A 96,473-nucleotide genomic window follows, 5' to 3' on the forward strand; every position below is an offset into this window, starting at 1 on the left:
GCTACGTAGCTCAGCTGGTTAGAGCACATCACTCATAATGATGGGGTCCCCTGTTCGAATCAGGGCGTAGCCACCAGAATCGAGAAAGCGCCCGAGGGTTTTCCCTCGGGCGCTTTTCGTTGTGCGTTCTGCTTGGCCAGAGAGGAGAGTTTGGTCAGGTAACTCGCTAAGACTTGACGAATTTTTTTCGTTACGTATACTACGCCGCGTGTTCGGAGATGTTCCCCGATAGCTCAGTTGGTAGAGCAAATGACTGTTAATCATTGGGTCGCAGGTTCGAGTCCTGCTCGGGGAGCCAAACAGTTCGAACACCACGATTCGGCGATTCCCCGATAGCTCAGTTGGTAGAGCAAATGACTGTTAATCATTGGGTCGCAGGTTCGAGTCCTGCTCGGGGAGCCATCTGCTCTTGCCTTTCCTGACATCGTCGATCAGACGATAGCTTCCGGCTTGCTTGCTTGATTCGTTTGTCCAGATGAACTGGATCCCATCTGCGCTTGTGTGTCGTCATCCGATGGAATGTAGAGTCGCGCGGCATTTGCCAGCACGCTGACCGAGCTGAGCGCCATGGCGGCGGCAGCGATCACCGGGGGGATCGGCATCCACATCGCGAGACTCAAGGCCAGCACATTGTAGGCTACCGAAAACGCCAGATTCTGACGCATCAGGCGATAGGCCGAGCTCGCCAGTCGATGCGCTTTCCACACCTGACCGATGCCTGTCGTGAGCAAGGACACCGAGGCGATGTCTCGCGCTTGCGGCGTCGCGCCTGCGACGCTGATCCCTGTCGTTGCCGTGGCCAGGGCCAAGGTATCGTTGATGCCGTCACCCACGAACATCGAAGGCTTCGGCAGTGTAGCGAGAAGCCGGGCCTTGGCGTCAGGCGTCAACTCCGCGAAGCGTTCGCTGCGGCGGAAGCCTCCACGGTAACCGAGGGCATGCACGTTTGCTGCCCGATCGCCGCTGAGTAGTGCCAGTGTGAACGAGGCGTCTCGAAAGTGAGCCACGGCCTCGGCAGCATCGGGTGTCAGCGTCTCGTCGAGGATTAGGGTGCCCAGCCAGTGCCGCCCACGTGCCACGCCTACGAGTTTGCCTGTGGCCTCAGTGTCTGGGGGCATATCGATACCTTGCTCCTCAAGCCAGCGGGGCGAACCGACATGCAGGATCTCCTCTCGAGGTTTGTGGACGATGACTCCCTGGCTGGGATAGTGCGTCGTGGGCAGGCCGTCTTCGAGTGTCAGTCCGCGTTGTATGGCGTGGCGTCGCAGCGTTTGAGCCAAGGGATGGGTGATGCCCTGTTCGGCCTGAGCCGCGAGGCGCAATACCTCATCCGCCTCGATATCGTGTGCGGTCTGGATCTCGCGAATCCCGAGCTGCCCGGTCGTCAGGGTACCGGTCTTGTCGAAGGCGATGCTACGTGCTCTGGCCAGCATCTCGAAGGCGCTAAGGTCCTTGAAGACGATTCCTTGGCGCAGCCCGCGTGTCGTCGCCGCCTGTGTCACGACAGGAATGGCCAGGCCGACGGCACATGGACAGGCGACGATGAGCACCGATAATGCCCAGGCGAACGCCTCATCCAACTCAATTCCTCGCACCGAGACCACCATGAACGTGACCGCGGCCAGACCCAGGGCGGCAGAGGGCAGCCAGCGCGCGACACTGTCCGAGACCTTCTGGAATTCTCCCTTGCGAGCATGAAGCTGCAGGGTACGGTTGCGCAGGCTGTCGATATAACGCTGGCCCAGCTCGGCATCGACGCGCAGGGTCAGCGAGGACCCGGTATTGACGCAGCCCGCTTCGACACGATCACCTCGGGTCATCAGTACCGGCGTGGTCTCACCCGTGAGCATGGCGCGGTCGATCAGGGCGTGTGCATCCTCCAGCGTGCCATCGAAGGGCAGGGTGGCCTGCGCATCGACGCTGACCCGGTCACCACGCTGAACAATGTCCAGCGGCAGGGAGGCCCAGTGGCCGTCTCGCCATACCCGTGCACGCTCTGGCGTCAGATCGTCCAGGCTGGACAGGGCCTCCATGCCAGTCTGGCGGCTGGCCAGTTCCACGAGACGCCCTGCCAGTAGCAGCGTGACCAGCATGACTGCGGTATCGGCATAGACATCGGACGAGCCTCGCCAGAGTTGCCAGACCGAAAATGTCATGGCACTGATCACGCCCAGGCTGACCAGCACGTCCATGCCGGGATGCCCGGCCCGCAGCGTGCGCCAGGCCGCCTGATAGAAGGGCAGGCCGGCATAGCCGACCACGGGCAGGGCGAGCAGGGCGGCCATCAAGGCAATGAACCAGTCGACCTGCTGTCCCAAGCCATAATTGAAATAGTGCAGCGCCGAGGCCATCAATGTCCACATGCCGAAGGCAATACTCACGCCAAGCCGAACGATCAACCCTCGACGAGTGCGTGACATCCGTTCGCGGCTTTCTTGAGCCGTGGCCTGGGTCGTTAGCCGATAACCAAGCGAGCTGACTCGTTGCTCCAGTTGGGTCTGATTCGTCGTGGCAGGTAGCCAGCGAACCAGGGCCGTTGCCGTCACGAAGTTGACGCTGGCATCGAGGACGCCAGGCTGCTTTTTAAGGAAGTGCTCGACAGCAAAAGCGCAACTGCTGCACCACATGCCCTGCACGACAAAAATGGCATCGCACTCCGTCGGAGTGGATGAGGCGCCATGGTCCGATGAGTCGATACCCGGTCTAGCGCTGTCATGCAAAAGCTGGGACATGGTGTGCTCGTCACGTTGTGTTTCCGTGCTGAGCGTAGTGAAGAATGCCAGTGATAACTAAACGGTAAACGCGATCCCTTCACTGGCAAGTGCACAGGCCACGCAGTCGCTGCCGTTGGTTTCGAAGATTAATTTCTCTTTAGAAACAAGTCAGTGCCACAAGAATTTTGGCTGCTGATTGGCGCAACCAGGCGACCCTTTCCTATAGTTAGTTCGGTTGAGGCCGAAGAAGGCGTCAGAAAGGAGACAAGAAGAGCTAGGTCAGGGAGAGACCGATGCCGCAAATATTTCCCCGTCGGGCGAATTCATTGGTCAGCATGGCCCTTTGGGGCGGCGCTTTCGGTGTCGTGATCCTTATACTCGTTGCCATCACGATCGGGAGCTCGGCCCATGACACCGGGGTATTCACGACGCCGGAGCAGCCGGTGCCGTTCAGTCACGAGCACCACGTGAGCGGCCTGGGGCTCGATTGCCAGTATTGCCATACCGGGGTCGAAAAGTCTGATTTTGCCGGGCTGCCTCCTACCTATACCTGCATGACCTGCCATTCCCAGCTATGGACCAACGCCGAGATGCTGGAACCGGTGCGGCAGAGCTTGAAGCGTGACGAGCCCATCGAATGGGTCCGGGTCCATGACCTCCCGGACTTCACCTATTTCAGTCACCGAGCTCATGTGAACAACGGCGTCGGCTGTGAGTCGTGCCATGGACGTGTCGATGAGATGCCTATCACGTCCCAAAGAAAGCCTCTGACCATGCAGTGGTGTCTCTCCTGTCACCGCAACCCCGAACCCAATCTTCGGCCTTCCGACAAGATCACGACAATGGGCTACGACCCTGCCAAGGACGGGATTCCAGGCCATGAGCTGCTGGAACGCTATGCCATCCGCAAGGACAACCTGACCGAGTGCGTCACATGTCATCGATAAGCCACGACGAACTGCAGCATATTCGTGAACGGCTGGGCCAGGCGCGAGGCCCCCAGTACTGGCGCAGCCTGGAAGAGCTGGCCGAGAGCGAGGCATTCGGACAGTTCCTGCATCAGGAATTCCCACGTCTGGGGGCCGTCTGGGAAGCGCCTGTGGATCGGCGGGGGGCGCTCAAGCTGATGGCGGCCAGCATGGCGCTGGCCGGTCTGACCGCCTGTGGCAGGCAACCACGGGAATTCATCGTTCCCTACGTCAACATGCCGGAAGGCGAGGTGCCGGGCATGCCGCGCTACTATGCCACCTCGCACCTGATCGGGGGATATGCGCATGGCCTGCTGGCACAGAGCCATCAGGGGCGACCGGTCAAACTCGAAGGCAATCCGGACCATCCGGCCACCTTGGGGGCGTGCGATGTCTTCTCCCAGGCCTCGGTATTGTCACTCTACGATCCGGACCGTTCGGCCGCAGTGATGAACCGGGCAGAGGTGGCAGGTTACGGCAGTTTCCTGATGACGCTGCAGGACAAGCGTCTCGAGTGGGACCGTACACAGGGCAGAGGGCTCTGTTTCCTGACTGATAGCCTGACCTCGCCGAGCCAGCTTGCTGCGTTGCAGGCCTTGCTCGAGCGCTGGCCCGAAGCGCGCTGGTATGCTCATGAGCCTATCGACCGGCATGCCGTCTATGCGGGAAGCGAGCAATTGTTCGGCATGCCGCTCGAGCCGGTCTATCGCTTCGATCAGGCGCGTATCGTCCTGACACTGGACGCCAACTTCATGCAGGCGCAGCCCGGTTTCCTGCGCTACTCGCGTGATTTCATGGCACAGCGCCGGCCCCGCGACAACGAGGGCTTTCTGGCACGCCTGTACACTGTGGAATCGACGCCGAGCATCACCGGCAGCATTGCAGATCACCGCTACCGCCTGCCATTTCATCAGGTGGAGGATTTCGCCCGACAGTTGGCTGCTGCGTTCGGGCTCGATATCGAGCCGCCGGGTGACCCCGTCGTGCCGGAGAGTTGGCTGTCTCCGCTGGTCGACGACCTGAGACGCAATGCCGGAGCAGCTGTCGTGGTGCCTGGCGATCAGCACTCGCCAGCGGTGCATGCCATCGCCCAGGCAATCAACGGAAAACTGGAAGCGGTCGGCAAGACGGTCACCTACATTCCGCCAGTCGATGCGAGCCATGCCGCAAGGCCCTTGGAGGAGCTGGTCGAGGCAATGCAGGATGGCCAGGTGGAATCGCTGGTGGTCATGGGGACCAATCCCGTCTATACGGCGCCGGCCGACCTCGACTTCCGGCAGGCCTACCGTCAGGTGCCCTGGCGACTGCACTGGGGGGAGTACTTCGATGAGACGGGACGGATGTCGCACTGGCACATTCCTGCCCGCCATCCGCTCGAGACCTGGGCGGACGCCCGTGCCTTCGATGGTACGGTCAGCCTGCTGCAGCCGTTGATCCAGCCTCTGCATGGTGGCAAGAGTGCATTGCAGATCCTGGCAGCCTTGGAGAAAGGCACGGACGAAGACGCTCGCCAGCTGCTGATCGACTATTGGCTCGACCAGCATCAGGGCGGTGACTTCGAGACGTTCTGGCGACGCAGCCTGCGCGACGGCATGGTCGACGGGAGTGCTTACGCGACCCTGACGCCTGCACTGCGTGAAGACTGGACGCAAACGCTGTCGTTTGCTTCGGACGAGCGCATCCCCGACGCTGCCATCACGCTGCAGTTACAACCTGATCCGGCTATCTGGGACGGCTCCTATGCCAATAACGGTTGGCTGCAGGAACTGCCTCGCCCGCTGACCAAGCTGACCTGGAACAATGCGCTGCTGATCAGTCCTGTCCTGGCCAGGGAGCGTGGGCTGAGCGAGGGCGATGTGGTTCGCGTGTCGGCACAAGCCAGCGGGGCTGACGTCGAGGTTCCCGTCTACCCATTACCGGGCATGCCGGATCGGGCCGTCACACTTCAGTTGGGCTATGGCCGCCAAGGGGGTGGGCGAATTGCCGACGGGGTGGGTAATGATGCCTATGTATTCCACACGACGAACCACCATTGGGCGAGTCCTGTCACGCTGGAAAAACTGGATCGCCACGAGACATTGGCCACGACCCAGAATCACCATGCGATCCACGATCGCGACCTGATTCGTGCCACCACGCTCGAGGAATACCGCAAGCATCCCGAGTTCGCCAAGCATCCGGGGCCTCACGAGTCCCTCTACCCCGAGCCTTGGCCCGCAGAGCGCGAGGCCGACTATGCCTGGGGCATGGCAGTCGATCTCACCGCCTGCATTGGCTGCAATGCCTGCGTCACGGCCTGCCAGGCCGAAAACAACATCCCCATTGTCGGACCCGAAGAGGTTTCCCGGGGGCGGGAAATGCACTGGATCCGCATTGACCGCTATTTCGAGGGCCCGCCGGAAAGCCCGCACCTGTTTTTCCAGCCGGTGCTGTGCATGCATTGCGAGAACGCGCCGTGCGAATACGTATGCCCTGTCGAGGCGACCCAGCACTCCGCCTCGGGGCTCAACGAAATGATCTACAACCGCTGCATCGGTACTCGCTACTGCTCGCAGAATTGCCCGTACAAGGTACGACGCTTCAACTGGTTCGATTACACCGGCCAGCAGGCGACCTATAGCCAGCCCGAGCCCGTTCATAACCCCGAGGTTACGGTGCGCTCACGTGGGGTCATGGAAAAATGCACTTTTTGTGTCCAGCGCATCAATCGGGTGCGTATCACCGCGGATATCGAGGATGAGCCGATACCCGATGGCGCATTGCAGACCGCCTGCCAGCAGGCCTGTCCGACTCAGGCTATCGTGTTTGGCGATATCAGCGACGAGGGCAGTCACGTCAGGCGGCTCAAGGATCATCCGCTTAACTACGGCATGCTCGAACATCTCAACACGCGCCCGCGCGTGTCTTACCTGGCCGGTGTCGGCAACCCGAATCCCGATGTCCAGGCGCCGCAGACCGACCCGCTGGTCGCACCGGAGAAGGCCAAGGCCGATGTGCATCAGGCCTCGCTGGACGCACTCGATGACGACGAACAGGTGGTCAAGATCTTCGAGCCTGCCGTGACGGCCAGCGGTCGGGGGGGGGCGGCATGAAGCGACACGACAAGCACCGTCCACTGCTGCCCCCCGACCTTACCCATGCTCGACTGACAGAGCGCATCAGCAATCTGGTGCTGCGCGATCCCACACCACGTTCGTGGTTCATCGCCTTGCTCGTTTGCGGCCTGCTTGCCCTGATGTTCTTCGGGGCACTGGGTTACATGTTCGAGGTGGGGATCGGGCTTTTTGGCGTCAACATCCCAGTCGCCTGGGGATTTCCCATCACCAACACGATCTGGTGGATCGGGATTGCCCACGCCGGCACGCTGATTTCCGCCGTGCTGCTGATCACCCGTCAGCCCTGGCGCGCCTCGATCAACCGTTTCGCCGAGGCCATGGCCATGTTTGCCGTGGTGCTGGCTGGCGCTTACCCCATCATTCACCTGGGCCGGCCCTGGTTCTTCTACTACCTGCTGCCATACCCCAATGCCATGGAGCTGTGGCCGCAATGGCGCAGCCCGCTGGTGTGGGACTTCTTTGCCATCTTCACCTACCTGACCTTCACGGCGACCTTCATGTACATGAGCCTGCTGCCTGACCTGGCGACCCTGCGCGACCGGGCATCGAGCTGGTTCGGCCGAGTGTTCTACGGCACGCTGGCCATCGGCTGGCGCGGTTCTGCCACGCACTGGGCACGCTACGAGAAGGCCAACATGATCCTTTCCTCGGTCGCCGCCCCCATCGTGGTGGCCGTCACCGGGATCATCTCGCTGGATCTGGCAGTATCCATCGTGCCCGGTTATCACTTCACCATCTTTCCGCCGTACTTCGTCGCTGGGGCACTGTTCTCGGGCTTCTCTACAGTGGCGCTGCTTGCCGTGGTACTGCGCAGCATGTTTGGTCTTCAGGATCTCGTCACGCGGACCCATCTCGATTACCTGGGACGCATGATGCTGGTGTTCGCACTGGTCGTCGATTACGCCTACACCCAAGAGATGTTCTTTGCCTGGTATTCGGGCGAGGACTACTACCGCTACGTGTATATCGACCGCTGGACCGGGCCCTATGCGCCGGCCTGGTGGAGCATGATCGTCTGCAACGTGGTGCTGGTGCAGTTGCTGTGGTTCAGGCGGGTGCGCCGATCGCCGATTGCCATGCTGTGTCTGGCGATCACCAGCGACATCGGCATGTGGCTGGAGCGCTTCCAGATCGTCTTCACCTCGACGCATGCGGATTACATGCCCTCGGCCTGGGGCGAGGCCTGGCCGACAGCCTGGGACTGGGCCGTCTACATTGGATCGCTGGGTGTGTTCGGAGTGCTGCTGCTGGTCTTCGTACGCATCATGCCGTTGATTTCGCTCCATGACATGCGTGGACTCATCGCCAAGCGTAACAAGGGAGGCAACGATGGCTGAGGAGTATGGCGTCATGGCTCGCTTTGAAACGGCCGGAGCCTTGGTCGAGGCTGTAAAACAGATGCGCAAGGCTGGCTACCGTGAGCTCGAGCCTTGCGTACCGTACCCGGTAGAAGGCCTGACCGAGGCCATGGCGTTCAAGCCGCGCTGGGTGCCGATCCTGTCGCTGGCGGCGGCCATTCTCGGGGCGGCTGGCGTCTATTTCATGCAGTGGTATGCCAGCGTACTGAGCTATCCCTTCGTTGTGGGCGGCAAGCCGCTGCATAGCTGGCCGGCGTTTCTGATACCCGCGTTCGTGTTCGGGCTGCTATTTGCCGTACTGGGTGCAGCCGTGGCCATGCTCTTCGGCAATCGCTTGCCCAGACCCTATCACCCAGCCTTCAACATCAGCGAGTTCGAGCGCGCCACGGATGATGGCTTCTTCTTGATCGTGAGTCGTCACGATAGCCGTTATGCCGGAGGCAGAACGGTAGAGCGTCTGCGTGAACTGGCTGCGGTCGAGGTGTGGGAGGTCCCGGAATGAGTCGCCTGGCCGGGTATCTGGGGTTACTCGTCGGGTTGGGCATATTGTTGTCTGGCTGCGATCAGGAGCCAATGACCAACCAGCCCAAGTTCGAGACCTACGAAGCCGCACCACGCTGGCCTGATAACCAATCGGCGCGCCAGCCCGTGGCCGGCACCGTCCCTCGCGATGCGCCGGTCGAGCTGACCGTGTCGGACAATTTGCCCATGCCGTTGACACGCGAACTGCTGGAGCGGGGGCAGGCACAGTTCAACGTCTATTGTTCGCCCTGCCATGCGCGCACCGGCTACGGCAACGGCATGATCGTGCAGCGCGGCTTTCCGGCGCCGCCGTCGTTTCATACCGACCGCCTGCGCAATGCGCCGCTGCGCCATTTTTATGACGTCATTACCGATGGCTATGGCGTGATGTATTCCTATGCCGATCGTGTTCCGCCGCAGGATCGCTGGGCCATTGCCGCCTATATCCAGGCCCTGCAGCTTTCACAGTATGCCCGTCTCGATGATTTGACGGAGGAACAACGAGCCCAGTTGGATCAGGACGACCCGGCAGCGGCAGGAACCGCGACATCGGCAGAGGAGGGCCATCAATGACGAGACCACTGGTACCGATCATCGGCCTGGTGGCCCTGGTTATATGCCTCGTTGGGGCCTTATACGACTGGACGGCGTTCCTGCGCAGCTGGTTGGTGGCATCACTGACCTGGGGAGCATTGCCGCTGGGTGCCGCTGCCGTGCTGATGACCTTCGCCATGACCGGCGGCGCCTGGGGGCAGGCCAGCCAGGGAGTCTGGCGGGCACTGACATTCACCATGCCACTGTTTGCCCTGGCGATGTTGCCCGTGCTGTTCGGCGTCGACGAGCTGTTTTCCTGGACGCGCCCCCCGAGCGAACTGCCCGAGGTTGTGCGTCGCAAGCTGCTCTACCTCAATGAACCCTTTTTGCTCGTGCGCTGGATTGTCTACTTCGTCGTCTGGCTGGGGTTGGCCTGGCTGCTGGCCTTCAAGTCTCGCCTTGCCAGATCCATCGCAGCACCAGGGCTGATTCTATGGGTGTTCACCCTGACCTTTTTCTCCACCGACTGGTACATGTCGCTGGAACCCGAATTTTATTCGGATGTGTTCGGTCTGGAACGGATCTGTGCAATGGCGGCCAGTGGCATGGCGCTGGGGTTGTGGATTCTGGCGCCGCGTGTCACGCCGGCTGTCCGCAAGGATATCGCCAACATCTGGCTGGCGGTGTTGTTGAGCTGGGCATTCATGGGATTCTCGCAGCTGATCGTTATCTGGTCGGGCAATATTCCTGACGAGATCATCTGGTACATCCACCGTGCCGAGGGCAACTGGCAGTGGATCGGTCGCATGTCCTTCGTTCTCTTCCTGCTGATTCCCTTCGCCATTCTGTTGTCGACGTCTGCCAAACAGAGCCCGGGATGGCTGCGTATTGCCACCGGCATCTGTCTTGTCGGCTACGTATTGCAGACACAGTGGATGGTCCTGCCTGCCTTCGAGGAGTGGCGGGCGACCCAGTCCTGGCTGGTCCCGGCGGCGCTGGTAGCGATAGGAGGCGGTTTTGTCTGGGTGATCGGGCGGAGCCTTGAACATCAGGAGGCGCGCAATGAGTGAATCATCCAACCCTACGGCGGGGCACGAGCAGAGCGATGTGCCGGCGCGTGTTCCCGTGCTGTTCATGGCATTCATGGCCGGTTTCATACCGCTTTGCCTGCTGGCGCTATGGATTCTCATGGCTTCGGTATGGGAGGAGGTGCCTTATCCACCTAATCCGTTTGCCGGTGATCCAGTGCCCGCCAGTATTCCCGAGGTGCCGCAGTTGCAAGCCTCTCCCAAGGCGGACTTGGCTGTCTTCAACCAGGAGGTGAGCGAGCAACTCCATGGCCTGGGCTGGATCGACCGAGAGTCGGGACGCGTGCATATGCCGATCGAGCGAGCCATGCAGTTGCTGGTCCAACGCGGACTCCCCGAGCAAGAAACCCATGCCGATCAAGGTGTGGGTCTGGTGGAGCCGCCGGTCGGAAAGGGCGGGGAGGCCAGTAGCCAGACGAGGGTGAACGTCCCGGCCGCCCGGGCCGTTGCGGAACCGGGGGGGGATCGTCGATCCCAGGGGCGGACAGGAGGCAGGGAATGAATGACGAGGTAGCGCCCTATCTACCCGAGGTGGAAAAAGGGCTGCATCTGATCCCGACGCAGGCGACCGAGCATGCCGGGCAGCTCGATCACCTTTACTTCGCGCTGGTGGGGGCGAGCGCCATCATCCTGTTGATGGTCGTGGGACTGATTGCCTTCTTCGGCTTTCGCTATCGGGCGGGTAACAAGGCGGCCGATCGTTCCAACCTGCCCTCCACGCGTACCGAGAACCGTGTCGAGATCGCCGTTCTCGCGGCAATGCTGGTGGCGTTCATGGGCTTCTTCGCCTGGGCTACCACGTTATATCTGGATAGCTATCGCGGGCCTGAGCCGGCCATGACCATCGATGTCATCGGCAAGCAGTGGATGTGGAAGATTCAGCATCCCGACGGTACCCGAGAGATCAATGCGATTCACGTGCCTGTCGATGAGGTCATTCGGTTGCGGGTCACGTCGCAGGACGTGATTCACAGCTTTTTCGTGCCCGCGTTCCGTCTCAAGCGCGATGTCGTGCCCGGCACCGAGAAGACGGCCTGGTTCAAGGCCACCGAGCCGGGGGAGTATCGGCTGTTCTGCGCCGAGTACTGTGGCAGCTTCCACTCGCGCATGCTGGGCAAGGTGGTGGTCATGGATCGGGGCGACTACCAGGCCTGGCTGACCCGTCAGGGCTCGGGACAAACACTGGCAAGTGCCGGCAAGCAGCTTTTCCAGGCACATGGCTGCAGCGGCTGTCACATGGGCAAGTCGAATGCACGTGCTCCCTCGCTGGATGGACTCTACGGGCGCAGCGTGGCACTCGACAGCGGCGAAGTGATCCTGGCCGATGAAGCCTATATTCGCGACTCGATCCTTCAGCCTGACAAGCATATCGCGGCAGGGTACGAACCGATCATGCCGAGCTTTGCCGGACAACTTTCGGAGGAAGATATCTTGCGCATCGTGACCTATATCAAGTCCCTGCAGCCCGGCGACTGGGTCAAGGAATCGGTCAAGGAAAACGAAGGAGAAAGTCGATGAGCGAAGCCGCGGCCAATCAAGCCAGCGAAAGCTACCTGAGTCGTGGGTGGCGGCTTCGCGACTGGTTGTTCACGACCGACCACAAGCGGGTCGCCTGGCTGTATACGGTCTCCATCACGGCCTTCTTCTTTCTGGGGGGGCTTGCGGCGCTGGTTATTCGCCTTGAGTTGATAACGCCCGAGGGCGACGTGGTCAGCGCCGATGCCTATAATCAGTTGTTCACTATTCATGGCGTGGTGATGGTGTGGTTCTTCCTGATACCGTCCATCCCCAACACACTGGGCAATTTCCTGCTGCCATTGATGGTCGGTGCCAAGGACCTGGCCTTTCCCAAGCTCAACATCATTTCCTGGTACATCTATACCATCGGCGGAGTGTTCACCATCGCGGCGGTGATTACCAGCGGGGTGGATACCGGCTGGACGTTCTATACGCCCTATTCGACCCAATATGCCGACCGGGCGGTGGTAGCGGCGTTGACCGGGGTATTCGTGGTAGGGTTCTCGTCAATCCTGACCGGCATCAACTTCATCGTCACGACGCACAAGATGCGCGCGCCGGGATTGACCTGGTTCCGCCTGCCGCTGTTCGTGTGGGCCAACTATGCCACCAGCCTGGTCATGGTGCTGGCAACACCGGTGCTTTCCGCCACGCTGATCCTGCTGATCCTCGAGCGCATGCTAGGCATCGGCATCTTCGATCCCGCCCTGGGCGGCGACCCGATCCTGTTCCAGCATCTGTTCTGGTTCTACTCGCATCCCGCCGTCTACATCATGATACTGCCTGGGATGGGAGTGGTTTCCGAGCTGATCACCTGTTTCTCGCGCAAGACGGTGTTCGGCTATCACGGCATGGCCATATCGATCCTGGCGATCACCGTGTTCGGCTTCCTGGTCTGGGGGCATCACATGTTCGTGTCGGGCCAGAGCCTGTACGCGGGGTTGATGTTCTCGTTCTTCACCTTCCTGGTGGCGCTGCCTTCGGCCATCAAGACCTTCAACTGGACGGCCACCCTGTACAAGGGAAAGCTGATCTTCTCGGCAGTGATGATCTATGCGCTGTCCTTCGTCGGCCTGTTCACGATAGGTGGGTTCACCGGTATCTTCCTGGCATCGCTGGCTGTCGATGTGCATGTGCATGACACCTATTTCGTTGTCGCACACTTCCACTACATCATGGTTGGCGGCATGGTCACCGCCTATCTGGGGGGCCTGCATTTCTGGTGGCCGAAGATGACCGGACGCATGTATCCGGAAATCTGGGCCAAGGTAGCCGCGCTGGCCTTGTTCATTGGCTTCAACCTGACTTTCTTTCCGCAGTACCTGATGGGCTATGCCGGCATGCCACGGCGCTACCAGACCTATCCTGAAGACTTCCAGATATTGCATGTCATGTCTTCGCTAGGTGCCGGGGTGCTGGCTATTGGTTATTTGCTGCCGTTGGTCTATCTGCTCTGGTCGCTGCGCTGGGGTAAACGGGCACCGCCCAACCCATGGCGAGCCGCCGGACTCGAGTGGCGTACGGATTCGCCACCCCCCAAGCACAACTTCCTGGAGCCGCAAACCGTGACAGGTCCTCCTTATGACTACGACACCATCGACAACAAGTAAGGCGGCGCCCGACGAGCAGTTCGACGACCTGACCCAGCAGCGTCAGGCGGACCTGATGGGCATGTGGATCTTTCTGGCTACCGAGCTGATGCTGTTCGGCGGCATATTCACGGCCTTCACCGTCTACCGTTTCGCTTACCCCGAGGTGTTCGCTGAGGCGGCGACACATCTGGACCTGAAGCTGGGCACGTTCAATACGGCATTACTCGTGACCAGTAGCCTGTTCATGGCGTTGGCGGAGCGGGCCGTGAATGCCGGGCAGCGGCGTAAGACTCTGGCATTCCTGTTCGTCACGATCGGGATCGGTGTGGTCTTTCTGGGCATCAAGGGCTACGAGTGGCATCACGAATACACCGAAAAGCTGATGCCGATCCTGGGGCTGGCCTTCGAGTATCCTGGAGCGCACCCCGATCGGGCCGAGATGTTCTTCAATTTCTACTACGTGCTGACCGGGCTGCATGCGGTGCATATGAGCCTGGGACTGGTCACGCTGAGCGTGATGGTCGTGTTCACGTGGCGCTGGCGAGATCCATCGCGTCTGGGACGTCAGATTCAGATCAACGGGCTTTATTGGGCCTTCGTGGATGTTGTCTGGGTTTTCATCTTCACGACCCAGTACCTGCTGCGTGCATAGGAGGGCTGCAACATGAGGGACGTCAAGGCGCCCGTGCTCGCCTGGGGAGCCTACCTGATCGTGCTGGGAGGAAGTGTCGCGGCAACAAAGCTGGTGTCGGGACTCATGGGGCATCTGTTCAGCTTGCTGTGCGCATCGATTATGGCCTCGTTGATCCTGTCATTTTTCATGGGGCTGCGAGTAGCGAACAATCTGCTGCGTGTCTTTGCGCTGGCAGGGGTAATGTGGCTGGCAATCATGTTGACGTTGACCATGGTCGACTATGTCATGCGGGATATCGGCGAGTGCCCCAATGCCCAGGCAGATGACGTGGCGAGAAACGCCCAGGGATGCCCGCTCGATAGTGCAGGGAATGTTAGGGCCTCGGATACCGGTGCCTGATACCTAGCCACTCTGCCACATAAGGTCGGCCTGGGAGGAAGATGGGGCGCCTGTGAGAATCTGCTCCTTGTTCAGGCGGCGCAGCATTGTCTCTATGGCCGGGTGGTTGAAGAAGGCCTCGAGACGAGCCGCTCTCACCTTGCCGATGCCAGGGTATTGCTGCCACTCATGCGCGTCGCGGGCCTGCAGGGCCGATAAGTTCAGGTTGCCAGCCCATGTGTCATATACGGTAGCAGGCAGCGACGGCACGCCTAGCGCCTGCAGCCAACGTGTCGCGGGGCGCTGGCGAGCCTGGCGGAAGCTGGTGAGCCAAGCATCGGCCCGTGCGTCGGCAACGCCCGGCATTGTCAGGAGCTGGGCCTTGTCCACGGTCAGCCAATCCAGCAGGTCGTCGATGAGGCCGTACTCGACCAGTTGTTGCCAGGTTGCCGGGCCGATGCCGGTCATGCCCAGGCCATCATCGCTTCCCAGCCACTCCAGGCGTGCCAGGAACTGCGCTTTGCATGCCGGGGTCAGGGTCAAGCAGGTAAGCGGTCCGTACATGGTTTCGTCAGGTACCGCGATGTCCGGCCGGGGAGACGTGGCAAGCACGACCGAGTCCAGATGGGGAATGGTCAGGCCAGCCAGGCGGACCAGCACTTGATCACCCGGCCTGATATCGAGTTTCCTCCAGCGATCCATCGAGCCGAGGCTGACCCGGCTAACCGTGCGATCGTTCAATTCAATCGGCTGCAGTCGCGCTACAGGTGTGATACGCCCCGTGCGGCCAATGGTGAAATCGACGGCCTCGACCTGTGCCAGGCGCTGTCGGGCCGGATGTTTCCAGGCAAGCGCCCAGTCGGGCGGTTGGGCCAACCAGGTGTCGTAGGGCGGACGTTGCTCCTGACGCACGACGATGCCGTCAGTGGCGAAGGGCAGGGAGGCGCGATACCAGGTATCGCGTTGTTCAGCCACCTCGGCAAGGCTCGCAACGGGCAGGGTATAGACGGCGGTATCCATGCCCCAGTTCGCCAGCCTGGCCAAGCGTTCTGGCATGGCCTCGGGGCCGTCGGGCCAATCCCACGCGAACAGACCGATGCGTCGTCCATCGCTGGAGCTTAGAGTTTGACGCGCCATGAGACCGATCACGGCCGAGCGAGCGCCTGCCGTACCATCCTCGGCCTGAACGTGGCCTTCACGTTTCAGGTAAAGCTCGCCTTGCAGCACCACGCGGGGCGGCGCACCCTCGAGTCGTGCAGGGATAGCCGGGATCTGGCTGGCTTGTGCCAGCCAATTCTGGCCGCGCACGCCATCGCCACGGCTGATCGCCGCGGTCAGGCGGCCATTGTCGTACGCCAATGTCACTGCGACCCCATCGACCTTGGGTTGAATCCACAAGGAGCGTTGCTGGTGTGCACTGAGCCAGTTGGCCACGTCCTGGCGGGAATCGGCCTTGTGCAAGCCGGTCTGGACGATAGGGTGGGCAATGCCGTCATCGGCGGGTGCGGGTGGAGCAGGTGTCGGCGCGGGCTGTGACGTCAGGCCAAGGCAGGTGCGCCAGTGTTGCTGGCGTCGCTTGGCGGCATCGTAGACGCCATCCTCGACCAGTCGCTCGCCACGCTGATAGTAGGCTTCGTCCCAGTGCGCCAATTGTGCCTGGAGGCGCTCGAGGGCGTGGTGAAGCTGTCGAGGGGTATCAGTAGGGCAGGCTGGTGTATCGGACAATACGGGAGTCGGCCCGCAGAGAAGCAGTATCAGCAGGACGAACAGGCAGCGGGAATGCATTGGCCCTCCTGGCCAGCACAAACGATGTCTCGCCCGGTGGTGGCCGGACGAGACAGAGAAAGGTCATGCCGCCTCGGTCTGTGACAAGCGAGCGTAGTCGAGGAGGATCTCGGCGCTTTCGACGATCTGTGCCCGATCGATGGGCTCGCCATCCTCCTCCTGGTTGGCCTGTGTCGACTCTTCCTCACGGGCGTCGATCCAGTTTTCCAGCGGATCCAGGCCCAGGGCTTGGCGTCGCTGGTTTTCCAGGGAAAGCTGCTCGCCCTCCTGGGCATCCATTTCACGCTGACGTTGCTCACGATTCAAACTGATCGAGGTCTGTTGCTCGCGAAGCTGCTTGATCAACGAGGCTTGACGTTCCAGGTAAGTGAAATTGGGCTCTTGGTCGATACGCGCTTCATGCAGGTTTTCCAGCGTTTCCAGATAGCGCTTGGGCTCACCGTACTGACGGTACTGCACGGAGCGAACCGTATCCCACGGCAAGGCATTCTCCAGGCTGCTTTCGCCGATCACGTCCGGATCGACCAGGCTGGGGAACAGCAGGTCGGGGTAGACCCCACGGTGCTGAGTGCTTTCGCCCGTGATGCGGTAGAACTTGGCTCGGGTCAGCTTGATCTGGCCATGGCTCAAATCGTTGAGTGTTTGCACCGTGCCCTTGCCGAAGGTACGGCTGCCGAGCACAAGACCGCGACCGTAATCCTGAATCGCCCCGGCGAAGATTTCCGAGGCGGAGGCCGACAGGCGATTGACCAGCACCGCCAGCGGACCTGTATAGAGACTGCCACTGTCGGTATCGCCATAGAGGCTGATACGCCCCTGGGCGTCACGCACCTGAACGGTCGGTCCGCGGTCGATGAACAGGCCGATCAACGAGTTGGCTTCCTGCAGTGCGCCGCCGCCATTGTTGCGTAGATCGAGCACGATGCCTTCCACGCCAGCCGCCTTGAGTTTTTCGATCTCCTTGGCCACGTCCCGGGTAGTGCTTCGATAATCTTCCTCGCCAGCCTGCCACGCGTCGAAATCAACATAGAAAGTCGGGATGTCGATCACACCGATGCGATGCTCGCCATCGTCCCGCGTTACCGTGATGACTTCACTGCTGGCGGCCTGATCTTCCAGCTTGACGGTATCACGCACGATCTCGATGACATGTGAGCGCGTCACATCGACGGCCTTGGCCGGGACGATGTCGAGGCGCACGGTCGAGCCCTTGGGACCACGGATCAGGTCGACCACTTCGTCGAGGCGCATGCCTACCACGTTAGTGATTTCCCCCTCATCGCCCTGGCCGACGCCGACGATCCTGTCGGCAGGTTGCAGCAGGCCGCTCTTGTCGGCCGGCCCGCCGGGGACCAGGCTGGAAACCTTCACGTATTCGCCCTCGGTCTGAAGCAGGGCACCGATACCTTCGAGCGACAGCCGCATCTGGATGTCGAACGACTCCCCCTGGCGCGGAGACAGGTATTCGGTATGAGGATCGGTGGTGCTGGTCACGGCCGCCATGAACAGCCCGAACACGTCTTCGGGGTTGGTCTGGCGAATGCGTGACAACTGGCTGGCGTAACGATCATGCAGGGTCTCTTCGATCGCTTCCGTTGTCTGGCCACTCAGTTCAAGGGAGAGAGCAGCGTTCTTGAGACGCTTCGTCCACAGCGTATCCAGCGCCGATTCATTACCGGACCATGGCTCGTCACCGCGCTCGATGGCCAGGCGCTCATTGCTGGTGTAATCGTAATCCAGGCCGGCATCGATCTCGTCGATGAGCCACTCCAGGCGGCTTTCCACACGCTGCTGGTACAGGTTGTAGAATTCGTAGACGCGCTCGAGCTCGCCTTCCTCGACGGCGTCGTCGAGGTGCGTCTGCAAGTCGCTGAAGCGGTTGATGTCGCGCTGGACGAGATAGGCGCGCTGGGAGTCGAGAACATCGAGAAACTGGTCGAACGCGCGCTGCGACCACGCATCGTTGAGCTCGACATCGGCATAATGTCCATACCGAAGCGATTCTACGACCTCGACCGCGGCCTGACGCTGGTCATCGGTAGGGCTGAGGTCCGCAAGTGCCGGAGTACTCGATACGGCCAGAAACGAAACAAAGAAAGCGCGCCGAGTGGCTGCTGTCAGGCTCATCAATAGAAGCACTCCCGGATTCATGTACACTCATTTCCCTAAGTGACCGACGCAGGCGATGCATGGACGCCGGCCAGCCATTGTAGCAGCCTGTGTCGCCATACACAGACCCTTACGAGGATAAACATGCCCCACGATCCCACGCTCGAACGGTTGTTGTCTTTCCTGCAGCGCTCTCCGACCCCCTGGCATGCGACAGCGAACATGGTGGCACGTCTCGAGCAGGCCGGTTACCGGCATATCGACGAGACCCAGTCATGGTCGCTCTCGCCGGGAGACCGGATCGTCGTGACACGCAACGACTCGTCGATCATTGCCCTGCAATTGCCCGAGAGCGGCCTCGAGGCACTGCGCATGATCGGAGCACATACTGACAGCCCTGGGTTGCGTCTCAAGCCCAATGCTCCGATCGTTGGCCGCGACTGGATGCAGTTGGGCGTTGAAGTCTACGGTGGCGCACTGCTGGCCCCTTGGTTCGACCGCGACCTCGGCCTGGCCGGGCGCGTGCATGTGCGACGTGACGATGGTCGCTTGCAAGGCGTGCTGCTCAACGTCGATCGTCCCGTGGCGACGGTACCGAGCCTGGCGATCCATCTGGATCGTGAAGCCAACAATGGGCGAGCCCTGAATGCCCAGACCCAGATGGCTCCCGTCTTCCTCCAAGGCGGTGAGCATAACGATCTGCAGCGACTTATCAAGCGTTGGCTGTATGAACAGCACAAGCTGGAAAATATCGACATCCTCGACTTCGAGCTCTGTCTCTACGATACCCAGCCTCCCGCACGGATTGGCATCGAAGGCGAACTTATCGCCAGTGCCCGCCTTGACAACCTGCTGTCCTGTTTCATCGGGCTGGAAGCCCTGCTGGACTGCGATGGCTCGCAAGGGGCAATACTCGTAGCCACCGACCACGAGGAGGTCGGTAGCGCCAGTACGTCAGGGGCACAGGGGCCATTTCTCGTCGACGTGCTGCGCCGGGTGCATGCCCAGCTTGGCGATGGCAGCGAAGACGGCTGGGTTCGCCTGATCCAGGCATCACGATTGATTTCCTGCGATAACGCACATGCGCTGCATCCCAACTTTGCCGACAAGCATGATGCCGCTCATGGGCCCTCTATCAACGGCGGTCCGGTGATCAAGGTGAATGCCAATCAGCGCTACGCGACCAACAGTGCAACGTCAGCGCTGTTCCGCGACATCTGTCGCGAAGCGGGCGTACCGGTTCAGACGTTCGTGACTCGTGCCGACATGGGCTGCGGGAGCACGATTGGGCCAATTACTGCAACGGAACTCGGCGTGCCCACACTGGATGTTGGCGTGCCACAGTGGGCCATGCACTCGATTCGCGAAACGGCAGGCAGCAAGGATCGGGGCTATCTGATCCGTGCACTGGTCGCCTTCCTGAATCGCCGCATCCTGGCCTGATCGGTATCAAAGAGAATGATAAAAGCAAGCGCCCGCAGTAAAGACTGCGGGCGCTTGGCGTTGGTTCCCTAGACCGTAGGCCTATTGGCTGTTTTCGGTCTGGCTCTGTTGTTGCCGGCGCTGTTCGCGCGGGTCGTTATGGGCGCGGCGACGCCGACGGCGTTCCTGGGGGTGAGGCGTGTCCGTTGACGTCTCCTCGGTAGATTCGGCGTCGTCAGGGCGCGCAGCAGCCGATGCTGCAGTGGCCTCCGTGGCACGTTCGCCTTGGGATTCCTCGGTTGCGCCCTGGCTGGCCGCTGCCTTGGGCGATGCCTCGCTTTCGCGTTCGACGCTGGGCTTGGCATCGTCAGACGCAGTCACGTCAGAGGTCGCTTGCGTGGTTTCCGGTGATGTCGGCGTACTCTGCTGGGCTTCGTCGGCAGCTGTTGCCATATTGCTGTCTGCTGCAACAGGAGTCTCGGCAGTCGATGGTGCAGTGCTGGGCTCCTTTGCGCCGCTAGAATCAGAGGAAAGAGCGGCAGCGCTTTTCTTCTGTTCACCCTGGCGTTCGGCACGTGGCCCCTTTCTGCGCGAATTGCGTGGTTTCCTGCTCGCTTCTTCAGCGGCCTGTGGCTTGGCGAAGGCAGCACGCTCTGCGGTGGGAGCCACCTTGGGCGCATCGCTGTCATCGCTCTCTTCGGTTACTGCCTGAGTCAGCGGTTCGGCAGGCGTGGCGGACGTCTCGTGCGAGGCTTGTGCCTTGGGTGTCTGCGCACCTTTTTCAGCGGCTCCTGCATGAGTCTCGGCCGGCTCGGAAGTGGGCTGTGCAGCAGACTCCTTAGAGCCAGCATCAGCCTGAGCGGCTTCGCTCTGGAGACGTTCCTGTTCGGCAACCGACTGAGGATTCAAGGCATGCTTGCGTGTGCGCTGGCGCGGGTTGTTGCGCGTGCGCTTGGGCTTGCCATTGCCACCCTCTGCAGTTTCCTGGCTGGCTTGTTCGGGGGTAGCCTGTGGCTTGCGGTTGTCCTTGTCGTCACGCGGCTTGGCTTCTTCGCGCTGCGCTTTGGTTTCCTCGCGTTGTGACTTGCCTTCGGCTTTCTCGCTCTTGCCTTTGGCGGGCTGACGGTTACCGGCTTGGGACTCATCCTGGCGGGGCTTGTTGCGCTGCGGCCTGCCTTCGCCCTTGCCACGCCCAGACTTGCCGCCACGGCTGTCTTCATCCTGACGGGGGCTGCGCGCAGCGGGTTTATCCTCGCGTGTGTCTTCCCGACTATCGCGGCGGCGGCGAGAGCCTGCATTGCGGCCAGACTGGCGCGACTCGCTGTCTTCATTGGCCGGGGCGGGGCGACGTGCGTCAGCGGCAGTCGCTTGCTGTGCGGGATGTGAAGACGTTGACGAGGCGCTTTCCTCGGTCCCGCCCAGCAGTTTGCTGACACCCTTGAACAGGCGAGACAGCAATCCGCTCGGTGCCTGAGACAGGGGCGATACCGGTGTCTCCGGCTCCCCGCTCTGCTGCAATGATGCCGGGGCCGGCGCGGCATGGGCTACCGTCTTCACAGCGGCTTCGGTGCGCTGGATCGGCTTGCCAAAAGCGCTGTCTGGCTCCTTGCCTACCTCGGTGTCGGTAGAAAGCTCGAAGCTGGACTTGGCTTCGTCCTCGTCTTCCAGGTGGTCGTCACGCAGACGCTGGACATCGTAATGCGGCGTATCCATGTCCGGGCTAGGCAGGAGCACGACACGCACGCCCTGGCGTCGCTCGATGTCGGCCAGCGTGGAGCGCTTTTCGTTGAGTAGGTAGGTAGCGACCGGGATTGGCAGGATGGCGCGAATCTGTGCGCTACGCTCCTTCATGGCCTCTTCCTCGATCAGGCGCATGATGGACAGCGACATGGAGCGAACGTCACGAATGGTGCCCTGGCCGTCGCAGCGCGGGCAGACTACGCCGCTGGTTTCGCCCAGCGAAGGGCGCAGACGCTGGCGCGACATTTCCATCAGCCCGAATCGCGATATTCGCCCGATCTGTACGCGAGCGCGATCCAGCTTGAGGGCGTCGCGTACACGATTCTCGACTTCCCGCTGATTGCGGGCCGGCGACATGTCGATGAAGTCGATCACCACCAGACCGCCAATGTCCCGCAAGCGTAACTGACGAGCGATCTCGTCGGCTGCCTCCAGGTTGGTTTGCAGGGCGGTTTCCTCGATATCGCTGCCGCGCGTGGCGCGTGCCGAGTTGATATCGATGGAGACCAGCGCCTCGGTGTGGTCGATCACTACCGAGCCACCGGAAGGCAGCTTGACTTCGCGCTGGTAGGCGGTCTCGATCTGGCTTTCGATCTGGAAGCGCGAGAACAGCGGTACGTCATCGGCGTACAGCTTGATCTTCTGCTGGTAGGAAGGCATGACCTGGCGGATGAACCCCAGGGCTTCCTGGTGGACCTCGGGGCTGTCGATCAGCACTTCGCCGATATCCTGACGCAGATAATCGCGCATGGCGCGAATGATGACGTTGGATTCGCGGTAGATAAGGAACGGGGCGGAGCGCTTGCCGGCTTCCTCGGTGATTGCTTCCCAGACCTGGACCAGGTAATCCAGATCCCACTGCAGTTCTTCGGCACTGCGCCCTATACCGGCGGTACGCACGATCACACCCATGCGGTCGGGCAGGGTGAGCTGTGCCATGGCGTCCTTGAGCTGGGTGCGTTCTTCCCCTTCGATGCGACGCGAGATACCCCCGGCACGAGGATTATTGGGCATCAATACCAGAAAGCGACCGGCCAGGCTGATAAAGGTGGTCAGCGCCGCCCCTTTATTGCCGCGTTCTTCCTTGTCGACCTGGACGATGACTTCCTGCCCTTCCTTGATCACTTCCTTGATGTTGGGGCGACCGTTGGGCTCCTTGGTGAAGTACTCGCGGGCGATTTCCTTCAGCGGCAGGAAGCCGTGGCGCTCGGCGCCGAAGTCGACGAAGGCAGCTTCGAGGGAGGGTTCGACGCGGGTGATCTTGCCGCGATAGATATTGGCTTTCTTTTGCTCCCGGGCACCGGATTCGATGTCCAGATCGTAAAGGCGTTGTCCATCGACCAGTGCGACACGCAGCTCTTCGGGCTGTGTCGCATTGATGAGCATCCGTTTCATGTTGTCTCGCTATTCAGGGCGCCGGAAGGCGGCCTGAAGGAAACGCTGCTGGAGGGGCGAGGGAGAACGGCAGGGGCGGCGTGCAACCATTCAGACGTATCCACGATGATGCAGATCGCTTGGCTCCATGCCGCCTCGTGTCGCATTCCGCTCGCCAATCCAATCAGCGACTCCTGGGCGTCGACGACGGCGAACCGCTTAGTGCTCGTGCTGTGCTCAGCGCATGTCGAGAATGCGTCATCCACGTCCGGCATGAGGCCGAACGCTGCAAGATCATGTTGAGTACGCGGCGGTGGCAGGACGTGTTTCGGCGAGTTCGTTGGTTCTCGTCCGGCCCTGCGGACTACCGCCAGACACCTGGCATTTTTCGATTCGCCGACGCCGGCCTCCGGCACGGTGTTTGACTTCCCGTAGTGCATGGGCGGCTCATGCGAGCCGCCTGGAACCCCGGGCGTGGCGTAATGTTCTACTGCGTGGCGACACAGGTATTGTCCTTGCCGCCGTATCTTCCGCTCGGGCCCGCGTGTGTGACGTGCGGGCGCTGTACACAGGCATTTCATGCCCATTTGAGCGAGTTCGGAATATAACAGTAAAGCCCCATCGCAGCAATTGGCGCAGCAGGGGCTCCAGTGCGTTAAGATGTGGCGTTTACAGTGTCGTTCACGAGGATTGGGATGGCCGAGGGTCGCGAAGTTCAATGGGCCGAGATCGGCGATGCGCAGGCCGGGCAGCGTATCGACAATTTTCTGCATACACGCCTCAAGGGCGCGCCACGGGGCTTGATCTACCGTATCGTCCGCAAGGGCGAGGTGCGGGTGAACAAGAAGCGTGTCAAGGCGGACTATCGTCTGGCCGTGGGAGATATGGTGCGAATACCTCCATTGCGGTTGGCACCGGAAGAGGCAGTGCGGGAAGTCAGCGACAACCTGCGCAACCTGTTGGCGGGTAGTGTGCTCGTGGAGGGCCCCGGCTGGCTGGTGATAAACAAGCCGTCCGGCTTGGCGGTGCATGGCGGCAGTGGAGTGAAGATCGGTCTGATCGAGGCGCTGCGTCAGGTCCGAGAGGACCTTGATTTTCTAGAACTGGTTCATCGGCTCGATCGCGATACCTCCGGCTGCCTGCTGTTGGCAAAGTCGCGACAGGCCCTGCTGACGCTGAACAATGCCCTTAAGCAACGCCAGATGGACAAGCAGTATCTCGCGTTGGTGCAGGGTCGCTGGCCGGCGCGGCGCGATTATGTCAGTGCCCGTCTCGACCGTTTCGAGGCCGGCAATGGCGAGCGGCGGGTGCGTGTCGACCCGCAGGGCAAGGTCTCGCGTACCCGCTTTGCAGTCCGCGAGACGTTCAGTCATGCCACGCTAATCGAGGCTGAGCCGATTACGGGAAGGACGCATCAGATTCGCGTACATGCCGCGCATGCCGGGTACCCATTGCTTGGCGATGACAAGTACGGCACCCGCGAGGGGCAGCGCCTGGCAGCGAGGTTCGGGCTCGAACGCCTGTTTCTGCATGCGGTGGCCCTGACCTTTCCCGAGCCCGATAGTGGCAGGCCCGTGCACGTCAAGGCTCCCTTGGGTGAACTCGAGTCCGTGCTGGAGCGTGCCCGTGACCAGCGTTGACGTTTCTCTGCCAGCCGGTCAGGCAAGGAGCCGCTACCGGTTAGTGATTTTCGACTGGGACGGGACGCTGATGGACTCGGAGCATCGTATCGTCGCCTGTATGCAGGCAGCGGCCCGCGATGTCGGCTGGCGTGAGCTGGAACATGAAGCCGTGCGTGACATCATTGGTCTAGGGCTGCCCGAAGCGATAGCCAAGCTGTGTCCCGGCATGCCAGCGGCTCAGGCCGAACTGATGCGCCAGCATTACTCCCGGCATTTTGTGGCCGCGGAACAGACTCCCCTGTCGTTCTTCGAGGGAGTAGAGGAGGGGATTCGCCGTCTACGGTGCAACCCTGCCCTGCGCCTGGCCGTGGCAACGGGCAAGAGTCGGCGGGGATTGAAACGCGTCTTCGAAGCAACGGGGGCTGGCGGGTGGTTTCATGCCAGTCGCACTGCCGACGAGACGCTATCCAAGCCGCATCCCCGCATGTTGCAGGAGTTGCTTGCCGAGACAGGGGTGGCTGCTGACGAGGCGCTGATGGTGGGCGACAGCGAATATGACATGGAGATGGCGCGTGCGCTGGGCATGGATCGTCTGGCGGTCACCTACGGTGTTCATGCCGCAGAGCGCCTGGCGCTGAGCCGGCCGGTGTTCAGTGCCGGCAATTTTTCCGAACTGATCGAGTGGTTGCATTCCTGACAGGTGATCGAGGCGTAGATGAGCGACGATAAACGTTACGACCAATGGACCGAGGGGCCCGAGGTGAGTCGTGAGGAGGCTGACGCCCAGCTAGAGCAGGGTGCAGTGCCGTCCTCGGGGCGTGACGATGCCGATACCCTGCGCGAACGTCAGCGGCTGGCGCAGCTAGAGATGATGGACCGCTGGATTGAGGGTGTGCTAACCGAGCAACGGCGTTCGCGACGCTGGAAACTATTCTTTCGCTTTTTCTTCGCTGCGCTGATTTTGGCCTCCCTCTCGTTGAGCATCTACAGCCTATTCCTGGCTGACATGACGCCGTCGCCGATCGGCCAGCATCTTGGTGTGGTGCGTGTCGAAGGCGTGATCGATGCCGAGGCCGAGGCCAACGCCGATCGTATCATCGAGGGGCTGCGGCGTGCCTGGAGCAGCCCCGAGACGGCCGCCGTCGTGGTGCGCATCAACAGCCCCGGGGGCAGCCCCGTGCAGTCGCAGCGTGTCTATCAGGAAATTCGCCGGATCCGTGACGCTGGGGATAAGCCGGTCTACGCCATTATCGAGGATATCGGTGCCAGCGGGGCGTATTACATGGCGGCGGCAGCCGACGACATTTATGCCGCGCCGGCCAGCATGGTTGGATCGATCGGTGTGATCTATGCCGGTTTCGGACTGGAGCAAGCGATCGAGCGCCTGGGGGTAGAGCGCCGGGTCTTCACGGCAGGCGAAAACAAGGCGTTTCTTGACCCGTTCAGTGACATTGCGCCGGACCAGCGCCAGTTCTGGCAACAGGTGCTGGAGACGACGCATCAGCAGTTCATCGAGGACGTCAAGGTCGGTCGCGGGGACAGGCTCGCCGACGACCCCAGGCTCTTCAGCGGCCTGGTCTGGACCGGGGAGCAGGCGCAGGCGCTGGGGTTGGTGGATGGGCTGAAAAGTCTCGACCAGCTCGCCAGGGAACGGCTCGGCGAGGTGCGTACCCGCGATTACACGCCAGGGCTCGATCCGTTCGAAAAGCTATCGCGCCAGTTTGGGCGGGTAGCCGCACAATGGCTCGGTGTTCCGCAGGCAAGTTCGCCTGTACGCTACGAACTTCCTTAGGGGTGTGGTCCCAGTGGATCCAGTCCGGCGTCGCGCAGCATGCTGCATAGCCGGATCAGGGGGAGGCCTATCAGTGCATTGGGATCGTTGCCTTCCAGGCGTTCGAACAGCGTTATGCCCAGGCCTTCCATGCGAAAGCTGCCGGCGCTGTCCAAGGGGCGTTCGCGAGCGACATAGCTGTCGATTTCCCGGGCGCTCAAGCTCCTGAATACCACATCGTAGCGCTCATGGCATGAGCGGTGACAGCCATTCGCCGTGTCCAGCAGGGCCAGGCCCGTGAGAAAGCGGACGCGCTGACCTGAAAAGCGTGTCAGCTGCTCTCGCGCTGCCTGGACGTTGCCCGGCTTGCCCAGTATGTTTCCGTTGAAAATGGCGACCTGATCCGAGCCGATAATGAGATGGCGAGGAAAGGCCTCTGCCAGTCGTTGTGCCTTGGCCAGTGACAAGCGATGTACCAGGGCTTCTGGCGTCTCTGCTGGCAGGGGTGACTCGTCGATGTCAGGGCTGGCCCACAGGTAGGGGATCTGCAGGCGGTCGAGGAGCTGGCGACGCCAGCGTGACCCTGATGCGAGGACCAGGCGAGGAGATTCGCTCATGTGGATTAACTCCCTGTTTCAACGGGTTTTCGTAAGCAGTCTGCCGTGGGTGAGGTCGTGCTGTACAGAATGAGGTGCGCACCGCTTTGACAGTGCCCGGGGGAATCCCTATTATTGCGCGCCTATGTTGACCACTAGACTTCCCCTACAGGTCGAGCCGTACCGGCTTGCCGCAAATGCCGAACGCCTCGAGGGTTATGTGCCCCTCGACAGCATGCCTCGTCTCGAAGAAGAGGTTGGCGAGCAGCAAGGCGCTTGTGAGGTTCGCCTGGATTTTGGCATCGATGCCCAAGGCCGCCGCTTCATTGATGGCTGGCTCAAGGCGGGTGTCGATCTGGCTTGTCGGCGCTGCCTGGAGCCGATGCCGGTGACTGTCGAGAGCCGCTTCCAGCTAGGGATCGTCACCAGTGATGTCGTGGCGGCAGAGTTGCCCAATGCCTACGAGCCGGTAGTGGTGGAAAACGAACAGCTCAACCTGCTGGCTGTGCTGGAGGATGAATTGATCCTCAGCCTGCCGCAGGTGGTATACCACGACGAGGCGGAATGCTCCGTCTCGCGCGATCAGCTGACCAGCGGTACGGCCTCTGAAGGCTCGGATACGCCGGCTGCAAGCCCCTTCGACGTATTGCGCAAGTTGAAGGACAAACGGTAATACAACCTCGATACACTCTGGAGTGATATCTCATGGCAGTTCAACAGAACCGCAAGACCCGTTCCAAGCGTGGCATGCGTCGTAGTCACGATGCGCTGTCTGCACCGACCCTGTCCCAGGACAAGGAAACCGGCACGACGCATCGTCGCCACCACGTTTCCTCGGATGGCTTCTACCGCGGTCGCAAGGTCGTCGACGCTTAAGTCGGCGCCTGCTCGGGCAAGGTTTGCTGGCTGATCGTGCAAATCGCCATCGACGCGATGGGCGGGGACTTGGGTCCCCGCGCCACCGTCAGGGGGGCTGCCGAGGCTTTGCAACTGCATCCCGAATTGACGCTGCGTCTATTCGGCCCCGTCGATACCCTGCAAGCCGAACTCGATCAACTGCCCTTGCGCTTGCGCAGGGCAGAATCTCGTCTGGCTCTGGTTCATGCGCCAAATGTCATCTCGCAAGCCCAGAAGCCTTCCGCTGCACTGCGTTCGTCGCATGGTACCAGCCTGGCCTTGATGCTTGAGGATGTGGCGACAGGTAACTCGGCCGCGGGGGTCAGTGCTGGCAATACCGGGGCGCTCATGGCGTTGTCTCGCCGAGCACTGGGCACAGTGGCAGGTATTCCACGGCCGGCCATCAGTACCGCCATTCCGACGCGGGGTGGCGGACGCTGCTACATGCTCGATATGGGGGCGAACATTGAGTCGTCTGCGCAACGGCTTGTCGAGTTTGCGGTGATGGGCGAAGTGGCGGCGCGTTGTGTCGATGGCTTGGCAAAACCACGAGTCGCTCTGCTCAATGTCGGGGTCGAAGCGACCAAGGGGCCGGCCAATGTGCGGCAGGCCGATGAATGGTTGCGCAGCCTCGGTAATGACTTGAACTATATCGGTTTCATTGAGGGCGACGGCCTTTTCAGTGGCAAGGCCGATGTCGTGGTGTGCGATGGTTTCGTGGGCAATATCGTCCTCAAGTCCAGTGAAGGTCTGGCGCGCATGCTCATCGAGCGTGTCCAGGCGACATTCGGTGCTCACTGGGGCAGTCGTCTGGTCGGTATGTTGGCGAAACCGGCGCTCTTGCGCTTGAAACGGCAGCTTGACCCGGTGCGCTACAATGGTGCAAGCCTGCTCGGGCTGTCGGGCATCGTCGTCAAGAGCCATGGTCGTGCCGAGGCTCAGGGGTTTGCCTGTGCAGTCTCCAGGGCGGTTCAAGAGGTCAGGATCAATTTGCCATGCCTGCTTGAGCGCGAGCTGGGGCAACGGTCCTCTATCCCGTGGGTCGCGAGCGGTCCAAGGGATAGAGGTTCGCCAACGCTGTCGAAACCCGATGAATTTCCATCCTGAAAGGTGAATGTCATGACCCAATCCCTGGCCCTCGTGTTTCCGGGACAGGGCTCCCAGCATATTGGCATGTTGCGGGAGCTGGCCGAGCGCTACAGCGTGGTTAGGACGACGTTCGAAGAGTCGTCCGATGCGCTGGGGTACGACCTGTGGAATGTGGTTCAGGAAGGCCCCGAGGAGGCCTTGAACGCGACGGCGTGCACCCAGCCGGCGCTGTTGACCTCGAGCGTGGCTATCTGGCGCGTCTGGCAGGAGCTCGAAGGGCCGCGTCCTGTCGCCATGGCTGGTCATAGCCTGGGCGAGTATAGCGCAATGGTTTGCGCCGGTACGCTGGGGTTTGCCGAAGGCGTTCGCCTGGTCAAGCTGCGCGGCGAAGCCATGCAGGAAGCCGTGCCGGCAGGTCAGGGGGCCATGGCGGCGATTCTTGGCCTCGATGACGATGCAGTCGAAATAGCCTGTCGTGATGCTGCCCAGGGTGAAGTGGTTTCCGCGGTCAACTACAATGCGCCTGGCCAGGTCGTCGTCGCAGGCCAGAAGGCGGCGGTCGATCGCGCCATTGCCCTTTGCCAGGAAGCAGGGGCCAAGCGGGCGCTGCCATTGCCGGTATCCGTGCCGTCGCACTGTGCCCTGATGAAGCCTGCGGCCGAACGGCTCGAGCAGGCAATGAAGGAAATTGACCTCAAGGCACCGCGTTATACCGTTATCCAAAATGTCGATGCGCAGGCGCATGCGGATGTCGAGACCCTGCGCACGCGTCTGGTCGAACAGTTGTACTGTCCCGTGCGCTGGACGAGCTGTATCGAATCCATGATTGGTCTGGGGGCGCAAGTGTTTATAGAATGTGGGCCTGGCAAGGTGCTGACCGGGCTCAATAAGCGGATCGCGCGTAATGTGAAGGGGCTCGCGGTCAACGATCCGGATAGCCTGGCGGCCGCGCTCGAACTGGCCCGTGAGGCTGTCGGTCAGCAGGATTCATGACTCATTCAGGAACGTTTATGACGAGCGAACGGAGAGTGGCGCTGGTTACCGGGGCGAGCCGGGGTATTGGCCGAGCCATCGCCCACGAGCTTGGCCGGCAGGGCCGGGTGGTGATCGGCACCGCGACCAGCGAGCAGGGTGCTCAGAAGATCGATGCCGACCTCAGGGAGAACGGTATCGAGGGGGCGGGTCGAGTTCTCGATGTTACCGATCAGGCCAGCGTCGATGCGTTGATCAAGGCGATAGGTGATGAGTTTGGCGCGCCGACTATTCTGGTCAACAATGCTGGCATCACGCGTGACAATCTCTTGATGCGCATGAAAGAGGACGAGTGGGACACCGTTCTCGATACCAACCTCAAGTCCGTCTACCGCGTTACCAAGGCATGTGTTCGGGGGATGACTAAGGCGCGCTTCGGGCGCATCGTGAGCATCAGTTCCGTCGTGGCTACCATGGGCAACCTTGGCCAAACCAACTATGCTGCCGCCAAGGCGGGCATGGAAGGCTTTACTAGAGCCTTGGCTCGTGAGGTGGCATCCCGGGGTATTACGGCGAATGCCGTGGCGCCTGGCTTCATTGCTACCGACATGACCGAAGCGTTGCCGGAGTCCCAGCATGAAGCCCTGCTGGGCCAGATCCCGTTGGCCAGGTTGGGCAAGCCTGAGGAAATCGCTGCGGCAGTCGGCTTTCTGACCAGTGAATCCGCCGGTTACATTACCGGGGAAACGCTGCAGGTCAATGGCGGCATGAATATGCGTTGAGGTCGCATGGGACGCCTTGGTTGCGTCACCTTGGGGCCCTCTATAAACTACCCGGCAGTTTTTAGCTGGCGGATATGTACCACTAGGAGTAACGACATAATGAGCACCATCGAAGAGCGCGTGAAGAAGGTTGTGGCCGAGCGCCTGAACGTCAAGGAAGAGGACATCCAGAACACGTCTTCCTTCACTGAAGATCTCGGCGCGGACTCCCTGGATACCGTCGAGTTGGTGATGGCGCTCGAAGAGGAATTCGATACTGAAATTCCTGACGAGGAAGCCGAGAAGATCACCACGGTGCAGGAAGCAATCGATTACGTCGTTGCTCACCAGTAATGTGATCTGAGTGCGGTCGCCGACCGCCTCGATGACGTGCCTGAAAGCCGTTCTGCCATGCAGGACGGCTTTCGTTTTTGTGCGTCAGTGCCACATAGCCGGTATGCTTCGGGTATAATGCGCGCAGCGCGGCAAGGTGCCCTTGGGGTGCCTGTCGAACATGGATATCTGGAGGAGAGCAGATGCCTCGTAGAAGGGTCGTGGTGACCGGGTTGGGCCTGGTGACGCCGGTGGGAAACACCGTCAATGAAAGCTGGGCCAACATCCTGGCAGGCAAGAGCGGCATTGCCCCGATCGAGCATTTCGATACCAGCGGATTCAATACGCGCTTCGGTGGGTCGGTCAAGAATTTCGATATCAGTCCCTACCTGAATCCCAAGGACGCCCGCAAGATGGACCAGTTCATCCAGTACGGGATCGCGGCGGGTAGCCAGGCAATCGAAGATTCCGGGATCGAGTGCGGCGAGCACAATGCAGATCGTATCGGTGTCGCGATTGGTTCAGGCATCGGCGGGCTGCCGATGATCGAGCAGAACCACAATGCACTCAACAAGGGTGGGGCGCGCCGCATCTCACCGTTCTTCGTGCCTGGCTCCATCATCAACATGATTGCAGGCAACCTGGCCATTCAGTACGGTTTTCGCGGGCCGAATATTGCCATCACGACGGCCTGCACCACCGGTACCCATAATATCGGCTACGGGGCGCGCACCATTGCCTATGGCGATGCCGACATCATGCTCTGCGGTGGCTCCGAAATGGCAACCACGCCTCTGGGGCTCGGCGGGTTCTCTGCTGCACGGGCCCTGTCGACCCGCAACGATGCTCCCGAGGCGGCAAGCCGCCCCTGGGACCGGGATCGTGACGGCTTCGTGCTTTCCGATGGCGCCGGGGTCCTGGTGCTCGAAGAGTACGAGCATGCAAAGCAGCGTGGCGCAACCATCTATGCCGAAATCAAGGGCTTTGGCATGAGCGACGATGCCTATCACATGACCGCCCCGCCCGAGGATGGACGTGGAGCGGCGGCTGCCATGGAAAACGCCATTCGCGACGCGCAGCTCGATCCGGCACAGATTGGTTATATCAATGCCCACGGCACTTCCACGCCTACGGGTGACCTGGCAGAGAGTCGGGCCATCGAGCGGGTGATGAAATCGGCGGCCACCACGGTGGCAGTCAGCTCCACCAAGTCGATGATTGGCCACTTGCTGGGAGCGGCGGGGGCCGTCGAGGCGATTTTCAGCATCCTGGCCCTGCGCGATCAGGTAGTGCCGCCAACCATCAACCTGGATACTCCCCAGGAGGGTTGTACGCTTGACTACGTGCCGCATACGGCGCGCCAAGTGGCTCTCGAGTATACCCTGTCCAACTCGTTCGGCTTTGGCGGGACCAACGGTTCGCTGGTCTTCGGGCGGGTTTGAGTCAGGCGATGAATGACGAGGCGGTACCCTTCGATGACCGAGGCCTGGCCTACGGTGACGGGCTCTTCGAAACGGTTCTGGTACGTGATGGCCAGCCCTTGCTTTGGGATGAGCACATGGCTCGCCTGGAAGAGGGATGCCACCGATTGGGTATCGCCTTCCCCGGGCATGACCGGCTGGCCTGTTTGCCTGCCTGTTCAGGGCCAGGCCTGCACGTTCTCAAGCTTATCGTGACTCGTGGTAGTGGCGGGCGCGGATACCTGCCTCCCACGGATGCCGAGCCGAGATTGCGCTGGCGTTCGAGCCCATTCTCTCCTCGGCGGGCGCACTGGACCGACGGGGTTCGCGTACGTCTGTGTGAGCTCAGGTTGGGTCATCAGCCTCGCTTGGCGGGAATCAAGCACCTGAATCGTCTGGAAAACGTGCTGGCTCGGCAGGAGTGGAGCGATCCGGATATTGCTGAAGGGCTGCTCAGCGATAGTTCGGGGCGTCTGATCGAAGCCACCTGCATGAACCTGTTCTGGCAGTACGGTCCCCGCTGGGAAACGCCGTCGCTGGCACGCTGTGGGGTTGAAGGCACGCTGCGTGCCGGCTTGCTCCGCCAGTGTTCGCTGCATGAAGTTGATCGTGGCAGTGATGTGCTGCTTGAGGCCGACAGCCTGTGGCTGGGTAACTCGATTCAGGGCATCTGGCCAATCACCTCGTTGGTGGATTCGTCAGGACAATTGTTGCGTGCCTGGTCCACCGCGTCGCTCGATCGTTCGTTACAGGCCGAGGCCCATGCCTTGCTCGGGTATCCGCTGCCGGCCTGATAGATAAGGAACCCTCATGCGTCTGTTGAAACTGTTCGTGACGTTGGCAGTCCTGGTTGCGGCGTTGGCGTATGGTGCCTATGCATACTGGCAATCACGTTTGGATGCACCGGTAGCCATCGCGGAACCGACACTCTATGAAGTCCCGCGTGGCGCCAGCTATCACCGTATCGTGGCGGACCTGGCCGAAGAGGGCATCATTGCCGAGGCGTGGCCCTACAAGGTGTTGGCGCGCGTATCACAGGATGACCTGCCGCAATTGCGGGCCGGTGAGTTCATGATCGAACCCGGCATGAGCGGACGAGAGCTCCTCTCGCTACTTAGCAGCGACCAGGTCGTGACCTACTCCCTGACTATTCCCGAAGGCTGGACCTTCGACGATATGCGAGGGGCGTTGGCTGACGCCCCCAAGCTTGTCCGGTCGACCGGGGGCATGAGTAATGAGGAGGTCATGGCCGAGCTAGGACATCCCGATCAGCATCCCGAAGGACGGTTCTTCCCGGATACCTACAGTTATCATAAGGGGGTCAGCGATCTGGATATTCTGCGTCAAGCCTATGATCGCATGCAGGCCGAACTGAACCGGGTCTGGGAAACGCGGGATGACGGATTGCCTCTCGACTCGCCCTATGAAGCGCTTATCATGGCCTCGCTGATCGAGCGCGAGACCGGCGTCGACGGGGAGCGTCGCGAGATTGCCGGCGTCTTTGTACGGCGCCTGGAGCGCGGGATGCGATTGCAGACCGATCCGACCGTAATCTATGGCATGGGTGACGAGTACCAGGGCAACATCACGCGTGCCGACCTTCGCCGGGCCACACCGTACAATACCTATGTGATCGATGGCCTGCCGCCCACGCCGATCGCCTTGCCGGGGCGGGCGGCATTGGAAGCCGCTGTCGACCCGGCGGAAGGCGATGCATTGTATTTCGTGGCCAAGGGAGATGGCAGCCACCATTTCTCGCGGACCCTGAGCGAGCATAATGCCGCCGTGCGGCGTTATATCCTGAACCGCTGATGGCAGGTTGCATGCATAACGAAACGCAACACCGCTACCCTGGACGCTTCATCACGCTCGAGGGAGGAGAGGGCGTTGGCAAGAGCACCAATCTTGCCATGGTATGCGAGTTTCTCGAGGCACGTGGTGTCGAGGTCATAAAGACCCGTGAGCCGGGTGGGACCTCGCGCAGTGAGGCCATTCGGCATCTATTGCTCGATCCGTCTGAAGAAGAACCATTATGCGACGATGCCGAGCTGCTCCTGGTGTTTGCCGCCCGCGCACAGCATCTGGACCGCAAGATCCGTCCGGCATTGGCGCGAGGTGCATGGGTGGTATGCGACCGTTTCACCGATGCGACCTTTGCTTATCAGGGCGGAGGGCGAGGTATCGATGCATCTCGTATCGAGCGTCTGGAGACCTTCGTGCAGCAGGGGTTGCAGCCAGACCTTACCCTTCTGCTGGATATGCCGGTCGATGCTGCGCAGCAGCGTGTCATCCAGCGAGGCATCGAGCGTGATCGCTTCGAACGCGAGCATGCGGCGTTTTTCGATGCGGTGCGTCATGCTTACTTAAAGCGAGCTAGCGAAGCACCGGATCGTTTCGTCATCATCGATGCCTCGCGCGCCTTGGCCGATGTGCAGGCTGATATCCGGAATTGTCTCGATACGAGGCTGGCGTCATGGAGTTGAATCCGTTGCCCTGGCAGCTCGAACTCTGGAGGCGCTTGACCGATTTGCAGGACAGGGCGAAGCTGCCTCACGCCTTGCTCATTTCCGGTGCCCATGGTGTGGGCAAGCAGGTTCTTGCCGATGCACTGGCTGCACGCACCTTGTGCCGCAACCCACGGGAAACGGCTTGCGGCCAGTGCCACGCCTGTCAGATGTTGAAGGCGGGCTATCACCCTGACCTCATACGGGTGTCGCCGCAGGAGAAAAGTCGACAGATTCGTATCGACCCGATTCGCGAAGTCAATGGCTTCGTAGCCCAGACGGCGCAGCAGGGAGGATACCGGGTCGTTGTCCTGCAGCCGGCCGAGGCTATGAATGTGGCAGCAGCCAACGCATTGCTCAAGAGCCTTGAGGAGCCCGGTGAGCGCACCTTGTTTGTACTGCTTGCCGATGTGCCTTCGCGGATGCTGGCGACGATAAGATCACGTTGCCAGCATTGGGCGCTGGGTGTACCTGATGGCGAAGCCTGTCTGCCCTGGCTCGGCGAGATGCTGGGAGACAGCCACGAGGCGGCATTCTGGTTGCGTGTGGCGGGTGGTTTACCCCTGCTCGCACAGGAGCTCGCTGCACCGGAGGCGCGGGGTCTGCGTCAGGAGCTGCAGGAATTGTTCGATGCCCTCGTGCGTGGCGGTGAGCCAGTTGCCGAGGCAGCAAGGCTCGAGCGTCAGGCGGTAGAGCGAATCCTGTGGTACGGTATTGCCTGGCTCGAGGACCTGATTCGCCTGGGGCTGTCCGGTGACAGCGATCGCGTGCGCAACCCCGATCTGTTGCCGCTCTATCGGCAGGCAGTCAAGAACGCCCGCGTTCGAGACTGGTTTCGATTGCTCGATTATGCACGCGAGCAACGTCGCCTGTTGGTGGCGGGTGGCAACCCCAACCCTCAACTGGTTCTCGAGGCGTGGTTGGTCCGTTGGTCTGCGCTGCTGCGTTCCTGAGATCGCAGCAATGGGAAAGCGTGGCCGGTTTTCGTAAAGTGATGCCACCACATCAAGCGGAGGGCGAACCGATGGTGGGCAAGAAAGCCATGTCTCTGACCATCCGGGATACCCAGACACTATTGTCTGCCTACATGCCCAGCCTCGAGCGCGGCGGCATCTTCGTGCCTACCCAGGAGCGCTACACGCTCGGTCAGGAGGTTTTCCTGCTGCTGACCCTGCCCGACGAGAGCGAGCGCCTGCCGGTGACGGGAAATGTCGTCTGGCTCTCGCCGCCCGGCGTTTCCGGGCGCCGGGTGCCTGGCATCGGCATCCAATTCAGCGCCGATGACCAACTGGTCCGCGATCGCATCGAAAACCACCTGGCTGGACAACTCGACAAGGGGGTTGCCACTTACACGCTTTGAACCGAATCGTCGGTGTGCGTATGTCGGCCACCCATTACGACCCCGCGATGAGTGACCGTGCTGACGTCTCGCGCTGCCTGGCGAGGTCATCATCGCTGCCATCATTACAGAGCCACATGCATGTTTGTTGATTCCCACTGTCACCTCGACCGTCTCGATCTCGCCGCCCACGGCGATAGCCTGGATGCAGCCCTGAATGTCGCTCGTGCACGAGGTGTCCGCCAGTTCCTGGCCATTGCCGTGACACTCGATGGTGTCGAAAACCTGGCCGGGATTGCACGTGCCCACGAGGACGTGGTCATCTCGGCGGGCGTGCATCCCATGCATTCGGCTGACGACGAGCCGAGCATGGAGGCCATCAAGGCGTGTGCCGAACGTTTCGATGTCGTGGCGATCGGCGAGACCGGCCTCGATTTCCATTACGACACGATCGACCGGAATATCCAGCGGGAGCGTTTCAAGCGACACCTCCAGGCGGCGACTGAGCTGGAGTTGCCGGTGATCGTACATACCCGTGATGCCCGCGAGGAGACGCTGCAGTTGATTCGCGAGCATACCAACCCGGCCGTTGGCGGTGTGCTGCATTGCTTTACGGAAGATATCGACATGGCCCGTGAGGCAGTTCGCTTGGGCTTCTTCATTTCCCTCTCGGGAATCGTGACCTTCCGCAATGCCGAGTCGATCCGCGAACTGGCCAGGAGAGTACCGCTGGATCGACTGCTGATCGAGACGGACAGCCCCTACCTGGCCCCAGTGCCACATCGCGGCAAGCCTAACGAACCACAGTGGGTGGTGGAGGTCGCCGAATGTATCGCGCGCGAGCGGGGCATCAGCATTGATGAAGTGGCCATGCAGACCACGGCCAACTTCTACCGCCTCTTCCGTGCTGCGGCACCTCAGGCCTCCGCAGAGATGCGCCAGATCCTTTCCGATGCCAACATGATCTGATACCCCGCCAGGAAAGGAGAACGAGCATGTCGCTGGAGCCGCTGTTGTCCCGCATCGAGGCGACTGGCGAAATCCCGCCGGTCGATCGCTGGAATCCCGATTTCTGTGGAGACATGGACCTGGTGATACGCAGCGACGGGGTCTGGGTGCATGAAGGGACACCCATCGGTCGGCCTCGCCTGGTCAGGTTGCTGTCGACGGTCCTGCGTCGAGAGAGCGACGGCGATTACTATCTAGTGACGCCAGTCGAGAAGATGCGCATACGTGTTGAGGATCGGCCGTTCGCGATCGTCGATGCCGAATGTCTCGATGACGATACGGGGGCAGGCATCTGGTGGTTGACGACCAACGTCGGTGACAGGGTGCGGCTGGATGACCGGCATCGATTGACGGTCACCATGACACCTGCCGATGAGCCGGTGCCTGAAGTCTCGGTGCGCTTCGGGCTGAGTGCCCGGCTCAATCGCAACGTGTTCTATCGGCTGGTCGAGCTTGCCGATCAGCACCAGCACGGGGCGGGGCTCGAGCTTGGATTGACCAGCGCCGGGTGCTGGCAGCCGTTGGGCTGGATCGATACGGAGCTGCTGTGAAGCTCACCGACGAGCAGTGGGCTGTCGTTCGCCACGATCGAGGTCATGCTCGGGTAGCTGCCGTCGCGGGTGCCGGAAAGACCACGACACTCGTCGCGCGTGTACTGCATCTGCTCGCGCAGGGTGTGCCGGCGCGCCGCATTCTGGTGCTGATGTTCAACCGGGCTGCTCGTGAAGACTTCACGGCCAAGCTGGCCGCCATGGCATCACCGGGCCAGTCCCTGCCAGAAGTCCGCACGTTCCATTCCATTGGCCATCGTCTCAACCAGAGCCTGACTCGCTGGGGCTGGCTGTCGCCTCGCGAGTTGCTGACTGCAGACTGGCAGCGCGAGCGCCTGCTGCGACAAGCGGTTCAGCATTGTCTGGGGGGGAGTGACGAGGCGACTCGCGACGCGGCTCTGGATACGGAGCGTCTCGAGGCGCTCGGCAATTTCTGCGATCTGGTCAAGGCGGAAATGACGTCCGCGACCGAGTTCTACGAGCGCATGGATTTCGGCCCGGATACCCGTCACTTCATCGATGCCTATGAGCACTTCGAAGCGCTGCTCGAACAGCACGGTCGCATGACCTACGCTGATCTGCTCTTCCGTCCACTGCGCTGTCTGGAGTCCAGTGAGGAAGCGCGTGCCCGGGTTCAGGGGTTTCTCGATCACGTCATCATCGACGAATATCAGGACATCAACGAAGCCCAGCAACGGTTGCTGGCCGTGCTGGCGGGAACGCATGCCGACGTCATGGCGGTCGGTGATGCCAACCAGTGTATCTATGAGTGGCGGGGGGCGCGGCCCGACTACATGCTCGAACGGTTCGAGGCGACCTTCGGCCAGGCCACGGATTACCCCCTGTCGACGACGTTCCGTCATGGGCATGCCCTGGCATTGACGGCCAATCATGCCATTCGCGGCAATCGCCGCCGCCCCGATCAGCTCTGTGTGGCGGCGCCGCAGAACCCGGTCACGACGATCGATGCGGGACAGGGCGCTGGCCGGCTGGTCGAGGAACTTCAGGCATGGCAACAACGAGGCCGTCCGCTCCAGCAGGCCTGTGTCCTGGTCAGGAACTGGACACTTTCCGTTGCCGTGCAGTTACAACTCCTGCGTGCAGGGATTCCCTTTCGCCTGGCGCGTGAGGAGCGTTACGTGTTTCGCCTGCCGCTGGTCCAGGCCCTGGCCGGTTACCTGCGCTTAAGTCGGGATGCTCGATTGCTGCATGATCCAGCCCATCTCCTGCTGCTCTTGTCGCAGCCGACCTCGTTCGTGGCACGTGAGCGTTTACAGGCCTTGGCGCTACATCTGGCGCAGACACAGAGCTGGCCGGGGCGACAGGATGCGCTGCTTGACTCACTCAAGCCGGCTCAGCGGCGTACGCTCAAGCGGCGCTGGGAATTGCTCTGCGAATTGCCCAGGCTGGGCAGACTCGCACCAGCTAGGTTGCTGGAAATCGTGGTCGAACGCCTGGATGCCGAGAAGGTGCTCAAGCGGGCCGCCGCGCGTCGCGAAAAGGGGGAAGAAGACGTGCGCCTGCTCGATGTGCTGATTGAGCAGGCGGATGACCTGGCTCTCGCACCGGAGGAGCTCGCCAAACGACAGCGCCAGCCCATGCAGCAGGGCGATGGGGCGCTGATCACGACCGTGCATGGTGCCAAGGGCCTCGAATGGCCGCTGGTCGCCTTGTGGGGCATGAACGAGGAGGACTTTCCTTACTACAGTAAGGATAACCCCCTCGACGAGGAGCGCCTCGAGGAGGAACGGCGCCTGTTCTACGTTGCCATCACCCGGGCGCAGGATCGCCTGTTGATATTGCATGATAGTGGCGAACATCGCCCCAGCCGCTTTCTGGCCGAAAGTGCCTGGCAGGATGGCAATCGTGTTGCCCGGGCGTTGGTGGAGCAACAGGCCGGTCCGGTCGAGGTGAATGTCCCATCACTGGTGGGGCGTTATCTCTCAGCGGTGGGGAGCGAGATAGCGGTCGAGGCCGCGTCACGCCAAGAGGCATTACAACCGGCTGCCGTCGCAGAGCCTACAGCGACCTATCGTCCGGGCCAACACGTGCATCATGACGTATTCGGCAATGGTGAGATACTGGTGGTCGAGGGTGATCCGGACAATCCGGTCATCGATGTCCGCTTCGTGCATGCTGGGCGCCGCCGTTTGATCGCCCGTCGCTCACCCATCGAAGTGCTACAAGGAGGATCGCCTGCATGAAACGAGATTGTCTGATCGATGCGCAATCGCTGCGCACTGCCATGGCCAGCGCGAATGCGCCGATCATTCTGGATTGCCGGGCTCGTCTGGAATCGTCGCAGGCCGGGCGACAATTATGGGAGGCCGGCCACATTCCCGGCAGCGTGCATTTCGACCTTGATCGTGACATGGCTGCCGCGCCCGGCGAAGGGGGCCGGCATCCGCTGCCTTCGCAAGACGCATTCGCTCGCACCGTGAAGCGGCTGGGACTGAGTGACTCGTTACCAGTCGTGGTCTATGACGATCGTGGAGGACAGCTGGCAGCAGCTCGTGCCTGGTGGATGCTGTCGTGCTGGGCTGGACACCCGGACGTGCGTGTACTCGATGGTGGGCTTCCCACTTGGCAGGCATCGGGAGGCGAGATGGCAGTCGAGCGGCTGCCGGGTGAACCCTCTCCCGTTTCCCCGGGGCATTGGCAGCCTGCCTTCAATGATGATGCCTTGATCGATGCGATGGAGGTGGCCGCGTCTACAGAAGATGCCTCGTTCATGACCGTCGACGCACGTTCGCTGGAACGCTTCCGCGGCGAGAGCGAGCCCATTGATCCTGTGGCAGGGCATATTCCCGGAGCCGTATGCCGACCGAGTTCAGCGAATCTTGCCGAGCAGGGAGTCTTCAAGTCGCCTCAACAACTCGACGCTGAACTACCGGCTGCCGAGCGGGTGGTCAGTTATTGCGGCTCGGGCGTGACCGCCTGTCACAATATCCTGGCCTATGCGATCGCCGGGCGTCTCTTGCCTCGGCTTTATGCCGGCTCGTGGAGTCACTGGATTCGCGATCCCGGGCGACCGGTAGCGACCGGTAGCTGATTCCGAACGTCCCGGCTCGGCAAGCGCAAGAAACATCGGCATGCCTTGGCATGCCGATGGGCAACGACACGCTCTTACATGTTCGGATAATTGGGTCCACCGCCGCCTTCGGGCGCTACCCACTCGATGTTCTGTGCTGGGTCCTTGATATCGCAGGTCTTGCAATGGATGCAGTTCTGGAAATTGATCTGGAACTTCGGCTGACCGTCGTCACCCTCGATCACTTCGTAGACACCGACAGGACAGTAACGCTGAGCAGGCTCGTCGAACTTGGGTAGATTGTCGCGGATCGGGACGGCAGGGTCCTTGAGGCGAAGGTGGCTTGGCTGATCCTCGTCATGATTGGTATTGGAGAGAAAGACCGAAGAAGGCTTGTCGAAGGACAGCTTGCCATCGGGCTTGGGATAGTCGATCTTGCGGCCTTGGGCGGCCTGCTCCAGCTTGGCATGGTCGGGGGTCGTGTCGTGAACCGGCGGTAGCTTGCCACCCAGCCATTGGTCGATGAAGTTGTAGGCTCCACCCATCACTGTGCCGTACTTGTGAATTGCAGGGCCAAAGTTGGCGGTCTCGCGCAATTCGCGATAGGCCCAGCTCTGTTCCCAGCGAGCGGTGAAGGAGGTAAGTTCCTGGCCACCTTCATCGTCCCCCAGAAGGGCCTCGAACACCGTCTCGGCCGCGACCAGGCCTGACTTCATGGCCGTATGCAGTCCCTTGATCTTGGCGAAATTGAGCGTACCGGCATCGCAACCGATCAACAGTCCGCCCGGGAAGGTCATCTTCGGCAAGCAGTTGATGCCCCCCTTGGTAATCGCCCGCGCCCCATAGGCCACGCGGGAACCGCCCTCGAGGTACTGCTTGAGCAGCGGATGATGCTTCATGCGCTGGAACTCATCGAAGGGAGACAGGTAAGGGTTCCGGTAGGCAAGATCGATGATCAGGCCGACCACCACCTGTTGATTCTCGGCATGATAGAGGAAGAAGCCGCCGTGGGTGTCCTTGTCCAGCGGCCAGCCGGAGCCATGCAGGACCAGGCCGGGTTCGTGCCGGTCGGCGGGGATGTCCCAGAGTTCCTTGAAGCCGATGGCGTAGTGCTGCGGATCCCGCCCCGCGGCCAAGTCGAAGCGTTCGATGAGGCGTTTGCCGAGATGGCCGCGAGCACCTTCGGCGAACAGGGTGTACTTGGCGCGCAGCTCCATGCCGGGCATGTAACCCTCCTTGGGCTCGCCATCAGCGCCGACGCCCATGTCGCCGGTAATGATGCCGCGTACCGTACCGCTCACATCATACAGAACCTCCTGAGCAGCGAAGCCGGGGAAGATCTCGACGCCGAGTTCCTCGGCTTGTTCGCCCAGCCAGCGGCACAGGTTCCCGGCGCTGATCACGTAATTCTGTCCGCTTTCGGCCCCGGGGGTACCCACGTTATGCATCGTCTTGGGTACCAGGGCATTGGGCAGCTTGCGCGCGGAGCGTTCGTCCTTGAGAAGATAGACCTCGTCGCGTATCGCCGGCGTGGTCAAAGGTGCGCCACGTTCGGCCCAGTCCGGGAACAGCTCGTCGAGAGCGCGTGGCTCGAAGATGGCGCCCGAAAGGATATGTGCGCCGACTTCGGAGCCTTTTTCGACCACACAGACGCTGAGTGCGCGCTCGGCCTCATTGGCTTGCTGCATCAGACGGCAAGCGGCGGCCAAACCGCTGGGGCCGGCGCCGACGATGACCACATCGAAGTCCATGTGTTCGCGTTCCACGTATCATCTCCTCGGTCGAGCGGTGCCCACATGCGGCGGCACCGTAGTCTTGGCTATCATTCTTATGCGCCATTGCTGGCGAGCGTTACCGATGTTCCGCACCTCAGGCGTTTCACTGCGGCACATCATATCGCGTATAGGGTGGGGCAGGCACGTTGCAGCCCGCTCATGCCGCCACTGGTCACACTATATTTAAAACGGTCGTTTGCTTCCACTCTGCTTTCGTGCTAGTGATATGCTCTAAGTACTAATCGCTATCAGCTACGCGCAAGGCCATATTGGGCCGCTTACCAAGCTGTGGCACACTACGTTTCTTTACGGCTTCGACTCCCTATCAAACGCTTGCATGAATTTATAACGGCTGGTTCTAACAAGCGAAAACTTAACGAGGACGCCATGAAAGTACTCGTCGCGGTCAAACGCGTCATCGACTACAACGTCAAGATCCGCGTCAAGGCGGATCACACCGACGTTGATCTCACCAACGTCAAGATGGCCATGAACCCGTTCTGCGAGATTGCCGTGGAAGAAGCGGTACGTCTCAAGGAAAAGGGCATCGCCAGCGAGATCGTGGCAGTGACGGTTGGGCCCAAGGCCGCCCAGGAGCAGTTGCGCACCGCGCTGGCGCTGGGCGCCGATCGTGCCATCCATGTCGCCACCGACGAGCGCGTCGAGTCGTTGGCTGTAGCCAAGCTGCTCAAGCGCGTTGCCGACGAGGAGCAGCCGCAACTGGTCATCCTTGGCAAGCAGGCCATCGACACCGACAACAACCAGACCGGGCAGATGCTGGCCGCGCTGACTGGCTGGGGGCAGGGGACCTTCGCTTCGAAGGTCGACGTCAAGGACGGCACGGTCGATGTGACCCGTGAGATCGATGGCGGCCTGCAAACCGTGTCACTCAACCTGCCGGCCATCGTCACCACTGACCTGCGTCTCAATGAGCCGCGCTATGCCAAGCTGCCCGACATCATGAAGGCCAAGAAGAAGCCGCTCGATACCAAGACTCCCGAGGAGCTGGGTGTCGACACCGGCTCGAAGGTCAGCCTGCTGCAGGTCGAGACTCCGGCCGAGCGCAAGGGGGGTATCAAGGTAGGCTCGGTGGATGAGCTGGTCGACAAACTCAAGAACGAAGCCAAGGTGATCTCATGAGCATCCTGATTCTTGCCGACCACCACGACGGCCAGCTGGCCGGTGCCACTGCCCATGTGGTAACGGCGGCCCGCCAGATCGGCGGCGACATCGATATCCTGATCGCCGGCCAGGATGTGCAAGGCGTGGCCGAACAGGCGGCGAAGCTCGACGGCGTGGCCCGGGTTCGGGTCGCCGATAACGCCGTCTATGCCCATCAGCTCGCCGAGCCGCTGGCCGACCTGCTGGTCGCTCTGGCCGACGACTACAGCCACGTGCTGGCCAGTTCCTCCACGACCGGCAAGAACGTACTGCCGCGGCTGGCCGCGCTCAAGGACGTGGCTGCCATTTCCGACATACTCGACGTGGTCAGTGCCGATACCTTCAAGCGGCCGATCTACGCTGGCAATGCCATTGCCACCGTGCAGAGCGGTGATGCGCTCAAGGTGCTGACGGTACGCGGCACCGCGTTCGATGCCGCAGGCGAGACCGGTAATGCGGCCATCGAGGCGGTCGAAACGGTGGTCGACAATTCCCTGTCGCGCTTCGTTGATGAGCAGCTCGAGCAGAGCGAGCGCCCCGAGCTATCCGCGGCCCGGGTGGTCATTTCCGGTGGGCGAGGCATGGGCAACGGTGAAAACTTCAAGCTGCTCGAGGGTATTGCCGACAAGCTGGGTGCAGCGATCGGCGCGTCGCGCGCAGCGGTAGATGCCGGCTTCGTGCCCAATGACATGCAGGTCGGCCAGACGGGCAAGATCGTCGCCCCGGAGCTGTACATCGCGGTGGGCATCAGCGGGGCGATCCAGCATTTGGCGGGAATGAAGGACTCCAAGGTGATCGTGGCGATCAACAAGGACGAAGAGGCACCGATCTTCCAGGTCGCGGATTACGGCCTGGTCGGCGACCTGTTCCAGATCCTGCCCGAGCTCGAGCAGAAGCTGTAAGCACGGCGCGATGCGTCGAACGAGAACCGGCTCCACAAGGAGCCGGTTTTTTCATGGGCGGGACCAGGTCTTTATTGATAATTGTTCTTGTTTGTATTAGCTTGGTCATTTGTTCTGAGACACATGCTGCGGCGTGGCAATTACTGCGCTCGCAGCGTCAGTGAGGCATTGATGAGCGCAAGATACATGAAGCAAGGACGATTGCGCCGTTCCCGTCGTCTGTCCGTCGTCATGCTCCTGATGGGAGCATGTACTCTGGCGCTGGCACAGAGCGACGTGCGCGAGGAAAGCATCGAGGCGCAACGTGAGCAAGCCGGGTTGCAGGAAAAGATCGATGCGGCCGACGAGGCGACCCGCGAAGCGCTCCGCGAGCTGCGTGCCGCAGAGCGTGAAGCCGACAGGCTCAAGGCCTACAACGCGGAACTGGCCCCGTTGGTCGAGCGTCAGGCAAAGACCATTGCGCAGCGTGAGCAAGCCCTAAGTACGCTCTCGGAGACTCGGGAGACGCTACCAGTGTTGCTTAGGGACATGGTCGAGCGGCTGCGTCAATGGGTGCAAGCGGACCTGCCGTTCCTGCAGGAAGAGCGCCTGGCACGCGTCGAAGACCTCGAGAACATGTTGGTCAACGCTGAATTGAGTGCGTCGGACAAACTGGACCGGTTATTGGCTGCCTGGCGCACGGAACTCGACTACGGGCGAGAAATGGATGCCTGGCGAGGCCAACTCGTCGGCGCGGAAAATCGCGAAGTCGACTATCTGCGCTTGGGACGTGTTGGGTGGTATTACGTGACGCCCGATGGCAGTGAGGGAGGCGTCTGGAAGAGCCGTCGCAACCAGTGGCAACCGCTCAATGACGATCAACTTGCCGAGGTGCACAAAGGATTGCGCATTGCGCGTGAGCAGCGTGCGCCTGAATTGTTGGCCTTGCCCACGTCTATTGATGTGACCGGTGCCGGATCACAAGGCAAGGAGGCATCATGAAGCTGCGTTGTCTGCTGACATGGGGCGTGATGTCCTGCTTGCCTCTGACGGGGTTCGCTCAGGATGCAGCCAACAGTGAGGATGCCGGGCAAGCAATTCTGGAAACCCTGCGCGCCGATTACCAGGCGGCTGAAGCACGCGATCGCCAGCGTCTCGAAGTCCTGCTGAATGATCAGCAGGCACTGGACGCGGCCTTGAGCGAAGCGCGCGAATCACTGGCTCAGGCAAGGGAACGCCAGGAAGCGCTGGAAACCCGGCAATCCGAGCAACAGGCGCGTCTTGCCGAGCTGCGGGAGCGCCGTGGCGAAGAAGCGGGCGATCTCGAAAGTGTCTACGATGTCGCGCGACGCCATGCCAGCGACCTGCGCAACGCGCTGAATGAAAGCTGGCTCACGGTGGGTGGGCAGGCGCAGCTTCCCCAACGCCTCGAGGACGATGGACTGCTGGATGTTGCCACGCTGGCTTCGCTCGGCGACAGCCTGATGTCGCTCACGGTGGAAAGCGGCCAGGCTATCGAGTTCACTGCGCCAGTCGCCGATGCCGCCGGCAATGTCTCGTCACGCGAGGTCGTCCGTCTTGGCGACTACCTGGGCTTCAGTGATGGCCAACTGCTGCAGGTGCCCGGCGAGTCAGGGCCATTGAGCGTCGCCGAGCATACCCCGCCCTATGTATCGGAGCTTCTCGAGGCGTACCGCTCAGGAAACGGTGACGTTGTGGCCTTCGATCCGGCACGTGGAGCCGTACTGGATGCCTTGGCACAGCAACCCACGCTTTGGGAGCGTTTCCAGCAGGGGGGCGCGGTGGGTTACGTCGTGGTAGCGTTGGGATGCATCGGGCTGCTCATCGCCTTGGCACAGTATGTCTATTTACTGTTGGTGACGGTTCGTATGCGCCGACAGTTGCGCGAGCCAGACACCTTACGCCAGGACAATCCGCTGGGGCGTGTTTTGGCGCGCTTCAACGCCTTGGGGGAGGGGCATGCGCCGGAAGCGCTGGAGGCCCGTCTCGATGAGGCGCTCCTGGCCGAGCAGCCGCGCCTGGAACGTGGCCAGCCACTGGTCAAGTTGCTGGCTGCTGTCGCGCCATTGCTGGGGCTGTTGGGTACCGTCACGGGAATGATCGTGACCTTTCAGTCGATCACGGTGTTCGGTACCGGCGATCCACAGCTGATGGCGGGTGGGATCAGTCAGGCCTTGGTTACTACTGTATTGGGGTTGATCACAGCCGTGCCCCTGCTGTTTGCCCAGACCGCTCTGGCCAGCCGCAGTCGCGACCTGATAGGAACGCTTGAAGGTCGTGCCAGCGCCGTGTTGGCAGAGCATCTTGAATCCCGGCCCGGGGAGGTCAGCGAGCGTCGCCATGCCACTCTTGCTTGATCCACTCTATCGTCTTGTCGAGTCCGGCGGGGCGGTGCTGGTCGTGATTGCGCTGGTGGCTACTGCCCTGTTTGCCCTGGGGCTCGAGCGCTGGTTCTACTGGCGTTTTACGCATCGCAAGGCGCGGCAGGCCCTGGTCTCGCGCTGGAGTGCACGCCGCGACCATGCCAGTTGGAGTGCATTGACGCTGCGTGAAGTCTGGACTCGCGACTTGATCGCTCGCCTGCGCCAACCGTTGCCCTGGCTCAAGTTGCTGGTCGCCCTGTGTCCATTGCTGGGTCTGCTGGGCACGGTAACCGGCATGATCCATGTGTTCGATAGCCTGGCCATGACCGATGTAGGCCAGGCCCGAGCGATGGCCGATGGGGTGGCAAGAGCCACCCTGCCGACGCTCGCGGGCATGGCGGTTGCCGTGGTTGGACTGCTTTTCACGACGCGTCTGGAACAGGTGATACGGCGTGAGGATCAGCGGTTGCATGACCGCATGGCCCGTGCCGCAGAAGAAGATAGGGAGAGGAGCCATGCGTAGGCGCCGAATGCAGGGCGATGGCGAAGCGGCCGAAATCAATCTGACGCCGATGCTGGATGTGGTTTTCATCATGCTGATCTTCTTCATTGTCACGACCAGCTTCGTCAAGGAAAGCGGTATCGAGATTGATCGTCCCGAGTCTTCGGCTGCCTCGCCGCGTCCAGATGCACAGGTCATGGTTGCCATCAGTCATGAAGGGTCGGTGTGGGTCGATGGCAAGCCGGTGGATACTCATCGGGTGGGGCCGGCGGTAGCCGGCATGGTGAGCGCTGAGGGTAGTGTCGTCATCCAGGCTGACCGCAATTCGACGACGGGCTTGCTGGTTGAGGTTATGGACCGCATACGCGAAGCGGGTGTCGATAATGTCGCGGTCGCCGCCACCCGAGGGAGCAACTGATGCGTTACCTGCTGGGCGCGGCAGGGGGGATTGCGCTGGCGCTGGTACTGTTCTTCCTGCTGGCGTTGCTGGTGGCGCCGCCGGAAGACGACCGCAAGGTCGTCGAGATGCCACTTTCGGTCTCCATGGTCGAGGTACCCGCCGAGCAGGCCCCCGAGCAGACCGCGAGTCCGGCCGAAGCTGCACCAGCGCCGCCGGCACCAACGCCGCCTCCACCGCCAGTGCCGATGCCGAGCCCGGTAAACGATAGCCAGATCGCCATGCCCGAGCCCGAGTTGCCGGCCATGGAAACGCCTGTCATACCTCAGGAGATGGAACTGCCTGAGTTGGCGCAAATCGAGCCGCAACCCGAGCCGACGACACAACCTGAACCGCGCCCCGAGCCGACACCGAAAGCCGAGCCCGTTCCCGCGCCGAGCCCACAGGCTCAACCGGTACCCACCGAGTCGCTGGCCGACAGCGGACAGGCGGCGAGTCCTGCCCCGGCGGCGACCGGAGAAATCACCTCCCCGCAGCCGACACGCCGGGTACCTCCCGAGTATCCACGGCGAGCCCTGAGGCGGGGGATCGAGGGGTATGTCGAGGTGCGTTTTACCATCCAGCCGGATGGCACGGTGGAAAGAGGCTCGCTGCGGGTCGTGGAGGCTCGGCCGCGCAATGTGTTCGAGCGTGCCGCCATGCGTGCCATTGCCGACTGGCAGTTTCCTACGGCAGCGGCGCCTCGTGAAGCGCGACAGCGACTTGAATTCAAGCTCGAAGGATAGATAGGCATGGTGAGGTTCAGGCAGCTTCGTGCCCTCATGTGCGGGTGTGGAATGTTGGCAATCGTGGTGTTGCCTGCGATTGGCCAGGCCGCACCGGCGCTGCGTCCCGATATGGTACGTAGCCTGGAAGCCATGCAGCAGCACCTCTCCGAGGGCGAAACCGCCGATGTGGCGGCTCGCTCCAGGGCTGCTGCCGAACGGTTGGAAGGCGGCAACGCAGCCGATCGTTGGGCAAGAGCGCTTTTTCTGCAGATGGCTGCCACCGCTGAGGCGCGCATGGGCAACGACGTGCAGGCGGCTGATTTGTTTGCCACTGCACGCGGCATTGAGGGTGTCGATGAAGCGCAGCGCCTTCGTTGGTTGAATCAGGAAGCGCGACTGCGTTTACGTGCCGGTCAGGCCGAACAAGGGGGGGAGCTTCTCGAGAGTTGGTTGAAACAGGCCGGCGGACAGGCAGAGGCGAGCGATTATTGGTTGATGGCGCAACAGTTGGCCAATCAGTCACAGTGGCAAGCGGCGGCGGAATGGGTGGATCGCGCCCGACAGGCCGACAACGCTGCAGGCAACGAGCGTCTTGAGCTGGCAGCGAGCATCTATCAGCGAGCTGGGCGCAACGATATTGCACTGGCCTTGCTGGACGAGCGGCTATCTCGGGGGAGTGACGCTCCGGAGGCCTGGCGTCGTGCAGCAGCGTTGGCGCAGAGGTTGGGATACGCTGGTCGGGCCGCAGCGCTCTGGGACGCTGCCTGGCGCCAGGGCGTACTGACTTCCTCGGAGGATTTGCGCCAGCTGGTGCAGCTGCACCTGTCTGGCGGGACGCCTGCCAGGGCAGCAGAATACCTCGAGCAGGCCTTGGAAGAGGGCACGTTGCCGCGCGACAAAGCCAACATGCGTTTATTGGCCGAAGCATGGACGGCAGCAAAGAGTCGTGATCGAGCGTTGGAAGCCTGGCGTGCACTGGCCGAGCGGACACACGCTGGCCAGGATTGGCAGCGGCTTGGCGAGCTGGCTTATGGCTGGGGGCGCTGGCAGGCGGCGATCGATGCGCTGGCCAAGGCGCGTGAAACGGGAGGCGAGGCCGCCCGGGCCTGGTTGCTGGAAGGCGTTGCCCATGTCGAACTCGAGGAACCCGAGCAGGCCCGCCAGGCATTCAGGGCGGCGCGGCAGGCAGGGGCTAGTCAGGCCGAAGCCTGGCTGGCCGTACTCGATGGGGGAGGTGAAGAACCCTCGAGTCGTTAGGCTCGGGCGAAAGCCCAAGCTGGCGTGCAAGTTTAAAGGTCAAATTCCGCCCATACCGGGGCATGATCGGACGGTCTTTCCATGCCTCGCAGGACATAGTCGATACCCGATTCCGTAACGCGTGCAGCCAACGGTGGACTGGCCAGGATATAGTCAATGCGCAGTCCGCGCTTGGGGTCGCGCTCGAACCCGCGCGAGCGGTAGTCGAACCAGCTGAAGTAATCGCTGTTGTTCGGGTGACAAACACGGTAGCAGTCCTGCAGGCCCCATGACTTGATGCGCCCGAGCCATTCCCGTTCGATCGGCTGGAAGCTGGTCTTGCCTTCGCGCAGCCAGCGCTTGCGGTTGGGCTCTCCGATGCCGATGTCAATGTCCTCGGGTGAAACGTTGAAGTCGCCCATGACCGCGATGTGCTCATCGGGATGATGCGTCTCTTCGAGCAGTCGCAGCAACTGCGCGTAGAAACGCTCCTTATTGGGAAACTTCGTCGGGTGATCGACGTTCTCCCCTTGGGGGAAATAGCCGTTCCAGACAGTCATGACCTGGCCGTCACTACCTCTGAGTCTCGCGCCGATCAGCCGGCGCTGGGCTTCCTCGCCATCGTCCGGAAAACCGTAGAAGACTGCCTCGGGTTCTTCGCGACACAGCAGGGCGACGCCATAGTGCCCTTTCTGCCCGTGGTAATAGACGTGATAGCCCAGCTTTCGCACGGCATCGATGGGAAATTCATCATCCTGCACCTTGGTTTCCTGCAGGCCGATGATATCCGGCGAGTGTGAGGCTATCAGCGCTTCCAGTTGATGAAGCCGGGCGCGAATCCCATTGATGTTGAAGGATACCAGGCGCATCACTCGTCTCCTTTTTCGTCGGTATCCTTGGGGCGTTCATGAAGATCCAGCCTCGGCGCATCCTGTTGGCGAGCCTGCTTGCGGGCAGCCTGAGATTTTCTCTGCTGGCGCTTTTTCTGAACGAATCGGCGCGAAGAGGTCACCTCGTCGGGATTTTCATGGCGCCACTTTCGATAATCCTTGCGCCGGCCGGTACGGAGGGTCACCTTGTCGGCCAGCGAGCGCGTTTTCTTCTTGCGGGTCATTGCTTGTTCCTGTGATGGATGGCGTCGATTCTACCAGCTACACGGGAAGAGCCGACAGGCATAGTGAACGATGACGGGGCGCGCCCCGATGGCCAATGGCTGTTACAATGGCGGTTTGTTTTTTCATTCATCGCATTCCGGAATAGAATCTCAAGCCTATGAGTGAGTCGGAAAAGATCCCAACGCCGGCACAGAACCGCAAGCCCAAGCGTCGCCGGCGCAAGCCGCGCAGGTCGCAGTCCAGCTGGGATTTGCGCCAGTTCCAGGTAGCGCCGGTTGCAGGCAAGTGGCGGTTTCATGATTTCGACCTGCCGCTGCCGCTGATGCGGGCCATCCACGCCTTGGGGTTTGAATACTGCACGCCGATTCAGGCCGAGGCACTGTCACATACCCTGCTGGGTGGCGATGTCGTGGGCAAGGCCCAGACCGGCACCGGCAAGACGGCAGCCTTCCTGATTTCCATGCTGGCCTATTTTCTTGAGGAAGATGCGCCCGATGGACAACTGCCTGGTGCGCCGCGAGCCCTCATCGTGGCGCCGACGCGTGAACTGGCCCTGCAGATCGAAAAGGATGCCAAGGCGCTTGCCCGCTTCACGTCGCTCAACGTGGCCAGTGTGGTCGGTGGCATGGACTACCAGAAACAGCGCGACAATCTGGGCAAGAAGCTCGATATACTGGTGGCAACCCCCGGGCGCCTGCTCGATTTCCATCAAAAGCGCGACATCGACCTGAGTCAGGTCGAGGTGCTGGTGCTCGACGAGGCGGACCGCATGCTGTCGATGGGGTTCATTCCCGATGTCAAGCGCATCATCCGCTACACGCCCAAGAAGGAAGAGCGGCAGACATTCCTGTTCTCGGCGACGTTCACGCAGGACATCCTCAACCTTGCCAGCCAGTGGACCCACCAGCCGGCGCATGTCGAGATCGAAGTTACCGTCGATAATGCCGCGCATATCGATCAGCGGGTCTACCTCGTCAGTGACGACGACAAGCAGCGCTTGCTGGTCAACCTGCTCAAGCAGGAAGACTTCGAGCGTGTCATGGTGTTCGGCAACCGGCGTGATCTGGTCCGCAAGCTGGACGACCTGCTGCGCAAGGCCGATGTCAACGTGGCGATGCTGTCCGGTGACGTGCCGCAAAATCAGCGCATCAAGACGCTCGAGCGTTTTCGTGAGGGCGAGGTGACAGTGCTGGTGGCTACCGATGTGGCAGGTCGCGGCATCCACATCGACGACGTCAGTCACGTCATCAACTACACGCTGCCTGAAGATCCGGAGGATTATGTGCACCGGATCGGCCGTACCGGGCGGGCGGGCGCCAAGGGCGTGTCGATCAGTTTCGTGGGTGAGGAGGATGCCTTTTCGCTGCCCGAGATCGAGCGCTTCATCAACGACAAGTTGCCGTGCGAGCACCCGCCAGAAGGGCTGCTTTGAGACTTGCCATGCTTGACGAGTCCCTGAAGGACGAAATCCAGTCCGCCTACCGCCGGGTCCTGGAGGGGCTTGAGCTGACGCCTCGGTACGGTCAGCGGTTGATGATCGCCGAGATTGCCCGCACGCTGGCTTCCATCGAAGCAGATGACACTGGGCGTCGCCTTTCCAACGAGCATATTTGTGTGCTCGAGGCGGGAACAGGGACTGGCAAGACTCTGGCGTATCTGTTGTCAGCCTTGCCGGTCGCCCAGGCGCGAGGCAAGCGGCTCATCGTTTCGACCGCCACTGTGGCGCTGCAGGAGCAGGTGTTGCATCAGGACCTGCCGGCACTCAAGAAGCACAGCGGCCTGTCGTTCAACTATGCCCTTGCCAAGGGGCGCGGGCGCTATCTATGTGTGGCCAAGCTGGATCAGGCAATGGATGGTGTCGAGGAGAACCCGACGCTATCGCTGTTCGAGCAGGCACTTGAATCCCGTGACGGCGATGACTTTCATGCTCTGGTGCAGGAATTGGCTGAGGCTTATGGCGGCGGACGCTGGGAGGGGGATCGGGATAGCTGGCCAGGTGCCATCGAGAATGGTCATTGGCGTCGGTTGACTACCGATCACCGCCAATGCACGAATCGTCGCTGTAGTCACTTCAGCGCTTGCGCTTTCTTCCGGGCGCGGCGTCATCTCGATCAGGCCGACATCATCGTCGCCAACCATGACCTGGTATTGGCTGACCTGGCGTTGGGTGGGGGTATCGTGCTGCCACCGCCCAAGGATTGTATTTATGTCTTCGATGAAGGACACCACCTGCCGGATAAGGCGCTGGAGCACTTTTATCACCGCTTCGGTGTCAACGCCACGCTGCGATGGCTGCGGACTCTCAAGAAGTCGCTGACCGAATTGAATGCGGCACTCGCCACCCAGCCGACGCTGGCCAGGCTACTGGCCGGTTTTCCCGAGCTGATCGCAGCGCTCGAACCCCGTCTCGGGGAAGCGTTTGCGCTGGGGCATCAGCTTGCCGAGCTCCCTCAGGGAGCCGGGGAGGATACCCGGCATCACCGCTTTGCCATGGGTCGCGCTCCCGAGCCGCTGCGTGAATTGGCCTCGGCCCTGGTCGTGCCGTTTGCCGAGCTGGCACGCAACCTGGAAACCATGGCCGACATCCTGCGCGAAAGCCTCGATCCTGAAAAATCGACGGGGCTGGCAAAGGAGCAGGCCGAGCCTTGGTTGCCGCTGGTGGCACTGCTGCATGGGCGAGCGATGGAGGCCCACGCCTTATGGCAGGCCATGGCGGCTGACGACAGGGAAGGCGAGCCTCCCCAGGCGCGCTGGCTGACCTTCGAACAGCAGGGCGGCGATAGCGAGTTGACCTTCTCCGCCAGCCCGGTCTCGGCGGCGGAAACCCTGGCGCGCTACCTCTGGGGCAGTTGCTTTGGCGCGGTCATTACCTCGGCGACGCTGACGGCGCTGGGCCGCTTCGAGCGGCTCCAGGAACGGGCCGGGCTGGCCAATCGTTATCGCTATCAGCGATTGCCAAGCCCCTTCGACTACTCGAAGGCGGTGCTGAGCGTACCCAGGGCTGCAGTGGATCCTGCCGACCGCGAGTTGCACGAGCGAGCCATCGTCGATTTCGTGGCCTCGCTGGAGTCGACCGAGGCGGTATTGATGCTGTTTTCGTCGCGCGCCCAGATGCGTGCGGTGGAAAAAGCGCTACCCCGATCACTGCATGACCGCATCCTTTCCCAGGATCGCCTGCCCAAGCGCGAGCTCATCGAACGTCATCGCAAACGTATCGATGCCGGGGAGGGCAGTATCATCTTCGGCTTGGCCAGCTTCGCAGAAGGCATTGACTTGCCAGGGGATTACCTGACCCATGTGGTGATTACTCGCCTGCCTTTTGCAGTACCCGACGATCCGGTTGGAGCTACCATGGCAGAGTGGATCGAGAGTCGGGGCGGCAATCCGTTCATGCGTATTTCGGTGCCCGATGCCTCGGTCAAGCTGGTACAGGCGTGCGGCAGGCTGATACGCAAGGAAGCCGACTGCGGACGCATCACGCTACTGGATCGGCGTGTGCTGACTCGCCGCTACGGTAGGGCGCTGCTCGATTCATTGCCCCCGTTCCGGCGCGAGATCGATGGAATTGCTCAGTAACTTTCGCCACTAAGTTGTCGCTATTCTGGCCGAGTCAAGAAAGCCTGCCGGACAAGGCAGGCTTCTGGAGGGCTAATTGACGTCGGTGAGACGGTAGTTGCGCTATGCCGCGCAGCGACGCTGGGCCAGCACTGGCTTGAGCTTCTCGGACATCTTGTGAAAGGCCTCCAATGTCGTGTCCCAGTCGATGCAGGCGTCGGTGATCGAGACGCCATACTTCAGTTGGCTGCGATCCTCGGGAATCTTCTGATTGCCCCAGCCAAGATGCGATTCGACCATCAGTCCCATGATGGAGCGGTTGCCCTCGAGAATCTGATTCGTGACGTTTTCCATGACCAGTGGCTGCAGTGCGGGATCCTTGTTGGAATTCGCATGTGAGCAGTCAATCATGATGTTGGCGCTGACGCCGGCCTTGGTAAGCTCCTGCTCTGCAAGGGCCACGCTGACGCTGTCATAGTTGGGTTTTCCATTACCGCCACGCAGTACCACGTGGCCGTAGGCATTGCCCCGCGTGCGGATGATGGCGACCTTGCCAGCTTGGTCGATGCCCAGGAAATTGTGCGGATGGGCAACGGACTGAAGGGCGTTGACAGCGACATCCAGGCTGCCATCGGTGCCGTTCTTGAAGCCGACAGGGGAGGACAGGCCAGAGGCCATCTCCCGATGGGTCTGGGACTCGGTAGTGCGTGCGCCGATGGCCGACCAACTGATGCAGTCCTGAAGATATTGCGGGGAAATCGGGTCGAGGGCTTCGGTAGCCAATGGCAGCCCCATCTCGGCCAGTTCCACCAGCAAGCTGCGCGCGATGTGCAGGCCTTCCTCGATCTCGAAGGAGTCGTTGATATGCGGGTCGTTGATCAGCCCTTTCCAGCCGACAGTGGTGCGTGGCTTCTCGAAGTAGACGCGCATGACGACATACAGCGAGTCCTTGACCTCGTCAGCCAGTTTTTTCAGGCGACGGGCATAATCCTTGGCAGCGTCCACGTCATGAATCGAACAGGGGCCGACCACCACGACCAGGCGGGGATCATCGCCATCGAGAATGCGCTGAATGGTCTCTCGGCCTTCAATGACCGTTCTTTCCGCTGCCTCGGACAGGGGGATCTCCTGCTTCAAGGCCTCTGGTGTGATCAAGACGTCCTGCGCCAGGACGTTGATGTTGTTAACCTGCTGTTCTGACATTCAGCTACCTGTAACTGTTCGCGCTGGAAGGGAATATTGTCTACTATCGCGCGTTGGCCAATGAAAAATCAATGCCGATGGCACGAAAGGCGATGGGGAGGCATCCTGCAGGATAGGCAATGTCGCCAAGCTTGAAGGAATTTCAATAAACAGGAACACTTGTGTTATCGATGATTAGCACGGGGCCACAGACCGACTCCATGATCCTGAATCGAACCCCGTCACTCGCGAACGGTCTTGCCTGTACCGCGCATGCGCCCCGTCCGTCCCGCAAGGGGAGAGAGTGAATGGGCAACAGGGAAACCGATCAGCAGCTTGTCGAACGGGCCCAGCAAGGGGATACGCGGGCATTCGACCTGCTGGTCAAGAAATATCAGCACAAGATCATAGGCCTGATCGGGCGCTATGTGCATGATCATGCCGAAGTGCAGGATGTCGCTCAGGAAGCCTTCATCAAGGCCTATCGGGCACTGGACAAGTTCCGCTCGGAAAGCGCCTTTTATACCTGGATGTATCGGATTGCCATCAACACGGCAAAGAATTATCTCGTTTCCAAGGGACGCCGCCCTCCTGGAAGTGACCTGGATATCGGGGATGCCGAGATCGTCGATCAGAGTGGCCGTTTGGCGGATATCGAAACGCCCGAAGCCTCGGTGTCGCGCGACCAGCTCGAAGCGGCCGTTTTCGAGGCGCTGGAAAACCTGCCTGAGGATCTGCGCACGGCAATCACGCTGCGTGAACTCGACGGCCTGTCATATGAAGACATCGCCAACATCATGCAATGTCCCGTGGGGACGGTTCGCTCACGCATATTTCGCGCCCGTGAAGCCGTGGACAAGCATATCCAGCCCTATGTAGGCACCGCACGCACGAAAGACCTGATGCAGGAATGATGCTGAAAACTTTTTTCGTGAAACGACTGAACTGTCGGGCGCCTGTAGCGTCTCAATGGGTGTTCGCGCCCCAAGGGTGCGGGGGAGATGATGCCGGCATCCCTGAATGCCAGGGCATGATTCGTAACAGGCTGATAATAATGGATCGGAGCATTCCGACCAATCGCATTGGCGAGTATGAGGGTGTGAGGATGAAGGACAATCTGCGCGAATCGCTGTCCGCGTTGATGGACAACGAAGGCGATGAACTCGAATTGCGACGCGTGCTCAAGGTACTCGACGATTCGCCTGACGCCGCTGAGCGATGGCGCCGTTACCACCTGGCCCGCAGCCTCATGCAGCGTGACCGCGAGATCGACGTCAGTACCGACCTTTCGGCGGGTATCATGGCTCGCATCCAGGACGAGCCGGTTCCGTACGCTGCCGCCGCCCCCTCGCAGACGCGTCGCCATGGCTCATTTTCTTTCGCTGGCAGTGCAGCGGTTGCTGCAGCTGTGTCTCTGATGGTCATCACCGGTGTCCAATTCTATAACGGCTTCGGTGCTGGCGAGCCTGCCGAGGTAGCGGGTGGCAATGCCGGCAGCACGGCAACTATGCCTGCCTCGTCACCTCCCATGACCAATGAATCACTGGCGATGCCCGTCGGCTCCCCCCTGTTCCAGACCTCGCCGATGCTGGGCGATGGGTTGATGTCCGTAGGAGCCAATGGCGGTAACATGCCGTTGTTCATGTCACCGAACCAGCGTCAGTCGCAGCGTGCCGACCTCGAGCAGGCCCGGCTGTTGCAGTCCTATCTGGATCGGCATGCCGATAGTGCTGCCTATCGTTCCGGCGAGGCCTGGATGCCGTTGCTGCGCGCCTCTGCACAGGAATCGCTGAGTACTCGTTGATGGTCAGGTCACGTTTCGTTGCCTGTACGGTCGCTGCTCTCTCCCTGTCCTGGTTCCCTGGCGTGGCTAGCGCCGAATCCGGCAAGGGATTCGAATGTCGTCAGATGGCCGAGATGCCGATACCCGCAACGGCGACTGAATGGCTCGAGCGGAGCATGTTGGCGGGGCATTGCTACATCTTTCAGGCGCGAGCCGTTCGTATCAGCCGTGAAGGCGTGCGAACACTGGCGTTGTCACATGACATCCGCGATGGTGTCGTGCGGGAGGTAGCCAGCTACCTCGACGGTCCTCCTGTGGTCTACGAGCGACACGGCAAGATCGTCGAGGGTCAGGGCGTCAGCGGGGATGCAAGGTCGATTGCTCCCTCATTGGACGCAGGGAGTATCCCTCAGTATTACCGCTTGACACTGGGTGGCGAAGAGCGCATTGCCGGACGCCGCAGTGTTCGTCTGGATGTCGAGCCGTTGGACAATCTCCGCTATGGCCATCGCCTGTGGCTAGATACCCAGACGGGGCTTCCACTGAAACAGGTACTCCTCGACGTCGACGGTCGTATACTGGAAACCTTCCAGATGACCGAGCTGGTCGACCCCTCGCTCTACGATCAGGCTGTATCCTTCGCAACGCTGGATTCCCGTCCCGAGGGGCCATGGCAGCCTGGCTGGGTTCCGTCGGGATACCAGTCGGTACCGCTGCCTGACCCCAGCGATGCGCCGGGGAGTGCCTTGTCGCATCGGTTGTACAGTGACGGCCTGTCGAGTTTCAGCTTGTTCATCGAGCCCTTGGCCGGTAATTCCCCGGCGCTGCGGCCTGGGCTGCATCGGCTCGGTATTTCCTATGCTGCCGTTCGCCATCTACCGCTTGACGGTCGCCTGATGCAGATCGTCGTGATGGGCGAGTTGCCGCCTCAGGTGTTGGTACGTGTGGCTGCGGAACTACAGTACCAGCCGGATGCCGGTCGTACTGCCTCTTCCTCGTCGTGATACCTGCCATGCGACAAGCAGCGGATGCTGACTGGCTGGAGGCCTCGGCTCGTGTGGTAGATGTCTTCCCCGGTGGAGTCTGGGTCGAAACGCAGGAACAGGCAGGGTGCCATGGTTGTGCCGCACGCGGTTCCTGCGGCTCGGGGCTGCTCGCTCGCTGGAGGGCTCGTCCTCGGCTGAAGGTTGTCACTTCCCAAGGGTTCCAGGTGGGGGACAGCGTACGTCTCAGGATACCTGCCCGGAGCCTCCTTAGTGCTGCTCTCGTTGCCTATGCCTGGCCACTGCTTTTTGCCGTGGTGGCCGGAAGCGTTGCCGAATCGTTGGCTGCGCCAGGGCATGTCGTCGTGCCAATGATGTTTGTCGCTGGCTTGATCGTTGGTGTTGGCGTATCGCGTTGGCATGGCTGGCGCTGGCGTCGCCGACATGGCCCTCAATTGCTGGTGCAGGCGTCTGCCATCTCGCGGTTGTGAACGATTTTTGTCCTCGCGATGAAACTCTTCCCTTGCCTTGCTATCAAATTTTGCGTTCCGAGGGTCAGCGGGCCACTTCGACCCGCTAACCCTCTGACAATGACAAGGCTGTAATTTGCTTAAGCTCAAGAGCACGAAGCGGGAGTACCCAATGCAACGCATTAAACGACAATTCTCCGTGTGGCTGTTGCTGCTGGTCGCTACGCTCGGTATGCAGGCCGCGCAGGCTCGGGAGTTGCCCGATTTTACCGAGTTGGTCAAGCAGGCGGCGCCGGGGGTGGTCAATATTTCCACGACACGTCAGGTCGAGCGTCGTAGCATGCCGTTCTCCGGTCCACAGGGGCAGGAAATCCCTGAAATCTTCCGCCACTTCTTCGGTGATCAGATTCCCTTCGGGCAGGGTGGCATTCCTGGCGGCTCGGAAGAGCGCCATTCGCTGGGCTCCGGCTTCATCATCGACAAGGAGGGCTACATCCTGACCAACGCGCATGTGGTCGATGGGGCCGATGAAGTGGTTGTCCGTCTCAATGACCGGCGTGAACTCAATGCCGAGGTGGTCGGTTCCGATGCCAAGACCGATGTTGCTTTGCTGAAGGTGGATGCCAAGGATTTGCCAACGCTCAATATCGGTGATTCCAATCAGCTCGAGGTAGGTGAGTGGGTTGCAGCTATTGGCTCCCCGTTCGGTTTCGACCATTCGGTCACGTCCGGTATCGTCAGTGCCATCGATCGCACCCTGCCAAGCGATGCCTATGTGCCTTTCATCCAGACTGATGTAGCGATCAACCCGGGCAACTCCGGCGGTCCGCTATTCAACCTCGATGGCCAGGTGGTCGGCATCAACTCGCAGATCTTCACCCGCAGCGGCGGGTTCATGGGCTTGTCCTTCGCCATTCCTATCAATGTAGCCATGGACATTGCCGACCAGTTGCGTTCGGAAGGTCGCGTCAGCCGTGGTTGGTTGGGTGTGGTGATCCAGCCGGTATCGCGTGATCTGGCGGAGTCCTTTGGCCTGGATGGTGCCAAGGGGGCCTTGATTGCGGAAGTCGCTCCCGACACACCGGCCGCCGATGCTGGACTCAAGGCCGGGGACATTATCCTGTCGGTGAACGGGGAGGAAGTCGACCGTTCCACAACGTTGCCGCGCCTGATCGGCCGTGCCAGCCCGGGTAGCAAGGTCGAGCTCGAGGTGCTGCGCAATGGCGAGCGTGTCGACGAGACCGTCACCGTGGGTGACTGGCCTCAAGAAGCCCAAGCTGGTACCTCCGGTGCTGGGCAGGATCCCCAGTCTCGCCTGGGTGTAACAGTAGCGGCACTGGAAAAGGAACAGCTTGAGCGTCTCGATCTCGAGTCCGGGGTGCGCGTGGTTCAGGTCGATCCGGCCGGTGTCGCGGCCAAGGCGGGTGTCAGTGCGGGAGACATTATCGTGTCGCTGGATCAGCAGGACATCGACTCTCCCGAGCAACTGGCCGAAGTGATTGGTCAGGTGGAAGGCAATCGTGCCGTGCCGTTGCGCCTGTATCGTGACGGTCGCTCACTGTTCGTTGCCCTGCGCCTGGGCAACGACGAGTAAGCGCGGCAAGACGCTGTATCAGGAATTGCGACGGGGCCCGACGGCCCCGTCGTCGTTTGGGCATCAGGCGGGCAGGCTTGCTGTCCTTGGTGCCGGCTTGTCGGTACAATGGCCGCAAATTTGCCCGTTGCGCCTGGACAAGGGCGCGCAACCAGTATGGCGGATATAGGTTAAATGACAGACAAGGCAAGTCCCGGTCGCATCAAGCACATTCGAAACTTCTCGATCATCGCGCACATCGATCATGGTAAGTCGACGTTGGCTGATCGCATCATACAGATATGCGGTGGCTTGACAGAGCGCGAATTGAAAGAGCAGGTGCTCGACTCGATGGATATCGAGCGCGAAAGGGGCATCACTATCAAGGCCCAGTCGGTCACACTCGACTACAAGGCCGAGAACGGCGAAATCTACCAGCTCAATTTCATCGATACCCCCGGGCATGTCGACTTCTCCTATGAGGTCTCGCGCTCGCTTTATGCTTGCGAGGGGGCATTGCTGGTCGTCGATGCGGCCCAGGGCGTCGAGGCTCAGTCGGTCGCCAACTGCTATACGGCGATTGCCCAGAACCTGGAAGTCCTGCCGGTGCTCAACAAGATCGACCTGCCACAGGCCGATCCGGATCGCGTTGCCCAGGAAATTGAAGAAATCATCGGCCTTGATGCCGTGGATGCCTGTCAGGTCTCGGCCAAGACGGGAATTGGCATGGAGGGATTGCTCGAGAGGCTGGTGCGCGACATTCCGCCCCCCAAGGGTGATGTCGATGGCCCACTTCAGGCATTGATCGTCGACTCCTGGTTCGACAACTACCTCGGCGTCGTGTCGCTGGTGCGTATCTTCGACGGCACGCTGAAGAAAGGCGACAAGATCCGCATGAAGTCCACCGGTCGCGACTGGGATGTCACCGAGGTGGGTATCTTCACCCCCAAGCGCCATCAGACCGGCATTCTGCGTGCAGGTGAGGTTGGCTTCGTGGTGGCCGGTATCAAGGACATTCATGGTGCGCCGGTCGGGGATACCATTACCCATGCCAAGACGCCCGATGTGCCTCGACTGCCCGGCTTTCAGAAGGTCAAGCCACAGGTTTACGCCGGCATGTTCCCGGTCAGCGCCGACGACTACGAAGATTTCCGTGACGCACTGGAGAAACTGGCGCTCAACGATGCCTCGCTGGACTACGAGCCGGAAAATTCCGATGCGCTCGGCTTCGGTTTCCGTGTGGGCTTCCTCGGAACGCTGCACATGGAAATCATCCAGGAGCGGCTCGAGCGCGAATATGACCTTGACCTCCTTACCACGGCACCGACGGTGGTCTATGAGCTCGTCATGGACAATGACGAGATCCGCTACGTTTCCAACCCGTCCAAGTTGCCCGACATGGCCAATGTCGACGAGATGCGCGAGCCCATCGTGCGTGCGAGCATCCTCGTGCCACAGGAGTTCGTGGGCAATGTCATTGCCGAGTGCGAACAGCGGCGCGGCGTTCAGCTCGACATGCAGTTCCTGGGCAATCAGATCCAGCTCACCTATGAACTGCCGATGAGCGAGGTCGTCATGGACTTCTTCGATCGCCTGAAGTCGATCTCGCGTGGCTATGCCTCCCTCGATTACAGTTTCGAACGTTTCCAGGCAGCCAAGCTGGTACGTCTGGACGTGTTGATCAACGGCGACAAGGTTGACGCGCTGGCTGCCATCATCCATCGCGATCATGCCCATGGACGTGGGCGTATCCTGGTCGAAAAGATGAAAGAGCTGATTCCCCGCCAGATGTTCGACGTTGCCATCCAGGCCGCTATCGGTGGCCAGGTCGTGGCCCGGTCGACCGTCAAGGCGCTGCGCAAGAACGTCACGGCCAAGTGCTACGGCGGCGATGTCACGCGCAAGAAGAAGCTTCTCGAAAAGCAGAAAGCGGGCAAGAAGCGCATGAAGCAGGTCGGTAGAGTGGAGATTCCTCAGGACGCCTTCCTTGCCGTGCTCAAGGTGAACGACTAGGACATACGAGACTCATGGATTTTTCGCTGCTTTTGGTGGTGGCTGTCGCCGTCACGGGGTTGGTCTGGCTGTTGGATGCGGTTTGGTGGCGGCGTCATCGTCAAGCAAGGTTGGCTACTGCCGAGGCGAGTGCGGGAGCGCCATTGGAGCCCCAGGCGCGCCGCAAGTTGGCCAAGGAGCCTTGGCCGGTCGACTATGCGCGCTCCTTCTTTCCCGTGCTGCTCGTGGTTCTGGTGCTGCGGAGTTTCGTGATAGAGCCGTTCCAGATTCCCTCGGGCTCGATGCGGCCGACATTGAAAGTGGGCGATTTCATTCTGGTCAACAAGTTCACCTATGGTTTGCGCCTACCGGTGTTGCATACCGAGATCGTCGATCTGGGCGAGCCCGAGCGGGGTGACGTCATGGTATTCCGTTTCCCGGAGGAGCCCTCGGTCAACTTCATCAAGCGAGTGGTCGGCCTGCCCGGCGATCATATCCGCTATGAGGACAAGCAGCTCTATGTGAACGGTGAGCCCGTGCCCAAGCAACTGCTCGATGCAACACCCGAGGAGGCTCCGGGAGAGTTGCTGTTCGAGGAGAAACTGGGCGAGCACGTTCATGGCCTCTACAACAATCCCCGGGACCCGGGCCCGCAAGTGCGTGAGCTGGTCGTTCCCGAGGGGCACTATTTCATGATGGGCGACAACCGTGATCATTCGAATGACAGCCGCTACTGGGGCTTCGTCCCGCAAGAGAACATTGTCGGCAAGGCTTTCGCCGTATGGATGCACTGGGATGGCGGCCTGCCCAGCTTCTCGACGGTACGCGCCATCGAATGAACCGGCCGGGGATATCCGGCATGCCCAAGCCAATCGATAAAGCAGGTGTTTCGTGAGTACCTCTCATCAAGCCTTCAGCCGACGGATCGGCCATTCCTTTCGCGATCTTTCCTTGTTGGAGCTGGCATTGACCCACCGCAGCTATGGTGGAGACAACAACGAAAGGCTGGAGTTTCTGGGCGATTCCATCGTCAACTTCGTCATTGGCGAAGCCCTTTTCCAACGCTTTCCCCAGGCTCGGGAGGGGCAATTGTCGCGCCTTCGCGCACGGCTGGTGAAAGGCCAGACCCTGGCGGAGCTGGCTCGGGAATTCTCCGTCGGCGAACAGTTGCGTCTCGGGTCGGGGGAAATGAAAAGCGGCGGCTTTCGGCGCGACTCGATCCTCGCGGATGCCGTCGAAGCCCTGATCGGGGCGATCTACCTGGATGCCGGCATGGACGTCGCCAAGGCGCGGGTTCTGTCCTGGTACGGCACGCGGCTCGAGTCGATCGACCTGCAGGATACCCAGAAGGATCCCAAGACTCGCTTGCAGGAATTCCTTCAGTCGCGCCAAGCGGCATTGCCGCGTTATGAGGTGACGAGTGTGGAGGGCGAGGCTCATGCCCAGACGTTTACCGTCGAATGCCACGTCGACATGATCGACAAGCACACCATCGGCATCGGCACCAGTCGTCGCCATGCCGAGCAGGAAGCGGCCGAAAAAGCGCTGTCCCTGCTCGAACCGAAAGGAGGTCGCGCATGACCCAGACATGTGGTTTCGTGGCGATTGTCGGCCGGCCCAATGTCGGCAAGTCGACCTTGATGAACCGAATCCTCGGTCAGAAGATATCCATCACCTCCCGGCGGCCGCAGACGACGCGACATCAGGTCATGGGTATCAAGACCGAAGGCGAAGCCCAGTTCATCTATGTCGATACGCCGGGAATGCACCTCCAGAGCAAGGATCGCAACAAGGCGATCAACCGCTTCATGAACCAGGCTGCGACCCAGGCCCTGCGTGATGTGGATTGTGTGGTTTTCCTGGTCGACCGGACGCGCTGGACACAGGAAGACGACATCGTCCTCGACAAGCTGACCCATGTCGAGGCACCGGTCATCCTGGCCGTCAACAAGGTCGACTGGATCGAAAACAAGCAGGATCTCTTGCCCTGGCTCGACCAACTGCAGGCCAAGCGGGGCTTTGCCGCCATCCTGCCGATCTCCGCCAAGCACGGCACCAATGTGCCCGAACTGGAAGCTGAGGTCGCCAAGTACTTGCCCGAGAGCATTCATTATTTTCCCGATGACCAGATCACCGACCGCAGCCAGCGTTTTCTGGCCGCCGAGCTGGTGCGCGAAAAGGTCATGCGCCAGCTCGGTGATGAGTTGCCTTACCAGATGACGGTGGAAATCGAGGAGTTTCGCGATGAAGGCAGGGTCATACACATCAGTGCGTTGATGCTGGTCGAGCGCCCCGGTCAGAAGAAGATTCTGATCGGTGAAAATGGCGAGCGGATCAAGAAAATTGGCCGTGAAGCCCGTCTCGACATGGAGAAGGCCTTCGGCGCGAAGGTCATGCTCAACCTGTGGGTCAAGGTCAAGCGTGGCTGGTCCGATGATGACCGTGCCCTGAAAAGCCTCGGTTACGACCTCGAGTGACCCCGCATGCAGCCGCAACCGGCGTATCTGCTTCACAAACGTCCTTATCGTGAAACCAGCGCGCTGGTCGAGTTGATCACGCTCGATCATGGGCGCGTGCGTGCCATCGCTCAAGGCGTGCAGCGTGCAGGAAGCAAGAGTCGCTCACGGTTGCAGCCTTTTGCTCCCTTGCATGTGACCTGGACCGGAACCAACGATCTCAAGCGCCTGCGCCTCATGGAATCGCGAGGCGCGTCGGCGCTGTTGGCTGGAGAAGGCCTGCTGTGCGGTCTGTATGCCAATGAGCTGTTGAGCCGCGTGTTGCCGGTGGAATTTCCCGTTCCCGAGGTGTTTGCCTTCTATACGTCGCTGCTGGAGTCGTTGCCCGTACCGGAGCGTCGTGCGCCGGGTCTGCGGCGGCTTGAGCTTGCAGTGCTCGACGCACTGGATGCAGACCCCGTTTTTCGCGATCTCGAGGATCGCGAGCTGGACCCGCAGGGGCGCTATGTCTATCGTGCCGGTTATCGCCGATTCGCATTAGCGTCGGAAGGGCAGGTGGGTATCGATGGCCGCACTCTGCGCCTGTTGTCCCAAGGCAGTTGGACCCAGCCTGGATTGGCTGGCGTCGCCAAGGTATTGACTCGCGCAGCCCTGTCCCCTCTGCTGGGTGACAAGCCGCTGCGCTCGCGGGAACTGATGAAGCAACTGGCAGCCCGCCGACGACCTTCCTGACCGACTTTCTATCGATTGCATGGAGTTGCACATGAATCCTCCGCGTATACTGCTGGGCGTCAACATCGATCATATCGCCACCCTGCGTCAGGCCAGGGGAACCCGTTATCCCGATCCCGTTCAGGCTGCCCTGTTGGCCGAGGAGGCCGGCGCGGACGGAATCACCGTACATCTACGGGAAGACCGTCGGCATATCCAGGATCGCGACATTTTCATTCTTGCCGACGTGCTGAATACGCGCATGAATCTGGAAATGGCCGTCACTGAAGAAATGATCGCCCTGGCGGAGCGGGTGAAACCTGCACATGTCTGCCTGGTGCCCGAGAAGCGCGAAGAACTGACGACCGAGGGTGGGCTGGATGTCCTTGGCGGGCGCGAGCGAATTGCCGAGGCCTGTCGTAGGCTTGCCGCGGTCGGTTGCGATGTCTCGCTGTTCATCGACCCCGATCCCGACCAGATTCGTGCCGCCCTCGAGGTGGGTGCGCCGACCATCGAATTGCATACCGGCGCCTATGCGGAAGCGGCCGGGGACACGATGCGCGTCGAATATGAACGCATCGCCGCAGCCGCGGAACTGGCCAATGAACTGGGGCTGACCGTCAATGCCGGCCATGGGCTGCATTACCACAATGTCGAGGCCATTGCGGCAATCCCCGGCCTGAACGAATTGAACATTGGCCATGCGATCATTGCCCGCGCCTTGTTTGTCGGCTTGAAAGACGCTGTCGCCGAAATGAAGCGACTGGTGATTGCCGGCCAGGAGGCCGGCTTCGTCGCGTCGCTGGAAAGCCACGACCACGAACATGACGAGGGTAGTGGCTGCTGTCACTGATACGTCAGCGGGTCTGCAGTGCCTGCCAGTCACGCAGGCGCTGCATGGCCACGAACACCGCCTCAAGCATATCGCCGACCTCTGCCATCCCCTGCGTGCGCAGCCGGGTCTCCAGCGTTTCGCAAAGCAGGGCCAGTTGTGGCACGCCGGAATAGCGACATGCGCCGTTCAAGTAGTGCACGGCGTCGAGAAACGCTTCCTCGTCGTGCTGGGCATAGGTCTGGCGTAGGGTCTTCTCGCTGCCGTCCAGGCTGTCGAGCAGCAGCTTCAGGGTATCCTTGGCCAGGTTCGGGTTGCCGCCGGCCATCGCCCGGCCTAACTCCATGTCCACTACCGGCAGTTCGTCTTCCGTGGTGTGCCGCTCGTGTTTCGTGCGCAGCTTCAGCCGGATATCCAGATACGTTTCCAGTACCTTGGCCAGGGAGTGCTCCTCGAGTGGCTTGGTCAGGACTTCCTGCATGCCAGCATCCAGCAGCTGGCGTGTCTCTTCCTCCAGGGCATGGGCCGTCAAAGCGATATAAGGGCAGCTTGCCCAACTGCCTCCCAGGCGGCGCAAGGACTGCATGGCCTCGACACCACTCATGCCAGGCATGCGAATGTCCATGAGCACGAGGCCGACAGAATGTTCATGGGCGAGCGCCAGCGCTTCCTCGCCACTGGCAGCAAGCAGGCATTCCACTCCCGCTTGGTCGAGCAGTTCCTTGACCAGCAATCGGTTGGAGAGGATGTCATCGACCACCATCACGCTATGGTGGCGAGCACGGTATGTGTCGGCGGCCTGCGGTTCGTCTTCGGAAACACTGGCTTCGACCTTGCCGAACAAGCGTCGGACGCTATCCGCAAGTTTTCCGCGTGCGATTGGCTTGGACAGGATATCGCTGTCCGGCGGCAAGTGCAGTTCGGTGACATCGTAGGGGTTGGTATTGACCAGGGCCAGAACCGGGCATTCCACGCCCGACAGGCAATCGTTCCAGCTTTGCAGGGCCTCGCCTCGTAGCTCCTCGCGACGCAGCCCCACGATCATCAGGTCGAAGTGGGCCGGCTCCAGGCCATGGCTGCCGCCAATGACATGTACTCTGGCTCCCCAGGATTCGAAGAGATGGGTCAGGGCGCGGCGTGTCGCATCATGCGGCTCGTAGATGGCCACGTGTGGGGCGTCCAGTTGCATCTCCGGATGACGTTCCATCTGACCGGCGCCGCCCAACCGCAGCGGCAACGTGAAACTGAACTCGCTACCCTGGCCGGGGCGGCTGGAGACGACGATCTGCCCTCCCATTTGTTCGACGAGCTGCTTGCAGATCATCAGGCCCAGGCCCGATCCGCCGTGATGGCGAGTGCGGGCCGTCGATACCTGACTGAAGGGCTGGAATAGTCGCTGCTGAAGCTCGGCGGAAAGCCCGATTCCCGTATCGCTGACCTTGACGCCCAGCATGGGCTCGCCTCCGTCCGATTCTTCGACGAGAACACGCACGATGACTTCGCCAGCTTCAGTGAATTTCACGGCGTTGTGCACCAGATTGGTGAGCACCTGCTTGATACGCAGGGGGTCGCCGATGATTTCGGCAGGCACGTCGTCGTAGACCAGTCCAAGCAGTTGCAGGTCCTTCTGTTGGGACGAAGGCGCCTGGAGCGTCAAGACTTCGTCCACCATCGAAACCATGTCGATAGGCACCGACTCCAATTCGAGCTTGCCGGCCTCGATCTTGGAGAAATCGAGGATATCGTTGATCAACGAAAGCAAGTTGTCCGACGCCGTTTCCACATGCCCGAGCCAGTCGCGCTGACGGGTATCGAGCTGGCTGCGTCCGAGCAAGCGGCAGAAACCGATGATGCCGTTCAGGGGAGTGCGGATCTCGTGACTCATGTTGGCCAGGAACTCCGACTTGATGCGGTTGGCCTGCTGCGCCCGACGCCGGGCCATGTCGAGTTCGATATTCTGTATTTCGATGGTTTCCATCGACTCCTGAAGATCGGCAGTGGTCTGCTCGATCTGTTGGCGCATGTTGTTGCGGCTGTTGAGCAGGTGCTGACCTATGGCATTGATGGCCTGGGTCAAGGGAGCCAGTTCGTGGGGGCCTCGCGCGGGGAGCCGATATTCGTAATCGCCGGTATTTAGCCGGATCAGTGCATCGCGCTGGGCAGCCAATACCGGGAAGAACCGGCGTTGAATGACATAGGCCAGGGCCAGCAGGATCAGGGCCATGCAAGCCCAGGCCAGGGCGTGGCTGGTCAACTGGCGATAGGTCATCAGCTCCAGTTCGCTATCGCTGATGGCCAGGTCCATCCAGTACTGGTTGCTGCGTACACCCCGTGAACCGCCTTGGGGCGTGACCACCGGAAGTGGCTTGATCATGCGCCAATGCTGCGCTTGCTCGGTCAGGGTCGTCTGGCTGGGCAAGGGCAGAGTCGGAACTGATTGGGTGGACCCCATGTGCAACAGGGGATCGCCGGAGCTCAACCTCAACGTGACCGACTGGACGCCCTGCAGGTCCAGAATCCGTTGCGCCAGGTCATCGAGCCGGGCACGGTCCCCGGTATTGAGCGCCCCGAGCAACGAGGGGGAAAGAAGGTCGACGGCCTCTTCCATGCGCGTCTGCAACATGTCGAAGCGTTGCTGGCTGTCCTGAACCAGCAGGTAACCGGTATACATCAGGGTCAACAGTAACGGGACACCCAGCGTCAGTGCGAACAGGCGGTTTTTCAAGGCCATGTAGCGTCCAGCGAAATCAAATCAGCCGTCAGTATGCCACAGAGTTCAAGCCTGCCTGTCCAGTGCGGGGTGGCATGGATATAATGTTGGCCAAGAATTTTCGCCCAGTCGCTGTCGTTCGCGAGGCATTGTCTCTCGGCTAGTAAGGATAAGCCCATGCAGTTTCCCACACTCGAGGATGTCGTCGGTAATACGCCATTGGTGCGCCTGCAGCGTATCGGTGCCGGCCGCAACAACACCCTGCTGGCCAAGCTCGAGGGCAACAACCCGGCCGGCTCGGTCAAGGATCGGCCGGCGCTGTCGATGATCGGCCAGGCCGAGGCACGCGGGGAAATCGCACCGGGCGATACCCTGATCGAGGCAACGTCGGGCAATACCGGGATCGCCCTGGCCATGGCGGCCGCCATCAAGGGGTATCGGATGGTGCTGATCATGCCCGATAACGCCTCGAGCGAGCGTAAGCAGGCCATGGCAGCCTATGGTGCCGAATTGATCACCGTGACCAAGCAGCAGGGGATGGAAGGGGCGCGCGACCTCGCCCAATCGATGATCGACCGTGGCGAAGGCAAGCCGCTCAATCAGTTCGCCAATCCGGACAACCCCATGGCGCACTATCGCACCACCGGGCCCGAGCTATGGCAACAGACCGAAGGCAGCATTACCCATTTCGTCAGCTCGATGGGCACGACCGGGACGATCATGGGCGTATCCCAATATCTCAAGGAGCGCAACCCGGCCATTCAAATCGTTGGCCTGCAGCCTGAGGATGGGGCCAGCATCGCGGGTATTCGCCGTTGGCCTGAGGCGTACCTTCCGAGCATCTTCGACGCCAGCCGGGTGGATAGCGTACTCGACATCGGCCAGCATGAGGCCGAGGAGCACATGCGCCGCCTGGCCAGGGAAGAAGGCATCCTGGCGGGTGTCTCTTCCGGCGGCGCCCTTGCCGGGGCGCTGCGAATTGCCGAGCAGGTCGAGAATGCTGTGATCGTGTTCATCGTATGCGATCGCGGGGACCGTTACCTGTCCACCGGCCTCTTTGCCCCGGATCTCTGAATCATGGCCATGTTGGGAAAGCGACGCCCGTCCGCCCGGAAAGTGGCGCCGCGACGGCAATCCTCCCCTGTGGCTTCGTCCACAGATGATAGCCCAGGCATCGAGGTGGTCCGTCTGGCGCATGATGGCCGTGGCGTTGCCCGTAATGCCGAAGGCAAGACGCTGTTCATCGACCGTGCGTTACCCGGCGAGCGGGTGGATGTCGCAATCCACCGCAGCCGTAAGCGTTATGACGAAGGCCATGTCCGGGCATGGCGGGTCACGTCCTCCGAGCGCGTCGACGCCTTCTGTCCACATTACGAACGCTGTGGAGGCTGCGACCTGCAGCACCTGGCACTCGACGCACAGCGGCATCACAAATCCCAGGTGCTGATCGAGCAGTTGGCGCGGCAGGGACTGTCGTTGCCCGGCGAGCCCCGCCTGCTGTCGGGTGCGGGTCAGGGCTATCGTCGACGCGCACGTATCGGCGTCAAGGTCGATGCGCAAGGCCGGGTGCATGTGGGGTTCCGCGAACGCAGTAGCCACCATCTCGTCGACATCGACTCCTGTCCGATTCTGGTGCCCGTGCTGGAAGCGCTGCTGCCTGCGCTACGCGAGTGTCTGGAGCGGCTTCAGTCGCCACGCCTGGTCGGGCATGTGGAATTGGTCGCCAGCGACCGGCAGGCGGCAGTCGTCATTCGTCAGTTACGAGACGATCCTGCAGACTGGCAGCGGTGGCAGGCATGGGCCACTGAGCAGGAGGTCGGCCTGGCGCGACTGGTCGGACGCAATGAGCCTCGGCTCGAGTGGTTCGGAAAAGCGCCTGACCTGAGCTATACCCTCAAAAGCAATGGACATTCCCTGCGGCTGTCCTTCCTGCCTGGTGACTTCCTGCAGGTCAATGCCGAGGTCAACCAGCAAATGGTGTCGCTGGCGCTCGACTGGTTGCAGCCGGCAGGCAGTGACCGGGTGCTCGACCTGTTTGCCGGCGTGGGGAACTTTACGCTGGCGCTGGCGCCTCATGTGGCGCAGGTCATCGGCATCGAGGGCAGTCCCGACATGGTGACGCGCCTCAAGGACAACGCGCAGGGCAACGATTTGCATAATGTTGAAGCGAGGCAGGCCGATCTGGGGCAGGCGCCGGGACTTCAACCGTTGCCTGACCTCGTGGTGCTCGATCCGCCACGCGACGGTGCCGAGGCAGTTTGCCGCGCGCTAGGGCAGGAACCGGTATCGCGCATTCTCTATGTGTCCTGCGATCCAGCGACGCTGGCTCGCGATGCGGCACATCTTGTGCATGCCGGATACCGTATCACGCATGCTGCCGTCGCCGACATGTTCGCCCAGACGGCACATCTTGAGTCCATGCTCTTGTTCGAGCGTGGGTAGGGTTTGTGATGTTCCTGCCAGGATGGTCGGGAACAGGAGGGGTCCAATAACATGGTCAAGGTTCGTGAAGACCAGCCACTGGCCGCCAACGGCAGTGTCGATATCGGGGTTTGGCTCGCGCGTTTGCAGGACGATGTCGCGCTGCGCGACGTCGACGAAATGCGCTCGGCATGCGAGCTCGCCGAACGCCTGGCAAACGAGGCGGAAAAGCCCCACAAGGCTTGGCTCGAGGATGGTTCCAGTTTCCGAACCGGCCTGGAGATGGCCGATATTCTCAGTGAACTCAAGCTGGATCAGGAGGCGCTGGAAGCTGCCGTCCTCTATCGCGCCGTGCGCGAGGGAAGGATCACCCTCGAGGCTATAGAAAAGCGCTTCGGGGCGGGGGTGGCCCGGCTCATCGAGGGTGTCCTCAACATGGCCGCCATCAGTCAGCAGCAGGCACCCAGTCACGGCATGACCCAGCACAACCAGCAGGACAACCTGCGCAAGATGCTGGTCACCATGATCGATGACGTGCGTGTCGCACTGATCAAGATTGCTGAGCGGACCTGTGCCTTGCGTCAGGTTCGCGAGGCGCCTCGTGACAAACGCCTGCGCGTGGCCCGGGAAGTCTTCGACATCTATGCGCCGCTGGCGCATCGTCTCGGTATCGGCCAGTTGAAGTGGGAACTGGAAGACCTGTCGTTTCGCTATCTGCATGAGGACGATTACAAGTCCATCGCCAAGCTGCTGGCCGAGAAACGGCTGGACCGCGACCACTACATCCAGGATGTCGTCTCCCGGCTGGAGCACTTACTCGAGGAGCATGGCATCTCGCGCTATCAGGTCGATGGCCGGGCCAAGCACATCTATTCCATCTGGCGCAAGATGAAGCGCAAGCGCATCGACTTCTCGCAGGTCTACGATGTGCGTGCCGTGCGTATCCTCGTCCCCGAAGTCACCGACTGCTACACCGCACTGGGCATCGTGCATTCGCAGTGGCGGCATGTGCCCAATGAGTTCGACGACTATATCGCCAACCCCAAGAAGAACGGCTACCAATCCCTACATACGGCACTGATCGGCCCCGAGAACAAAGTGCTGGAAATTCAGATTCGTACCTTTGGCATGCATGAAGAGGCGGAACTGGGTGTCTGCGCACATTGGCGCTACAAGGGACACGATATCAACGCCAAGAGCCGTGGCTACGAGGAAAAGATTGCCTGGCTGCGCCAAGTCCTCGAATGGCAGGACGAAGTGGGTGACCTGGGCGATCTCAAGGAAGGGCTTTCCAGCGATGTGGCGCCGGACCGGATCTATGTCTTCACGCCCGACGGTCATGTCATCGACTTGCCGCGGATCGCCACGCCGATCGATTTCGCCTACCGGGTACATACCGAGATCGGTCACCGCTGCCGTGGGGCCAAGATCAATGGCCGCATCGTCCCGCTGACCTACAAGCTCAAGACCGGTCAACAGGTCGAGATTCTGACCGCTACCAAGGGTGGCCCCAGCCGAGACTGGCTCAACCCATCGTTGGGTTTCGTCAAGACCTCGCGTGCGCGATCCAAGATCCAGGCCTGGTTCAAGCATCAGGCCAGGGACCAGAACCTCGAGGAAGGCCGCAGCCTGTTCGAAAGGGAATTTCGTCGCCTGGATCTCGAAGGCTTCGACCTCGCCACACTGGCCAAGTCGGTCAACTACCCGTCGCCCGACGACATGTACGCTGCCATCGGGGCAGGTGACCTGCGCATCGGTCAGGTGCTTCACCAGGCTCAGCAACTTTTCGGCGATACCGAGGACGAGGATCAGCTCGACCGCCTGCTGACCAAGCCCCGGCGCACCGGCAAGACCCGGGACGACGGCATCACCGTGTTGGGCGTGGGCAACCTCAAGACCGCAATGGCCAACTGCTGCCATCCGGTGCCCGGTGATCAGATCGTCGGCTATATCACCCAAGGGCGTGGCGTGACCATCCATCGCCAGGATTGTCCCAATATCCTGCAATTGCGCGCCGAGGAGCCACGACGCATCGTCGATGTCGAGTGGGGTACCCAGGCGCGCACTCAATACCCGGTCGATATCGAGATCGAGGCATGGGATCGTTCGGGCCTGCTGCGTGATGTCACCAATGTGCTCAGTCACGAGCGGGTCAACGTGCTGGCCGTCAATACAGCGACCAACACCTCGGACAATATCGCCCGCCTGAAGATCACGCTGGAAGTCGACGGGCTGGAGTCGCTGGGGCGGATCTTCTCGCGTATCCAGCAGTTGCCCAACATCATCGATGTCAAGCGCCTGCGCAGTGGCGTGAAGAAGAAGGCTGCCTCATGACCGATACGCCACGCCACTCCCTGCAGGACCTGCTGACCCTGATGGCGGTACTGCGCGACCCTGGGCAAGGCTGTCCATGGGACCTGAAGCAGGACTGGGATTCCATCGTCCCGCATACGCTGGAAGAAGCCTACGAGGTGGCGGATGCCATCGAACGGCGGGCCTACGACGAACTGCCCGGTGAGTTGGGCGACTTGCTGTTCCAGGTCGTGTATTACAGTCAGTTTGCCAGCGAGGAGGGACGCTTCGACTTTCATGACGTGGTCGATACCCTGACGGCCAAGATGATTGCACGTCATCCGCACGTGTTTCCCGAGGGTACCCTGTTGTCGCGACGTCAGGGCATCGACGCTACCCAGGTCGAGACCGCCCAGGTGAACTCCCGGTGGGAGGCGCTCAAGGCCGAAGAGCGCCAGTCGCGGCAGGCGGTTTCGGTGCTTGACGACATTCCCCGGGCCCTGCCGGCGCTGTCGCGAGCTGCCAAGTTGACCAAGCGGGCGTCGAGGGTCGGTTTCGACTGGCCTGATGCGCGCGGCGTGCTGGACAAGATTCGCGAGGAACTCGACGAGGTCGAAGAGGCGCTCGTGGCTGGGGACGACGCCCATGCCCGCGAGGAAGTCGGCGATTTGCTGTTTGCCGTGGTCAACCTCGCGCGACGGCTCAAGGCCGATCCGGAACAGGCCCTGCGAGCGACCAACGCCAAGTTCGAGCGTCGCTTCCGACATGTGGAAACGGCCCTGGCCCAGTCGGGGCGCACCCCTGACGATGCCAGCCTGGAAGAGATGGATGGCTACTGGAACGACGCCAAGCGCCTGGAACGATATCCGCAAGATTCTTGATCATTCCGGAACACAGCGGCATGACGACCCGTGAAGGAACGCACAGCCGAGGAGAAATGCATGAGTGATGACCTGCACGAATCGCTACGCGACAATGTCCGTGTTCTAGGCGACAGTCTGGGACATACCATCGCCGACGACCTGGGCGATGCCTTCGTCGACAAGATCGAGACCATTCGTGCCTATGCCAAGCGCGGTCGCCAGGGTGACGTGGCATCGCAGCGCGAACTGATCGAATACCTGCGCGGCCTGCCGGATCACGACCTGCTGCCGGTCACGCGGGCGTTCAACCAGTTCCTCAATCTCGCCAACATTGCCGAACAGCACTATCGTGCCCGGTTCCGTCGCGTGGAGGATTACAAGCCTGGCTCCCAGCCGGTACTCGGCGAACTGCTGGGCCGAATTCGCGAGTCTGGTCACAGCCCCAGAAGCATCGTCGAGACGTTGGCCGGCATGCGGGTCGAACTCGTGCTGACCGCTCATCCGACCGAGGTCATTCGCCGTACGCTGATTCAGAAATACGACGCTATCGATGAATGCCTGACACTGATGGAGAGTGCGGCGGACTATCCAGAAAAGGGCTCGCGTGCCCATGCCCGCCTCGACGAGTTGATCAGCCAGGCCTGGCATACCGATGAGATTCGTCATGAGCGACCCACGCCGGTAGACGAAGCCAAGTGGGGCTTTGCGGTCATCGAGAACTCGCTGTGGGAGGCCGTACCCAACTTCCATCGTGACCTGGACAACCTCCTGCTCGAAACGGCCGGGGAGCGCCTGCCGCTGGATGCCGCCCCATTGCGTTTCGCCTCGTGGATGGGTGGCGACCGTGATGGCAATCCCAACGTGACCGCCAAGGTGACACGGGAAGTGCTGCTGCTGGGACGCTGGATGGCTGCCGACCTCTATCTGCGCGATCTCGAACAGCTCAAGGGCGAGCTGTCGATGTGGAAAGCGAACAGTGCGCTCAAGGCCGAGGTCGGCGACGAACCTGAGCCCTACAGGGCGCTGCTCAAGCGGCTGATCAGCCGGGTCGAGGCGACCCGGGACTGGGCCCAGGCCACTCTGGGTGGCGAGAAATACGATGGCGGTCCGATCATCGAAACCCGCGACCAGCTCTATGCGCCGCTGTTGGCGTGTTACCGCTCCCTTTGCGATGTCGGCCTCGACACGATCGCCAACGGCGTCCTTCTGGATACCCTGCGTCGCATTGCCGTGTTCGGCGTGACCTTGGCCAAGCTCGACGTGCGCCAAGAGGCGGGGCGTCATGCCCTGGTCTTCGATGAGCTGAGCGATTACCTGGGCCTGGGGCACTATCGCGAGTGGGACGAGCAGAAACGCCAGGATTTCCTGCTGTCGGAACTGGAGTCGCCGCGCCCGCTGATTCCTCGCCGCTGGGAGTGTTCGACCGAGACACGCGAGGTCATCGACACCTTCCGTGTGATCGCCAACGAGCATCGCGAAGCGCTGGGCACTTACATCATCTCGATGGCCGGCCAGCCCTCCGATGTGCTGGCCGTGGCCCTGCTGATGAAAGAAATCGGTGGCGACGTGCGCCTGCCGATCGCCCCGCTTTTCGAGACGCTCGACGATCTCGATAACGCCGGTAGTGCCATTGACAGGTTGCTGTCGCTCCCCGGTTACCGGCGCCTGGCCGGGGACCGGCAGGAGGTGATGATCGGCTATTCCGATTCCGCCAAGGATGCTGGCCAGCTTGCCGCCGCCTGGGCACAGTATCGCGCCCAGGAGACGCTGGTCGCGATCTGCGACAGGCATGGTGTCGACCTCACGCTCTTCCACGGTCGAGGAGGTACCGTGGGGCGCGGCGGCGGTCCGGCGCATGCCGCGATCCTTTCGCAACCGCCGGGTTCCGTGAATGGCAGCCTGCGCGTGACCGAGCAGGGCGAAATGATTCGCTTCAAGTTCGGTCAGCCCGACATCGCCCTGCGCTCGATGGAAATCTACGCCAGTGCCGTACTCGAGGCGACATTGCTGCCGCCACCATCGCCGCAACCCGAGTGGCGCCAGGAGATGGACCGCCTGGCCGGCATTGCACATGGCGCCTATGTCGGCGTGGTACGCGAGAATCCGGACTTCGTGCCTTATTTCCGGGCTGTGACGCCGGAAGAAGCGCTGGGTCGCTTGCCGCTGGGCTCGCGTCCGGCCAAGCGACGCCAGGAAGGCGGCGTCGAGTCGCTGCGTGCGATTCCCTGGATCTTCGCCTGGACCCAGATTCGCCTGATGTTGCCGGCCTGGCTGGGCAGCGGTGAAGCCTTTGCCACTCGCCTGGAAGAGGAAAGCGGCCTCCAGCGGCTGCAGGAGATGCGCCAGCACTGGCCATTCTTCGGCACCTATCTCGACATGCTCGAGATGCTGCTGGCCAAGGCGGATATCGAAATTGCCGCCTATTACGAGCATCGCCTGGTCGATGAGCCGTCGCTGAAGGCACTGGGCCAGCAACTCCGTGATCGCCTGAGACGCCTGCATGGCGTGCTACTCGAGATCCTCGACCAGCAAGAGCTGCTCGAGGGCACGCCGCTGATCCGCCAGGCGATTGAGGTGCGCAACCCCTATATCGACCCGTTGCATGGGCTTCAGGCCGAACTGCTGCAGCGTAACCGTGATGCGGACGGGGCGATCAGCCCGGCACTGGCGCGGGCGTTGATGGTGACGATGGCGGGGATTGCCGCAGGTCTTCGCAACACCGGTTAGGCCGGGCTGCGCTTCAGCCAGACGGTGTTGGAAGCGGGTGCGTAAATGCTCATTTACTTTGGGTAAACTGCGCTTTTCTTACCCGCTTCCGCCTTGTCTGGCCATTGCTCGCACCGTCCTGAAGTAAAAGGCTAGGCCTCAATCTACTGGGGCGTGTTCTGGTATAGCTCGGTCAGGTTGGGGGTCGGTATACCGTGGCGCTGCGCCGCGTCGAGCAGGGGGCCGAGGATGGCGTCGCGTTCGGTGGGGCGGTTGGCGAGTACGTCCTGCAGCATCGAGGCACGGTTGTTGGCGGTGCCTTCGATGACGTTCCATACCTGACGCGACCAGCCGGCTTCCGGCGCTTCGATGCCTTCGGCAGCCATCAAGGCCACGACTTCGTCGAGAATGATGTCGACCATGGGCCGGAACGGGCAGTCGCGCAGCTGACCGTTGCGAATCCTATACCGGGCCACCAACGGATTGATGGCGGCATTGACGGCCAACTTGTGCCAGAGACGTCGGCGCATGTCGATGCAGGGCGAGGCAGGAAGATCGGCGACAGTCAGGGTGGCGGCTATGCATTCGGCCAGCGTGGGATAGCGTCCTTCGAGGTGCCCAATGTAAGTATGGCCATGGCCAGCATGCACGACACCGTCGGCACCCTCGGTGTAGGCCCCTTCGCTGGTGGTCGCGCAGAGCACCGGGCCGGGCCAGCGCCGTGTGATCGTTTCCTGTACCTGAAAGCCGTTCTGCCACAGGACGATCGGCGTGTCTTGCGCAACTCGCTGGGCGAGTTGTTCCAAGGCTGCGTCCGTGGCGTAGGTCTTGGTCGTTACATGCACCATGAGCGGCCGCTCAGGGGCTTGGTCAATGGCGATACGCGGCACATAGCGAATTCGGCTCTCGCCCTGTGGCGTGCTCAGCAGGAATGGCTGCTCGCTGGGCTGGCGACCCAGGACGGCCAACGGCACGTGGCCTGCCAATTGCGTGGCCAGCAAGCGCCCCAGTGCGCCGGGACCGAGAATCAGCCAAGTGCCGTTGCTCATGCCTCCTCCTTGTTCTTGCCGGGTGTGCGTTTCGTGGTGCGCCGCTTTGCCGCCGTGCCTTTGGTGCCGCGCCGTCCTGCCTTGCGTGCCTTGGCCCTGGCAGGTGCCTCGAAGCCTTTGGCGCTGGCCAGTGCCTGGCGCATGCGTGCCGTGTCGGCACCGGCAAGCAAGGTACGCAAGTCACCAAGCAGAGCGTCAAGGAAGGGGGCGGCCTGGTCGCTGCCTTCAGCAATGGCGCTCAAGCGTTGCTCCCATAGGGCGGTACGTTCGGGGCGCGTCGCCGCATCGGGCAGGGCGGCTATCAGCGCCTGCCCCGTTCGCGTGGCACGCAGGGCGCTACCCTGGCGCACGATGAAACCGCGGTCGAGCAGGGTCTCGATAATGCCGGCACGGGTTGCCTCGGTACCAAGGCCATCGGTCTCGCGCAGGGTCCGCCTGACCGCGACATCCTCCACATAGCGGGCAATGTTCATCATTGCCTTGATAAGGCTAGCATCAGTGAAGGGTTCCGGGGGGCGCGTCATCCTGTCTTCCACTGCCTGATCGGCGACGCGCGCCGGCTCCCCCTGGCGCAGGGAAGGCAGGGGAGGAGCGTCATCGCGTGTCGTGAACAGGGGCTTCCAGCCAGGCACCAGTATTTCGCGCCCCTGGGCACGAAAGCGCTCCTCGAGCGCCTCGAAGTCGACCTTGACCTCGCGTGTTTCCAGTGGCGGATAGAACTGGGCCAGCACGTTGCGCACGATCAGTCGGAAGACATTGGCTTCGCTGGCGGATAGCCGCGCAAAGTCAGGGCGTGCCCCGGTCGGCGCCAAGGCATGGTGGGCCCCGACCTGCTTGTCGTTCCAGGCCTTGGAGCGCAGCGAGAAATCGGCACTGCCAAGCCAGCGACTCAATGTCTCGTCACCGGCACAGGCGCCTTCCAGGGTGCGACGAGCCTGTGCCCAGTGGTCCTGGGGAAGGTAGCGGCAGTCCGAACGAGGGTAGGTGATCAGGCGATGACGCTCATAGAGCGCCTGGCAGGCATCGAGCACGCCTTTGGCCGATAGCTTGTAGCGTCGCGCGGCATCGACCTGCAGCGCCGACAGCGAATAGGGCAGCGGGGCAGCCTGGCGCTTCTTCTGGGCATCCAGCGTGGCCACCCTGCCCAGCGTCCCCGGCAGGCGCGAGGCCAATGCCTCGGCGGGCTCGCGCTTGAGCAGCCGATTCTGGTCATCGAGGGGATGCCTGTCGTCGGGCTGCCACCAGGCCCGCACCGTGCCGTGCTCGACCTGAAAATCGGCCCAGAGCACGTAGAAGGGCCGTGGCACGAAGTCGGCGATCTCGCGGTCACGCCTGGCGACCAGCCCCAGCACCGGTGTCTGGACGCGACCTACCGATAACACCCCGTCATGCCCGGCCTGGCGGCCGGTCAGGGTCCAGGCGCGCGACAGATTGATACCGTACAGCCAGTCGGCCCGGGAGCGCGCTTCGGCGGCGTGATACAGGGCTTGGTAACTGCGGTTGTCTTCCATCCGCTCCAGTGCGCGTTGCACGGCGGGCCGGTTGAGGTCGCTGATCAACAGTCGGGCGACCGAGCCGCGCCAGCCGAGATAATCGATGACCTCCTGAACCAGCAACTGGCCTTCGCGGTCGGGATCGCCGGCATGCACGACGCTCTTGGCCTGCTTGAGAAGGGTGCGCAGCACCTTGAGCTGCCCTCGGGCATTGTGTCGAGGCGTCAGCTTCCATTGCTCGGGCACGATAGGCAGGTGGTCGAGGCGCCACTGCTTGTAGCGCGGATCGTAGGCATCCGGCGCCGCCTGTTCCAGCAGATGCCCCAGGCACCAGCTGACCCGGGTGTCCCCGACGCGTAGCGAGCCCTCTTCGCGGCTGACTTGCCCGGGCAGGGCATCGGCGATGGCGCGGGCAAGACTGGGTTTTTCGGCAATGATCAGGCGCATGGCAACATAATCCGCAGACAGTCTGTATATTCTTCCAGTCTTGGGCCGTATTGCCAATCAACGCAGGACTCGTCGTGCCCTGACCAGGGCACGATACCAGTCGCGGTGCGGGGCATTGACCACCGGTGGGCGCTGGCTGAGATAACTGACGGAGCGCGCCTGGCCGCGTGACTGCTGGGAAAGGTAGTTGGACAGCATGTTGAGGGTCGCCTCGCGCGCGCCGTAGTGACTGACCAGGAAATCCTTGGCGGCGGGGTCGAGCTCGACACGGTAATGGCGGACCAGGGCCAGGGCCAGCGACTCGGCCGGGCGCGAAAGGTCGACATCGATTTCCTTGACCATGGCCGCGCCCAGAGCGGCCTTGGCGGCGGCGGAAAGGTTCAGCTCCAGCTGGCCGAAATCCGCGGCGTTGGTACTGTTGATGGCGCGCTGCACCTCGGGCCGGGAAAGCTGGATATGCGGCTCCAGGGCTAGGGCAATCTCGATCGCCAGGCGCTTGGCGGCATCAATTCCCATTGTCAGAAGGCGCTCATGCTCGATGCGCGAGCCGTTGCGCAAATGGCCCACCTCGCCGGCCACTTCGCCAAGGTGTCTGGCGAGATGCTTGCAGACATCGGCCTTGGCGGCATCGTCCAGGGCAATGACATGCTCCCGGATGCGCAGCCCGCGGCGCCCCGGCCCCAGGCGCAGGCGCGTCTTGCGATCGGCTAGCCCTGCAGTCACGTTCTCCCAGCGCTGGGCGGCCTTGAGTACCTGGGCATGGTCGCGCCCGACCTGGACATAGGCGTTATAGGCCGTACGGTAGAGTCGAATGGCATTGGCCAACTGGTCGGCCTTGTGCCGCAACTGGCTCTTGCGATCAGTCTGCCCGTTAGCCACGGCATGAGCGAGATGCTGGGTCTGTTCGGCCAACGCATCGATTGCCTGCACGGCACGCTGCTCGAGAATGTCCGCACGCAGGCCAGCGGCAGCGTCCTCGATCAGGGTGCCGGACTGTTCGGCCAGGTAGGCGGTCAGGGCCTTCAGGCGCGACAGGCCGGTAGCCTGGGCGATACGGTAGCGGGCACGTGACTTTTCCAACGTGTCCAGCGCCTGTGCCAGGCGCCAGCGTCCGCGATATTCGAAAGTCAGCATGGGAATGCGGCGCCCGCTGATCAACTCGAAGGCGAGTACGATCATTTCCTCGACGTCCTGCAACGTCATCAGCAGCTCATCGTCCTGCTCGATGGCGGCGAGCACGCGCTCGATGAAGTTATCGTCGCGCGCCACCCCATGGCGCAAGTCGGGTGCCTGGCCTTCAAAACGCATGCGCAGCAGGGCCGTGGCATCCGGGGCCAGCTCGGCCAGTTCGGCGAACTGGGGCTCGAGCGTTTCACGGTAGAGGCCCATCAGGTCGCGGATGCGCGCCTGCAAGCCGATCCGGCGATAGATCTCGATCTGGGCGATGATACGTGCGCTGTCACGGTCGTCGAGCAGTTCGATGGCGGCCAGTTCCACGCCTTCCGGCGAAAGATCCTGCTTGCGCAGCAACATGGCGGCGGCCTCGCGTCGCCGGGCATCGCCCTCGAGACTTTCCACGATCAGGTTGCGGGTCACCAGAAGGAGTTCAGGGAGGCTGCTGATGACGCGCTCGATCTTCAGCGCAGTGCGCTCTGCCTTGCGACCGCCAGCGAGATTATGGGCGAGATTGGCGATGATGCCCGCCGCCCCGGTGATGACCGTGTAGGAAATAAAGAAGATGTAGTTTTCGGCAGTGGGTGCCTTGCCGTAGCCCAGCAGATACCCGCCCCAGGCGCCGAGCAGCGTGACCGGGCCTGCAGTCCATAGGATCTGCAGCAGGCTGACGGTCCATGGTACCTTCTCCACGGCCGAGGTAATGCGACGAATCTCGTCGCGTCCTTCACGCTCGAGGCGCACCTGGGGTGTTTCGGTGGAAGGGCGGGAGCGACGAAACGGCAGGCGCAACGGGCGAATCCTTATACGATGCAAGGCAGGAAAGGACCTAACCTAGCATCGCCGGAAGATGGCTGCCAGCGCCGCGGCGTGGTGAGTGCCGGTCAGTCGGCGTGCTAGACTAGGGCGGTTTTCATGAGGAGGGGTGCGATGCTGGCAATGTGGGTCGAGCAATTGCTGGGGTATGCCGCAGGCGCGCTCGAGACGATTCGTGACGATGAGCACTATCCGGCGCTCATGGCCTGGGCGCGGGGCGAAGGTGCGCAGCATGTCGGCGGGAACCTGGCCCTGGCGCAGGCACTCGCGCCGGAGTTATGGAACCAGACACCGTTGGAGCGCCTCGATTTCGACTGCGAGGCGCTGGCGCTGCCCGGACGCAACGAGCCTTGCTGGTGCGATTCCGGCCGCAAGACGAAGCAGTGCTGTGGTGCCGTGACATTGCCCGGACCGATACCGCCGCATCTGATGTGGATGCTGTCGCTGCGCGACTGGAAGGGAGATACCCTGAAAGCGGCGCTGGAGAGTGGGCGGGCGCCTGCCCAGGCCTTGCTGGAGGCTGGCCTGATTGCCGCCGAGGGCGGCCAGCGTGGCCGCGCCCAGCAGATTCTCGAGGCGCTTTTCGGTGCCGGCGACTGGAGTCGGCTGCCGGAACAGGCCGAGCCGGCCTTCGAGCTTCTCACCGACATCTATCAAGAGCGCGGTTTCCATCGCAAGAAGGCGGCGCTGCTCGATGCCATCCTCGAGCGTGGACCGCTGTTCCTGCGTGGTGTGGCGCTCGAACGTCTCTGTCTGATGCATCTCGACAGTGACGACCTGGCCAGTGCGCGCGAAGCCTTCGTGCGCGCCCAGCAGACACTGCCCGACTCTCCGACGCTGGCCTATATCGAAGCCATGCTGTTGTTGCACGAGGGGCATGCCGATGAGGCGCGCGAGCGTGCGCGGTTCTGGTTCCGGCGCCTGGCTCGGCACGGCGATCTCGATCCCGAGCAGTTACAGTTCCTGGCCGACCTGGCGGAAAATCCCGGAGCGACGCTGGCCGAGCAGATGGTCAATTCCGAAGAGGCACTGGCCGAGCCCCTCACCAGCCTCCAGGCCTTGCTGGAAGCCCTGTCCGGCGCGCCACGCCTGGCGTTCACGCACGCGGCCGATGAACGCCTCGAATATCACACTACGGCACGGGAGGACACCCTGTTTGCCGCCTGGCAGGCCCATTTCCAGGCCTTGGTCGATGAAGAGGCGGCACTGGGTTTTCAGGAAGACCCTTGGCCCTATGCCGGTGACTGGCTGGCGGCGCTTTGCGCGCATCCGGAGTGGCTGGATTCGCCGCAGGTAGTCCAGACAGTGGCAATGGCCCTGGCCAGCCGTTTCGGTAGCCTCCCGTGGATGGCGGAAAGCTTCTTCGCGCCACTGGCGGGGCGTTACGAGCGCTGGCTGACGCAACTCGAGGAAGAAGGCGGACGCTTCGCCTGGGACGATGCCGACAATGCCATCCTGTTGAGAACCGGCCTGGCGCTGGTAGTCGGCATGGAGCGCGGCGATCGCCAGCGTTCACGCCAACTCGCCGAGCGCCTGCTGGTCTTGGACGATCAGGATAGCCTCGGCCTGCGTGAGCTGGTGCTGGATCAGCTGCTGCGCGAAGGGCGTGACGAAGAGGCTGTCCGGCTCAGTGACCAGGCCGAGCCGGGCGACCAGGGGCCGCTCCTCGGCGTGCTCATGGGTCGCGTGCTCGCCTTGTACCGCCTCGAGCGACTTGACGAGGCCCAGGCATCGCTGCGCGAGGTTCACGAACTCAACATGCATGCCGTCGCCATGATGTGCGCCGAGAACCCCCGTCCAATACCCCTGGCGCTGGAAATCCCCGAACCGGGAACCAAGGCCGAGGCCTGGCAATATCGCGCCCTGATGCGTGACCAGTGGGCAGCGACCCGTGGGGCACTGGGCTGGTTGGCGGAGCAGAAACGCCAGCTTGTCTAGCCCTCGCTAGGCATTGCTGACTGCCTTGCCCACCGGTACCAGCGAGCGATCCCGGGCGATGACCCAGGCCAGCACAATGGCGGGTATACCGAGCAACGAGGCCAGCAGGAAGAAGGTGATGTATCCCTGGCTGGCCACCACGACCCCCGAGAAGCCGCCAATAAACTTGCCGGGCAGCGTCATCAGCGACGAGAACAGCGCGTACTGGGTCGCCGTGTAGGCACGTGAGGTCAGGCTCGACAGAAAAGCGATAAATACTGTGCTGGCCAAGCCGTTGGCCAGGTTGTCGCCCATGATCGTCATCACCAACATGGGCATTTCGGCACCCACCGAGGCCAGGGCGGCGAACAGCAGGTTGGTCAGCGCCACGATCAGCGCGCCGGCGACTAGCATCGGGCCGATACCGTAGCGCACCACGAGTATGCCGCCGAGAATCCCGCCAGCGATGCTCATCAGAATGCCGAAGACCTTGGTCACGTTGGCAATCTGCGACAATGAAAAGCCCAGGTCGATGTACAGCGGGTTAGCCATGGCCGCCATCGACAGGTCGCTGATGCGATAGAGACCGACCAGCAGCAGCAACCACAGCGCCTTGCGCCCGTAGCGCCGAAAGAAATCCGTGAATGGGCAGACGACGGCGCCAATGGTCCATGCCCCGACGCGTCGCCAGAGGCGTGAACGCCCGCGCGTTGCGCGCAGGAAGGCCCGGACCTGGGGTTCATGAATCAGCTGTACGCCAAGCGGGGAACGCGGTGGTTCGGGGCGCAGCAGGACAGTCAACATGCCGATCCCGACCAGCAGGGCCATGGTCAGGTAGGCCCAGTACCAGGAGGCCAGGTCGGCGACGTAGAGCGCACCGGCACCGGCCGCAAGCAGCCCGCCGCGATAGCCGATGATGTAGGTCGAGGCCATGGCCGCCTGAACGTCTTCTGCCGCGGACTCGATGCGAAACGCATCGATCACGATATCCTGGGTGGCCGAGCCGAACGCCACGAGCAGCGCGAAACCGGCGACGGCAGCCAGGCTTGCCGTGGGGTCGACATGGGCCAGCCCCACCAGGCCGGCTGCAATGGTTGCCTGGGCAAGCAGCATCCAGCTGCGACGTTGCCCCAGGACTCGGCTCAGCCCGGGCAGGGGTAAGCGGTCGACTACCGGGGCCCAGAAGAACTTTATCGAGTAAAGCATGCCGATCCAGGAAAAGAAGCCGATCGCAGCCACCTCGACGTTGACGTCGCGTAGCCAGGCGGTCAGCGTCGAAAATACCAGCAGGAAGGGAAGCCCGGCCGAGAAGCCCAGAAACAGCATGGCGATGACCGGTGGCTTGAGGAAGACGAATGAAGCCTCTAGCCAGGATCGGGATTGGGGGTGATTCGTCAAGAGGTCTTCTCCTACCCGAAAAGGCGTGATTGTCGCATGGTCGAAGATCGTGGCAGCAATGGTAAACTGAGGCGTAACTTACGTTGTTCATCCCCGGCAATTCAACGCCTTGCCTGTGCCAGCCTGCTGGCGGCGATCCGTGAGGCCATGACGTTTGCGGAGCATTATGAGTGATCAGATGGATGAGCGCAGCCTGAGCGGTCAGGATGCGACCCCGCGATGGTACGTAATTCAGTGCAAGGGGGGCGAGTCCTTTCGTGCCGCGGAGCATCTGGGCAACCAGGGCTACCGGGTCTTTCATCCCGTGCTTCAGGTCCAGAAGAAACGGCGTGGCAAGCTTTGCTGGATCGAAGAGCCACTGTTTCCCTATTACCTGTTCATTCGCCTGGATCGTATCGCCAGCAACTGGCGGCCCATCCGCTCGACGCGGGGGGTGCTTAAGCTGGTCGGGTTCGGTGACGATCCCTTGCCTGTCGATGACGGCCTGGTCGATGTGCTGCTCGACAGTGCCAGTCGGGAGGCGGGCTCTCAGGATACCCACGTCTATTTCCGGGCCGGTGAAATCGTCGAAATTACCGAGGGACCCTTCCGTGCACTGCAGGCCGTGTTCGAGAGCCAGAAAGGCGAGGAGCGTGCCATCGTCCTGCTCAATATGCTGCATCAGCAGCAGCGTCTGGAAGTGCCTGTCGGCGAGCTGCGCCGCCGCTAGCGCCTGACGACCAGTCCCGATCCATTCCCGTTAGTAATCGATGAGGATCCCATGCCGATAGCTACCCAGCAGGTCGTGGCCCTGCACTACACGCTGCACGATGCCGATGGCAACGTGCTAGACGATTCGCGGCACCGCGATACCCCGCTGAGTTACTTGCATGGCCATGACAATATCGTGGCCGGCCTGGAACAGGCGCTGGAGGGGGCCGAGGTGGGTTCCCGGCTATCAGTTACCCTGGCGCCGGAGCAAGCCTACGGAAGACGTGATGAAGCGCTGTTGCGCGAAGTGGCACGCAGTGCCTTTGCCGGGGTCGCCGAGCTGCGCCCCGGCATGCGCTTCCAGGCCCAGGGGCCCGATGGGCCACGCACCGTGACCGTGGTCGAAGTGAACGATGCGCAGGTCACGGTGGATGCCAACCATCCCCTGGCAGGGCAGACGCTACGCTATGACGTCGAGATACTGGCGGTTCGTGATGCAACGCGTGCCGAGCTGGCCAAGGGCCATCCCCTGGCCGAGGATGTCGATCATACCCAGGTCGAAGACCGCAAGCACCCCTGAATCTGATCGAGATCAAACCATGCGGCCCCCGTGCGGCATCGCCAGGACAGACATTGACCTGGATCAGTACCCGCGCCGCTTCACCCGGCTACAGTGAGTGCAACATCGGTTGGGGGGCAAGATCATGTACTGGGATGAAGCGGTCGTTTTCGGCTTGGTGACGGTGGGGCTGCTGGTTGCCTTCATGGGAGGTCTCCTCGCGTTCGTCGTCCACGACAACAAGCGCAGCAAAGGCAAGCGTCCGCAGTGATCCCGTAATCTCAGGTTGTCGTCAGGGGAGGGGGCGTCTGCCCCCGCTAGCCGGCCTTCGGGCCGGCATTTTTATTTTTATCGGTTGCCCTGGCAGCGGGCCGAGGCACTCCTACAAGGCTGAACAGGCTTGCAATTCGCGGCGTGCAAGGAATGTGTCGATGGGCTCGGGGTAGGCCAGGTAATAGCCTTGCATCATGCTGGCCTGCTGCTGGCGCAGGAACTCGAGCTGGCTGGCAGTTTCCACACCCTCGGCCACCAGGCGCAGGTGCAACGTGCGAGCCATCGCAATGATCGATCGCGCCAGTGGCGCATCGGTACCGTGTTGCACGGGATCGATGAAGGCCTTGTCGAGCTTGATCTCGTCGACAGGAAATTCCTGCAGGTAGCGCAACGAGGAATAGCCGGTGCCGAAGTCGTCCAGGGCAAGTTGCACGCCCAGTTGGCGCAGGGCACATAGCGTCATGACCATGCCGGGCGTGGCGAGCAGCGACTCGACGATTTCCAGAACCAGGCGACGCGGTGAGAATCCCCCTTTTTCCAGCAGCGCCTCGATGCGCGTCAAAAAATCATCGTCGCTGAGCTGCTGGACCGAGACATTGACGGACAAGGTCAGGTCGGTGCTGGCCAGCGGACCGCGCAACAACTCCACTGCCTGTTCCAGAACCCAATAGCCCATCGGTCGAATCAGGCCGCTGCGCTCGGCGTGGTCGATGAAGTAGCCAGGTGCCACCAGACCACGCTCGGGATGTTGCCAGCGCAGCAGTACCTCTGCACCGCGAAGTTCGCCGGCAGCCGTGAATTGAGGCTGCAGGAAGAGCCGAAACTGCTCGTCCTCGAGTGCCAGCCTTAACTCCCGCTCGATCTGGATCTGCTGAAGTTCCCACTCGCCAAGCGCCGGTTCATAAGGCACCAGCGCCGGTGTCGCTTGCTGACGTGCATGCTTCAGGGCCAGCTCGGCACGTTGCAGGACGAGCGGGAGATCCTCGCCGTCGCTGGGAAAGTGCGCCATGCCGGCCGAGAAGCGCAACTGACAGGGTTGCGCCTGCACCTGCCAGGCACGTTCCGTGAGGTTGCTCAGCATCTCGCTCAGGCGTTGCTGCAGCCAGGCGTCGAGATCAGTGCCTGGCAGAATGATGGCCAACTGATTACCCGGCAGGCGTACCAGCCGAGGAATGCGGCGGTGGGGAAGCAGGTAGCCGCGAATTTCCGCTGCCACTTGACGCAGTGCGTCGTCACCGCCGCTCTGGCCAAGCAGGGAGTTGATATGCCCGAGCCCGCGTACGCGCACTAGAACCAGATGAAATGCCTGCATGCGACTTGCGGTGCGATCGAGCGTCTCGCTCAGGGAGTGGATCGTCGGCAGGCCAGTGACCTCGTCATAATGAATATGCTGATACAGGTCATGCTCGATTTCGCGGCGCCGCAGCGATTCTGCGAATTGCGAAAGCAAGCCCGATACCCCCATGACACTGTTGATCTCATCGGCACGCCACTGACGGGGCTGCGTCGATTCGCAGCACAGGCTGCCACGCAATTCGCCGCCAACGAAGATACCCACCTCCAGCGTGGATAGAATGCCTTGCTCGACGAAGTAGGGGCGCAGCGCCTCCAGCCTAGGGTCATGCTGGGCACGTAGCGTGGCCAGGCAGGGCGCGCGATGGAGTGCTTCGAGATAGGTGTCGAGCGAGGTCATGTCGATCTGGGTGCCGACAAGCGATGGAACCAGGCTGCTGCGGCAGGTCATGGTGCCTGCGGAGTCATCGAAGAACCACAGCGATATACGCGGAATGTCCAGCAGCTCGCGAAGGGCAATCTGCACCGCTTGCAGGAAATTCTCTTCGGGAATTTCCTGATGATAAAGGTCGCGCAGGTGCTGCCAGATCTGTTGCTGCTGATGCAGCCGGGTCTGTGTGTCGCGAAGTTCGTCGTTCTGCCGGGAAAGGCTAAGGCCATGCTGGGACAGGTAGCGATAGCCCAGCAAGGCCACGATGCCGAGCAGCCCCAGGCTGGCCAGTACGACGGCCAACAATTGAAGGAAAAGGATATCTGACGACGGCAGGGTCTGCTGGCGTGTCACCCATACGATAATAAGGCCCGCTGCCAGGAAGAGACCCAGCAGGAGGGTGACCAATAGAAGATGGGTGCGGCGGTAACCGTGGTTGTTTCGGTGATCGTGTTCGTCTTTCGTCATGCCATGTGCCAGCCCCTCGTGGGGACCTCAGGCTGCGGCAGCAAGCGCCAAGTCGCGAAAGTGTGACGACTCGCTGCGTTGATCGTCAACAATGTCTCTATCAACCCAAGTGTTCCGGGGGGGGCGGGCTAGGCAGGCGAGCGCTGGAGTCGGAGGTGCGCTCGGCATAAGGCGTCTGGTATCCCTCTATCCATGCAAGGACGTTAGCGGCATCCAGCGGGCGCGAGATAAGGTACCCCTGAGCTTGATCACAGTCGGCCTCGGCAAGCAGCGCGAGATGCTGCTGGGTTTCCACGCCCTCGGCAATGACCTGCAGGCCGAAGTTATGTGCCAGCATGACACTGGCGCGCACGATCACGGCATCTTCAGGCTGCAAGGGAAGGTCGAGCACGAAAGACTTGTCGATCTTGAGGGCATCGAGGGGGAGATGGCGCAGCTGTGCCAGCGAGGAATATCCCGTACCGAAGTCATCGATGGCAACGCGAATGCCATGGTCGCGCAGTTCACTCAACAGCCTGGCTGCCAGCCCCGGGTCGCGCATGACCGCTTGCTCGGTGATCTCTATCATCAAGCTCTGTGGGGCCACACCGTGTGCCTGCAGGTTGCTCAACAGACGCTGGGGCAGTTGGATATCCTCGAGATCGTCGGCCGTCAGGTTGACCGCTACCGTCTGTGGCTTGCCCTGGCGCTGCCAGTCGTCCAATTGCCAGACCACATGGCTAAGCATCCACTCGCTGATCAGTGCCATGTGGCCCGATTGTGCCGCCAAAGGCAGGAACTCGTCGGGCTGAAGTATTCCGAAGGCGGGATGTTGCCACTGCAGCAGGGCCTCGAAACCCTCAAGCGCACCATCGGCGATGCGGATCTTTGGCTGATAAACCAGCTGCAACTGCTGGTCTCGGACGGCCCTGACCAGGTCGCGTAACAGCAGGCGGTCGCGTTCATGATGCTGATCGTGTCCGCTCTGGTAGGCGTAGTAGCCGTCGTTGGCGTCACGGGCGAGCCCCAGGGCGATGGCCGAGCGCCTCAGCAGGCGCCGGGGCTCCTGTCCATGTTCGGGGCTTTTCAGGTCGGCCAGGGTCAGTGCCGGCACCAGGGCGGTACCGTCCAGTTCCAAAGGAACGCAAAGGCGATCGCGCAACCTGTCGATACCGGCCTCGTAGGACTCCGGCTGGGTGACCAGCATCAGGAATTCATTGCCGCCCAGCCGGTAGAGTCTGCCGCGATGAAAGCCCAGCGCCAGCAAACGGCGACTCAAGGCGATCAGAAACTGGTCGCCCAGCGCATGGCCCAGCGTCTTGTTGATCTGCTTGACGTTATCGACACTCAGGCGGATCAGTGAAAAAGCGACGTTGCACGATACCAGGCGATCGATTTCCTGAAGGGCGCTGCCATGCGTGCCCAGGCCGGTGAGCGGGTCGGTACGACCGGTATGCAACGGCGCCTGCCACGACAATAGTCGTCCCTGGAGACGGTTGAGCAGGTTGCGCTGACGCTGCGTGAGCGGTGAGGGAGGGCTGTAGAGCGAAGCTGGCAGCAGTGACAGCGCCAAGTGACTCGCACCCAGGGCCAAGCCCAGCAGTAACAATCCCAGACCATGTCGAAAGTTGGCTAGCATCACGATGTCGAGTCACTATGCAAGGGTAAAGACCGTAAGGCGACACCGATCTTCTCGGAGCCGAGGCTCCTGTGTCGCCTTGTTCATGATTGGCACGAACATGGCAATTTGTAAACGTTATGTTACTGGCTCTGACCGCGGCCAGGGGAAAAAGTGCCCGACCCGCCTGTCCTTCAATCGTAGTGTGGTGTCCACCAATACTCGACCCAGGATTGCATGACGCGCTCCGGATACCACGTCTGGCCCAGGCTGCCGTTGTAGCGCGCCAGGGCGCGGGTCAGGTCGCCATTCTCCAAGGCCAGGTAGTGAGCGAGGATCGTGCACCCATAGCGCAGATTCAGGCCCGGCTCGAGGAGGTCGTCGGCGGAACGCCCGATGACTTCCTTCCAGAATGGCATGACTTGCATCAGGCCCTGGGCGCCTGCCGAAGAGATCGCTTGCGCGTCGAAGCCGCTTTCGACCTGAATGACTGCCAGGACGATATCCGGGGCCAGCCCGGCCAATGCCGCCTCTGCCTGGATCCGGGCGAGCAAGGCGCTACGCTGCTCTGGCTGGGGAATGAAACGCGCCAGACTGGCATGCCGGCGGGCAAACCAGGTCCGGGGCGGCGATTCGGGCGGGGTGTCGAAAGGGAGTGCCGCAGTGGCATTGCCCAGTGTGGCGAGCAATGTCGGGGACAGTTTCTCGGGCACCTGGGCAGCAGCCCTGGCCAGCGTGGCTGGCGAAAGGAAAAGAAACGCTGCCATGAGCAAGCCCATGGCAGCGTGGCGATTACTTCTGTAGCCGTTCACGCAGGAAGGCAGCGACATCATCGGCCGGAATCATGGTGTTGGCCTCGTCGCGGCGTCCCTTGTACTCGAGTTCGCCATTGTCCAGGCCGCGATCGCCAATGACGATGCGGTGGGGTATGCCGATCAACTCCTGATCGGCGAACTTGACACCGGGGCGCGTGTCGCGGTCGTCGAGCAGGACGTCGAATCCCTGCGCGGTGAGGTCGGCATAGAGTCGCTCGGCAGTCTCCCGGACACGCTCGGACTTGTGCGCATTCATCGGCACCAGGACGACCTCGAAGGGAGCGATGGCATTGGGCCAGATGATCCCGCTGGCATCATTGTTCTGCTCGATGGCGGCCGCAACGATGCGCGTTACGCCGATGCCGTAGCAGCCCATCCACAGGGTGGCGGCCTTGCCATTCTCGTCGAGCACGGTGGCGTTCATGGCTTGGGAGTACTTCCTGCCGAGCTGGAAGATGTGACCGACTTCGATGCCGCGCTTGATGGACAGGGTGCCCTTGCCATCGGGGGAGGGATCGCCCTCGACCACGTTGCGTAGGTCGGCCACCTTGGGCAGGGCGACGTCGCGTTCCCAATTGATGCCGAAGTAGTGCTTGCCGTCGATGTTGGCGCCGGCTCCGAAGTCGCTCATCAGCGCCACGCTGCGGTCGATGACGATCGGCATGTCCAGGTTGACCGGGCCCAGCGACCCGGGGCCGGCGCCCACGATCTCGCGGATCTCCGCTTCGTTGGCCATGGTCAGCGGCGCCTTGACCTCGGGCAGGTTCTCGGCCTTGATCTCGTTGAGTTCATGATCGCCCCGCACCAGCAGGGCAATCAGGCCACCCGCTTCGGCATGCACCATGAGCGTCTTGATAGTCTTCTCGATGGCCAGGCCATGCTGCTCGACCAGCGTGGCGATGGTCTTGGCATTCGGCGTATCGACCAGGCGCAGCTCCTCGGTGGGCGCAGAGCGCTCCAGGGAGGTGCCTTGCGGGGCCGGAAGCGCCTCGGCCTTTTCGATATTGGCGGCGTAGTCGGAGTCGCTGGAGAATACGATATCGTCCTCGCCGGAATCGGCAAGCACATGGAACTCGTGGGAGCCGGTGCCGCCGATGGCGCCGTTGTCGGCCAGCACGGGACGGAAGTCCAGTCCCAGGCGAGTGAAGATGCGCACGTAGGCGTCATACATCGTCTGGTAGCCTGCCTTCAGCGAGTCTTCATCGACATGGAAGGAGTAGGCATCCTTCATGATGAACTCACGGGAGCGCATTACCCCGAAACGCGGGCGAATCTCGTCGCGAAACTTGGTCTGGATCTGGTAGAAATTGCTGGGCAGTTGCTTGTAGCTCGCGATCTCGCGACGCACCAGGTCGGTGATGACCTCTTCGTGGGTCGGGCCGAAGCAGTAGTCGCGCTGGTGGCGGTCGACGATGCGCAGCAGTTCGGGACCGTACTGCTCCCAGCGTCCCGATTCCTGCCACAGCTCCGCCGGCTGGACGGCCGGCATCAGGATTTCCTGGGCGCCGGCACGGTCCATCTCCTCACGCACGATGCGCTCGACCTTACGCAGCGTACGCAAGCCGATCGGCAGCCAGCTGTATAAGCCCGAGGTCAGTCGGCGAATCATGCCGGCCCGCAGCATCAGCTGATGGCTGATGACTTCGGCATCGGCAGGCGTTTCCTTGAGGGTGGCGATCATCAATTGACTGGCGCGCATGTGTCCGGCGATTCCTTCGTAAGGGGTAAACGTGCTTGGGTGCATTGTACGGCCAAGCATGAGCGGCGGCAAAAGCCATGCGTCACTTCAGGGACAGGCGTTTCACCGTTCGCTCGAGACGTTCGTGCTGTAGCGACCAATCGCCATGGTTGTTGACCTGGCCGGAGTGGCGCAACTCGCCGATTGCTTCCAGGTCGAGGCGCGCAAACTGCCAGCCGGGCGTGCTGTCGGAAGCCAGGGCAAGCACTCCGTTCGGGGGAAAGCCATGGTCGCAGGGGGTATACACGGCTGCCCGGCCGATGTTGATGTCCACGGCCGGGGACCAGAGTGCCTCGCCGACCGTGGGCGAGTGGATAACGGCCACCTGCTGCTCGATGGCGCGTGCCTGGGCGCACCAGCGCATACGATGGTAGCCGGCATCGGTGTCAGTGCAACTGGGCACCAGTAGAATCTCAGCGCCGGCTTCCACCAGGGCACGGGCAAGCAGCGGGAATTCGCTGTCGTAGCAGATCAGCACTCCGAGCCGACCGGCCGGGGTGTCGAACAGCTTGAGATCCTGACCGGGGCTGATGCCCCAGGGACCGCTTTCGAAGCGGGTCATGATCTGCTTGTCCTGATAGTCGGCGCCTGTCGGCGTGAACAGCCAGGCACGGTTGACGTAGCTGCTGTCAGCGAGCTGCCAGGGCATGGACGGGGCGAGCAGCGTCACGCCATGGCGCTGTGCCAGTCGCTGCCAGATGGCCGTCACGTCGTCGCGCATGGGTTGCAGGGCACCGAGTTGGGCGTGCAGGTCGTCACGTACGGCATCCGGCAACAGCGAGGCCAGTTCCATGCTGCCGTATTCCGGCAGCACCAGGAGTTGCGAGCCATGGTTGACGGCATCCTGGACCCAGCGAGTGGCCTTCGACTCGAATTCAGCGAAACTGGCGAAGGTGTCGATCGGGTACTGTGCGGTGGCGACTTCGAGTGTGCGGGCCATCAGGCGCGTCCCTCGCCGCGTGCCTTGAGCCAGAAGGTCATGGGCTTTTCGCTCTCGTGACTGTCGCCCAGGTCCTTCCAGGCAAAGTGCGTGGTCAGTTCCGGGTGCCGCTCGTAGCCCTGTTGCTTCCAGAAGCCATCTAGAGGCTGGTAGCTAGCGGGGCGGGCAGGGTGGTCAGCTTCGCGCTGGACGGCGCAGAAGGCAACCAGGTCATAGCCGGCCTGGGTGGCATGCCGCTCGCGCTCGGCCATGAATGCCTTGCCGATGCCCTGGCCCCGGTACTCGAGTAGCAGGACCGATTCGCCATAATAGAAAATACGCGCGACATCGTAACCATGCGCTTCGAAGGGTGCACGAAATTCGTCGCATTCGTCACGCAGTGGCATGCCGGTGGCTGCGCCGACTAGTGTCTCGCCATCGAACGCCAGCACGAACAGGCTATCGGGACACTCGGCATAGCGACGCAGGTAATCCGCCTCGTAGGCAGGATCGCCATCGTAGAGATAGGGAAAATCCCGAAACACACGAATACGCAGCTCGGCCAGCGCATCGAGATGCCCTGCGATGGCGTTTCCCTGCAAGCTTGTGATATCGACCATGAGCCCCTCGATGCATGTGATCAAAAAGCGCGGCAAACCTCGTACTTTTAGTGCGAGGAGGATAGCGCGAACCGCGTCAGCGGTTCTTGTTTGATGCGTTGGATATAGCACGTTATGCTATGAAACATGATTACTGTACAGCGTGCCTACAAATACCGTTTCTACCCGACACCCGAGCAAGCCGAACAGCTTGCCCGGACGTTCGGGTGTGCGAGGTACGTTTACAACCATTTCCTGAAAGTGCGCACAGAGGCCTGGTACGAGACGCAGAAACGCGTCGGATACAACGACACCGCGAAGCAGCTTACCGCATTGAAAAAGCAGCCGGAAACGCTGTGGCTTCAGGAGGTGTCGAATGTCTGCCTTCAGCAATCGCTACGGAACCTGGATACCGCATTCAAGAACTTCTTTCAGGGTCGAGCCAAGTATCCGACCTTCAAGAAAAAGCATGCCCGTCAATCGGTTCGCTACACGACCAGCGGTTTTTCGTACCGCGACGGGCAGATCAAGCTGGCCAAGCACAAGGAACCGCTGACGATCCGCTGGAGCCGGCGTTTCACCGGCACCCCCTCCAGTGTCACGGTGAGCAAGGACAGCGCGGAACGCTACCACGTCTCCATTCTTGTCGAGGAAGACATGGCGGCATTGCCGTTCAGCAAGCAAGAGACGGGTATCGACCTGGGGCTGACTCATGCGGTCATCACCAGCGGCGGGAAGAAGGTCAACAGCCACCACTACTTCAAGCAGTCCGAGAAGACGCTGGCCCGCGCTCAGCGCCACCTTTCCCGCAAGCAGAAGGGCAGCGCCAATCGCGCCAAGGCCAAACTGAAAGTGGCGCGCATTCATGCCAGGATCGCTGACCAGCGTCTGGATTTTGCTCACAAGCTGACCACGCAGCTCATTCACGAAAACCAAGTCGTCGCTGCGGAAAGTCTGCAAGTGAAGAACCTGCTCAAGAACCGCTCACTGGCGAAAGCCATCAGCAACGTGGGTTGGCATCAGATCACGACGATGCTGGCGTACAAGGCGCAGTGGTACGGGCGTTCTTTTGTCCAGATCGACAAGTTCTACCCTTCGAGCAAGCGTTGCCACGCCTGTGGTCACCTTGCCGACGCCATGCCGCTATCAGTCCGTCAATGGGACTGCCCCGCCTGCGGCACCCGTCACGACCGCGACGTGAACGCGGCGAAGAACATTCTCAAGGCAGGCAAGGCGATTCTCGCCGGCGCTGACAAGCTGCGAGAG

The 96,473-nt window shown here is 61.6% G+C and carries 82 protein-coding genes and 3 tRNA genes (1 of these 85 cut by a window edge); 65 read left to right on the plus strand and 20 right to left on the minus strand.

Going from position 1 to position 96,473, the window contains the following annotated elements; all coding sequences use genetic code 11:
* The 3 genes from BM194_RS12350 to BM194_RS12360 all read left to right on the plus strand — a co-directional run.
* Window positions 1-76 (plus strand) — tRNA-Met (locus tag BM194_RS12350) (it extends 1 nt beyond the left edge of the window).
* Between the two features lie 146 nt (window positions 77-222).
* Window positions 223-298 (plus strand) — tRNA-Asn (locus BM194_RS12355).
* Window positions 299-326: 28 nt separating this feature from the next.
* Window positions 327-402: transfer RNA gene (locus tag BM194_RS12360), tRNA-Asn, on the plus strand.
* Between the two features lie 29 nt (window positions 403-431).
* Here the strand turns inward: BM194_RS12360 and BM194_RS12365 are convergent.
* Window positions 432-2,732: a heavy metal translocating P-type ATPase gene (locus BM194_RS12365; RefSeq protein ID WP_092847187.1), complete on the minus strand. Its 2,301-nt coding sequence runs from the start codon at window positions 2,730-2,732 to the stop codon at window positions 432-434.
* Window positions 2,733-3,007: 275 nt separating this feature from the next.
* Between BM194_RS12365 and BM194_RS12370 the strand changes: the two genes are divergently transcribed.
* Genes BM194_RS12370 through BM194_RS12420 form a run of 11 tightly spaced genes read left to right on the plus strand, consistent with a single transcriptional unit; the run spans window position 3,008 to window position 14,443 of the window.
* Window positions 3,008-3,661 (plus strand): cytochrome c3 family protein, encoded by a 654-nt coding sequence (locus BM194_RS12370; RefSeq protein ID WP_092847188.1) that lies wholly within the window; start codon window positions 3,008-3,010, stop codon window positions 3,659-3,661.
* A complete protein-coding gene (locus tag BM194_RS12375; protein WP_092847190.1) occupies window positions 3,649-6,774 on the plus strand; it encodes a TAT-variant-translocated molybdopterin oxidoreductase in 3,126 nt (1,041 codons plus the stop codon). The genes BM194_RS12370 and BM194_RS12375 overlap by 13 nt, the downstream gene beginning before the upstream one ends.
* Window positions 6,771-8,135 (plus strand): NrfD/PsrC family molybdoenzyme membrane anchor subunit, encoded by a 1,365-nt coding sequence (gene nrfD, locus BM194_RS12380; protein WP_092847191.1) that lies wholly within the window; start codon window positions 6,771-6,773, stop codon window positions 8,133-8,135. Before BM194_RS12375 ends, nrfD begins: the two co-directional genes overlap by 4 nt.
* Window positions 8,136-8,148: 13 nt before the next feature.
* Window positions 8,149-8,658 carry a DUF3341 domain-containing protein gene (locus BM194_RS12385; RefSeq protein ID WP_244890954.1) on the plus strand — a complete coding sequence of 170 codons (510 nt, stop codon included), beginning with the start codon at window positions 8,149-8,151 and terminating at the stop codon, window positions 8,656-8,658.
* Window positions 8,655-9,251 carry a c-type cytochrome gene (locus BM194_RS12390; protein WP_092847195.1) on the plus strand — a complete coding sequence of 199 codons (597 nt, stop codon included), beginning with the start codon at window positions 8,655-8,657 and terminating at the stop codon, window positions 9,249-9,251. The genes BM194_RS12385 and BM194_RS12390 overlap by 4 nt, the downstream gene beginning before the upstream one ends.
* Entirely contained in the window at window positions 9,248-10,282 is a 1,035-nt protein-coding gene (locus BM194_RS12395; RefSeq protein ID WP_092847196.1) for a hypothetical protein, read from the plus strand. The genes BM194_RS12390 and BM194_RS12395 overlap by 4 nt, the downstream gene beginning before the upstream one ends.
* On the plus strand, window positions 10,275-10,802 hold the full coding sequence (locus tag BM194_RS12400) for a hypothetical protein (protein ID WP_092847197.1): 528 nt from the start codon (window positions 10,275-10,277) through the stop codon (window positions 10,800-10,802). The genes BM194_RS12395 and BM194_RS12400 overlap by 8 nt, the downstream gene beginning before the upstream one ends.
* A complete protein-coding gene (gene coxB / locus BM194_RS12405; RefSeq protein ID WP_092847198.1) occupies window positions 10,799-11,818 on the plus strand; it encodes a cytochrome c oxidase subunit II in 1,020 nt (339 codons plus the stop codon). Before BM194_RS12400 ends, coxB begins: the two co-directional genes overlap by 4 nt.
* Window positions 11,815-13,428, plus strand: coding sequence for a cytochrome c oxidase subunit I (ctaD, locus tag BM194_RS12410; RefSeq protein ID WP_092847199.1), 1,614 nt, complete (start codon window positions 11,815-11,817; stop codon window positions 13,426-13,428). Before coxB ends, ctaD begins: the two co-directional genes overlap by 4 nt.
* Window positions 13,400-14,062: a cytochrome c oxidase subunit 3 gene (locus BM194_RS12415; RefSeq protein ID WP_092847201.1), complete on the plus strand. Its 663-nt coding sequence runs from the start codon at window positions 13,400-13,402 to the stop codon at window positions 14,060-14,062. The genes ctaD and BM194_RS12415 overlap by 29 nt, the downstream gene beginning before the upstream one ends.
* Window positions 14,063-14,074: 12 nt before the next feature.
* Complete coding sequence (locus BM194_RS12420; RefSeq protein WP_092847202.1) at window positions 14,075-14,443, plus strand: cytochrome C oxidase subunit IV family protein; 369 nt, start codon at window positions 14,075-14,077, stop codon at window positions 14,441-14,443.
* A 3-nt stretch (window positions 14,444-14,446) separates the two neighbouring features.
* Here BM194_RS12420 and ligB read toward each other — a convergent pair whose 3' ends face one another.
* Together ligB and BM194_RS12430 are read right to left on the minus strand one after the other, a co-directional pair.
* Window positions 14,447-16,207, minus strand: a complete 1,761-nt coding sequence (ligB, locus tag BM194_RS12425; RefSeq protein ID WP_092847203.1) for an NAD-dependent DNA ligase LigB — start codon at window positions 16,205-16,207, stop codon at window positions 14,447-14,449.
* Window positions 16,208-16,270: 63 nt separating this feature from the next.
* Entirely contained in the window at window positions 16,271-18,334 is a 2,064-nt protein-coding gene (locus tag BM194_RS12430; protein ID WP_092847309.1) for a carboxy terminal-processing peptidase, read from the minus strand.
* A gap of 126 nt (window positions 18,335-18,460) precedes the next feature.
* Between BM194_RS12430 and BM194_RS12435 the strand changes: the two genes are divergently transcribed.
* Window positions 18,461-19,759 (plus strand): M18 family aminopeptidase, encoded by a 1,299-nt coding sequence (locus BM194_RS12435; RefSeq protein ID WP_092847204.1) that lies wholly within the window; start codon window positions 18,461-18,463, stop codon window positions 19,757-19,759.
* Between the two features lie 81 nt (window positions 19,760-19,840).
* Here BM194_RS12435 and rne read toward each other — a convergent pair whose 3' ends face one another.
* Entirely contained in the window at window positions 19,841-22,873 is a 3,033-nt protein-coding gene (gene rne, locus BM194_RS12440; protein ID WP_177223406.1) for a ribonuclease E, read from the minus strand.
* A gap of 674 nt (window positions 22,874-23,547) precedes the next feature.
* Here rne and BM194_RS12450 point away from each other — a divergent pair.
* Genes BM194_RS12450 through sppA form a run of 3 tightly spaced genes read left to right on the plus strand, consistent with a single transcriptional unit; the run spans window position 23,548 to window position 26,266 of the window.
* Window positions 23,548-24,492, plus strand: coding sequence for an RluA family pseudouridine synthase (locus BM194_RS12450; protein ID WP_092847207.1), 945 nt, complete (start codon window positions 23,548-23,550; stop codon window positions 24,490-24,492).
* Window positions 24,479-25,171: an HAD-IA family hydrolase gene (locus BM194_RS12455; protein ID WP_092847208.1), complete on the plus strand. Its 693-nt coding sequence runs from the start codon at window positions 24,479-24,481 to the stop codon at window positions 25,169-25,171. Before BM194_RS12450 ends, BM194_RS12455 begins: the two co-directional genes overlap by 14 nt.
* Window positions 25,172-25,189: 18 nt before the next feature.
* Window positions 25,190-26,266 carry a signal peptide peptidase SppA gene (gene sppA, locus BM194_RS12460; RefSeq protein ID WP_092847209.1) on the plus strand — a complete coding sequence of 359 codons (1,077 nt, stop codon included), beginning with the start codon at window positions 25,190-25,192 and terminating at the stop codon, window positions 26,264-26,266.
* Here sppA and BM194_RS12465 read toward each other — a convergent pair.
* Window positions 26,263-26,862 (minus strand): Maf family protein, encoded by a 600-nt coding sequence (locus tag BM194_RS12465; protein ID WP_092847211.1) that lies wholly within the window; start codon window positions 26,860-26,862, stop codon window positions 26,263-26,265. The two genes, sppA and BM194_RS12465, sit on opposite strands and share 4 nt — an antisense overlap.
* Before the next feature lie 124 nt (window positions 26,863-26,986).
* On the opposite strand from BM194_RS12465, the gene BM194_RS12470 reads away from it, so the two are divergent.
* The 16 genes from BM194_RS12470 to BM194_RS12545 all read left to right on the plus strand — a co-directional run bounded on the left by BM194_RS12470 (window position 26,987) and on the right by BM194_RS12545 (window position 40,807).
* Window positions 26,987-27,514, plus strand: coding sequence for a YceD family protein (locus tag BM194_RS12470; RefSeq protein WP_092847212.1), 528 nt, complete (start codon window positions 26,987-26,989; stop codon window positions 27,512-27,514).
* A gap of 32 nt (window positions 27,515-27,546) precedes the next feature.
* Complete coding sequence (rpmF, locus tag BM194_RS12475) at window positions 27,547-27,717, plus strand: 50S ribosomal protein L32 (protein ID WP_092847214.1); 171 nt, start codon at window positions 27,547-27,549, stop codon at window positions 27,715-27,717.
* Between the two features lie 36 nt (window positions 27,718-27,753).
* Complete coding sequence (gene plsX, locus BM194_RS12480; protein WP_177223407.1) at window positions 27,754-28,845, plus strand: phosphate acyltransferase PlsX; 1,092 nt, start codon at window positions 27,754-27,756, stop codon at window positions 28,843-28,845.
* 12 nt (window positions 28,846-28,857) lie between these two features.
* Complete coding sequence (gene fabD / locus BM194_RS12485; protein ID WP_092847216.1) at window positions 28,858-29,820, plus strand: ACP S-malonyltransferase; 963 nt, start codon at window positions 28,858-28,860, stop codon at window positions 29,818-29,820.
* Between the two features lie 17 nt (window positions 29,821-29,837).
* A complete protein-coding gene (gene fabG, locus BM194_RS12490) occupies window positions 29,838-30,581 on the plus strand; it encodes a 3-oxoacyl-ACP reductase FabG (RefSeq protein WP_092847217.1) in 744 nt (247 codons plus the stop codon).
* Window positions 30,582-30,680: 99 nt separating this feature from the next.
* Window positions 30,681-30,914, plus strand: coding sequence for an acyl carrier protein (gene acpP, locus BM194_RS12495; protein ID WP_011506901.1), 234 nt, complete (start codon window positions 30,681-30,683; stop codon window positions 30,912-30,914).
* Between the two features lie 182 nt (window positions 30,915-31,096).
* Entirely contained in the window at window positions 31,097-32,335 is a 1,239-nt protein-coding gene (gene fabF / locus BM194_RS12500) for a beta-ketoacyl-ACP synthase II (protein WP_092847219.1), read from the plus strand.
* Window positions 32,336-32,343: 8 nt separating this feature from the next.
* A complete protein-coding gene (pabC, locus tag BM194_RS12505; protein ID WP_092847220.1) occupies window positions 32,344-33,147 on the plus strand; it encodes an aminodeoxychorismate lyase in 804 nt (267 codons plus the stop codon).
* 16 nt (window positions 33,148-33,163) lie between these two features.
* Complete coding sequence (mltG, locus tag BM194_RS12510; RefSeq protein WP_092847221.1) at window positions 33,164-34,165, plus strand: endolytic transglycosylase MltG; 1,002 nt, start codon at window positions 33,164-33,166, stop codon at window positions 34,163-34,165.
* 11 nt (window positions 34,166-34,176) lie between these two features.
* Window positions 34,177-34,836, plus strand: a complete 660-nt coding sequence (gene tmk / locus BM194_RS12515) for a dTMP kinase (protein WP_244890955.1) — start codon at window positions 34,177-34,179, stop codon at window positions 34,834-34,836.
* Complete coding sequence (locus tag BM194_RS12520; RefSeq protein ID WP_092847224.1) at window positions 34,827-35,810, plus strand: DNA polymerase III subunit delta'; 984 nt, start codon at window positions 34,827-34,829, stop codon at window positions 35,808-35,810. The genes tmk and BM194_RS12520 overlap by 10 nt, the downstream gene beginning before the upstream one ends.
* Window positions 35,811-35,881: 71 nt before the next feature.
* On the plus strand, window positions 35,882-36,217 hold the full coding sequence (locus BM194_RS12525) for a PilZ domain-containing protein (protein WP_092847225.1): 336 nt from the start codon (window positions 35,882-35,884) through the stop codon (window positions 36,215-36,217).
* Between the two features lie 120 nt (window positions 36,218-36,337).
* Window positions 36,338-37,165, plus strand: a complete 828-nt coding sequence (locus BM194_RS12530) for a TatD family hydrolase (RefSeq protein ID WP_092847226.1) — start codon at window positions 36,338-36,340, stop codon at window positions 37,163-37,165.
* 26 nt (window positions 37,166-37,191) lie between these two features.
* The gene (locus BM194_RS12535; protein WP_092847227.1) at window positions 37,192-37,755 is read left to right on the plus strand and encodes a DUF1285 domain-containing protein; all 564 of its coding nucleotides are present in this window, start codon (window positions 37,192-37,194) and stop codon (window positions 37,753-37,755) included.
* Entirely contained in the window at window positions 37,752-39,959 is a 2,208-nt protein-coding gene (locus tag BM194_RS12540) for an ATP-dependent helicase (RefSeq protein WP_092847228.1), read from the plus strand. Before BM194_RS12535 ends, BM194_RS12540 begins: the two co-directional genes overlap by 4 nt.
* A complete protein-coding gene (locus tag BM194_RS12545) occupies window positions 39,956-40,807 on the plus strand; it encodes a sulfurtransferase (protein WP_092847229.1) in 852 nt (283 codons plus the stop codon). The genes BM194_RS12540 and BM194_RS12545 overlap by 4 nt, the downstream gene beginning before the upstream one ends.
* Window positions 40,808-40,881: 74 nt before the next feature.
* On the opposite strand, the gene BM194_RS12550 is transcribed toward BM194_RS12545, so the two are convergent.
* The gene (locus tag BM194_RS12550; protein WP_092847312.1) at window positions 40,882-42,537 is read right to left on the minus strand and encodes an electron transfer flavoprotein-ubiquinone oxidoreductase; all 1,656 of its coding nucleotides are present in this window, start codon (window positions 42,535-42,537) and stop codon (window positions 40,882-40,884) included.
* Between the two features lie 411 nt (window positions 42,538-42,948).
* Here BM194_RS12550 and BM194_RS12555 point away from each other — a divergent pair, with 411 nt between their 5' ends.
* The 8 genes from BM194_RS12555 (at window position 42,949) to BM194_RS12590 (ending at window position 49,910) form a co-directional block, all read left to right on the plus strand.
* Complete coding sequence (locus BM194_RS12555; RefSeq protein WP_092847230.1) at window positions 42,949-43,701, plus strand: electron transfer flavoprotein subunit beta/FixA family protein; 753 nt, start codon at window positions 42,949-42,951, stop codon at window positions 43,699-43,701.
* A complete protein-coding gene (locus BM194_RS12560; RefSeq protein ID WP_092847232.1) occupies window positions 43,698-44,624 on the plus strand; it encodes an electron transfer flavoprotein subunit alpha/FixB family protein in 927 nt (308 codons plus the stop codon). Before BM194_RS12555 ends, BM194_RS12560 begins: the two co-directional genes overlap by 4 nt.
* Before the next feature lie 186 nt (window positions 44,625-44,810).
* A complete protein-coding gene (locus BM194_RS12565) occupies window positions 44,811-45,605 on the plus strand; it encodes a DUF3450 domain-containing protein (protein ID WP_092847234.1) in 795 nt (264 codons plus the stop codon).
* Window positions 45,602-46,981: a MotA/TolQ/ExbB proton channel family protein gene (locus BM194_RS12570; RefSeq protein ID WP_092847236.1), complete on the plus strand. Its 1,380-nt coding sequence runs from the start codon at window positions 45,602-45,604 to the stop codon at window positions 46,979-46,981. The genes BM194_RS12565 and BM194_RS12570 overlap by 4 nt, the downstream gene beginning before the upstream one ends.
* Window positions 46,965-47,510 (plus strand): MotA/TolQ/ExbB proton channel family protein, encoded by a 546-nt coding sequence (locus BM194_RS12575; protein ID WP_092847238.1) that lies wholly within the window; start codon window positions 46,965-46,967, stop codon window positions 47,508-47,510. Before BM194_RS12570 ends, BM194_RS12575 begins: the two co-directional genes overlap by 17 nt.
* Complete coding sequence (locus BM194_RS12580) at window positions 47,503-47,907, plus strand: ExbD/TolR family protein (RefSeq protein ID WP_092847240.1); 405 nt, start codon at window positions 47,503-47,505, stop codon at window positions 47,905-47,907. Before BM194_RS12575 ends, BM194_RS12580 begins: the two co-directional genes overlap by 8 nt.
* Window positions 47,907-48,671 (plus strand): energy transducer TonB, encoded by a 765-nt coding sequence (locus tag BM194_RS12585; RefSeq protein WP_092847242.1) that lies wholly within the window; start codon window positions 47,907-47,909, stop codon window positions 48,669-48,671. Before BM194_RS12580 ends, BM194_RS12585 begins: the two co-directional genes overlap by 1 nt.
* A gap of 51 nt (window positions 48,672-48,722) precedes the next feature.
* The gene (locus tag BM194_RS12590; RefSeq protein WP_244890956.1) at window positions 48,723-49,910 is read left to right on the plus strand and encodes a tetratricopeptide repeat protein; all 1,188 of its coding nucleotides are present in this window, start codon (window positions 48,723-48,725) and stop codon (window positions 49,908-49,910) included.
* Between the two features lie 32 nt (window positions 49,911-49,942).
* Here the strand turns inward: BM194_RS12590 and xthA are convergent, their stop codons facing one another.
* Both xthA and BM194_RS12600 read right to left on the minus strand, forming a co-directional pair.
* The gene (gene xthA / locus BM194_RS12595; protein WP_092847246.1) at window positions 49,943-50,758 is read right to left on the minus strand and encodes an exodeoxyribonuclease III; all 816 of its coding nucleotides are present in this window, start codon (window positions 50,756-50,758) and stop codon (window positions 49,943-49,945) included.
* Window positions 50,758-51,003 (minus strand): hypothetical protein, encoded by a 246-nt coding sequence (locus BM194_RS12600; protein ID WP_092847248.1) that lies wholly within the window; start codon window positions 51,001-51,003, stop codon window positions 50,758-50,760. The genes xthA and BM194_RS12600 overlap by 1 nt, the downstream gene beginning before the upstream one ends.
* A 158-nt stretch (window positions 51,004-51,161) precedes the next feature.
* Between BM194_RS12600 and rhlB the strand changes: the two genes are divergently transcribed.
* Together rhlB and dinG are read left to right on the plus strand one after the other, a co-directional pair.
* The gene (rhlB, locus tag BM194_RS12605) at window positions 51,162-52,436 is read left to right on the plus strand and encodes an ATP-dependent RNA helicase RhlB (RefSeq protein WP_092847250.1); all 1,275 of its coding nucleotides are present in this window, start codon (window positions 51,162-51,164) and stop codon (window positions 52,434-52,436) included.
* A gap of 8 nt (window positions 52,437-52,444) precedes the next feature.
* Window positions 52,445-54,580 carry an ATP-dependent DNA helicase DinG gene (dinG, locus tag BM194_RS12610; protein ID WP_092847251.1) on the plus strand — a complete coding sequence of 712 codons (2,136 nt, stop codon included), beginning with the start codon at window positions 52,445-52,447 and terminating at the stop codon, window positions 54,578-54,580.
* A 102-nt stretch (window positions 54,581-54,682) separates the two neighbouring features.
* Here the strand turns inward: dinG and BM194_RS12615 are convergent, their stop codons facing one another.
* Complete coding sequence (locus tag BM194_RS12615) at window positions 54,683-55,762, minus strand: 3-deoxy-7-phosphoheptulonate synthase (RefSeq protein WP_092847253.1); 1,080 nt, start codon at window positions 55,760-55,762, stop codon at window positions 54,683-54,685.
* 287 nt (window positions 55,763-56,049) lie between these two features.
* Here BM194_RS12615 and rpoE point away from each other — a divergent pair, with 287 nt between their 5' ends.
* From rpoE to pdxJ, 11 genes are all read left to right on the plus strand, one after another.
* Window positions 56,050-56,655: an RNA polymerase sigma factor RpoE gene (rpoE, locus tag BM194_RS12620; RefSeq protein WP_092847254.1), complete on the plus strand. Its 606-nt coding sequence runs from the start codon at window positions 56,050-56,052 to the stop codon at window positions 56,653-56,655.
* A gap of 191 nt (window positions 56,656-56,846) precedes the next feature.
* Entirely contained in the window at window positions 56,847-57,545 is a 699-nt protein-coding gene (locus BM194_RS12625) for a sigma-E factor negative regulatory protein (RefSeq protein ID WP_092847313.1), read from the plus strand.
* Entirely contained in the window at window positions 57,545-58,528 is a 984-nt protein-coding gene (locus BM194_RS12630) for a MucB/RseB C-terminal domain-containing protein (protein ID WP_092847256.1), read from the plus strand. Before BM194_RS12625 ends, BM194_RS12630 begins: the two co-directional genes overlap by 1 nt.
* Window positions 58,529-58,536: 8 nt before the next feature.
* Complete coding sequence (locus BM194_RS12635; RefSeq protein ID WP_092847257.1) at window positions 58,537-58,998, plus strand: SoxR reducing system RseC family protein; 462 nt, start codon at window positions 58,537-58,539, stop codon at window positions 58,996-58,998.
* Window positions 58,999-59,149: 151 nt separating this feature from the next.
* Window positions 59,150-60,571, plus strand: coding sequence for a DegQ family serine endoprotease (locus BM194_RS12640; RefSeq protein WP_092847258.1), 1,422 nt, complete (start codon window positions 59,150-59,152; stop codon window positions 60,569-60,571).
* Window positions 60,572-60,745: 174 nt separating this feature from the next.
* Window positions 60,746-62,563 carry a translation elongation factor 4 gene (gene lepA / locus BM194_RS12645; RefSeq protein ID WP_092847259.1) on the plus strand — a complete coding sequence of 606 codons (1,818 nt, stop codon included), beginning with the start codon at window positions 60,746-60,748 and terminating at the stop codon, window positions 62,561-62,563.
* A gap of 14 nt (window positions 62,564-62,577) precedes the next feature.
* Window positions 62,578-63,381, plus strand: coding sequence for a signal peptidase I (gene lepB, locus BM194_RS12650; RefSeq protein WP_092847260.1), 804 nt, complete (start codon window positions 62,578-62,580; stop codon window positions 63,379-63,381).
* A 52-nt stretch (window positions 63,382-63,433) separates the two neighbouring features.
* Window positions 63,434-64,123: a ribonuclease III gene (rnc, locus tag BM194_RS12655; RefSeq protein WP_092847261.1), complete on the plus strand. Its 690-nt coding sequence runs from the start codon at window positions 63,434-63,436 to the stop codon at window positions 64,121-64,123.
* Window positions 64,120-65,019 carry a GTPase Era gene (era, locus tag BM194_RS12660; protein ID WP_092847263.1) on the plus strand — a complete coding sequence of 300 codons (900 nt, stop codon included), beginning with the start codon at window positions 64,120-64,122 and terminating at the stop codon, window positions 65,017-65,019. The genes rnc and era overlap by 4 nt, the downstream gene beginning before the upstream one ends.
* Before the next feature lie 6 nt (window positions 65,020-65,025).
* The gene (recO, locus tag BM194_RS12665) at window positions 65,026-65,730 is read left to right on the plus strand and encodes a DNA repair protein RecO (protein ID WP_092847264.1); all 705 of its coding nucleotides are present in this window, start codon (window positions 65,026-65,028) and stop codon (window positions 65,728-65,730) included.
* A 31-nt stretch (window positions 65,731-65,761) separates the two neighbouring features.
* The gene (gene pdxJ / locus BM194_RS12670) at window positions 65,762-66,562 is read left to right on the plus strand and encodes a pyridoxine 5'-phosphate synthase (protein ID WP_092847265.1); all 801 of its coding nucleotides are present in this window, start codon (window positions 65,762-65,764) and stop codon (window positions 66,560-66,562) included.
* 4 nt (window positions 66,563-66,566) lie between these two features.
* Here pdxJ and BM194_RS12675 read toward each other — a convergent pair whose 3' ends face one another.
* Window positions 66,567-69,272, minus strand: coding sequence for an ATP-binding protein (locus tag BM194_RS12675; RefSeq protein WP_244890957.1), 2,706 nt, complete (start codon window positions 69,270-69,272; stop codon window positions 66,567-66,569).
* Between the two features lie 156 nt (window positions 69,273-69,428).
* Between BM194_RS12675 and cysM the strand changes: the two genes are divergently transcribed.
* Genes cysM through ppc form a run of 5 tightly spaced genes read left to right on the plus strand, consistent with a single transcriptional unit; the run spans window position 69,429 to window position 77,554 of the window.
* Window positions 69,429-70,325 (plus strand): cysteine synthase CysM, encoded by an 897-nt coding sequence (cysM, locus tag BM194_RS12680; RefSeq protein ID WP_092847266.1) that lies wholly within the window; start codon window positions 69,429-69,431, stop codon window positions 70,323-70,325.
* A gap of 3 nt (window positions 70,326-70,328) precedes the next feature.
* Window positions 70,329-71,693 (plus strand): 23S rRNA (uracil(1939)-C(5))-methyltransferase RlmD, encoded by a 1,365-nt coding sequence (rlmD, locus tag BM194_RS12685; protein WP_092847268.1) that lies wholly within the window; start codon window positions 70,329-70,331, stop codon window positions 71,691-71,693.
* 51 nt (window positions 71,694-71,744) lie between these two features.
* Window positions 71,745-74,006: a GTP diphosphokinase gene (gene relA, locus BM194_RS12690; protein ID WP_092847269.1), complete on the plus strand. Its 2,262-nt coding sequence runs from the start codon at window positions 71,745-71,747 to the stop codon at window positions 74,004-74,006.
* Window positions 74,003-74,845: a nucleoside triphosphate pyrophosphohydrolase gene (gene mazG / locus BM194_RS12695; protein WP_092847270.1), complete on the plus strand. Its 843-nt coding sequence runs from the start codon at window positions 74,003-74,005 to the stop codon at window positions 74,843-74,845. Before relA ends, mazG begins: the two co-directional genes overlap by 4 nt.
* Before the next feature lie 60 nt (window positions 74,846-74,905).
* Entirely contained in the window at window positions 74,906-77,554 is a 2,649-nt protein-coding gene (gene ppc, locus BM194_RS12700; RefSeq protein ID WP_092847272.1) for a phosphoenolpyruvate carboxylase, read from the plus strand.
* A 143-nt stretch (window positions 77,555-77,697) separates the two neighbouring features.
* Here ppc and BM194_RS12705 read toward each other — a convergent pair whose 3' ends face one another.
* From BM194_RS12705 to BM194_RS12715, 3 genes are read right to left on the minus strand one after another with little or no spacing between them, the layout of a single operon-like run.
* Window positions 77,698-78,582 carry a ketopantoate reductase family protein gene (locus BM194_RS12705; RefSeq protein ID WP_092847273.1) on the minus strand — a complete coding sequence of 295 codons (885 nt, stop codon included), beginning with the start codon at window positions 78,580-78,582 and terminating at the stop codon, window positions 77,698-77,700.
* Window positions 78,579-80,522, minus strand: coding sequence for a DNA topoisomerase III (locus BM194_RS12710; RefSeq protein WP_092847274.1), 1,944 nt, complete (start codon window positions 80,520-80,522; stop codon window positions 78,579-78,581). The genes BM194_RS12705 and BM194_RS12710 overlap by 4 nt, the downstream gene beginning before the upstream one ends.
* Before the next feature lie 57 nt (window positions 80,523-80,579).
* The gene (locus tag BM194_RS12715) at window positions 80,580-82,487 is read right to left on the minus strand and encodes a coiled-coil domain-containing protein (RefSeq protein ID WP_092847276.1); all 1,908 of its coding nucleotides are present in this window, start codon (window positions 82,485-82,487) and stop codon (window positions 80,580-80,582) included.
* Between the two features lie 138 nt (window positions 82,488-82,625).
* Here BM194_RS12715 and BM194_RS12720 point away from each other — a divergent pair, with 138 nt between their 5' ends.
* Window positions 82,626-84,449 carry an SEC-C domain-containing protein gene (locus BM194_RS12720; protein ID WP_092847277.1) on the plus strand — a complete coding sequence of 608 codons (1,824 nt, stop codon included), beginning with the start codon at window positions 82,626-82,628 and terminating at the stop codon, window positions 84,447-84,449.
* 6 nt (window positions 84,450-84,455) lie between these two features.
* Here the strand turns inward: BM194_RS12720 and BM194_RS12725 are convergent, their stop codons facing one another.
* Window positions 84,456-85,826 (minus strand): AmpG family muropeptide MFS transporter, encoded by a 1,371-nt coding sequence (locus BM194_RS12725; RefSeq protein ID WP_092847278.1) that lies wholly within the window; start codon window positions 85,824-85,826, stop codon window positions 84,456-84,458.
* Between the two features lie 166 nt (window positions 85,827-85,992).
* Between BM194_RS12725 and rfaH the strand changes: the two genes are divergently transcribed.
* From rfaH to ccoM, 3 genes are all read left to right on the plus strand, one after another.
* Window positions 85,993-86,535, plus strand: coding sequence for a transcription/translation regulatory transformer protein RfaH (gene rfaH / locus BM194_RS12730; RefSeq protein ID WP_244890959.1), 543 nt, complete (start codon window positions 85,993-85,995; stop codon window positions 86,533-86,535).
* 51 nt (window positions 86,536-86,586) lie between these two features.
* Window positions 86,587-87,096, plus strand: a complete 510-nt coding sequence (locus BM194_RS12735) for an FKBP-type peptidyl-prolyl cis-trans isomerase (RefSeq protein ID WP_092847281.1) — start codon at window positions 86,587-86,589, stop codon at window positions 87,094-87,096.
* A gap of 124 nt (window positions 87,097-87,220) precedes the next feature.
* Complete coding sequence (gene ccoM / locus BM194_RS21020) at window positions 87,221-87,346, plus strand: cytochrome c oxidase subunit CcoM (RefSeq protein ID WP_280522550.1); 126 nt, start codon at window positions 87,221-87,223, stop codon at window positions 87,344-87,346.
* 111 nt (window positions 87,347-87,457) lie between these two features.
* Here ccoM and BM194_RS12740 read toward each other — a convergent pair whose 3' ends face one another.
* The 6 genes from BM194_RS12740 to BM194_RS12765 all read right to left on the minus strand — a co-directional run bounded on the left by BM194_RS12740 (window position 87,458) and on the right by BM194_RS12765 (window position 95,228).
* Window positions 87,458-89,539 (minus strand): putative bifunctional diguanylate cyclase/phosphodiesterase, encoded by a 2,082-nt coding sequence (locus BM194_RS12740; protein WP_092847283.1) that lies wholly within the window; start codon window positions 89,537-89,539, stop codon window positions 87,458-87,460.
* A gap of 100 nt (window positions 89,540-89,639) precedes the next feature.
* The gene (locus tag BM194_RS12745) at window positions 89,640-91,157 is read right to left on the minus strand and encodes a putative bifunctional diguanylate cyclase/phosphodiesterase (protein ID WP_092847285.1); all 1,518 of its coding nucleotides are present in this window, start codon (window positions 91,155-91,157) and stop codon (window positions 89,640-89,642) included.
* Window positions 91,158-91,330: 173 nt separating this feature from the next.
* A complete protein-coding gene (locus BM194_RS12750; RefSeq protein WP_244890960.1) occupies window positions 91,331-91,903 on the minus strand; it encodes a transglycosylase SLT domain-containing protein in 573 nt (190 codons plus the stop codon).
* A 25-nt stretch (window positions 91,904-91,928) separates the two neighbouring features.
* Window positions 91,929-93,650, minus strand: coding sequence for a proline--tRNA ligase (locus tag BM194_RS12755; protein ID WP_092847289.1), 1,722 nt, complete (start codon window positions 93,648-93,650; stop codon window positions 91,929-91,931).
* An 82-nt stretch (window positions 93,651-93,732) separates the two neighbouring features.
* A complete protein-coding gene (locus BM194_RS12760; RefSeq protein ID WP_092847291.1) occupies window positions 93,733-94,629 on the minus strand; it encodes a carbon-nitrogen hydrolase family protein in 897 nt (298 codons plus the stop codon).
* The gene (locus BM194_RS12765) at window positions 94,629-95,228 is read right to left on the minus strand and encodes a GNAT family N-acetyltransferase (protein WP_092847293.1); all 600 of its coding nucleotides are present in this window, start codon (window positions 95,226-95,228) and stop codon (window positions 94,629-94,631) included. The genes BM194_RS12760 and BM194_RS12765 overlap by 1 nt, the downstream gene beginning before the upstream one ends.
* A gap of 126 nt (window positions 95,229-95,354) precedes the next feature.
* On the opposite strand from BM194_RS12765, the gene BM194_RS12770 reads away from it, so the two are divergent.
* Window positions 95,355-96,473 (plus strand): RNA-guided endonuclease TnpB family protein (locus BM194_RS12770; protein WP_092847295.1); only part of this gene is annotated, 1,119 nt, incomplete at its 3' end.

Source organism: Modicisalibacter xianhensis (genome assembly GCF_900113605.1).
Lineage (GTDB): Bacteria > Pseudomonadota > Gammaproteobacteria > Pseudomonadales > Halomonadaceae > Modicisalibacter > Modicisalibacter xianhensis.

Bases quoted from the DNA above. Each gene is read 5' to 3' on its own strand.
- BM194_RS12365 (WP_092847187.1), bottom strand. From the start codon at position 2,732: ATGTCCCAGCTTTTGCATGACAGCGCTAGACCGGGTATCGACTCATCG.
- BM194_RS12370 (WP_092847188.1), top strand. From the start codon at position 3,008: ATGCCGCAAATATTTCCCCGTCGGGCGAATTCATTGGTCAGCATGGCC.
- BM194_RS12375 (WP_092847190.1), top strand. From the start codon at position 3,649: ATGTCATCGATAAGCCACGACGAACTGCAGCATATTCGTGAACGGCTG.
- nrfD (WP_092847191.1), top strand. From the start codon at position 6,771: ATGAAGCGACACGACAAGCACCGTCCACTGCTGCCCCCCGACCTTACC.
- BM194_RS12385 (WP_244890954.1), top strand. From the start codon at position 8,149: ATGGCTCGCTTTGAAACGGCCGGAGCCTTGGTCGAGGCTGTAAAACAG.
- BM194_RS12390 (WP_092847195.1), top strand. From the start codon at position 8,655: ATGAGTCGCCTGGCCGGGTATCTGGGGTTACTCGTCGGGTTGGGCATA.
- BM194_RS12395 (WP_092847196.1), top strand. From the start codon at position 9,248: ATGACGAGACCACTGGTACCGATCATCGGCCTGGTGGCCCTGGTTATA.
- BM194_RS12400 (WP_092847197.1), top strand. From the start codon at position 10,275: ATGAGTGAATCATCCAACCCTACGGCGGGGCACGAGCAGAGCGATGTG.
- coxB (WP_092847198.1), top strand. From the start codon at position 10,799: ATGAATGACGAGGTAGCGCCCTATCTACCCGAGGTGGAAAAAGGGCTG.
- ctaD (WP_092847199.1), top strand. From the start codon at position 11,815: ATGAGCGAAGCCGCGGCCAATCAAGCCAGCGAAAGCTACCTGAGTCGT.
- BM194_RS12415 (WP_092847201.1), top strand. From the start codon at position 13,400: ATGACTACGACACCATCGACAACAAGTAAGGCGGCGCCCGACGAGCAG.
- BM194_RS12420 (WP_092847202.1), top strand. From the start codon at position 14,075: ATGAGGGACGTCAAGGCGCCCGTGCTCGCCTGGGGAGCCTACCTGATC.
- ligB (WP_092847203.1), bottom strand. From the start codon at position 16,207: ATGCATTCCCGCTGCCTGTTCGTCCTGCTGATACTGCTTCTCTGCGGG.
- BM194_RS12430 (WP_092847309.1), bottom strand. From the start codon at position 18,334: ATGAGCCTGACAGCAGCCACTCGGCGCGCTTTCTTTGTTTCGTTTCTG.
- BM194_RS12435 (WP_092847204.1), top strand. From the start codon at position 18,461: ATGCCCCACGATCCCACGCTCGAACGGTTGTTGTCTTTCCTGCAGCGC.
- rne (WP_177223406.1), bottom strand. From the start codon at position 22,873: ATGAAACGGATGCTCATCAATGCGACACAGCCCGAAGAGCTGCGTGTC.
- BM194_RS12450 (WP_092847207.1), top strand. From the start codon at position 23,548: ATGGCCGAGGGTCGCGAAGTTCAATGGGCCGAGATCGGCGATGCGCAG.
- sppA (WP_092847209.1), top strand. From the start codon at position 25,190: ATGAGCGACGATAAACGTTACGACCAATGGACCGAGGGGCCCGAGGTG.
- BM194_RS12465 (WP_092847211.1), bottom strand. From the start codon at position 26,862: ATGAGCGAATCTCCTCGCCTGGTCCTCGCATCAGGGTCACGCTGGCGT.
- BM194_RS12470 (WP_092847212.1), top strand. From the start codon at position 26,987: ATGTTGACCACTAGACTTCCCCTACAGGTCGAGCCGTACCGGCTTGCC.
- rpmF (WP_092847214.1), top strand. From the start codon at position 27,547: ATGGCAGTTCAACAGAACCGCAAGACCCGTTCCAAGCGTGGCATGCGT.
- fabD (WP_092847216.1), top strand. From the start codon at position 28,858: ATGACCCAATCCCTGGCCCTCGTGTTTCCGGGACAGGGCTCCCAGCAT.
- fabG (WP_092847217.1), top strand. From the start codon at position 29,838: ATGACGAGCGAACGGAGAGTGGCGCTGGTTACCGGGGCGAGCCGGGGT.
- acpP (WP_011506901.1), top strand. From the start codon at position 30,681: ATGAGCACCATCGAAGAGCGCGTGAAGAAGGTTGTGGCCGAGCGCCTG.
- fabF (WP_092847219.1), top strand. From the start codon at position 31,097: ATGCCTCGTAGAAGGGTCGTGGTGACCGGGTTGGGCCTGGTGACGCCG.
- pabC (WP_092847220.1), top strand. From the start codon at position 32,344: ATGAATGACGAGGCGGTACCCTTCGATGACCGAGGCCTGGCCTACGGT.
- mltG (WP_092847221.1), top strand. From the start codon at position 33,164: ATGCGTCTGTTGAAACTGTTCGTGACGTTGGCAGTCCTGGTTGCGGCG.
- tmk (WP_244890955.1), top strand. From the start codon at position 34,177: ATGCATAACGAAACGCAACACCGCTACCCTGGACGCTTCATCACGCTC.
- BM194_RS12520 (WP_092847224.1), top strand. From the start codon at position 34,827: ATGGAGTTGAATCCGTTGCCCTGGCAGCTCGAACTCTGGAGGCGCTTG.
- BM194_RS12525 (WP_092847225.1), top strand. From the start codon at position 35,882: ATGGTGGGCAAGAAAGCCATGTCTCTGACCATCCGGGATACCCAGACA.
- BM194_RS12530 (WP_092847226.1), top strand. From the start codon at position 36,338: ATGTTTGTTGATTCCCACTGTCACCTCGACCGTCTCGATCTCGCCGCC.
- BM194_RS12535 (WP_092847227.1), top strand. From the start codon at position 37,192: ATGTCGCTGGAGCCGCTGTTGTCCCGCATCGAGGCGACTGGCGAAATC.
- BM194_RS12545 (WP_092847229.1), top strand. From the start codon at position 39,956: ATGAAACGAGATTGTCTGATCGATGCGCAATCGCTGCGCACTGCCATG.
- BM194_RS12550 (WP_092847312.1), bottom strand. From the start codon at position 42,537: ATGGACTTCGATGTGGTCATCGTCGGCGCCGGCCCCAGCGGTTTGGCC.
- BM194_RS12555 (WP_092847230.1), top strand. From the start codon at position 42,949: ATGAAAGTACTCGTCGCGGTCAAACGCGTCATCGACTACAACGTCAAG.
- BM194_RS12560 (WP_092847232.1), top strand. From the start codon at position 43,698: ATGAGCATCCTGATTCTTGCCGACCACCACGACGGCCAGCTGGCCGGT.
- BM194_RS12565 (WP_092847234.1), top strand. From the start codon at position 44,811: ATGAAGCAAGGACGATTGCGCCGTTCCCGTCGTCTGTCCGTCGTCATG.
- BM194_RS12570 (WP_092847236.1), top strand. From the start codon at position 45,602: ATGAAGCTGCGTTGTCTGCTGACATGGGGCGTGATGTCCTGCTTGCCT.
- BM194_RS12575 (WP_092847238.1), top strand. From the start codon at position 46,965: ATGCCACTCTTGCTTGATCCACTCTATCGTCTTGTCGAGTCCGGCGGG.
- BM194_RS12580 (WP_092847240.1), top strand. From the start codon at position 47,503: ATGCGTAGGCGCCGAATGCAGGGCGATGGCGAAGCGGCCGAAATCAAT.
- BM194_RS12585 (WP_092847242.1), top strand. From the start codon at position 47,907: ATGCGTTACCTGCTGGGCGCGGCAGGGGGGATTGCGCTGGCGCTGGTA.
- BM194_RS12590 (WP_244890956.1), top strand. From the start codon at position 48,723: ATGTTGGCAATCGTGGTGTTGCCTGCGATTGGCCAGGCCGCACCGGCG.
- xthA (WP_092847246.1), bottom strand. From the start codon at position 50,758: ATGCGCCTGGTATCCTTCAACATCAATGGGATTCGCGCCCGGCTTCAT.
- BM194_RS12600 (WP_092847248.1), bottom strand. From the start codon at position 51,003: ATGACCCGCAAGAAGAAAACGCGCTCGCTGGCCGACAAGGTGACCCTC.
- rhlB (WP_092847250.1), top strand. From the start codon at position 51,162: ATGAGTGAGTCGGAAAAGATCCCAACGCCGGCACAGAACCGCAAGCCC.
- dinG (WP_092847251.1), top strand. From the start codon at position 52,445: ATGCTTGACGAGTCCCTGAAGGACGAAATCCAGTCCGCCTACCGCCGG.
- BM194_RS12615 (WP_092847253.1), bottom strand. From the start codon at position 55,762: ATGTCAGAACAGCAGGTTAACAACATCAACGTCCTGGCGCAGGACGTC.
- rpoE (WP_092847254.1), top strand. From the start codon at position 56,050: ATGGGCAACAGGGAAACCGATCAGCAGCTTGTCGAACGGGCCCAGCAA.
- BM194_RS12625 (WP_092847313.1), top strand. From the start codon at position 56,847: ATGAAGGACAATCTGCGCGAATCGCTGTCCGCGTTGATGGACAACGAA.
- BM194_RS12630 (WP_092847256.1), top strand. From the start codon at position 57,545: ATGGTCAGGTCACGTTTCGTTGCCTGTACGGTCGCTGCTCTCTCCCTG.
- BM194_RS12635 (WP_092847257.1), top strand. From the start codon at position 58,537: ATGCGACAAGCAGCGGATGCTGACTGGCTGGAGGCCTCGGCTCGTGTG.
- BM194_RS12640 (WP_092847258.1), top strand. From the start codon at position 59,150: ATGCAACGCATTAAACGACAATTCTCCGTGTGGCTGTTGCTGCTGGTC.
- lepA (WP_092847259.1), top strand. From the start codon at position 60,746: ATGACAGACAAGGCAAGTCCCGGTCGCATCAAGCACATTCGAAACTTC.
- lepB (WP_092847260.1), top strand. From the start codon at position 62,578: ATGGATTTTTCGCTGCTTTTGGTGGTGGCTGTCGCCGTCACGGGGTTG.
- era (WP_092847263.1), top strand. From the start codon at position 64,120: ATGACCCAGACATGTGGTTTCGTGGCGATTGTCGGCCGGCCCAATGTC.
- recO (WP_092847264.1), top strand. From the start codon at position 65,026: ATGCAGCCGCAACCGGCGTATCTGCTTCACAAACGTCCTTATCGTGAA.
- pdxJ (WP_092847265.1), top strand. From the start codon at position 65,762: ATGAATCCTCCGCGTATACTGCTGGGCGTCAACATCGATCATATCGCC.
- BM194_RS12675 (WP_244890957.1), bottom strand. From the start codon at position 69,272: ATGGCCTTGAAAAACCGCCTGTTCGCACTGACGCTGGGTGTCCCGTTA.
- cysM (WP_092847266.1), top strand. From the start codon at position 69,429: ATGCAGTTTCCCACACTCGAGGATGTCGTCGGTAATACGCCATTGGTG.
- rlmD (WP_092847268.1), top strand. From the start codon at position 70,329: ATGGCCATGTTGGGAAAGCGACGCCCGTCCGCCCGGAAAGTGGCGCCG.
- relA (WP_092847269.1), top strand. From the start codon at position 71,745: ATGGTCAAGGTTCGTGAAGACCAGCCACTGGCCGCCAACGGCAGTGTC.
- mazG (WP_092847270.1), top strand. From the start codon at position 74,003: ATGACCGATACGCCACGCCACTCCCTGCAGGACCTGCTGACCCTGATG.
- ppc (WP_092847272.1), top strand. From the start codon at position 74,906: ATGAGTGATGACCTGCACGAATCGCTACGCGACAATGTCCGTGTTCTA.
- BM194_RS12705 (WP_092847273.1), bottom strand. From the start codon at position 78,582: ATGAGCAACGGCACTTGGCTGATTCTCGGTCCCGGCGCACTGGGGCGC.
- BM194_RS12710 (WP_092847274.1), bottom strand. From the start codon at position 80,522: ATGCGCCTGATCATTGCCGAAAAACCCAGTCTTGCCCGCGCCATCGCC.
- BM194_RS12720 (WP_092847277.1), top strand. From the start codon at position 82,626: ATGCTGGCAATGTGGGTCGAGCAATTGCTGGGGTATGCCGCAGGCGCG.
- rfaH (WP_244890959.1), top strand. From the start codon at position 85,993: ATGAGTGATCAGATGGATGAGCGCAGCCTGAGCGGTCAGGATGCGACC.
- BM194_RS12735 (WP_092847281.1), top strand. From the start codon at position 86,587: ATGCCGATAGCTACCCAGCAGGTCGTGGCCCTGCACTACACGCTGCAC.
- ccoM (WP_280522550.1), top strand. From the start codon at position 87,221: ATGTACTGGGATGAAGCGGTCGTTTTCGGCTTGGTGACGGTGGGGCTG.
- BM194_RS12740 (WP_092847283.1), bottom strand. From the start codon at position 89,539: ATGACGAAAGACGAACACGATCACCGAAACAACCACGGTTACCGCCGC.
- BM194_RS12745 (WP_092847285.1), bottom strand. From the start codon at position 91,157: ATGCTAGCCAACTTTCGACATGGTCTGGGATTGTTACTGCTGGGCTTG.
- BM194_RS12750 (WP_244890960.1), bottom strand. From the start codon at position 91,903: ATGGCAGCGTTTCTTTTCCTTTCGCCAGCCACGCTGGCCAGGGCTGCT.
- BM194_RS12755 (WP_092847289.1), bottom strand. From the start codon at position 93,650: ATGCGCGCCAGTCAATTGATGATCGCCACCCTCAAGGAAACGCCTGCC.
- BM194_RS12760 (WP_092847291.1), bottom strand. From the start codon at position 94,629: ATGGCCCGCACACTCGAAGTCGCCACCGCACAGTACCCGATCGACACC.
- BM194_RS12765 (WP_092847293.1), bottom strand. From the start codon at position 95,228: ATGGTCGATATCACAAGCTTGCAGGGAAACGCCATCGCAGGGCATCTC.